Origin of the sequence: Citrobacter sp. Cpa228 (assembly GCF_030333085.1) — a bacterium.
GTDB classification, from domain to species: Bacteria; Pseudomonadota; Gammaproteobacteria; order Enterobacterales; family Enterobacteriaceae; genus Citrobacter; species Citrobacter pasteurii.
The window spans coordinates 57,672-173,014 of record NZ_JAOWGQ010000051.1; the positions used below are offsets into that span (position 1 = coordinate 57,672).

General features: G+C 53.3%; 96 protein-coding genes and 2 pseudogenes (2 of these 98 cut by a window edge). 44 read left to right on the forward strand and 54 right to left on the reverse strand.

Annotation, left to right across the window (positions count from 1 at the left end):
- From OGX91_RS14045 to hrpB, 5 genes are all read right to left on the reverse strand, one after another.
- On the reverse strand, window positions 1-1,796 hold the 5' portion of the coding sequence (locus OGX91_RS14045; protein WP_199947490.1) for a fimbria/pilus outer membrane usher protein. It extends 688 nt beyond the left edge of the window; only the first 1,796 of its 2,484 coding nucleotides appear in the window; its start codon is at window positions 1,794-1,796; its stop codon lies off the left edge, out of view.
- Between the two features lie 31 nt (window positions 1,797-1,827).
- On the reverse strand, window positions 1,828-2,541 hold the full coding sequence (locus OGX91_RS14050) for a fimbrial biogenesis chaperone (RefSeq protein WP_199947489.1): 714 nt from the start codon (window positions 2,539-2,541) through the stop codon (window positions 1,828-1,830).
- Window positions 2,542-2,591: 50 nt separating this feature from the next.
- Window positions 2,592-3,134, reverse strand: a complete 543-nt coding sequence (locus OGX91_RS14055; RefSeq protein WP_005120612.1) for a fimbrial protein — start codon at window positions 3,132-3,134, stop codon at window positions 2,592-2,594.
- Window positions 3,135-3,696: 562 nt separating this feature from the next.
- A complete protein-coding gene (gene mrcB, locus OGX91_RS14060) occupies window positions 3,697-6,234 on the reverse strand; it encodes a bifunctional glycosyl transferase/transpeptidase (RefSeq protein ID WP_199947488.1) in 2,538 nt (845 codons plus the stop codon).
- Window positions 6,235-6,411: 177 nt separating this feature from the next.
- Entirely contained in the window at window positions 6,412-8,841 is a 2,430-nt protein-coding gene (hrpB, locus tag OGX91_RS14065) for an ATP-dependent helicase HrpB (protein ID WP_286626573.1), read from the reverse strand.
- 73 nt (window positions 8,842-8,914) lie between these two features.
- Here hrpB and thpR point away from each other — a divergent pair, with 73 nt between their 5' ends.
- From thpR to panD, 9 genes are all read left to right on the forward strand, one after another.
- Window positions 8,915-9,445 (forward strand): RNA 2',3'-cyclic phosphodiesterase, encoded by a 531-nt coding sequence (gene thpR, locus OGX91_RS14070; protein ID WP_005124715.1) that lies wholly within the window; start codon window positions 8,915-8,917, stop codon window positions 9,443-9,445.
- Window positions 9,446-9,460: 15 nt separating this feature from the next.
- On the forward strand, window positions 9,461-10,165 hold the full coding sequence (gene sfsA / locus OGX91_RS14075; protein ID WP_005124714.1) for a DNA/RNA nuclease SfsA: 705 nt from the start codon (window positions 9,461-9,463) through the stop codon (window positions 10,163-10,165).
- 177 nt (window positions 10,166-10,342) lie between these two features.
- Complete coding sequence (dksA, locus tag OGX91_RS14080) at window positions 10,343-10,798, forward strand: RNA polymerase-binding protein DksA (RefSeq protein ID WP_003829221.1); 456 nt, start codon at window positions 10,343-10,345, stop codon at window positions 10,796-10,798.
- 96 nt (window positions 10,799-10,894) lie between these two features.
- On the forward strand, window positions 10,895-11,791 hold the full coding sequence (gluQRS, locus tag OGX91_RS14085) for a tRNA glutamyl-Q(34) synthetase GluQRS (protein ID WP_286626576.1): 897 nt from the start codon (window positions 10,895-10,897) through the stop codon (window positions 11,789-11,791).
- A gap of 71 nt (window positions 11,792-11,862) precedes the next feature.
- Window positions 11,863-13,257, forward strand: a complete 1,395-nt coding sequence (gene pcnB, locus OGX91_RS14090; protein WP_209442480.1) for a polynucleotide adenylyltransferase PcnB — start codon at window positions 11,863-11,865, stop codon at window positions 13,255-13,257.
- A complete protein-coding gene (gene folK, locus OGX91_RS14095; RefSeq protein WP_005124708.1) occupies window positions 13,254-13,733 on the forward strand; it encodes a 2-amino-4-hydroxy-6-hydroxymethyldihydropteridine diphosphokinase in 480 nt (159 codons plus the stop codon). Before pcnB ends, folK begins: the two co-directional genes overlap by 4 nt.
- A gap of 120 nt (window positions 13,734-13,853) precedes the next feature.
- Window positions 13,854-14,645: a 3-methyl-2-oxobutanoate hydroxymethyltransferase gene (gene panB, locus OGX91_RS14100; RefSeq protein WP_005124707.1), complete on the forward strand. Its 792-nt coding sequence runs from the start codon at window positions 13,854-13,856 to the stop codon at window positions 14,643-14,645.
- Window positions 14,646-14,766: 121 nt separating this feature from the next.
- A complete protein-coding gene (panC, locus tag OGX91_RS14105; RefSeq protein ID WP_005124706.1) occupies window positions 14,767-15,621 on the forward strand; it encodes a pantoate--beta-alanine ligase in 855 nt (284 codons plus the stop codon).
- A gap of 94 nt (window positions 15,622-15,715) precedes the next feature.
- Complete coding sequence (gene panD / locus OGX91_RS14110; RefSeq protein WP_023178331.1) at window positions 15,716-16,096, forward strand: aspartate 1-decarboxylase; 381 nt, start codon at window positions 15,716-15,718, stop codon at window positions 16,094-16,096.
- A gap of 5 nt (window positions 16,097-16,101) precedes the next feature.
- Here panD and OGX91_RS14115 read toward each other — a convergent pair whose 3' ends face one another.
- The 4 genes from OGX91_RS14115 to OGX91_RS14130 form a co-directional block, all read right to left on the reverse strand.
- Window positions 16,102-17,331 (reverse strand): polysaccharide deacetylase family protein, encoded by a 1,230-nt coding sequence (locus OGX91_RS14115; protein WP_149691220.1) that lies wholly within the window; start codon window positions 17,329-17,331, stop codon window positions 16,102-16,104.
- Between the two features lie 61 nt (window positions 17,332-17,392).
- Window positions 17,393-17,833: a PTS sugar transporter subunit IIA gene (locus OGX91_RS14120; RefSeq protein WP_005124701.1), complete on the reverse strand. Its 441-nt coding sequence runs from the start codon at window positions 17,831-17,833 to the stop codon at window positions 17,393-17,395.
- Between the two features lie 101 nt (window positions 17,834-17,934).
- The gene (locus OGX91_RS14125; protein WP_005124698.1) at window positions 17,935-18,705 is read right to left on the reverse strand and encodes an ABC transporter permease; all 771 of its coding nucleotides are present in this window, start codon (window positions 18,703-18,705) and stop codon (window positions 17,935-17,937) included.
- Window positions 18,702-19,628, reverse strand: coding sequence for an ABC transporter ATP-binding protein (locus OGX91_RS14130; protein WP_188232466.1), 927 nt, complete (start codon window positions 19,626-19,628; stop codon window positions 18,702-18,704). Before OGX91_RS14130 ends, OGX91_RS14125 begins: the two co-directional genes overlap by 4 nt.
- A 108-nt stretch (window positions 19,629-19,736) precedes the next feature.
- On the opposite strand from OGX91_RS14130, the gene can reads away from it, so the two are divergent.
- Window positions 19,737-20,399: a carbonate dehydratase gene (gene can, locus OGX91_RS14135; protein ID WP_008786227.1), complete on the forward strand. Its 663-nt coding sequence runs from the start codon at window positions 19,737-19,739 to the stop codon at window positions 20,397-20,399.
- Window positions 20,400-20,492: 93 nt separating this feature from the next.
- Here the strand turns inward: can and hpt are convergent, their stop codons facing one another.
- From hpt to cueO, 3 genes are all read right to left on the reverse strand, one after another.
- Window positions 20,493-21,029: a hypoxanthine phosphoribosyltransferase gene (hpt, locus tag OGX91_RS14140; RefSeq protein WP_003018658.1), complete on the reverse strand. Its 537-nt coding sequence runs from the start codon at window positions 21,027-21,029 to the stop codon at window positions 20,493-20,495.
- Between the two features lie 278 nt (window positions 21,030-21,307).
- A complete protein-coding gene (gene tcp / locus OGX91_RS14145) occupies window positions 21,308-22,963 on the reverse strand; it encodes a methyl-accepting chemotaxis citrate transducer (protein WP_040230043.1) in 1,656 nt (551 codons plus the stop codon).
- A gap of 153 nt (window positions 22,964-23,116) precedes the next feature.
- A complete protein-coding gene (gene cueO / locus OGX91_RS14150; protein ID WP_005124690.1) occupies window positions 23,117-24,736 on the reverse strand; it encodes a multicopper oxidase CueO in 1,620 nt (539 codons plus the stop codon).
- Between the two features lie 153 nt (window positions 24,737-24,889).
- Between cueO and OGX91_RS14155 the strand changes: the two genes are divergently transcribed.
- Window positions 24,890-25,237, forward strand: a complete 348-nt coding sequence (locus tag OGX91_RS14155) for a YacC family pilotin-like protein (protein ID WP_001295568.1) — start codon at window positions 24,890-24,892, stop codon at window positions 25,235-25,237.
- A 105-nt stretch (window positions 25,238-25,342) separates the two neighbouring features.
- Here the strand turns inward: OGX91_RS14155 and yacL are convergent, their stop codons facing one another.
- Complete coding sequence (yacL, locus tag OGX91_RS14160; RefSeq protein ID WP_005124687.1) at window positions 25,343-25,705, reverse strand: protein YacL; 363 nt, start codon at window positions 25,703-25,705, stop codon at window positions 25,343-25,345.
- Between the two features lie 174 nt (window positions 25,706-25,879).
- A complete protein-coding gene (gene acnB, locus OGX91_RS14165; RefSeq protein ID WP_182291001.1) occupies window positions 25,880-28,477 on the reverse strand; it encodes a bifunctional aconitate hydratase 2/2-methylisocitrate dehydratase in 2,598 nt (865 codons plus the stop codon).
- Window positions 28,478-28,881: 404 nt separating this feature from the next.
- Between acnB and OGX91_RS14170 the strand changes: the two genes are divergently transcribed.
- Both OGX91_RS14170 and OGX91_RS14175 read left to right on the forward strand, forming a co-directional pair.
- On the forward strand, window positions 28,882-30,519 hold the full coding sequence (locus OGX91_RS14170) for a DUF3300 domain-containing protein (protein ID WP_005124682.1): 1,638 nt from the start codon (window positions 28,882-28,884) through the stop codon (window positions 30,517-30,519).
- 9 nt (window positions 30,520-30,528) lie between these two features.
- Window positions 30,529-31,323: a DUF2950 family protein gene (locus OGX91_RS14175; RefSeq protein WP_149691218.1), complete on the forward strand. Its 795-nt coding sequence runs from the start codon at window positions 30,529-30,531 to the stop codon at window positions 31,321-31,323.
- Window positions 31,324-31,432: 109 nt separating this feature from the next.
- Here OGX91_RS14175 and lpdA read toward each other — a convergent pair whose 3' ends face one another.
- The 4 genes from lpdA to pdhR form a co-directional block, all read right to left on the reverse strand.
- The gene (lpdA, locus tag OGX91_RS14180) at window positions 31,433-32,857 is read right to left on the reverse strand and encodes a dihydrolipoyl dehydrogenase (protein ID WP_199947498.1); all 1,425 of its coding nucleotides are present in this window, start codon (window positions 32,855-32,857) and stop codon (window positions 31,433-31,435) included.
- A 175-nt stretch (window positions 32,858-33,032) separates the two neighbouring features.
- Window positions 33,033-34,922: a pyruvate dehydrogenase complex dihydrolipoyllysine-residue acetyltransferase gene (gene aceF / locus OGX91_RS14185; RefSeq protein ID WP_188232464.1), complete on the reverse strand. Its 1,890-nt coding sequence runs from the start codon at window positions 34,920-34,922 to the stop codon at window positions 33,033-33,035.
- Window positions 34,923-34,936: 14 nt separating this feature from the next.
- A complete protein-coding gene (gene aceE, locus OGX91_RS14190) occupies window positions 34,937-37,600 on the reverse strand; it encodes a pyruvate dehydrogenase (acetyl-transferring), homodimeric type (RefSeq protein WP_040229997.1) in 2,664 nt (887 codons plus the stop codon).
- A gap of 285 nt (window positions 37,601-37,885) precedes the next feature.
- Entirely contained in the window at window positions 37,886-38,650 is a 765-nt protein-coding gene (gene pdhR, locus OGX91_RS14195) for a pyruvate dehydrogenase complex transcriptional repressor PdhR (protein WP_003018699.1), read from the reverse strand.
- Window positions 38,651-39,214: 564 nt separating this feature from the next.
- On the opposite strand from pdhR, the gene aroP reads away from it, so the two are divergent.
- From aroP to OGX91_RS14210, 3 genes and pseudogenes are all read left to right on the forward strand, one after another.
- Window positions 39,215-40,588: an aromatic amino acid transporter AroP gene (gene aroP, locus OGX91_RS14200; protein WP_286626589.1), complete on the forward strand. Its 1,374-nt coding sequence runs from the start codon at window positions 39,215-39,217 to the stop codon at window positions 40,586-40,588.
- A gap of 94 nt (window positions 40,589-40,682) precedes the next feature.
- Window positions 40,683-41,018: pseudogene (locus OGX91_RS14205) on the forward strand (MFS transporter); the annotation flags it as partial.
- Window positions 41,019-41,140: 122 nt separating this feature from the next.
- A pseudogene (locus OGX91_RS14210) lies at window positions 41,141-41,308 on the forward strand (family 43 glycosylhydrolase); the annotation flags it as partial.
- A 75-nt stretch (window positions 41,309-41,383) separates the two neighbouring features.
- On the opposite strand, the gene ampE reads toward OGX91_RS14210, so the two are convergent.
- Together ampE and ampD are read right to left on the reverse strand one after the other, a co-directional pair.
- Window positions 41,384-42,238 carry a beta-lactamase regulator AmpE gene (gene ampE, locus OGX91_RS14215; protein ID WP_005124667.1) on the reverse strand — a complete coding sequence of 285 codons (855 nt, stop codon included), beginning with the start codon at window positions 42,236-42,238 and terminating at the stop codon, window positions 41,384-41,386.
- Window positions 42,235-42,798, reverse strand: coding sequence for a 1,6-anhydro-N-acetylmuramyl-L-alanine amidase AmpD (gene ampD / locus OGX91_RS14220; protein ID WP_199947486.1), 564 nt, complete (start codon window positions 42,796-42,798; stop codon window positions 42,235-42,237). The genes ampE and ampD overlap by 4 nt, the downstream gene beginning before the upstream one ends.
- A gap of 87 nt (window positions 42,799-42,885) precedes the next feature.
- Here ampD and nadC point away from each other — a divergent pair, with 87 nt between their 5' ends.
- The 4 genes from nadC (at window position 42,886) to hofC (ending at window position 47,030) form a co-directional block, all read left to right on the forward strand.
- Window positions 42,886-43,779, forward strand: coding sequence for a carboxylating nicotinate-nucleotide diphosphorylase (gene nadC, locus OGX91_RS14225; protein ID WP_286626591.1), 894 nt, complete (start codon window positions 42,886-42,888; stop codon window positions 43,777-43,779).
- 226 nt (window positions 43,780-44,005) lie between these two features.
- Entirely contained in the window at window positions 44,006-44,443 is a 438-nt protein-coding gene (gene ppdD, locus OGX91_RS14230) for a prepilin peptidase-dependent pilin (protein ID WP_199947485.1), read from the forward strand.
- A gap of 9 nt (window positions 44,444-44,452) precedes the next feature.
- Window positions 44,453-45,838 carry a type II secretion system protein GspE gene (gspE, locus tag OGX91_RS14235; RefSeq protein ID WP_199947484.1) on the forward strand — a complete coding sequence of 462 codons (1,386 nt, stop codon included), beginning with the start codon at window positions 44,453-44,455 and terminating at the stop codon, window positions 45,836-45,838.
- On the forward strand, window positions 45,828-47,030 hold the full coding sequence (hofC, locus tag OGX91_RS14240; protein WP_040229987.1) for a protein transport protein HofC: 1,203 nt from the start codon (window positions 45,828-45,830) through the stop codon (window positions 47,028-47,030). The genes gspE and hofC overlap by 11 nt, the downstream gene beginning before the upstream one ends.
- Window positions 47,031-47,137: 107 nt before the next feature.
- Here hofC and OGX91_RS14245 read toward each other — a convergent pair whose 3' ends face one another.
- Window positions 47,138-48,181: a GMP reductase gene (locus OGX91_RS14245; protein WP_040229985.1), complete on the reverse strand. Its 1,044-nt coding sequence runs from the start codon at window positions 48,179-48,181 to the stop codon at window positions 47,138-47,140.
- 225 nt (window positions 48,182-48,406) lie between these two features.
- Between OGX91_RS14245 and coaE the strand changes: the two genes are divergently transcribed.
- The 3 genes from coaE to yacG are packed head-to-tail and all read left to right on the forward strand — an operon-like array spanning window position 48,407 to window position 49,974.
- On the forward strand, window positions 48,407-49,027 hold the full coding sequence (coaE, locus tag OGX91_RS14250; protein WP_040229984.1) for a dephospho-CoA kinase: 621 nt from the start codon (window positions 48,407-48,409) through the stop codon (window positions 49,025-49,027).
- Window positions 49,027-49,770, forward strand: coding sequence for a cell division protein ZapD (gene zapD, locus OGX91_RS14255; RefSeq protein ID WP_005124651.1), 744 nt, complete (start codon window positions 49,027-49,029; stop codon window positions 49,768-49,770). Before coaE ends, zapD begins: the two co-directional genes overlap by 1 nt.
- A 9-nt stretch (window positions 49,771-49,779) precedes the next feature.
- A complete protein-coding gene (gene yacG, locus OGX91_RS14260) occupies window positions 49,780-49,974 on the forward strand; it encodes a DNA gyrase inhibitor YacG (RefSeq protein ID WP_005124648.1) in 195 nt (64 codons plus the stop codon).
- Between the two features lie 98 nt (window positions 49,975-50,072).
- On the opposite strand, the gene mutT is transcribed toward yacG, so the two are convergent.
- From mutT to leuO, 23 genes are all read right to left on the reverse strand, one after another.
- The gene (gene mutT / locus OGX91_RS14265; RefSeq protein ID WP_199947483.1) at window positions 50,073-50,462 is read right to left on the reverse strand and encodes an 8-oxo-dGTP diphosphatase MutT; all 390 of its coding nucleotides are present in this window, start codon (window positions 50,460-50,462) and stop codon (window positions 50,073-50,075) included.
- Between the two features lie 56 nt (window positions 50,463-50,518).
- Window positions 50,519-53,224: a preprotein translocase subunit SecA gene (gene secA, locus OGX91_RS14270; protein WP_149691215.1), complete on the reverse strand. Its 2,706-nt coding sequence runs from the start codon at window positions 53,222-53,224 to the stop codon at window positions 50,519-50,521.
- A 60-nt stretch (window positions 53,225-53,284) separates the two neighbouring features.
- Window positions 53,285-53,791: a secA translation cis-regulator SecM gene (gene secM, locus OGX91_RS14275; RefSeq protein ID WP_005124640.1), complete on the reverse strand. Its 507-nt coding sequence runs from the start codon at window positions 53,789-53,791 to the stop codon at window positions 53,285-53,287.
- Window positions 53,792-54,198: 407 nt separating this feature from the next.
- Entirely contained in the window at window positions 54,199-55,116 is a 918-nt protein-coding gene (gene lpxC, locus OGX91_RS14280) for a UDP-3-O-acyl-N-acetylglucosamine deacetylase (protein WP_003018750.1), read from the reverse strand.
- Window positions 55,117-55,216: 100 nt separating this feature from the next.
- A complete protein-coding gene (gene ftsZ / locus OGX91_RS14285; RefSeq protein WP_003018753.1) occupies window positions 55,217-56,368 on the reverse strand; it encodes a cell division protein FtsZ in 1,152 nt (383 codons plus the stop codon).
- 62 nt (window positions 56,369-56,430) lie between these two features.
- A complete protein-coding gene (gene ftsA / locus OGX91_RS14290) occupies window positions 56,431-57,693 on the reverse strand; it encodes a cell division protein FtsA (RefSeq protein WP_003018755.1) in 1,263 nt (420 codons plus the stop codon).
- A complete protein-coding gene (gene ftsQ / locus OGX91_RS14295; RefSeq protein ID WP_286626596.1) occupies window positions 57,690-58,523 on the reverse strand; it encodes a cell division protein FtsQ in 834 nt (277 codons plus the stop codon). The genes ftsA and ftsQ overlap by 4 nt, the downstream gene beginning before the upstream one ends.
- Before the next feature lies 1 nt (window position 58,524).
- On the reverse strand, window positions 58,525-59,445 hold the full coding sequence (locus tag OGX91_RS14300; protein ID WP_199947481.1) for a D-alanine--D-alanine ligase: 921 nt from the start codon (window positions 59,443-59,445) through the stop codon (window positions 58,525-58,527).
- Window positions 59,438-60,913, reverse strand: coding sequence for a UDP-N-acetylmuramate--L-alanine ligase (gene murC, locus OGX91_RS14305; protein WP_005124616.1), 1,476 nt, complete (start codon window positions 60,911-60,913; stop codon window positions 59,438-59,440). Before murC ends, OGX91_RS14300 begins: the two co-directional genes overlap by 8 nt.
- A 51-nt stretch (window positions 60,914-60,964) precedes the next feature.
- Complete coding sequence (gene murG, locus OGX91_RS14310) at window positions 60,965-62,032, reverse strand: undecaprenyldiphospho-muramoylpentapeptide beta-N-acetylglucosaminyltransferase (protein WP_040229977.1); 1,068 nt, start codon at window positions 62,030-62,032, stop codon at window positions 60,965-60,967.
- On the reverse strand, window positions 62,029-63,273 hold the full coding sequence (ftsW, locus tag OGX91_RS14315) for a cell division protein FtsW (RefSeq protein WP_149691212.1): 1,245 nt from the start codon (window positions 63,271-63,273) through the stop codon (window positions 62,029-62,031). Before ftsW ends, murG begins: the two co-directional genes overlap by 4 nt.
- On the reverse strand, window positions 63,273-64,589 hold the full coding sequence (murD, locus tag OGX91_RS14320) for a UDP-N-acetylmuramoyl-L-alanine--D-glutamate ligase (protein WP_005124612.1): 1,317 nt from the start codon (window positions 64,587-64,589) through the stop codon (window positions 63,273-63,275). Before murD ends, ftsW begins: the two co-directional genes overlap by 1 nt.
- A 2-nt stretch (window positions 64,590-64,591) precedes the next feature.
- Window positions 64,592-65,674, reverse strand: coding sequence for a phospho-N-acetylmuramoyl-pentapeptide-transferase (gene mraY, locus OGX91_RS14325; RefSeq protein ID WP_199947480.1), 1,083 nt, complete (start codon window positions 65,672-65,674; stop codon window positions 64,592-64,594).
- On the reverse strand, window positions 65,668-67,026 hold the full coding sequence (gene murF / locus OGX91_RS14330) for a UDP-N-acetylmuramoyl-tripeptide--D-alanyl-D-alanine ligase (RefSeq protein ID WP_005124608.1): 1,359 nt from the start codon (window positions 67,024-67,026) through the stop codon (window positions 65,668-65,670). Before murF ends, mraY begins: the two co-directional genes overlap by 7 nt.
- A complete protein-coding gene (gene murE, locus OGX91_RS14335; protein ID WP_199947479.1) occupies window positions 67,023-68,510 on the reverse strand; it encodes a UDP-N-acetylmuramoyl-L-alanyl-D-glutamate--2,6-diaminopimelate ligase in 1,488 nt (495 codons plus the stop codon). The genes murF and murE overlap by 4 nt, the downstream gene beginning before the upstream one ends.
- Entirely contained in the window at window positions 68,497-70,263 is a 1,767-nt protein-coding gene (ftsI, locus tag OGX91_RS14340) for a peptidoglycan glycosyltransferase FtsI (RefSeq protein ID WP_003018783.1), read from the reverse strand. Before ftsI ends, murE begins: the two co-directional genes overlap by 14 nt.
- 15 nt (window positions 70,264-70,278) lie before the next feature.
- Window positions 70,279-70,644, reverse strand: coding sequence for a cell division protein FtsL (gene ftsL, locus OGX91_RS14345; protein WP_000625651.1), 366 nt, complete (start codon window positions 70,642-70,644; stop codon window positions 70,279-70,281).
- The gene (gene rsmH / locus OGX91_RS14350) at window positions 70,641-71,582 is read right to left on the reverse strand and encodes a 16S rRNA (cytosine(1402)-N(4))-methyltransferase RsmH (protein WP_005124563.1); all 942 of its coding nucleotides are present in this window, start codon (window positions 71,580-71,582) and stop codon (window positions 70,641-70,643) included. The genes ftsL and rsmH overlap by 4 nt, the downstream gene beginning before the upstream one ends.
- Window position 71,583: 1 nt before the next feature.
- Window positions 71,584-72,042 carry a division/cell wall cluster transcriptional repressor MraZ gene (mraZ, locus tag OGX91_RS14355; RefSeq protein ID WP_005124560.1) on the reverse strand — a complete coding sequence of 153 codons (459 nt, stop codon included), beginning with the start codon at window positions 72,040-72,042 and terminating at the stop codon, window positions 71,584-71,586.
- Between the two features lie 611 nt (window positions 72,043-72,653).
- Window positions 72,654-73,658, reverse strand: coding sequence for a catabolite repressor/activator (gene cra, locus OGX91_RS14360; protein ID WP_005124558.1), 1,005 nt, complete (start codon window positions 73,656-73,658; stop codon window positions 72,654-72,656).
- 180 nt (window positions 73,659-73,838) lie between these two features.
- Entirely contained in the window at window positions 73,839-74,330 is a 492-nt protein-coding gene (ilvN, locus tag OGX91_RS14365) for an acetolactate synthase small subunit (RefSeq protein ID WP_003829566.1), read from the reverse strand.
- 2 nt (window positions 74,331-74,332) lie between these two features.
- Window positions 74,333-76,057 (reverse strand): acetolactate synthase 3 large subunit, encoded by a 1,725-nt coding sequence (ilvI, locus tag OGX91_RS14370; RefSeq protein WP_199947478.1) that lies wholly within the window; start codon window positions 76,055-76,057, stop codon window positions 74,333-74,335.
- A 319-nt stretch (window positions 76,058-76,376) separates the two neighbouring features.
- Window positions 76,377-77,324: a transcriptional regulator LeuO gene (gene leuO, locus OGX91_RS14375; RefSeq protein ID WP_005124547.1), complete on the reverse strand. Its 948-nt coding sequence runs from the start codon at window positions 77,322-77,324 to the stop codon at window positions 76,377-76,379.
- Between the two features lie 652 nt (window positions 77,325-77,976).
- On the opposite strand from leuO, the gene leuL reads away from it, so the two are divergent.
- The 5 genes from leuL to leuD all read left to right on the forward strand — a co-directional run bounded on the left by leuL (window position 77,977) and on the right by leuD (window position 82,834).
- A complete protein-coding gene (leuL, locus tag OGX91_RS14380; protein WP_137378391.1) occupies window positions 77,977-78,063 on the forward strand; it encodes a leu operon leader peptide in 87 nt (28 codons plus the stop codon).
- 89 nt (window positions 78,064-78,152) lie between these two features.
- On the forward strand, window positions 78,153-79,724 hold the full coding sequence (gene leuA / locus OGX91_RS14385; RefSeq protein WP_005124546.1) for a 2-isopropylmalate synthase: 1,572 nt from the start codon (window positions 78,153-78,155) through the stop codon (window positions 79,722-79,724).
- Entirely contained in the window at window positions 79,724-80,815 is a 1,092-nt protein-coding gene (gene leuB / locus OGX91_RS14390; protein WP_005124544.1) for a 3-isopropylmalate dehydrogenase, read from the forward strand. The genes leuA and leuB overlap by 1 nt, the downstream gene beginning before the upstream one ends.
- 2 nt (window positions 80,816-80,817) lie before the next feature.
- Complete coding sequence (leuC, locus tag OGX91_RS14395) at window positions 80,818-82,218, forward strand: 3-isopropylmalate dehydratase large subunit (RefSeq protein WP_199947477.1); 1,401 nt, start codon at window positions 80,818-80,820, stop codon at window positions 82,216-82,218.
- Between the two features lie 10 nt (window positions 82,219-82,228).
- Window positions 82,229-82,834: a 3-isopropylmalate dehydratase small subunit gene (leuD, locus tag OGX91_RS14400; RefSeq protein ID WP_005124542.1), complete on the forward strand. Its 606-nt coding sequence runs from the start codon at window positions 82,229-82,231 to the stop codon at window positions 82,832-82,834.
- 134 nt (window positions 82,835-82,968) lie between these two features.
- Here the strand turns inward: leuD and OGX91_RS14405 are convergent, their stop codons facing one another.
- Complete coding sequence (locus OGX91_RS14405) at window positions 82,969-84,147, reverse strand: sugar efflux transporter (protein ID WP_040230147.1); 1,179 nt, start codon at window positions 84,145-84,147, stop codon at window positions 82,969-82,971.
- Window positions 84,148-84,529: 382 nt separating this feature from the next.
- Window positions 84,530-84,652 carry a glucose uptake inhibitor SgrT gene (sgrT, locus tag OGX91_RS14410; RefSeq protein WP_005124538.1) on the reverse strand — a complete coding sequence of 41 codons (123 nt, stop codon included), beginning with the start codon at window positions 84,650-84,652 and terminating at the stop codon, window positions 84,530-84,532.
- Between the two features lie 99 nt (window positions 84,653-84,751).
- Between sgrT and sgrR the strand changes: the two genes are divergently transcribed.
- From sgrR to thiQ, 4 genes are all read left to right on the forward strand, one after another.
- The gene (gene sgrR, locus OGX91_RS14415; protein ID WP_199947475.1) at window positions 84,752-86,407 is read left to right on the forward strand and encodes an HTH-type transcriptional regulator SgrR; all 1,656 of its coding nucleotides are present in this window, start codon (window positions 84,752-84,754) and stop codon (window positions 86,405-86,407) included.
- A gap of 427 nt (window positions 86,408-86,834) precedes the next feature.
- Entirely contained in the window at window positions 86,835-87,818 is a 984-nt protein-coding gene (thiB, locus tag OGX91_RS14420; protein WP_040230148.1) for a thiamine ABC transporter substrate binding subunit, read from the forward strand.
- Window positions 87,794-89,404, forward strand: coding sequence for a thiamine/thiamine pyrophosphate ABC transporter permease ThiP (thiP, locus tag OGX91_RS14425; protein ID WP_005124534.1), 1,611 nt, complete (start codon window positions 87,794-87,796; stop codon window positions 89,402-89,404). The genes thiB and thiP overlap by 25 nt, the downstream gene beginning before the upstream one ends.
- Window positions 89,388-90,086 carry a thiamine ABC transporter ATP-binding protein ThiQ gene (gene thiQ, locus OGX91_RS14430; RefSeq protein ID WP_188232455.1) on the forward strand — a complete coding sequence of 233 codons (699 nt, stop codon included), beginning with the start codon at window positions 89,388-89,390 and terminating at the stop codon, window positions 90,084-90,086. Before thiP ends, thiQ begins: the two co-directional genes overlap by 17 nt.
- 97 nt (window positions 90,087-90,183) lie before the next feature.
- Here the strand turns inward: thiQ and OGX91_RS14435 are convergent, their stop codons facing one another.
- Together OGX91_RS14435 and araC are read right to left on the reverse strand one after the other, a co-directional pair.
- Window positions 90,184-90,951, reverse strand: coding sequence for a DedA family protein (locus tag OGX91_RS14435; protein WP_155021518.1), 768 nt, complete (start codon window positions 90,949-90,951; stop codon window positions 90,184-90,186).
- 119 nt (window positions 90,952-91,070) lie between these two features.
- Window positions 91,071-91,916, reverse strand: a complete 846-nt coding sequence (gene araC / locus OGX91_RS14440) for an arabinose operon transcriptional regulator AraC (protein WP_005124526.1) — start codon at window positions 91,914-91,916, stop codon at window positions 91,071-91,073.
- Between the two features lie 339 nt (window positions 91,917-92,255).
- On the opposite strand from araC, the gene araB reads away from it, so the two are divergent.
- The 6 genes from araB to rluA all read left to right on the forward strand — a co-directional run bounded on the left by araB (window position 92,256) and on the right by rluA (window position 102,418).
- Window positions 92,256-93,965, forward strand: a complete 1,710-nt coding sequence (araB, locus tag OGX91_RS14445; protein ID WP_005124523.1) for a ribulokinase — start codon at window positions 92,256-92,258, stop codon at window positions 93,963-93,965.
- Between the two features lie 10 nt (window positions 93,966-93,975).
- Window positions 93,976-95,478 (forward strand): L-arabinose isomerase, encoded by a 1,503-nt coding sequence (gene araA, locus OGX91_RS14450; RefSeq protein ID WP_040230154.1) that lies wholly within the window; start codon window positions 93,976-93,978, stop codon window positions 95,476-95,478.
- A 92-nt stretch (window positions 95,479-95,570) separates the two neighbouring features.
- Window positions 95,571-96,266, forward strand: a complete 696-nt coding sequence (araD, locus tag OGX91_RS14455; protein WP_005124519.1) for an L-ribulose-5-phosphate 4-epimerase — start codon at window positions 95,571-95,573, stop codon at window positions 96,264-96,266.
- 91 nt (window positions 96,267-96,357) lie between these two features.
- Complete coding sequence (gene polB / locus OGX91_RS14460; protein ID WP_149691203.1) at window positions 96,358-98,709, forward strand: DNA polymerase II; 2,352 nt, start codon at window positions 96,358-96,360, stop codon at window positions 98,707-98,709.
- Window positions 98,710-98,840: 131 nt separating this feature from the next.
- Entirely contained in the window at window positions 98,841-101,747 is a 2,907-nt protein-coding gene (gene rapA, locus OGX91_RS14465; RefSeq protein WP_005124513.1) for an RNA polymerase-associated protein RapA, read from the forward strand.
- Window positions 101,748-101,758: 11 nt separating this feature from the next.
- Window positions 101,759-102,418 carry a bifunctional tRNA pseudouridine(32) synthase/23S rRNA pseudouridine(746) synthase RluA gene (rluA, locus tag OGX91_RS14470; RefSeq protein ID WP_040230158.1) on the forward strand — a complete coding sequence of 220 codons (660 nt, stop codon included), beginning with the start codon at window positions 101,759-101,761 and terminating at the stop codon, window positions 102,416-102,418.
- Window positions 102,419-102,513: 95 nt separating this feature from the next.
- Here the strand turns inward: rluA and djlA are convergent, their stop codons facing one another.
- A complete protein-coding gene (djlA, locus tag OGX91_RS14475; RefSeq protein WP_005124510.1) occupies window positions 102,514-103,329 on the reverse strand; it encodes a co-chaperone DjlA in 816 nt (271 codons plus the stop codon).
- A gap of 254 nt (window positions 103,330-103,583) precedes the next feature.
- Between djlA and lptD the strand changes: the two genes are divergently transcribed.
- From lptD to apaH, 6 genes are all read left to right on the forward strand, one after another.
- Window positions 103,584-105,944, forward strand: a complete 2,361-nt coding sequence (lptD, locus tag OGX91_RS14480) for an LPS assembly protein LptD (RefSeq protein WP_199947474.1) — start codon at window positions 103,584-103,586, stop codon at window positions 105,942-105,944.
- A 257-nt stretch (window positions 105,945-106,201) separates the two neighbouring features.
- Window positions 106,202-107,488, forward strand: a complete 1,287-nt coding sequence (surA, locus tag OGX91_RS14485; RefSeq protein ID WP_005124505.1) for a peptidylprolyl isomerase SurA — start codon at window positions 106,202-106,204, stop codon at window positions 107,486-107,488.
- The gene (pdxA, locus tag OGX91_RS14490) at window positions 107,488-108,480 is read left to right on the forward strand and encodes a 4-hydroxythreonine-4-phosphate dehydrogenase PdxA (protein ID WP_040230160.1); all 993 of its coding nucleotides are present in this window, start codon (window positions 107,488-107,490) and stop codon (window positions 108,478-108,480) included. The genes surA and pdxA overlap by 1 nt, the downstream gene beginning before the upstream one ends.
- Complete coding sequence (gene rsmA / locus OGX91_RS14495) at window positions 108,473-109,294, forward strand: 16S rRNA (adenine(1518)-N(6)/adenine(1519)-N(6))-dimethyltransferase RsmA (protein ID WP_005124503.1); 822 nt, start codon at window positions 108,473-108,475, stop codon at window positions 109,292-109,294. The genes pdxA and rsmA overlap by 8 nt, the downstream gene beginning before the upstream one ends.
- A 2-nt stretch (window positions 109,295-109,296) precedes the next feature.
- Window positions 109,297-109,674 (forward strand): Co2+/Mg2+ efflux facilitator ApaG/CorD, encoded by a 378-nt coding sequence (gene apaG, locus OGX91_RS14500; protein ID WP_003018867.1) that lies wholly within the window; start codon window positions 109,297-109,299, stop codon window positions 109,672-109,674.
- 10 nt (window positions 109,675-109,684) lie between these two features.
- On the forward strand, window positions 109,685-110,533 hold the full coding sequence (gene apaH / locus OGX91_RS14505) for a bis(5'-nucleosyl)-tetraphosphatase (symmetrical) ApaH (RefSeq protein WP_286626613.1): 849 nt from the start codon (window positions 109,685-109,687) through the stop codon (window positions 110,531-110,533).
- A 96-nt stretch (window positions 110,534-110,629) separates the two neighbouring features.
- On the opposite strand, the gene folA is transcribed toward apaH, so the two are convergent.
- From folA to OGX91_RS14530, 5 genes are all read right to left on the reverse strand, one after another.
- Window positions 110,630-111,109, reverse strand: a complete 480-nt coding sequence (gene folA / locus OGX91_RS14510) for a type 3 dihydrofolate reductase (protein ID WP_155021515.1) — start codon at window positions 111,107-111,109, stop codon at window positions 110,630-110,632.
- Between the two features lie 198 nt (window positions 111,110-111,307).
- The gene (gene kefC / locus OGX91_RS14515; protein ID WP_286626615.1) at window positions 111,308-113,170 is read right to left on the reverse strand and encodes a glutathione-regulated potassium-efflux system protein KefC; all 1,863 of its coding nucleotides are present in this window, start codon (window positions 113,168-113,170) and stop codon (window positions 111,308-111,310) included.
- A complete protein-coding gene (kefF, locus tag OGX91_RS14520) occupies window positions 113,163-113,693 on the reverse strand; it encodes a glutathione-regulated potassium-efflux system oxidoreductase KefF (protein WP_040230164.1) in 531 nt (176 codons plus the stop codon). Before kefF ends, kefC begins: the two co-directional genes overlap by 8 nt.
- Before the next feature lie 103 nt (window positions 113,694-113,796).
- The gene (locus tag OGX91_RS14525; protein ID WP_005124493.1) at window positions 113,797-114,030 is read right to left on the reverse strand and encodes a YgdI/YgdR family lipoprotein; all 234 of its coding nucleotides are present in this window, start codon (window positions 114,028-114,030) and stop codon (window positions 113,797-113,799) included.
- Window positions 114,031-114,121: 91 nt separating this feature from the next.
- Window positions 114,122-115,343, reverse strand: the 3' portion of a protein-coding gene (locus OGX91_RS14530; protein ID WP_005124490.1) for an MFS transporter. It continues 122 nt past the right edge of the window; only the last 1,222 of its 1,344 coding nucleotides appear in the window; its start codon lies beyond the right edge, outside the window — the gene reads right to left on this strand; its stop codon occupies window positions 114,122-114,124.

A 115,343-nucleotide genomic window follows, 5' to 3' on the forward strand; every position in this document is an offset into this window, starting at 1 on the left:
TCCAGCAGCGTTCCGCTGACACCGACCTGATGCGAGCTATTACCATTTTTGGAACTCGTCAGGTTATATGTTCCCCAGGCGTTCGCCAGCCACCGCGAAAGAGGGATGTTAATTGAAACAGAAAACAGCTGATCGTTAGTGGTTGATGGCGTTTTTGTCATGCTGTAATTCAGCGACCAGTTAATGCCCTGCCAACTGCGGCTGTAACCCAGACTGACGCTGCGTTCATGACCATCCATGCCCCAGTAATCTTGCTGATAAGCATTGGCATATACCGATCCCCAACTCTGTAACGACTGAGAAAGATTAAGTTGCAGGCGGCTGCGACGGTTATAGCTATCGCGATAGCTATAGATGCTGTCATCGTCGTAGCTGTTATTACGCTGATCGAGAGCCTCCTGAAAGGTATAAAACCCGGAGGTGGAATAACGATAGCTGGCCAGCGTGACCGTGGTATTGGTTAACGGAAAATCTTTTGCGTACTGCGCGCGCCACGACTGGCCATTCGCATCCGCGCGTTCGTCGTCAAACGCGGTTCTCGCCGCCGTCAGATCCATCGACAGCGAACCAAAATCGCGTAAATCGGCTCCGATGCCGGCCAGTCCGGCGCGATATATCGACGCGCCCTGCAGACCGCCGTAAGCGGTAATTCCGAAAGGTAAGCCATAAATTGCCGTAGCCTGGCTGAATTCCGGCTCCTCGCCGTTATCAACATCGCGATATTTCCCAGCCGCCAGGCTGTACTTCAGCGCGCCTTCACGTTGCATAATCGGCACCGAGGAGCTGGCCTGAATAAAGCTGCGCTCTGTACCGTCGGCCTCCGTCACGGTGACTTCCAGATCCGCTCCTGCCGTCACCTGCGTTAAATCACGAATTTCAAACGGGCCAGGCGAGACGTTGGTCTGGTAGATGGTGTAACCGTTTTGCTTAATGGTGACTTTGGCATCGCTATTAGCAATCCCACGAACGACCGGGGCAAAGCCCTGTAATCCACTGGGCTGCATACTGGTATCTGTCTCCAGCTTAACGCCCGTCATCTGCACGCTATCGAACAGTTCGCCGTTAGTGTAGGTTTGCCCTATCTGAAGCTGGCTACGCAATGCTTTGACATCGCGTCCAAGCGTCGTATTAATAGATTGCCAACCATTATCACTCCCCCAATTGCTGGTGTTACGCAAACGCCAGGGGCCGATATTCATCCCTGAATTCAAACTTGCCCAGTTCGAAGCATTATTTTGACCTCTGGATTGTTGGTGCGATCCCGAAATATAGTAACTGGTCCACAGAGCCGGAATGCCGTCATCCCAGAAAGTGGGATTGCTTTCGCCCGAAATTTTGCGGTCGCGGTAGATCTGCGGAATACGTAATTGCAGCACCTGTGTTTCCGGACTGAAGTCATAGCGTCCATCCGAGATATATTCGCTAATATCACCCAGCAACGTATCTTCGTTAACATTATTTAATGCCGGAACCGTATCAACTTTAACGCCCAGTTCGCGCAGCTCCGCTTTGGTAAATTGCGGAATCAGTTTGCTGTTATCTTTTGAAAGGAGGTAATTTAAATTTCGTTTATCAATGCGATCCTGATCCCAAACAATCGACGTTAAATAACGTCCGGGGGATAAACCATTATGCTGTAAAAAAGCTTCAAGCGCCCCGGTATTCTCAAGTGGGGTTCCCGTTTCCAGTACACTGAGATTGAAATAATCATCAGCACAAACGGAACCACTCGCAGTCAATATCGCGAATGTCAGCGTATTGAGAGCAAAAAGTCGGGCAACACGATGCGAAGGCATAAATATCCCACACAACTCATCAATAGCTGATTTACAGCGACTGTTTACGCTGTTCGGTTTCGGAGCCAAAATCATTAATAGCGGTCCAGATAACGTCCCCTTTTACTGCAGATGGCAGCGGAAAACGCTGCTCACCAAATGGAGCGACCATCATGGTTAATGCCGAGGGGGAATGTTGCTCCGATGCAGCCTTAACCACTTTCCCCGCAACCGTCAACTGTCCAAAGGTGATGTAGAAGGGCGTTGGGTTTTTTACTACTAACTGGTTTTGATTGCGGTTAAATTGCAACGATCGCCAGGCTGTTTGCGCTTCGCTTTCTTTTAGCGAAACCGGGCGGTAGAACAGCTTTAACCTGGTCTTAATTGCAAATTGCAGCGTGTTCTTATCATGTAACTCTTCGGGGATCGCAGAAACAGATTTGATATTAGCCATAAATAATGACTCACGATCCTGAGGTAGCGCCGATTTATTTCCGGTATAAACCACGTGTAGCAGCGTCTGGCGGTTTTCGTCCAATTTATAAATTGGTGGCGTCATAATAAATGGCGCTTTACTGTCATCAATAGTACTAACCCAGCTCTGCACGAGATAACGTTTATCATTATCTTTGTTTTTTAATGCAATCTGAACTTCAGATTGGTTTGCCGGATATATAATTCGTGTGCCACCCACCACCACGCCCGCTTGAGTCGAATTTAATCCCGAGGTTAATATAAGTATTAATGCTGTGATAAGTCGCTTCATCTTTCCATTCCATTGAAATACTGGCCCTGCCTGGGCCAGGTTTATGATGATTAACGATAAAGCAGAGTATAGGTCGCTTGTGCGGTATAATCACCGGTAGTTGGTAAAGTGCTACCAACCTGGATAACCTCAGCTTTATAATTAAAAACCACGCTGCCACCATTAGCCTTGTTCAATACCGCTTCAGGATCTGAGCCATCAAATTTCACGTAGTTGCTGCTTCCTTCTGGAAGAATACGTACCCCGAGGTTCTGCGCAGTTCCTGTCGCCTGCAAGACTTCATCGTCGTATCCGGCAATACGTGTCCCATCAAATTTGATATTGAGGTTACCAATCGCTGAATCACATTCAGTCAGCGTAATTACAACAGGTTGTGAATCTCCCACTTTCTTATCTGCACCAAATGCAGTTTGTGAAAGATTGTTAAACGTCACAGTACCGTTTGTCGCCGTACCGTTTACATCCACTTTGCAACTATCGGGAAGAATCTTCCCATTGAATGTTATGGTTCCGGTATCAACAGCTAACGCAGGAACTGCGGTGCCAGCCAGTATGCTGCTGACAAACAACGAGGTGAGAATTTTTTTGCACATAACGCATTCCTTACATATGTCGACAAAAATTAACAAAGAAAAGTTAACAGGGAAATAGAGATGGGCTGGAGATGCGCTGTAGACCTGTATGTAACATACAACAGCAGATATATAATATATCGTTATCAACTCATTCAATTAAAAGCATTCCCTTGCGTCATTAATTCTACGCGCCACGATATGTAAAAGCTAACCTATGAATTTATAAAAACTATAAAAAAACAGGTTTAACATCTTGTTTTTCATATTAAATAGCGTAAAAATGATATTTTCTTAATTCTGAATTAAGTTAACATCGAAATATTCACAAAGAAAATAATCAAGAATTAAATATGCAATTGATAAATAAAAATAAATAAAAAACCGACAAAAAAACCGAGTGAAATTAACCAACAGCAAATACATACAAAAAAATAATATAATAATTTTATGAGCAGACGTAATCAGAGTTCAAAAGGGAAATGACCAGAAAGGGATGTGTAATAACGGCAGGATGGAGCCTCCCCCACACCAGCGGTGATTAACACAGCGCTGATGCGGGGGAGAACAGCTAAATCAGATATCAGTTACTACCAAACATATCTTTGATCCAACCTGCTACACCATCGCTGTCTTTCTTCTCCTGCTGGGCTGGCTGCTGCTGTTGAGGCTGTTGCTGCTGCGGCTGTTGAGAAGATTGATCGAACGGATTACCCGATTGCTGCTGCATCTCACCTTGCTGACACAACGAATCCGGATCGGTGGTCCACACGGGCAGCGTACGCATACCACCACTGCACACGAAGTTACCGTCGTAATCTACGCCCATATCAACAACATCTTCCGGCGGCGTCAGCACCAGCGGTGTTGGTGTCTGGTTCGCCAGATAACGCTGATAAATCGACATTGCGCCGCTGGCACCGTACAACTTGGTTGGCTGGTTGTTATCGCGGCCTACCCAGGTAATCGTCACCTGGCTGCCGTCGATCCCGGCAAACCAGGTATCCACATTGTTGTTGGTGGTCCCGGTTTTCCCTGCCAGATGCAGCCCCGGATACTTCGCGCCAAGCTGGCGACCCGTACCGCGTTGAACCACCTGTTGCATGGTCCACAACGTCATATATGCCGCTTGAGCAGGCACTGCGCGCTCTGCCTGCGGGAAGCTTTGATACAGCACGGTCCCATCTTCAGCAATCACCGAACGCAGTGCTGATAATGGCGCACGATTACCCCCGCTGGCGATGGTCTGGAACGCCTGCGCCACTTCAATTGGCGTCAGGTTCAACGCCCCCAGCAGCATCGCCGGAACCGGATTGAGCTGATCTTTCGGGGCGCCCAGTTTCGTCCAGGTCTCGGTAACCGCGGGCAGACCCAGCGCCATCCCCAGATTGACGGTCGGGACGTTCATTGAACGCGTTAATGCATCCACCAGCATCACTTTACCGCTTTCGCTATAGCGACGGTCATCGTTCTGCGGTGACCACACCTGGCCGTTCGGCTGGCGCAGCGCAATCGGCGCATCGGCGATCCAGGTATTCAGGCGATACAGCTTCGGCTGGCTCAGCGCCGTCAGATAGGTTGCCGGTTTTGCCAGAGAACCAATCGAACGACGCGCCTGCATCGCACGGTTATAGCCCGCAAACTGCGGCTCTGCGCCGCCGACCATAGCACGAACCTCGCCGCTAAAGCGGTCAACGACCACAATCGCGGTTTCCAGGTCGCTCAGCTTGCGCTGTTTCTTCAGCACAGGAATGCCTTCCACCGCCGCTTTTTCTGCGGCGTCCTGCGCCACGGAATCAAAGGTGGTGAAAATTTTCACACCGGAGAGATCTTTGACCTTATCGCCCAGCTTCGCCTGTAGCTCCTGGCGTACCATCTGCATAAACGCTGGCTGTGGTGAAATCACCCCGCCACGCGGCTGCACGCCTAACGGGCGCGCACTCAGCATGTCATACAGATCCTGATCGATAATCTGCTGCTGTTGCAGCAGGCGCAGCACCAGATTACGACGCTCCAGCGCCAGCTTCGGATTACGCCATGGGTTGTAGATTGACGCGCCTTTCACCATTCCCACCAGCAGCGCCTGCTGGTCAAGACTCAACTCCTCTACCGGACGACCAAAATAATACAGGCTCGCCAGCGGGAAGCCGCGAATTTCATTATCGCCGCTTTGACCGAGATAGACTTCGTTCATGTACAGCTCAAGAATGCGGTCTTTGCTGTAACGCGCGTCCATCAACAGCGCCATATAGGCTTCGTTGGCCTTACGCCAGTAGGAACGTTCACTGGAGAGGAACAGGTTTTTCACCAGTTGCTGAGTCAGCGTACTCGCCCCCTGCACCGTGCGACCGGCCGTCAGGTTAGCCAGCACCGCACGACCAATCGAGTAGAGGCTGACGCCATCATGCTCATAGAAGTGACGGTCTTCGGTTGCCAGCAGCGTATCAACCAGCAAATCCGGGAAGCCGCTGCGTGGAACGAACAGGCGCTGCTCACCGTTAGGGGAAGAGAGCATGGTAATCAGGCGTGGATCGAGACGGAAGAAACCGAACTGGCGGTTGTTATCCATATTCTCGATGGTGTCCAGATGATCGCCGTCAAAGGTCAGACGCGCGCGCACCTGCCCTTCTTTACTGTCCGGGAAGTCAAACGGACGACGAATCATCTCAATGCTTTTCGCCTGCACGGTGAATTCGCCCGGGCGCGTCATTTTCGTTACCTGACGGTACTGTGTCGCCTCCAGCAGTTTCACCATCTCGTTCTTGCCGATCGGCATTTCTGGCTCAAGGTTAACCATGCGGCCATATACTGCCGCAGGCAGTTGCCAGACTTTACCGTCGATACGGCTACGGATTTTTTGGTCCAGATACACGCCATATATCGCGATCAGCACCAAAAAGACGATCGACAGTTTTACCAGCAGCCAGAACCAGCCGCGCTTACCACGAGGCTTACGCCCTTTGCCTTTACCCTTACGCGGCATCGGTTCTTCATCCTCATAGTCATCATCATAATCATCGTCATACTCATCATCTCTGAGTTGACGACGGCTCACCTTTTGTTTCACCGGACGTGAGGGTTTCCCTTTACGTCCAATTGGCTCGCGGTCATTCCCCGCCATGCTTTTTCTCCGCAACATTCAGGCGCAAAGGCCCGATTCTCTGTTCTTCCGTCAGGCGACAGAAGAAGAAATCTCTCAATTTTCAGCTGTATTTATGCCGGATGGCGGCGTAAAACGCCTTATCCGGCCTACGTTCGCCCTGATAAGCGCAGCGCCATTAGGCAACCACGCATACAGCTATGAATACTTTTTGGTGCGCCGCGTTGGCGCGGTATTCGCCGGATCGTCCGGCCAGACGTGCTTGGGATAACGCCCTTTCATCTCTTTTTGTACCTCACGGTACGATCCTTTCCAGAATGCGCTCAGATCGCTCGTTACCTGCAGCGGTCGCTGGGCCGGAGACAGCAGTTCCAGCACCAACGGCACACGCCCCCCGGCGATGGTTGGCGTATTCGCTTCGCCAAACATTTCCTGCATCCGAACGGCCAATACCGGAGGGTTATCCTCGTGATAGCGAATGGCTATCCGGCTTCCCGTCGGCACAGTGTAATGCGCAGGAAGCTCACTATCCAGACGTTGCAGCATCGACCAGTCCAGCAAACCGCGCAATGCCTGGCCCACATTTACTGCTTTGAGCGCACGTAAAGAGTGCACACCGCTCATGTGCGGCAGCAGCCAGGTCTCCAGCGTCGCCAGCAGAGAATCCTCATCTACCGCAGGCCAGTCGTACTCAGGTAACCAGTTTGCCGCACACTGCAAACGCAGCCGAAACTGCTCGGCCTCCGGCGTCCAGTTGAGCACACTTAACCCTTTATCGCGAATACCATTCAGCATCGCCTGATGCAACTCATCTTCCGAGAGCCTGGCCAGTGGCTGCACTTTTAGCGTCAACTGGCCTATCCGCGTGCGGCGCAGTGCTTTTAACGTTCCCTGGGCTTCATCCCATTCGATGGTGTCGGACTGTTGCAGCAGTTCAGGACACGTCTGCATCAACGCTTCAATATCCAGCGGCAACGCTAACAAAATACGCGCATCCGGTGACGCGCTGCCTTGCAGTAACAGCGGCGCTATCAGCCACTCATGGCGTCCCAGGGCGTCATCGGCATCCAGCATCGCGCCCATGCCGTTGGCCAGTTGATAGCGTCCTTCTTGTCCACGTCGACGCGCGATCCGATCGGCAAACGCCTGCGCCAGCAACGAGGGGAGCAGCGCGCTATCGGGCTGCCCGCTGCGAACGTTAAGCCGTTTCAGCAATTGCTGGCTGCGCTGCTGCCAGGCGGGCTGATTTCGTGAAAACGCGACAGCCAAATCGGTGCTGCCCCCGCGCGGCGGCTCTTCCAGAATTGCTGCCAGTTTTGCCGCCGATGCGGCTTCATCGTCATTGTTGGTGCTAACCAGCATAGCCGCTAAACGGGGATCGTTACCCAACGCCGCCATTTTCTGCCCCGTGGCGCTGAGTCTGTCGCCCTCCAGCGCGCCCAGCATCTGTAACAAACGCGTTGCCGCCTGCAGGTTGATAGCGGGTGGCGTATCCAGCCAGTTCAACTGTGCGGGATCGGTGCATCCCCATTGCAGCAGCTCCATCAGCAGCCCGGACAGATCGCTCTGTAATATCTCAGGCTCTCCCTGTGTCGCCGCTCTTTCCGCCTGCTCTTTAGCAAGCAAATGTAGGCAGATACCTGGCTCCAGACGCCCGGCGCGTCCGGCACGCTGGGTCATTGAGGCCTGGCTGATACGTTGGGTAATCAGTCGCGTCAAACCGGTGCGTGCATCATAACGCGCCACGCGCTCCTGGGCGCAGTCCACCACCAACCGGATCCCTTCAATCGTTAAGCTGGTTTCGGCAATATTGGTCGCCAGCACCACTTTGCGCTTACCTTGCGGCGCAGGCAAAATCGCCTGACGCTGCTCAGCCAGCGTCAACGCGCCGTATAACGGACATAACACAACATCGCCGCCCACACGCGACGCCAGCTGTTCCTGCACGCGCAGGATTTCCCCTACGCCCGGTAAAAACAGTAGCAGCGACCCGCTTTCGTGGCGCAGGAGTTCCACCGTCGCTATCGCCACCGCTTCATCAAAACGCAGATGCGCCGCCAACGGCTGGTAGCGCCGTTCAACAGGAAACGCGCGACCTTCAGAAACAAGGGTAGGCGCTTCAGGCAACAGCTGCTGCAAACGCCCGTTGTCCAGTGTGGCTGACATAATCAGCAGCTTTAAATCGTCCCGCAGGCCTTGCTGTACGTCCAACAGCAGCGCCAGTGCCAGATCCGCCTGCAGGCTGCGCTCGTGAAATTCGTCGAGGATCACCAGCCCAACGCCCGCCAGTTCAGGATCGCGCTGGATCATGCGCGTCAGGACGCCCTCCGTCACCACTTCAAGCCGGGTTTGCGGCCCCACGCAGCTTTGCGCACGCATGCGATAGCCCACGGTTTCGCCGGGCTTTTCGTTCAGCGACTCCGCCAGTCGTTGTGCCACATTGCGAGCCGCCAGGCGACGCGGCTCCAGCAGGATAATGCGCCCCGATATCCCCTGATGCGCCAGAAGCTGTAGCGGCAGCCAGGTCGATTTCCCGGCACCGGTCGGCGCGGTCAGCAGGACCTGCGGTGAAGCATCAAGGGCAGTAAGCAGTTCAGGCACTATGGCGGCAACGGGCAACGACGTCACAAATGACTCCAGAGGGTTAACATTCTTCGCGCTGCATTGTAGCATCGCGTTAATTCATAACCGAGTATCCATCATGTCTGAGCCAAAACGGCTGTTCTTTGCCATTGAATTGCCTGCTGAGGTTCGGGAGCAGCTCATCCACTGGCGAGCCGCACAATTTCCACCGGAAGCGGGCCGCCCGGTCGCCGCAGACAATCTGCACCTGACGCTGGCTTTTTTAGGGGATGTGAGTGCCGAGAAACAGAAGGCGCTATCACAACTGGCTGGACGCATTCGCCAGCCAGGTTTTACGCTCAAACTGGATGATGCCGGGCAATGGCTGCGTTCGCGGGTCATATGGTTGGGAATGCGCCAGCCGCCACGCGGGTTATTGCAACTGGCCAATATGCTGCGAGCACAGGCCGCACGCAACGGATGCTACCAAAACCCACAGCCCTTTCACCCGCATATCACGCTCTTGCGCGATGCCAGCCATGCAGTCGCCATCCCGCCCCCCGGTTTTTGCTGGTCATTTCCGGTTACGGAGTTTGCGCTTTATGCCTCGTCATTTGAGCGAGGACGCACTCGCTATTCAATCTTGCAACGCTGGGTGCTGAGCAAATAATCAAGGGTATTATTCATGCAATTTTCTCCCCCTTTACAACGCGCTACGCTAATTCAGCGCTATAAACGTTTTTTAGCGGATGTGATCACACCTGATGGCACAACCTTGACGCTACACTGCCCAAATACCGGCGCGATGACCGGATGCGCAACCCCTGGGGATACCGTCTGGTATTCAACATCAGAAAATATTAAGCGGAAATATCCACATACCTGGGAATTAACGCAAACCGCATCCGATGCATTTATTTGTGTTAACACGCTATGGGCCAATCGCTTAACGAAAGAGGCTATTCAGAATGAGCTCATTGCGGAGCTTTCTGGCTACAGCGTGTTGAAAAGTGAAGTAAAATACGGCGCAGAAGGCAGCCGTATTGATTTTTTGTTACAGGCAGATTCCCGGACTGACTGCTATATTGAAGTAAAATCAGTCACGTTGGCGGAAAAAGAGTATGGTTATTTTCCCGATGCCATAACAGAACGAGGGCAGAAACATCTTCGGGAATTGATGAGCGTAGCGGCTGAAGGTAAACGTGCCGTCATATTTTTCGCGGTACTACATTCAGCCATTACACGGTTTTCACCCGCGCGTCATATCGATGCAAAATATGCGCAGTTATTAGTCGAAGCACAGCTAAAGGGGGTCGAAATTCTGGTTTATAAAGCGGAACTTTCTGCCCATAGTATGACTCTTAAAGAGCCGTTGCCCATTGCCTTGTAATGGTGTAAACAACGGGTTAATTAGTATTCTGGCCGCGTGCGCAAATACGCTTTTCCTCACAGGGTTGTCAAGTGTTACGTATAGATAATTGCTATCCGGAAAAGCATCTGCTATTTATAGCGACCTGATTTTTCCCCCGAACATGGGGATCGATAGTGCGTGTTAAGGAGAAGCAACATGCAAGAAGGGCAAAACCGTAAAACATCGTCCCTGAGTATTCTCGCCATCGCTGGGGTGGAGCCGTACCAGGAGAAACCGGGCGAAGAGTATATGAACGAAGCCCAGCTGTCGCACTTCAGGCGTATTCTTGAAGCATGGCGTAATCAACTCAGGGATGAAGTCGATCGCACTGTGACTCATATGCAGGACGAAGCGGCTAACTTCCCTGATCCGGTTGACCGTGCCGCGCAGGAAGAAGAATTCAGCCTTGAGCTGCGTAACCGTGACCGTGAGCGCAAACTGATCAAAAAGATCGAGAAGACGCTGAAGAAAGTAGAAGACGAAGATTTCGGCTACTGCGAATCATGCGGCGTAGAAATTGGTATTCGTCGTCTGGAAGCCCGTCCAACAGCCGATCTATGCATCGACTGCAAAACGCTGGCAGAAATTCGCGAAAAACAGATGGCGGGTTAATCCCGTAGACTGTTGCATGCCGGGTAGCATTACGCTCATCCGACAGTACCTGGGCGGGAGTTTCTCCCGCCTTATTCTTTTATATTATCCATCGACATGACAGACAAACCCTATATTGGCCGTTTTGCCCCTTCACCTTCTGGTGAACTGCATTTTGGTTCCCTGGTAGCCGCCCTCGGCAGTTATCTGCAGGCCCGTGCACAGCGCGGAATCTGGCGGGTACGCATTGAAGATATCGATCCCCCTCGTGAAGTTCCCGGTGCTGCAGAGACGATTCTGCGTCAGCTGGAACATTACGGGCTGCACTGGGATGGCGAGATCATGTGGCAGTCGCAACGCCATGACGCCTACCGTGAGGCACTGGCCTGGTTACAACAACAAGATTTAAGCTACTACTGTACCTGTACACGCGCCCGTATTCAGAGTATTGGCGGGATTTACGACGGTCATTGCCGTACGTTACGCCACGGGCCGGAAAATGCAGCGGTACGCATCAAGCAGCAGCATCCCGTTTTACACTTTAACGACCTGTTGCGCGGCAATATTCACACCGACCCAGAGCTTGCACGGGAAGACTTTATTATCCACCGACGCGACGGACTGTTTGCTTATAACCTTGCGGTGGTGGTTGATGACCATTTCCAGGGGGTAACTGAGATTGTACGCGGCGCGGATCTCATCGAACCGACTGTACGCCAAATTTCGTTGTATCAGCAGTTCGGCTGGCAAGTACCGGACTATATTCATCTGCCGTTGGCGCTCAACGAGCAAGGCGCTAAACTTTCTAAGCAGAATCATGCGCCTGCCCTGCCGCAAGGCGATCCACGCCCGGTTCTCATCAACGCGTTGCGCTTCCTCGGTCAGAACACTGTAATACCGTGGCAAGCGCTGAGTGTGGAAGAATTACTGCAAACTGCGGTGCAAAATTGGACGCTTACGACTGTGCCGGGTTCAGTGAATGTAAATCCGGCATTCTCAAATGACTCATGCTGAGCTATGATTAGCCGCGATTTTTACACAGCAACACTTGTTCTGACTGAAGTTTGACACTACCGAGGTGCACTATTTTTACCCGAGTCGCTAATTTTTGCCGCAAGGTGCTAAGCCGTGAGGAGCGCGAGGCCGAGCTTGCCGTCGCCCGTCCGCATATGACGGTAATCCCGCGTGAGCAGCACTCTATCTCCCGCAAAGATATCAGTGAAAATGCCCTGAAGGTAATGTACAGGCTCAATAAAGCCGGATACGAGGCATGGCTGGTAGGCGGTGGCGTACGCGATCTTTTGCTGGGCAAAAAGCCGAAAGATTTTGATGTCACCACCAATGCAACGCCAGATCAGGTGCGAAAACTGTTTCGTAACTGTCGCCTGGTTGGGCGCCGATTCCGTCTGGCCCATGTCATGTTTGGCCCGGAAATTATCGAAGTTGCGACCTTTCGTGGACACCATGAAGGCAGTGAGTCCGATCGCACAACGTCACAGCGCGGGCAAAACGGTATGCTGCTGCGCGACAACATCTTCGGCTCCATCGAAGAAGATGCTCAGCGTCGCGACTTCACGATTAACAGCCTGTATTACAGCGTGGCCGATTTCACCGTGCGTGATTACGTCGGTGGTATGCAGGATCTCGAAGATGGCGTCATCCGCCTGATCGGTAATCCGGAAACGCGCTACCGCGAAGATCCTGTACGTATGCTGCGTGCCGTGCGCTTTGCCGCCAAGCTCGACATGCGTATCAGTCCGGAAACCGCAGAGCCGATCCCACGTCTGGCAACGCTGCTTAACGATATTCCCCCCGCACGCCTGTTTGAAGAAGCGCTCAAACTGTTACAGGCGGGCTATGGGTATGAAACCTATAAAAAACTGCGTGAGTACAGCCTGTTCCAGCCGCTGTTCCCAACCATTACGCGCTATTTCACCGAAGACGGTGACAGCCCGATGGAACGCATCATTGCCCAGGTATTGAAGAACACCGATAACCGCATCAATAATGATATGCGCGTTAACCCGGCGTTCTTGTTCGCCGCCATGTTCTGGTATCCGCTACTGGAAACCGCGCAAAAAATTGCCCAGGAAAGCGGTCTGGCCTATTACGACGCCTTCGCGCTGGCAATGAACGACGTGCTGGATGAAGCCTGTCGTTCACTGGCTATCCCAAAACGCCTGACGTCGCTCACCCGTGATATCTGGCAGCTTCAATTACGCATGTCCCGTCGTCAGGGTAAGCGCGCCTGGAAGCTGATGGAGCATCCAAAATTCCGCGCTGCCTACGACTTGTTGGCCCTGCGTGCCGAAGTGGAAAATAACGCCGAGCTGCAGCGTCTGGCGCAGTGGTGGGGCGAATTCCAGGTGTCGGCGCCGCCTGAGCAAAAAGGCATGCTGAACGAACTCGACGAAGAACCGGAACGCCGCCGCCATCGTCGTCCGCGCAAACGTGCGCCACGTCGCGAGGGTTCCGCGTGACCCTCGCTTATATTGCGCTCGGCAGCAATTTAGCCTCACCTCTGGAGCAGGTTAATGCTGCCGTGCAAGCGATCGGCGACATTCCCGATAGCCGCATCGTCGCCGTTTCCTCGTTTTACCGTACCCCGCCGTTAGGCCCACAGGATCAGCCAGACTACCTGAACGCCGCAGTGGCGCTGGAAACCGCACTCGCGCCCGAAGAATTGCTCAATCATACCCAACGCATTGAGCTGCAGCAGGGACGCGTACGTAAAGCTGAACGTTGGGGGCCACGCACGCTGGACCTTGATATTATGCTGTTTGGTGATGAAGTGATTAACACCGAACGTCTGACCGTGCCGCACTACGACATGAAGAACCGCGGCTTTATGCTGTGGCCACTTTTTGAAATCGCGCCTGAACTGATCTTCCCGGACGGAACCAGCCTGCATCAACGCCTCTCCCAGCTCGGTGCAGCAAAACCTGCACACTGGTAAAATAATTATTCTCCTTTAGCGTTTACAGCTTTCGCGCCAAACGATTGCTTAAATCAATTGCCCCCCTGAATGTGACTGCTAGAATGCCGTTAAATATGACTTTTACCATCAGGAAATGTTATGAAACCGACAACAATCTCATTGCTGCAAAAATACAAGCAAGAGAAGAAACGCTTCGCGACGATTACGGCCTACGACTACAGCTTCGCTAAGTTATTTGCCGATGAAGGCATCAATGTGATGCTGGTTGGCGACTCGCTGGGCATGACCGTTCAGGGCCATGATTCTACCCTCCCCGTCACCGTTGAAGATATCGCCTACCACACCCGCGCAGTGCGTCGCGGCGCCCCCAACTGCCTGCTACTTTCCGATCTCCCGTTTATGGCCTACGCTACGCCAGAACAAACCTTTGCAAACGCGGCGATTGTGATGCGCGCGGGTGCCAATATGGTCAAGATCGAAGGCGGTGCGTGGCTGGTTGATACGGTGAAAATGCTCACCGAGCGCGCCGTCCCAGTTTGCGGCCACCTGGGATTGACGCCGCAATCGGTAAATATCTTTGGCGGCTATAAAATTCAGGGTCGCGGCAATGCCGGCGACGTTCTGCTGGAAGATGCGCTGGCGCTGGAAGCCGCTGGCGCTCAGTTGCTGGTACTGGAATGCGTTCCGGTTGAGCTGGCGAAGCGCGTCACCGATGCGTTGTCGATTCCGGTTATCGGTATTGGCGCAGGTAACGTCACTGATGGACAAATCCTCGTCATGCATGATGCCTTTGGCATTACCGGCGGCCATATCCCTAAATTTGCCAAAAATTTCCTCGCTGAAGCGGGCGACATGCGCGCCGCAGTACGGCAGTATATTGCTGAGGTTGAATCCGGCGTCTATCCGGGTGAAGAACACAGTTTCCATTAATTTATCTGCCAGCACGCCATTACGCCGGATGGCGACGCTACGCGCCTTATCCGGCCTACAACTTCACGCGTAGGCCTGATAAGCGAAGCACCATCAGGCATCGTATCTAAGGAGTCTTGTTGTGTTAATTATTGAAACTCTGCCGCTGCTGCGCCAGCACATTCGTCGTCTGCGTCAGGAAGGCAAACGCGTCGCGCTGGTTCCGACAATGGGCAACCTGCACGACGGCCATATGAAGCTGGTTGATGAAGCAAAGGCTCAGGCTGATGTGGTGATCGTCAGTATTTTCGTTAATCCGATGCAGTTTGACCGTGTGGAAGACCTGGCGCGCTATCCGCGCACCCTGCAGGAAGATTGCGAAAAACTGAACAAGCGTAAAGTCGATGTCGTCTTTGCACCGTCAGAGAAAGAAATCTACCCGCAGGGCACGGAAGGTCATACCTATGTAGATGTTCCGGGACTGTCTACCATGCTGGAAGGCGCCAGCCGTCCGGGTCACTTCCGTGGTGTTTCCACTATCGTCAGCAAGCTGTTTAACCTGATCCAGCCAGATATCGCCTGCTTTGGTGAGAAAGATTTCCAGCAACTGGCGCTGATCCGCAAAATGGTTGCGGATATGGGTTATGACATTGAGATCGTCGGCGTACCGATTATTCGCGCCAAAGACGGCTTAGCCCTAAGCTCACGTAACGGCTATCTCACGACAGAGCAGCGTAAAGTCGCCCCTGGCTTGTACAAAGTGATGAGCCGCATTGGCGAAAAATTACAGGCTGGGGAACGCGATCTGGAAGAGATTATCGCCATTGCTGAGCACGAGCTGAATGAAAAAGGCTTCCGCGCCGACGACATTCAGATCCGCGACGCCGACACGCTGCTTGAACTGACTGAAAGCAGTAAACGCGCAGTGATTCTGGTTGCCGCCTGGCTGGGTCAGGCTCGTCTGATCGATAATCAAAGCGTTACATTAGCCCAGTAGACAGGGGTTAAAAATCAGGCAATACTGCCTGAAAATTCTCAAAGCAGGTCAGTAGCACCTGCTTAGCCAAGATAAACGACAGGGTATAGAAGTTATGATTCGCACCATGCTGCAAGGCAAGCTCCACCGTGTAAAAGTCACGCAGGCAGACCTGCACTATGAAGGCTCCTGCGCCATCGACCAGGATTTCCTTGATGCCTCCGGTATTCTGGAAAATGAAGCTATTGATATCTGGAACGTGACCAACGGAAAACGTTTCTCAACCTATGCGATTGCGGCTGAACGCGGCTCCAAAATCATCTCGGTGAACGGTGCGGCAGCGCATTGTGCTGAGGTTGGCGACATTGTGATTATCGCCAGCTTTGTCACTATGTCTGATGAAGAAGCCCGTACATGGCGCCCGAAAGTGGCTTACTTTGAAGGCGACAACGAAATGAAGCGTACCGCTAAAGCCATTCCGGTACAGGTTGCCTGATAGCCCTACCCCTGCGGCTGGTTGCTGATCAGCCGCGACATCGTTTCCAGTGAATCCGTTCTTAAAATATAGAGTCGTTTCAATAAGAACGGATTATCTCCCGGCTTAACCTTCCCTCTCACCGTGGTAACTGCCATGTGGAATCCCGCGTCGCCTGCCGCTTTTACCGCCGTGGCGTTATAACCGCCAAACGGATACGAAAGATACAGGACGTGAGGGTTAAACTGAGACAACGCCCGACGCGAGCGGGCAAAATCGAAAAGAATATTATGATAGCTGCGACTTAGCAGGATCGGCCGGCGATTCGCATCAACCCGATGTAAAAAATGGGTATGCGACTGGAAGTCGAACACGTCCCGGATCTCATTCAGTTCAGAGAGGCTCATAAACTGCAGCGATTTCGGATCCCACTTCTGCGGGTGGCGCTTGATACGTGAGGAGATAATAAACGCCGTGGCCTTCATGCCGTGCTGCTTCAAAATGGGGTAAGCATAACGACTCACCGACTTCAGACCATCATCAAAGGTCAGCACCACCGCCCGCGCCGGGAGGTTCATTTTATTCTGCACGTAGCCTTCCAGTTGATACATCGTCAACGTGGTGTAGCCGCGATCCTGAAGCCAGGCCATCTGGTTACTGAACGCACGCACTGAGGTCGTCGTGGAGGTGTGGCGAAAACGGGTATTCTCTTCATCACGCAGAATATGGTGGTAGGTCAACACGGGAATACCGTGGTCTTCCTGCGCATCCAGCGCACTGATATAGGCCAGCCTGCCACCAATGCGGATCTGAAACCAGGTCTGATTAAGTCGGTCTTTGAGCTTACTAATGATGGGATAACGCAGATTATCCGCCAACACGCCAAACGGGGCGCTACCGACATCCGGAGCGTTATAAACCGGCGTATCTTTCCAGGTTAGCAGTCTTTGGTTGCTGAGCGGCTTGTTGAGGTCGCCTAAACCATCTTCGACTTTCTGCCGCCCCTGGACGGGCTCCAGATGCCCCTTATCAATAAATCCAGTGCCAAAGCCAAAGGGAAATTCGTAATAATCTGCCGCAATGGGCTCAACGGCGAGGATCTGCCCGGCGCGAATATTCCCGACCGTCACCATCTTATTGCCAATCAGTGCCCACACGGCAGCCGCTTCGGTGGTTTGCATATAACGAGCAGGCAACGCCGCAGCAACGCTACCGGAGAACAGGAGTAACAGAACCAACAGAACGCGCATCACCATATGAGATAACCGAGGCGAGAAACCTCGGCTATTGTAGCAAAAGCGCCATCAATACCAATGATTAATACTCATACAAATCATGCTTCAACACGAAGGGGGGATTTTTTTGTTGCTGATGCCAGAGACTGGAGACTTCAGGCCCGCCAAGCGCAACGATGCAATCGCGAAACGCAGAACTGCTCATTGATTCCCGCGACGAAATCATTCGCTCAAGTAATGGATAGCTGATACCGGAAATGACTTCACACTGGGGATGTTTATGGCTCATTAACGAAGCCACGCGGTAAGGCGCAGCCCCGGCCATATCGGTCAGGAATATCACGCCCTCGCCTGAGTCTGTGGCATGCAGGGCATGGCACATCATGCGACTTAGCATGTTTGAGCTGAGACCTCGCCAAAAACTCACCGCCTGACACTGGACCAAAGGACCGTGCTTTTTTTCCAGACGATGCAGCATATCCTGTGCCTTATCGTCATGACAGGTAATTACCCAACCTAGCATCGCCTACCTCCTTAGCAGGCAAGTAGTTTATCAGGGTGATAAATATGTAAGGGTGATAAACATCAAAAGTTTCCTCTCCCGTTCGGGGAGAGGAAAAGGGGTTAGCTGCGCAGTCCGCGCCCGCGCTGAATCAGATACCAGCACAGCAAATAGAACGCAGCGATAAACACCACCAGCACGCCAAACGTGGTGACCAGAGGAACATCGTGAATACCCAGGAAACCGTAGCGGAAACCGCTAATCATGTAGACAATCGGGTTCAGATGCGACAGTCCCTGCCAGAACGGCGGCAGCAGCGTTAACGAATAGAAAACGCCACCCAGATAGGTCAGAGGCGTCAGCACGAAGGTTGGGATCAGACTGATATCGTCAAAGGTCTTGGCGAAGACTGCATTCAACAAACCGGCCAACGAAAACAGCACCGCCGTTAACGCCAGCGTCAGCGCCACGAAGACCCAGGAGTGCACCTGGAACGGCACGAAGAACAGTGAGATAGCCGTGACCAGGATCCCGACGCACAAGCCACGCGCCACGCCGCCGCCGACAAAACCGGCGATGATCACGTGCGTTGGCACCGGGGCGACCAGCAGCTCTTCAATATTACGTTGAAACTTGGCGCTGAAGAATGACGACGCCACGTTAGCGTACGAGTTGGTGATCACCGCCATCATAATCAGCCCCGGCACGATAAACTGCATGTAGCTAAAGCCATGCATTTCACCGATCCGTGAGCCGATCAAATTACCAAAGATAATAAAATAGAGCGTCATGGTGATGACGGGAGGCACCAGGGTTTGCACCCAGATACGCATAAAGCGGTGGATCTCTTTCGCCCAGATGCTTTTCAGCGCGACCCAGTAAAGCTGCATCATGCGCGATCTCCTTGTTTTTCATGAACCAGAGAAACAAACAGCTCTTCCAGCCGGTTCGCCTTGTTCCGCATACTCAATACCTGAATACCCTGAGCGCTCAGCTGCGAGAACACACTGTTCACCCCCTGCTCGCGCAGAACTTCAACTTCCAGCGTTGAGGTATCAACCAGACGGTATTGATAGCCCTCCAGCTTAGGTAGCGGACTTTTCGCCGCCAGATCGAGAATAAACGTCTCAGATTTGAGCTTGGAGAGCAGATTCTTCATCGAGGTATTTTCTACCAGCTCACCGTGCTGAATAATGCCGATATTACGGCACAGCATTTCCGCTTCTTCGAGGTAGTGGGTGGTAAGAATAATCGTCGTACCTTTATCGTTTAAATCCTTCAAAAAGCCCCACATTGAGCGGCGTAATTCAATATCAACACCGGCAGTAGGTTCATCGAGGATAAGCAACTTTGGCTCATGCATCAGCGCGCGAGCAATCATCAGGCGGCGCTTCATCCCGCCGGAAAGCATACGAGCACGCTCGTTGCGTTTTTCCCACAGGTCGAGCTGTTTTAGATAAATTTCACTGCGTTTAACCGCCTCTTTATGCTCAACGCCGTAATATCCCGCCTGATTCACCACGATCTGCTGCACGGTTTCAAACGGGTTAAAGTTGAACTCCTGTGGCACCAGCCCAAGCTGACGCTTGGCGTTAACCGTATCTTTATCAAGATCGAACCCGAAGACGCTCACCCGCCCGGAGGTTTTATTCACCAGCGAGCTGATAATACCGATGGTGGTGGACTTCCCCGCGCCATTGGGACCTAGCAACGCATAGAAATCACCCGCTTCGACTTGCAAATCTATGCCACGTAGCGCCTGAACGCCACCGGGATAGTTTTTTTTAAGTTGTTGAAGTTCCAGAGCAATGGTCATGGTTTTTTACTTACCTTACGTTCTGACATTTTATATATAGTTTAAATAATGCTGGAGTTACCCTATATTAGCCCATCGAATTTATCTGGCTTCGGGTTGTACAACTCCATGAAAGACATAGATACACTCATCAGCAACAATGCACTATGGTCAAAGATGCTGATAGAAGAGGATCCCGGATTTTTTGAAACGCTGACACACGCACAAAATCCGCGTTTTCTATGGATTGGATGTTCTGATAGCCGCGTTCCCGCTGAACGTTTAACCGGTCTTGAACCGGGTGAACTGTTTGTTCACCGTAATGTTGCTAATCTGGTTATTCACACCGACCTGAACTGTCTCTCAGTGGTTCAGTATGCGGTGGATGTGCTGGAAGTGGAACATATTATTATTTGTGGTCACTATGGTTGCGGTGGCGTCCAGGCGGCTATTGAAAATAAAGAACAGGGGCTGATTGATAACTGGTTGCTGCATATCCGCGATATCTGGTTTAAACACAGCTCACTGCTGGGCGAAATGCCGCAGGAACGTCGCATGGACACCCTGTGCGAACTGAATGTCATGGAGCAGGTCTATAACCTGGGCCATTCGACAATCATGCGTTCAGCCTGGAAACGCGGTCAGAAAGTGACGATTCACGGATGGGCTTACGGTATTCATGATGGTCTGCTGCGCGATCTGGACGTCACGGCTACCAGCCGCGAAACACTGGAACAACGCTACCGACAGGGGTTGTCGAACCTCAGCCAGAAACACAGTAACCATAAGTAAGGCGATATTGCCGGGTGGCGGTTACGCCTTACCCGGCCTACAAATCAGCGCCACAGGCCTGATAAGCGAAGCGCCATCAGGCGCTCCAGCCCATTACTCGTCCAGCAACACCACTTTGCCAACATACGGCAGATGGCGATAACGTTGTGCATAGTCAATGCCGTAGCCAACAACGAACTCATCTGGAATGGAGAAACCGATAAACTCGACCGGTACATTCACTTCACGGCGAGAAGGTTTATCCAACAACGTACAAATCGCCAGAGATTTAGGTTCACGCAGGCTCAGGATTTCACGCACTTTTGACAGCGTGTTGCCGGAGTCGATGATGTCTTCAACAATCAGCACGTCTTTGCCACGAATGTCTTCATCCAGGTCTTTGAGGATTTTAACATCACGCGTGGTGGACATTCCGCTGCCGTAGCTGGAGGCGGTCATGAAATCGACTTCGTGGGAGACATGCACTTCACGGCACAGGTCAGCCATAAACATAAATGAACCGCGTAACAGGCCTACCAGCACCATATCACTGCCGCTGTCCTTGTAACGCTCGTTAATCTGACGTCCCAGTTCGGCAATACGCGCTTTGATCTCCGCTTCCGGGATCATGACTTCTACAGTATGTTTCATAAAAGAAATAACTCACTGATTTTTATCAGTTAACACATCATGCAAATCGAAAGAAAGCGCTTACCTTGATACACCGCCGAAGAGACGGTGGCTCGCACTAACCACAAAACTTGCGACAGCATACAAACAATTCAGTGGGTGAAGTATACCAGCAAAGAGACCGCATTCCTCTGATAGTTACTCAGAGAACCTGCGCACGCATTTTAACGCGCTCTGAATACGCGAAAGCCGGGCAACGAACCCGGCTTTTAGCGTGAGCAAAATCGGACTTTTTCAGGTCAGAACGTTTCCCAATGTTGATCCTGGGTAGTAGAGACAACGCGCTCCTTGCGTGGAGCGTCCTGCGGTGGTTTTCGAGCCCCACTCACCGCCTTCTCGCGGGTAATACGAAATACCGCAACGGCCTGCCGCAACTGCTCGGCCTGTTGCTCCAGAGAGGCCGCCGCCGCCGCAGACTCCTCCACCAGCGCGGCGTTTTGCTGGGTAACGCTGTCCATCTGCGAAACCGCGAGGCTAACCTGTTCAATCCCCCGACTCTGCTCTTCAGAAGCAGACGCAATTTCGCCCATGATATCGGTCACACGGGTCACCGCCGCGACAATTTCTGCCATGGTTTTACCGGCATCCGAAACCTGCTGCGATCCCATGCCTACACAGTGGGTTGAATTATCAATCAGCGCTTTGATCTCTTTTGCTGCCTGGGCACTACGGCTTGCCAGAGTCCGGACTTCACCTGCCACAACCGCAAAACCGCGCCCCTGCTCTCCGGCTCTGGCCGCTTCTACCGCGGCGTTCAGCGCCAGAATGTTGGTCTGGAATGCAATACTGTCGATAACGTTCGTGATCTGCGCGATTTGCTGCGAACTGTCCGCTATTTCACTCATCGTATGAACAACGGTATCAACAACACGACCACCGCGAGCGGCAGTATCAGAGGCGTTTTTCGCCAATTGGGTTGCCTGTTTCGCATTGTCCGTATTCTGCTTCACTGTCGCAGTCAACTGCTCCATGCTGGCGGCAGTTTCCTCAAGCGAGGCCGCCTGCTGCTCGGTGCGCGAAGAAAGGTCGTTGTTGCCCGAGGATATTTCAGCGGCTCCGGTATGAATTGACTCCGAGCTATTGCGTACGGCAGTGACTGTCGAAATCAGCGACTGTTGCATCTCTTCCAACCCCATCGCCAGTCGGCCCATTTCGTTGCGACCTTCAACATTGAGCTTATGGGTTAAGTCTCCACCGGTAATGACGCGAATATGCTCCATAATCTGCGCCAGCGGTTTAAGCAGGATGTGTTGCAACCCGCTCCAGATCATGCCCAGAACGATCAGCACAACCAGAACGATGCCTCCCAGTGTCCACTGCATACGGGAAAAACTGAGCTGATTTTCCGCAGCAGCGTGCTGCAGCAGCGCATTATTCTCGTTTCGCCAGTGATCATAGCTCGCTTCCATCTCATCCTGCGCTTTTTGAGCATCAAGATCGCCATAAGCCTGATAGTTATTCGCTCGCAGATACTCAATCGATAATTTCATCACTTCGTGCATCTGGCGATACTGCTTTTCCATTTCACTGGCGATCTGCGGATCCTGCCCTGTAACCTGTGGTAATCCCTGATACTGGGCGAAATAGCCTTCGGCCTTCTTCATTGAATCACTGGCGGTATTGAGCAGCGTGTTGATCGCGGCCAACGAGGCGGGATCGCGCTGATTTTTTAAAAAGCGGATGGCGACGCGCGTCACCGTAACACGGGTTTTAATCAACGTATTGACGCTGTCACTCAGATTTTCTTGCTGAGCGTTGAGGGTGCCTGAGTTCTGGAAATTATGCCTGTCATTGTTTACCGCAGAATAAAACAGGCTTCCCGTAACGGCCTGCAGTAAACAGAAAATGGCGAGAACCAGCAGGATACCGGTAATAACACGAATATTTTTAATCACGTTTTTCATCCATTGAACTCACATTGGGTACATGATGATTATCGGCCCCAAAGGCGATTACTTTATGTTCAATGGCAGAATATGCAGGGGATGTGCCTTACCTGGCCGACAAGAAATATCCTGCAGGCCGGGCAAGCGCTGAGACGTCGTTGTTTAAACCGTAAAACCGAGCATCATGCCAGTGTCTTCGTGCTCCAGCAGATGGCAGTGCGCCATATAGGCATGTTCTTTCGGCGCATCGTGGTCAAACTTCACCAGTACCTCGCTGACGCCGCCCTCTACCCGCACAGTGTCTTTCCATCCCGTACGGTGTGCAGCAGGCGCTTTGCCATTTTCAGACAGAATGCGGAACTGCGTGCCGTGAATGTGGAACGGGTGCAGCATCATGTCGCCCTGGCCGGAAATCACCCAGCGTTCGTGCTGACCTTTCGCCGCGGCAAACATCGGTTTATTCATATCAAACGCCTGCCCGTTAATCCGGTTGGCATTATGGAAATCGAATGTGCCATCCTGCTTCATGTTGCCCATGCCGCCATGCTGCATATTCCCCATCTCACCATGGTTCATATTGCCATGATCCATGTTCCCGTGGCTCATATTGTCGTTATTCATATGGCCCATCATCTTCCCATGATCCATCCCTACCATGGCCTGCCCACCGTATTTCTTCATCAGCATTTGCATGCCCATCATGTCGAGCATCGGATCCATAGACAGCTGCAGTTTGCGTACCGTCAGCCCATCAAGCGACGGCAGCGCCGGCATAGATGTCAGCGTATCCGGCAGCGTGCCGGAGGCGGTAATCAGCAGCGGCTGAACGCGCATTACCGGGTGCGGCTTATCAAACGGCGCCACCTCCATGCCCATCTGACTGACAGGCAATGTGACCAGATCGAAAGCTTTACCGTCGCTCACATCCACCAGCACTTCGAAACGTTCGCCCATCAGCATAGGAAGCTCGGTCACTTTTACCGGCTCCGCCAACAAACCGCCATCGCTGGCAATGACATACAGCGGGCGATTATCGCTGGCCACGATATTCAGTGAGCGGGCATTACACCCATTAAGCAAACGCAGGCGCAGCCAGCCGCGCGGCGCCGCATGCTGAGGAAAAATCGCCCCATTGGTTAGCAGCGTATCGCCAAACCAACCGACGGCGGCGGTCATCATATCTAACTGATAATTAATTTGTCCGTCAGCGGAAAACTGTTTGTCCTGAATAATCACCGGCACATCGTCGATACCCCACTGCTTAGGCAGCAGTAGCTTGCGAATCTCTTCATCTTCAATCAGCACCAGCCCGGCCAGGCCCATCGCAACCTGACGTCCGGTTTTCCCGTGTTGATGCGGATGGAACCAACAGGTTGCTGCCCTTTGCGCAGGAGTAAAGGCCACTGAGCGCTTCCCGCCCGCCGGAATAACACCTTGCGGCCCGCCATCGACTTCCCCAGGGATTTCCAGCCCATGCCAGTGCAGCGTCGTCTCTTCGGCCAGCTGATTATGGATATCCACGCTCACCGCCTGACCTTTATTCAGTTTGACCGCCGGTCCGAGCAGATTGCCGTTATATCCCCAGGTGGTGGCAGTTTTCCCCGCAAACGTCGACTGCCCGGCTTTCACAATCAGCTGTATGCGATTCGAAGCATCCGCAGTTAACAGGTCTGGAATGGGTAACGCAGGACGGTCAGCGGCAAATACGGTGCGGCTCCACAAAGGTAATGCTGAGGCGACACCCAGCGCCACGGAGTACTTTAAAAAGTCACGACGTTGCATATTCATTTCCTTATATTCAGCAGCTTAAGCAGGCTATCTTTTAAGCATAAGCCTTCCCCTTACGGGAAGGTCAAGTGAACGGCTGATAATAAAGGTCGTCGCTTCGCTCGCAGTATGCTAACGTTTAATTTCCGTGATGCAGTGGTAGAACCAATGAAGACGTTTTTCAGAACAGTTTTGTTCGGCAGCCTGATGGCCGTATGTGCAAACAGCTACGCGCTGAGTGAATCCGAAGCCGAAGATATGGCCGATTTAACGGCAGTTTTTGTTTTTCTGAAAAATGACTGTGGCTACCAGAATTTGCCCAACGGGCAGATCCGTCGCGCACTGGTCTTTTTTGCCCAGCAAAACCAGTGGGATCTCAGTAATTACGATACCTTCGATATGAAAGCACTCGGTGAAGACAGCTATCGCGATTTGAGCGGCATTGGCATTCCGGTCGCGAAAAAATGCAAAGCGCTGGCGCGCGACTCCTTAAGCCTGTTGGCTTACGTCAAATAAGGCACCGTGCCCGATGGCGCTACGCTTATCGGGCCTACGAACTGGGAATGACATCATTGTACCTGGCCGGGTAAACGCAGCGCCCCCGGCAGAGGTGGGTGCGAATTAACGTTGTTGCACAAATTCACGATAAGCCACCACAACCTGAAGAAAATCCTCTACGCCGCAAAGTGAAAAGCTCTCTTCGTCGTAGTAATTCATTCCTTCTTCCATTTCATCGCCCGTGAACTCCAGTTGATTGGCGCGAACCATCACCTCTTCGCCATCCAGCCAGAGCGTGTATTCATGCCCCGCTCGCTGCCAGGAACGTTCACTGCCTTTTACCGCACGCGCCGCCTGTTCCACTTCATCGAGCAAGGCCAGGTTATCTTTCACTTCTTCATTAAACCAGTGCCCCACGACTTCATGGCCCATGGACATACGCACTAAAACCCGCCCGGTAACATCGCGCAGAAATTCGTAATCCATAATGTCTTCCTCTGCTCCCGGCAATGCGCCAATACCGCATTGCACCTTGCTGTAATTATCGCAGCAGCGCGGCAGAAAAAAAGTGTAGCGGGTATAAGGAATGGAAATAAAAATGCCCGGAGAAGTCAGCTTCTTCGGGCATTGATGCGTTTTTACGCTAAATGTGGTCGCGAATTAAACCGCAGTCTGGAAAATCACGCTGTCTGCTTTCTCGGTGTACTGAGAGAGCTGGTCAAAGTTCAGATACCGGTAAGTATCCACGGCCGTTTTATCTACCTGCGCCACATAGGTCTGATACTCTTCCGCCGTCGGCAGTTTACCGATCAGCGCAGCAACCGCCGCCAGCTCTGCAGAAGCCAGGTAGACGTTCGCTCCCGTGCCTAAACGGTTCGGGAAGTTACGGGTCGAGGTAGAAACGACTGTCGCACCGTCTGCCACACGCGCCTGGTTACCCATGCACAGTGAACAGCCCGGGATCTCGATACGCGCCCCGCTCTTACCAAAGACGCTGTAATAGCCTTCTTCGGTGAGCTGTGCCGCATCCATACGCGTTGGTGGGGCAACCCACAGACGCGTCGGCAACTGGCCTTTGTGCGCATCCAGCAGTTTACCCGCGGCACGGAAGTGACCAATGTTGGTCATGCAGGAACCGATGAACACTTCGTCGATCTTCTCGCCCTGCACGTCAGACAGCAGACGCGCGTCGTCCGGATCGTTCGGCGCACACAGGATCGGCTCTTTGATATCCGCCAGATCGATGTCGATCACTGCCGCGTATTCGGCGTCAGCATCGGCTTCCAGCAGTTGCGGGTCTGCCAGCCATTTTTCCATACCCTGAATGCGACGCTCCAGCGTACGGCGATCGCCGTAACCTTCAGCGATCATCCATTTCAGCAGAACGATGTTAGAGCTGAGGTACTCAACGATCGGCTCTTTGTTCAGCTTGATGGTACAACCGGCAGCGGAACGTTCAGCGGAGGCATCGGTCAGTTCGAATGCTTGCTCAACTTTCAGATCCGGCAGACCTTCAATTTCCAGAATGCGGCCAGAGAAGATGTTTTTCTTACCTTTCTTCTCAACGGTCAGCAGACCTTGTTTGATCGCATACAGCGGGATGGCATGAACCAGGTCACGCAGGGTGATACCTGGCTGCATTTTGCCTTTGAAACGCACCAGAACAGATTCCGGCATATCCAGCGGCATCACGCCGGTCGCAGCCGCAAACGCCACCAGACCAGAACCCGCCGGGAAAGAGATACCGATCGGGAAACGAGTATGGGAGTCACCCCCCGTACCTACGGTATCCGGCAGCAGCATACGGTTCAGCCAGGAGTGGATTACGCCATCGCCCGGACGCAGCGACACGCCGCCACGGTTCATGATGAAGTCAGGCAGGGTATGGTGGGTAGTCACGTCAACGGGTTTCGGATACGCAGCGGTATGACAGAACGACTGCATCACCAGGTCAGAAGAGAAGCCCAGGCACGCCAGGTCTTTCAGTTCATCGCGGGTCATTGGGCCAGTGGTGTCCTGAGAGCCGACGGAAGTCATCTTCGGTTCGCAGTAGGCCCCCGGACGGACGCCGGTTACGCCACAGGCGCGGCCAACCATTTTCTGTGCCAGAGAGAAGCCACGGCTGCTTTCCGCTACATCTTTCGCCTGACGGAATACATCACTGTGCGGCAGACCCAGCGCTTCACGCGCTTTGGTGGTCAGGCCACGACCGATAATCAGCGGAATACGGCCACCGGCGCGTACTTCGTCAACCAGCACATCGGTTTTCAGTTCGAAGGTAGCCAGCAGTTCGTTGGTTTCGTGGTTACGCACTTCGCCTTTGAACGGGTAAACGTCAATCACGTCGCCCATGTTCAGGTTGCTTACGTCCACTTCAATTGGCAGCGCGCCCGCATCTTCCATAGTGTTGAAGAAAATGGGTGCAATTTTGCCGCCCAGACACAAACCACCGCCGCGCTTGTTCGGTACATGAGGGATATCATCACCCATAAACCACAGCACGGAGTTGGTCGCAGATTTACGCGAAGATCCGGTACCAACAACGTCACCCACGTAGGCCAGCGGGTAACCTTTTTTCTGTAATGCTTCGATCTGTTTGATCGGGCCAACGACACCCGGCTGATCCGGCTCGATACCTTCACGGGCGTTTTTCAGCATCGCCAGGGCGTGCAGCGGAATATCAGGGCGAGACCACGCGTCCGGAGCCGGAGACAGGTCATCAGTGTTGGTTTCACCCGTCACTTTGAAGACGGTAACGGAGATTTTTTCAGCCAGAGCAGGACGGTTGAGGAACCATTCAGCATCAGCCCAGGACTGCATCACCTGCTTAGCATATTCATTGCCCGCTTTGGCTTTTTCTTCTACATCGTAGAAGTTATCAAACATCAGCAGCGTTGAAGAGAGCGCTTTAGCGGCAATCGGCGCCAGTTTTGCATCGTCCAGCGCATCAATCAGCGGATGAATGTTATAACCGCCCTGCATGGTACCCAGCAGTTCGATGGCTTTTTCTGGCGTGATCAGCGGAGAGGTAGTGTCACCTTTAGCGACAGCGGCGAGAAAACCGGCTTTAACGTAAGCGGCTTCATCTACACCAGGGGGAACGCGGTTAATCAACAGGTCTAACAGGAATTCTTCTTCGCCCACAGGCGGGGTCTTCAGCAGCTCGACAAGTGCAGCCATTTGGGTTGCGTCTAAGGGTTTCGGCACAATCCCCTGGGCAGCACGCTCAGCTACGTGCTTACGGTATTCTTCTAGCACGACGATATCTCCTCGCTCTCATTGTCATAATGCGGCGCTTTTGTAGATGGGCGATTCTCTTCACGCTCCTGTGAGACAGCAGTTAGTAGGGTAAATGCCCGGTACCGCAAAAGGCACAATAACAGGATTTTCGTTGGGTGTTAATCTGTTTACAAAAAAGCAACATAAAAAATTGGCTGAATCGTTAAGGATGGTCTAATGCCCTTCGCAATGGCAGAAGGGGAATGATAATTTCGCCCGCAATGTTTAGTCACATTATTTAGCTCCCTGGTAATAAACTTGCGTTAACGATCCCAAGATTCGTCAAAAATTAAACTATTGCCTCTTTATACTCACGGAACACTGCACCCACTGGCGGCAGGCATAATGACTATGACGATTCTTAATGAGTCGGGAGAGATAAAATGACGTTGCCCTTTAAGCCCCATATCATTGCTCTGGCGTGCAGTGCAGGGTTATTTTTCGGTGCGGGCGTGCTGTTTGTAAACAGCCGCACACCAGAAGCCCCCTCTCAGCCGGCCCCGGCAGCAGCGCCTCAACCACCCGTTGCGGCGGCTCCCGCAGTAGCCCCGGTTGCGCCAACAACGTATACCACTGCTCAACTCGATCAGTGGGTTGCCCCTGTTGCGCTCTACCCTGACCCGTTACTGTCTCAGGTGCTGATGGCCTCAACGTATCCATCGAACGTGGTGCAGGCGGTTCAGTGGTCTCGTGATAATCCGACACTGCAAGGTGACGCCGCCATTCAGGCAGTGTCCGGCCAGTCATGGGACCCCAGCGTGAAGTCGCTGGTGGCATTTCCGCAACTGATGGCCCTGATGGGCGAAAATCCTGACTGGGTACAAAACCTGGGGAATGCGTTTCTGGCACAGCCACAGGACGTGATGGATGCCGTACAGCGCCTGCGTTTGCTGGCTCAGCAAACAGGTTCGCTAAAATCCACACCGCAGCAAACGGTCACGAACACCCAGAAAACAACCGTGGTTCAGACGCCGTCATCATCAACGACGAAAGTGACCAGCAGCGCGCCCACCTCGACGGTTATCAAAATTGAGCCGACCGATCCACAGGTGGTATATGTGCCGAACTACAATCCAACCGTTGTTTACGGCAGTTGGCCTAATACCGCCTACCCCCCTGTCTATCTGCCGCCCCCTCCGGGCGAGCAGTTTGCCGATAGCTTCGTCAAAGGCTTCGGCTATAGCCTGGGCGTTGCGACAACCTATGCGTTGTTCAGTAACATCGACTGGGATGACGACGACCATCACCATGATGATGACTATCATGACCATGACGGCCCTCACGGCGGTAATGGCTACCAGCACAACGGAGATAACATCAATATTGATGTTAACAATTTCAACCATATCTCCGGACAAAATCTGAAAGGACAAAACATTGCCTGGCAGCACAACCCTGCGTACCGTAACGGCGTGCCTTACCAGAACGACGCGGTCGCACAACGTTTTCATCAGACCAACGTTAGCGGGGGATTAAGCGCCACTCAACATACACCGACCACCACTGCCACACGAAACAGCCAGCGTCAGGCCGCAATGACGCAGTTCCAACAGCGTAGCCAGACCTCCCCGGCAAACCTGTCGGGTCAGACATCGCGGGATGCTCAACGCAAAGCCGCCTCTTCACAGCTAAATCAAATTGCCCAGCGCAACAACTATCGTGGCTATGACGAAACACCAAACAACAGCCGTCGTGAAGCAGCACAGAAGACGCTGAATAAATCCACTACGCAACAGCAGCACCGCTCTGAACTGAAGTCAAAAGCTCAGCAGCATCCGGTTTCACAGCAGCAAAGGGAAACCGCTCGCCAGCGCGTTGAATCATCCAACTCGCAACAACGTCTGGTCTCCCGTCAGAATACGCCTTCAAACGTCTTCAGCGGGAATGACAGTCGCTCACCGTCGTGGCAGTCCCAGCAACTGCGTGGGCAGGAAAGCCGTCGCGCGGGCAACCTCAACAGCGGACAGCGCGCTGCGGCACGTGAAAATTTTTCTGAACACCACGAATTTCGCCGTCGTTAACCGGAGCCGATGATGAAAAAAATTATGTTAAGCGCCCTGTTGCTCTCCTTGCCGCTGGTGAGCTATGCGCAACAGGCGTTCACCTCTCCCGAAGACGCGGCCAGTGCATTTGCCGCTGCGGTGGCGCAGCAAAATGAAAAGCAGCTCACGGCGCTATTGGGTGAAAACTGGCGACATTTTTTGCCACCAGAAGGGACCGATCCGGAAGCGGTGGCACGCTTTAATCGTGACTGGAAGGTGAGCCATCACATTGTGCTGCAGGACAACATGGCGCATCTCAACGTAGGGCAAGATGACTGGCAGTTGCCTATACCGATGGTGAAAACCAGCAAAGGCTGGGCGTTCGATATGACCGAAGCCCAGGAGGAGATCCTCACCCGAACGATCGGTCGCAACGAGCTTTCAGCCATCGAAGCACTGCACGCCTACGTTGACGCGCAGCAAAGCTATTACGCACTGAACAAATCGTATGCGCAAAAAATTGTCAGTAGCGAAGGTAAAAAAGATGGGCTTTACTGGCCGGTCGCACCAGGCGAAGCGCCAAGCCCTCTGGGACCCGCCTTCAGCCCACAAGAACCCGGCACGGGCTATCACGGTTATCGTTTCCGCATACTGCCGGACAAAGCCAGTGGTTTTGCCATGATTGCATGGCCCATTAGCTACGGCCACACCGGGATAATGAGCTTTATAATTAGCGGTGATGACAATGTATATCAGGCCAACCTTGGCGAAGCATCGCAACAGAAAGCGCAGGCGATGACTGAGTACAGCCCTGAAAAAACCTGGCATCCCGTAGCGCCCTGAACGGCCAACGCGTTGGTTGTCGCATCATAAAGAGATTACCGGGGAAATTGCGGTGAAGCTTTAGGCAAAAAAAACGCCTCCGAAGAGGCGTTTCACAAAAGCGGGAAGATTACTTCTTCTTCGCTTTCGGGTTTGGCAGGTCGGTGATGCTACCTTCGAACACTTCTGCCGCCAGGCCCACGGACTCGTGCAGAGTCGGGTGCGCGTGGATGGTCAGCGCGATGTCTTCAGCGTCACAACCCATTTCGATCGCCAGACCGATTTCGCCCAGCAGCTCGCCGCCGTTGGTACCGACAATCGCACCACCGATAACACGGTGAGATTCTTTGTCGAAAATCAGTTTGGTCATACCGTCTGCGCAGTCGGAAGCGATAGCACGGCCAGAAGCAGCCCACGGGAAGGTGGCGGTTTCGTAGCTAATGCCTTTTTCTTTCGCTTCTTTCTCGGTCAGACCAACCCATGCCACTTCTGGTTCAGTGTACGCGATGGATGGGATAACTTTCGGATCGAAGTAGTGTTTCTTACCGGCAATAACTTCAGCGGCAACGTGACCTTCGTGAACACCTTTGTGCGCCAGCATCGGCTGACCGACGATATCGCCGATAGCAAAGATGTGCGGCACGTTGGTGCGCAGCTGTTTGTCAACGCGGATGAAACCACGGTCATCAACTTCAACGCCAGCTTTGCCCGCGTCGAGGTTTTTACCGTTCGGTACACGACCGATAGCAACCAGTACGGCATCATAACGCTGTGCTTCAGCAGGCGCTTTTTTGCCTTCCATGGAAACGTAAATACCGTCTTCTTTCGCTTCAACGGCAGTCACTTTGGTTTCCAGCATCAGGTTGAATTTATTGCTGATGCGCTTGGTGAAGACTTTCACCACGTCTTTATCGGCAGCCGGGATAACCTGGTCGAACATTTCAACCACGTCGATCTCTGAACCCAGCGCATGGTACACGGTACCCATTTCCAGGCCGATGATACCGCCGCCCATTACCAACAGGCGCTTAGGAACAGTTTTCAGTTCCAGTGCATCGGTGGAATCCCACACGCGCGGATCTTCATGCGGAATGAATGGCAGTTCGATCGGACGGGAACCCGCCGCGATGATCGCGTTGTCGAAGTTGATCACGGTTTTGCCGTTTTCGCCTTCAACTTCCAGGGTGTTCGCCCCGGTAAATTTACCCAGACCGTTAACCACTTTCACTTTACGGCCTTTGGCCATACCCGCCAGACCGCCGGTCAGTTGAGTGATAACTTTTTCTTTCCAGGTACGAATCTTGTCGATATCGGTTTTCGGCTCGCCAAAAACGATACCGTGTTCAGCCAGCGCTTTGGCTTCTTCGATAACTTTTGCTACGTGCAGCAGCGCTTTAGAAGGGATACAGCCGACGTTCAGACAAACACCACCAAGGGTGCTGTAACGTTCTACGATGACGGTCTCCAGACCTAAATCTGCGCAACGGAAGGCAGCAGAGTAACCTGCAGGGCCTGCCCCAAGTACCACGACCTGAGTTTTGATTTCAGTGCTCATCATGACCTCTTAATTTATACCCGTCGTCCACCGGGTCGTTCTATCCGCCCGTATTTTACAAAATTGTTAACAATTTTGAAACAACAAACGGCAACCGATTTGTCTTTCGCACAATAACCTCACTAACTTCATGAGATTACCAGAAAAAAGCCGGCCGTCGGGCCGGCTTTTTCGCTTACATCACCAGGCGGCGAATGTCAGACAGCATGTTGTTAATGATGGTGATAAAGCGCGCACCATCCGCACCGTCAATTACACGGTGGTCGAAGGAGAGCGAAATCGGCATCATCAGACGCGGCATAAACTCTTTACCGTTCCACACTGGCTCCATAGAGGACTTGGAGACACCGAGGATAGCCACTTCCGGCGCGTTCACAATCGGCGCGAAGTGGGTAGTACCCAGGCCACCGATGCTGGAGATGGTGAAGCAACCGCCCTGCATTTCGCCAGCGGTCAACTTGCCATCACGCGCTTTCTTGGAGATCACGGTCAGTTCACGAGACAGCTCGGTAATGCTCTTCTTGTTCACGTCTTTGAAGACCGGAACAACCAGACCATTCGGCGTATCTACCGCCACACCAATGTTGATGTATTTCTTCAGGGTCAGGCGCTGACCGTCTTCAGACAGGGAGCTGTTGAAGCGCGGCATCTGTTCCAGAGCAGCGGCAACGGCTTTCATGATGAAGACTACTGGGGTGAATTTCACGTCCAGTTTACGTTTTTCAGCTTCGGCGTTCTGCTGTTTACGGAACGCTTCCAGATCGGTGATATCGGTCTTATCGAAGTGCGTAACGTGCGGGATCATCACCCAGTTACGGCTCAGGTTAGCACCCGAGATTTTCTGGATACGACCCAGTTCCACTTCTTCAATTTCACCAAACTTGCTGAAGTCCACTTTCGGCCAAGGCAGCATGCCCGGGATACCGCCGCCTGCTGCTGCAGCCGGAGCCGCTTCAGCACGCTTGATAGCGTCTTTCACGTAAGCCTGAACGTCTTCACGCAGGATACGACCTTTACGGCCAGAACCTTTCACTTTCGCCAGGTTCACACCGAATTCGCGCGCCAGGCGACGAATCAGCGGCGTTGCATGAACGTAAGCGTCGTTCTCAGCAAACTCAGATTTGCCTTCCGCTTTCGCGGCCGGAGCTGCGGCTTGCGCAGACGCTGGTGCTGCGGCCGGAGCCGGAGCAGCTGCTTGCGCAGGAGCGGCAGCCGGTGCTGCGCCTTCGACTTCGAAGACCATAATCAGAGAACCGGTTTTCACTTTGTCGCCGGTGCTGATTTTGATTTCTTTCACGGTGCCCGCGAACGGTGCCGGAACTTCCATTGACGCTTTATCGCCTTCAACGGTGATCAGTGACTGCTCAGCGGCAATTTTATCGCCCACTTTCACCATCACTTCGGTAACTTCAACTTCGTCACCGCCGATATCCGGTACGTTAACTTCTTTCGAGCCGGAAGCAGCCGGAGCCGCCGCTGCTGCCGGAGCGGCAGTCTGAGCCGGTGCTGCAGCAGGCGCTGCGCCCGCCACTTCGAAGACCATAATCAGGGAACCGGTAGACACTTTGTCGCCGGTGTTGATTTTGATCTCTTTCACCACGCCCGCGAACGGCGCTGGAACTTCCATGGAAGCCTTGTCGCCTTCGACGGTGATCAGAGACTGTTCAGCCGCTACGGTGTCGCCCACTTTAACCATGACTTCGGTAACTTCAACTTCGTCGCCGCCGATGTCCGGTACGTGGACTTCTTTCGCCGCTGCCGCAGCAGGTGCTGCTGCCGGAGCGGCTTCTTTCTTCTCTTCTGCCGGAGCAGGTGCAGCTGCTGCTGCACCGTCGGCGGAATCGAAAATCATGATCAGTTTGCCGGTCTCAGTTTTGTCGCCAACAGAGACTTTGATCTCTTTAACGATACCAGCCTGAGGAGACGGAACTTCCATAGAGGCTTTGTCGCCTTCTACGGTGATCAGCGACTGTTCAGCTTCAACTTTGTCGCCCACTTTGACCAGGATCTCGGTGATTTCAACTTCATCAGCCCCGATGTCCGGTACATTGATTTCGATAGCCATTATTCTTTTACCTCTTACGCCAGACGCGGGTTAACTTTATCTGCATCGATGTTGAATTTGATGATTGCATCTGCAACCACTTTCTTATCGATTTCGCCACGTTTAGCCAGTTCGCCCAGGGCCGCTACAACCACGTATGAAGCATCAACTTCGAAGTGGTGACGCAGGTTTTCACGGCTGTCAGAGCGACCGAAACCGTCAGTACCCAGTACGCGATAATCATCAGCCGGTACATAAGTACGAACCTGTTCGGCAAACAGTTTCATATAGTCAGTAGATGCCACTGCCGGCGCGTCGTTCATCACCTGAGCGATGTACGGAACGCGAGGCGTTTCCATCGGGTGCAGCATGTTCCAGCGCTCACAATCCTGGCCATCACGCGCCAGTTCAGTGAAGGAGGTTACGCTGTAAACGTCAGAACCTACGCCGTAGTCGTTCGCCAGGATCTGTGCTGCTTCACGGACGTGACGCAGGATAGAACCGGAGCCCAGCAGCTGAACTTTACCTTTCTTACCTTCGAGGGTTTCGAGTTTGTAGATACCTTTACGGATACCTTCCTCGGCACCTGCTGGCATTGCCGGCATGTGGTAGTTTTCGTTCAGCGTGGTGATGTAGTAGTAAACGTTCTCTTGTTTCTCACCGTACATACGCTCCAGACCATCGTGCATGATGACCGCAACTTCATACGCGTAGGACGGATCGTAAGAGATACAGTTCGGGATAGTCAGAGACTGAATATGGCTGTGACCATCTTCGTGCTGCAGACCTTCGCCGTTCAGCGTCGTACGACCGGAAGTACCACCGATCAGGAAGCCGCGAGCCTGTTGGTCGCCAGCCTGCCAGCACAGGTCACCGATACGCTGGAACCCGAACATGGAGTAGTAGATGTAGAACGGGATCATCGGCAGATCGTTGGTGCTGTAAGAAGTCGCAGCAGCCAACCAGGATGCGCCAGCACCCAGCTCGTTGATACCTTCCTGCAGGATCTGACCTTTCTCGTCTTCTTTGTAGTAAGCAACCTGCTCACGGTCCTGCGGGGTGTACTGCTGGCCGTTCGGGCTGTAAATACCGATCTGACGGAACAGACCTTCCATACCGAAAGTACGCGCTTCATCAGCGATAATCGGCACCAGACGATCTTTGATCGACTTGTTCTTCAGCATCACGTTCAGAGCACGAACGAAGGCGATAGTGGTGGAGATTTCTTTGTTCTGCTCTTCCAGCAGCGCACCGAAGTCTTCCAGAGCCGGCAGTTCCAGCTTCTCAGTGAAGTTCGGCTGACGAGCAGGCAGGTAGCCGTGCAGCTTCTGACGCTGAGCGTGCAGATAGGTGTGCTCTTCTGAACCTTCCGGGAAGGTGATGTAAGACAGGTTTTCAACCTGCTCATCGGTCACAGGAACGTTGAAACGGTCGCGGATGTAACGCACGCCGTCCATGTTCATTTTCTTAACCTGGTGAGCGATGTTTTTACCTTCGGCGGTGTCACCCATGCCGTAACCTTTGATGGTATGGGCGAGGATTACAGTTGCTTTGCCTTTGGTTTCCTGCGCTTTTTTCAGTGCAGCGTAGACTTTCTTCGGATCGTGACCACCGCGGTTCAGAGCCCAAATCTGCTCGTCAGTCCAGTCAGCAACCAGCGCTGCGGTTTCCGGGTATTTACCGAAGAAGTGCTCACGTACGTATGCGCCATCTTTGGATTTGAAGGTCTGGTAGTCGCCGTCAACGGTTTCGTTCATCAGTTGGATCAGTTTACCGCTGGTGTCTTTACGCAGCAGCTCATCCCAACGACCGCCCCACATGACTTTGATAACGTTCCAGCCAGCGCCCGCGAAGATGCCTTCCAGTTCGTTAACAATCTTGCCGTTACCGGTTACCGGGCCGTCAAGACGCTGCAGGTTACAGTTGATAACAAAGACCAGGTTGTCCAGTTTTTCACGGGTCGCGATGGTGATAGCACCCTTAGATTCTGGCTCATCCATCTCACCGTCGCCCAGGAAGGCGTAAACGGTTTGTTTAGAGGTATCTTTCAGGCCACGGTGTTCCAGATACTTCAGGAATTTAGCCTGGTAGATAGCACCGATTGGACCCAGACCCATAGATACGGTCGGGAACTGCCAGAATTCAGGCATCAGTTTCGGGTGCGGGTAGGAAGACAGGCCTTTGCCATGAACTTCCTGACGGAAGTTGTTCATCTGCTCTTCGGTCAGACGACCTTCCAGGAATGCGCGTGCGTAGATGCCCGGAGAGATGTGGCCCTGGAAGTAAATCAGGTCGCCGCCATCCTGCTCATTGCGTGCACGGAAGAAGTGGTTGAAACAAACATCATATACCGTTGCGGAGGACTGGAAGGATGCCATGTGGCCACCCAGCTCGAGGTCCTTTTTAGACGCGCGCAGTACGGTCATGATGGCGTTCCAGCGGATAGCAGAACGAATACGACGTTCCAGCTCCAGATTGCCCGGGTATTCCGGTTCATCTTCAACGGCAATAGTGTTTACATAATTGCTGGCCCCTGCACCTGCCGCTACTTTCACGCCGCCTTTGCGAGCTTCTGAAAGCAGTTGGTCGATCAGATACTGAGCACGCTCAACACCTTCTTCACGGATGACCGATTCGATCGCCTGTAGCCAGTCGCGAGTTTCGATCGGATCCACGTCATTTGGGAAACGTTCTGACATGGGGGTATTCCTTATCTATCTAATACGTTGAGTTATCTGGAACCTGTCCCATTGCGTTCTTTGTTCTTCATACTTCAGGTTATCTCTTTGTTGGCTGCGCTTACTCGCACCAGTCACATAGTTCACTATGCTCCTGGCGACTCGCGCGCTTGCCGCCGCGATACAACCCGAATTATTTTGAACAACCAAAAGCGCAATAAGACAGGTTCTGCGTTTAGTTGCCGCGCACTTTAATTGGCGCTTGATTTACAACATCTTCTGGTTAACGTTCCGCCAGAAAAATCACTAATTCTTTCGTTGCTCCAGGCGGCGTAAGGCGCGTTCACGACGACTTTCCTCACGGCTTCTGTCCAGCAGAATCTCTTCGATAAAGGCCAGGTGACGGTGCGACGCTTCACGCGCCTCCTCCGGCTTCCCGGCGATAATTGCTTCAAAGATACGGGTACGGTGACTGCTTACCAGCGGCAGCATCTCGCGACGCGCATACAGCAATTCGAAGTTTTGCCGAACATTCTGGGCCAGCATCGGCTCCATACACCTTAGCAAATGGAGCAGCACCACATTATGTGCCGCTTCGGTGACAGCAATTTGATACTGCAGTACCGCATCAGATTCGCCGTCAAGATCGCCGGACTGTTGAGCCAGTTCGATCGCATGGTGGAGTTCACGGATACGCGTTTTGTCTTCATCCGTGCTGCGTAGTGCAGCGTAATAGGCTGCAATACCTTCCAGCGCATGGCGCGTCTCAAGCAGGTCAAACTGGGATTCAGGATGGTCGGAGAGCAGCTCTACCAGTGGGTCGCTAAAGCTCTGCCACAGGCTGCTCTGAACAAAAGTGCCACCGCCCTGACGACGAAGCAGTAACCCCTTCGCTTCAAGGCGTTGGATCGCCTCGCGTAAGGAGGGGCGGGAGACGTCGAACTGTTTTGCCAGCTCGCGTTCCGGTGGGAGTTTTTCTCCGGGGCGAAGTGTCCCCTCAAGAATTAAAAACTCCAGCTGCTGCTCAATCACATCGGAGAGTTTTGGTTGGCGGATTTTGCTGTAGGCCATGATTTCCTGTCTTAAGCCATTTGCCCGGAGTCAATTGGTCTTACCAATTTCATGTTCTTGACGCTAAAGTAACAAAGTATTCACCTTCTGTCCATACAGGTTTTGATTGAAATCAGTAAAGGGGGCATATTTTAACAACATTACAGAAATAACGTTTCAAACATGTAACTATGCACAAATGTTAAATTTACCCACCACGGGGTAGTTTTAACGGAATTGAAACGAAAAGTTATCGCATCTGAACCGATTCACCTGCTTATTTATCGATTATTAAACCACAAATAATGAATAAAAATTCAAAATGGAAATTTTGTGGTAGATAAACTCGCATTTACAAATGGTTTCTTTTTATTCAACTCGTCAGTCCCCCCGCATAAAGCAGGTGCATTCACGCTCGCATATCATTATTCTGATCAAGACAAAAGTATTAAGGCAACATTTTATCTAAAGCATCTGTAAACAAATTAATACAACAGACGGAATTGCAAACTTACACACGCATTGCTGCGTAGTTCAAAAAATAAGTACTCGAAAGATGAAGAGTAAAACCACACACGAGGTTTAATGATGGAAAGTCAACAGCATGGCGATCAGCTCAAGCGCGGTCTTAAGAACCGTCATATACAGCTAATCGCGCTGGGTGGCGCGATTGGTACCGGGTTATTCCTCGGTAGCGCATCCGTTATCCAGTCTGCAGGACCGGGTATTATTCTGGGTTACGCTATTGCCGGCTTTATCGCCTTTTTGATTATGCGTCAGTTAGGTGAAATGGTGGTTGAAGAGCCGGTAGCAGGCTCCTTTAGCCACTTTGCTTATAAATACTGGGGCAGTTTCGCGGGTTTCGCCTCTGGCTGGAACTACTGGGTACTGTACGTGCTGGTTGCCATGGCTGAGCTGACTGCAGTCGGTAAATATATCCAGTTCTGGTACCCGGAGATCCCAACCTGGGCCTCTGCTGCAGCCTTCTTCGTGATTATCAACGCCATTAACCTGACCAACGTGAAAGTGTTTGGTGAGATGGAGTTCTGGTTCGCCATTATTAAAGTCATTGCTGTCGTCGCGATGATCATCTTCGGCGGCTGGCTGCTGTTCAGCGGCAACGGCGGGCCGCAGGCCAGCGTCAGCAACCTGTGGAACCAGGGGGGCTTCCTGCCGCATGGTTTCACCGGTCTGGTGATGATGATGGCGATTATCATGTTCTCTTTCGGTGGACTGGAGCTGGTTGGGATCACCGCAGCAGAAGCGGATAACCCGGAGCAAAGCATTCCCAAAGCCACCAACCAGGTTATCTACCGTATCCTGATTTTCTATGTGGGTTCGCTGGCGGTTCTGCTTTCCCTGATGCCGTGGACGCGCGTTACGGCTGATACCAGCCCGTTTGTCCTTATTTTCCACGAACTGGGCGATACGTTTGTTGCTAATGCCCTGAACATCGTGGTGCTGACTGCTGCCCTTTCTGTCTATAACAGCTGTGTGTACTGCAACAGCCGTATGCTGTTCGGTCTGGCTCAGCAGGGCAATGCGCCGAAAGCGCTGATGAACGTTGACAAACGCGGCGTGCCGGTGAACACCATTCTGGTTTCCGCGCTGGTGACGGCTCTGTGCGTGCTGATTAACTATCTGGCGCCGGAATCCGCTTTTGGTCTACTGATGGCGCTGGTGGTTTCCGCCCTGGTGATCAACTGGGCAATGATCAGCCTGGCGCACATGAAGTTTCGCAAAGCCAAACAGCAGCAGGGCGTTACCACCCGCTTCCCGGCTCTGCTCTATCCGCTGGGTAACTGGGTGTGCCTGATTTTCATGGCCGCAGTACTGGTGATTATGCTGATGACGCCGGGCATGGCGATCTCGGTGTACTTAATCCCGGTATGGATTGCTATTCTTGGCATTGGTTACGTGTGCAAGCAGAAAACCGCCGGCGCGGTTAAAGCACATTAATTGTCCCTCCCCCACCTGCACCTGGTGGGGGTTGTTACCTGCCTCACATTTTCCCTCTCACAACTGTTTCGTCCATATCAGCGGCGTTATCCTGCAACGCATCACCGGGATCAGCTTCTCTGGCAACCTGTTTTTCCTGAAGCTGGGGCTGGCGATTGTCGGCGCGATGGTGGGCTTCCTGCTCTCCTGGTACGGTTACGACGCAGGTGCTAAAGCGCAAAGTGACTCCGCGATTAACGGCATTATGCTGTTGTTCACTATTATTCCGGGCGTCGGTTATCTGATTACCGCAGGCGTGGTTCGTCTGCTAAAAGTTGACCGCGAATTTATGCAGAAAATCCAATCAGACCTGGAAAAACGCCGCGACAACTACCGTGAACTGAATGAATACCACAAGATAAAAACAACTGAAACCGTAAGGAAAGCCTAGTGAATCAGCTCATCTGGGCCCCGAGATCCACGCTATTGCCGGTAAGTGGTACATCTACTTTACGGCCACGCACACTCAGGCGCTCGACAAACTGGGGATGTTCCAGCACCGTATAGCACCACACGCTAACGCCGAAAGGTGAAGATGTGCTGGTGTACCACGCGAGAAATTACACTGAAATCGAGGGCGATCCGCTGTACGACCCAAACCGCCATACTCGTTTGAAGCTCGTGCGCTGGGACGAAAACGGCATGCCTGATTTTGGCGTCCCGCCAGCGGATACGTATTGAGTCATTGCACCGTTATCCGGTCTACATATGCGCCAGGCCGGATAAGGCGGCTACACCGCCATCCGGCAACAATCGCTAGATCAGCGTGCCATAAATTGTCAGCAGCGCAATGACCACCACCACCACAAACGAGGTTTTCTTCGCCATTGCAACGGCAGCTTTTGGCGTTTCGACCTTATCAGTATGCGGCTCGCGCGCCAGCGAGAACTGCGCCAGACGCGTCAACACCTGATACTGCGAAGTATGCATATCCGCCAGCGATGCAAACCAGGCTGGCAGCGCTTTCTCGCCGTGTCCTAACAGCGCATAGACCACGCCCGCCAGACGCACCGGGATCCAGTCCAGCACATGCAGGATCGCATCAATACCCGATTGCAGACGCTGGTGCGGTGTCTGATAGCGCGCCAGCCAGGACTGCCAGGCACGTAAAAAGGCATAACCAACCAGCGTCACAGGTCCCCACGGGCCACCGACAATCAGCCAAAATAACGGCGCCAGGTAAAAGCGAAAGTTGTTCCATAACAGCGCATTTTGTAGCTCCCGCAGAAACTCTCGTTCATCGCAGTCCGGCGGCACGCCATGAATCAGCGTCAATTCGCTGGCCATCGCCTCACGGGCGTGCACATCATTACGTGAAGCCGCATTCAGGTAGGCATGATAATGCAGGCGCACCTTGCCAGCGCCGATGCACAGCAAACCAACTAAAATCCACACCACCAACAGCGGAACATTAAATAACAGCCCATGCAGCGCACGCAGCAGCAGGAATGTCACAGCCATCGCAATAATGGTCATTCCTAATGTTCGCGCCATAGAGAAATGCTTAACCCGCCGAAAAAAAGCCTCAATCCGGTGATCAAGCTGCCAGTGCTCGCCCAGCTTAAACAAGCGCTCAACAATCAGCACCAGTAATGTTGTAAACAGCGTCATGTCATCTCCTTGTGTGACGAGGGGGTGACCAGGGCGCGAAACCTTGCCCAGTCAAAAGATGGCCCAGGATCGGTCTTCCGTTCGGGCGCAATATTGCAATGCCCAGTCATGTTACTGGCAATCGCCGGATAACGCGTAATCAGGGTGTTTGTCACGGCAGCCAGTTTCTGGTACTGCGCATCGGTATAAGCCAGCGCATCCGTCCCTTCCAGCTCAATACCAATTGAAAAATCATTACAGCGTTCACGCCCCTGATAGCAGGAGACGCCTGCATGCCAGGCACGTTTGTCAAAGGGAACATATTGCACGACCTCACCGTCACGGCGGATCAGACAATGGGCCGAAACGCGCAAATGGGCGATTCCGGCAAAATAAGGATGGGCGTTGGGATCAATCGTGCCAGTAAACAGCGCGTCTATCCATGGGCCGCCAAATTCACCGGGTGGCAGGCTGATATTGTGCACCACCAGCAAAGAAGGGCTTTCGTCATCCGGGCGGCAATCGTAATGAGGAGAGTGAACGCGTCGCGCCTCTGCCAGCCAGCCCTCGTCTAACAACATGCAGAATCTCCTTATTGGTGGTGCTCATATCAGGTTCAGGGTAGCATGTTTCCACCTTATGATTCGTTAGCAATTTGGAGTTTTATCATGCCGCCTCGCCGCTATAACCCTGACTACCGACGTGACGCGCTGTTGGAACGCATAAATCTCGATATCCCTACCGCGGTTGCCCAGGCGCTGCGCGAAGATTTAGGCGGAGAAGTTGATGCCAATAACGATATCACCGCACAGCTTTTACCCGAAGACATGCGCTCCCACGCTACCGTAATCACCCGCGAAGAGGGTGTTTTTTGTGGGAAACGCTGGGTGGAAGAGGTCTTTATTCAGCTTGCTGGCGATGATGTCAGCGTCACCTGGCATGTTGAAGATGGCGACAGAATTAAGGCTAATCAGCCGCTGTTTGAACTGGACGGCCCTTCCCGCGTGTTGCTGACCGGCGAACGTACCGCACTCAATTTTGTGCAAACTCTGTCTGGCGTTGCCAGTGAAGTGCGTAAATACGTCGACCTGCTGACCGGGACAAAAACCCAACTGCTGGATACACGTAAAACTCTGCCTGGGCTGCGTACGGCGCTGAAATACGCGGTGCTCTGCGGCGGCGGTGCGAATCATCGTTTAGGTCTTTCTGACGCCTTCCTGATTAAAGAGAACCACATTATTGCTTCCGGTTCGGTGAAACAGGCCGTGGAAAAAGCCTTCTGGCTGCACCCGGACGTGCCGGTTGAGGTAGAAGTGGAAAGTCTGGATGAACTGGACGATGCGCTGAAAGCCGGGGCAGACATCATCATGCTCGACAATTTCGAAACCGACCAAATGCGCGAAGCGGTCAAACGTACCAACGGCCAGGCGCGTCTGGAAGTATCAGGTAACGTCACCTATGAAACGCTGCGCGAATTCGCGGAAACCGGCGTGGATTTCATCTCTGTGGGCGCACTGACCAAACATGTCCGCGCACTCGACCTCTCGATGCGTTTTCGCTAATCGCTGATTGTTCTGCCCGGTGGCGCTTCGCGTATCGGGCCTACAGCCCCAGCCGTATACGCCGCCGATCGGCAGTTTATTCGAGCGTCTTCGCAAATACGTTGTCTGATTCTGTAATTTCGTAACATTCATCTGAACCGGCCTTCTCGTTCTATTTTTTGCCCCTCGCCTAAAATCCCTTCGATTTGCCAAAGTAGCGCCAGCTAACTCAAGGAGCAAATCAACAATGGACAAACAACGAGGCTTCACGCTTATCGAACTCATGGTGGTCATTGGCATTATTGCCATTCTTAGCGCCATCGGCATTCCGGCTTATCAAAACTATCTACGCAAAGCCGCGCTGACAGACATGCTACAAACCTTTGTCCCCTACCGTACTGCCGTCGAACTCTGCGCGCTGGAGCACGGCGGAACAGAAACCTGTGATGCCGGAACAAATGGCATCCCCTCTGCGACCACCACCCGCTATGTCTCCGCCATGGGCGTGGAAAAAGGCGTTGTCAGCCTCACTGGGCAGGAAAGTCTGAATGGGCTAAGCATCACCATGACGCCAGGTTGGGACAACGCCAACGGCATAACGGGCTGGAATCGCAACTGCGCTATCCAGAATGACAGCGCGCTGCAACAGGCTTGCGAAGACGTTTTTCGCTTTGATGCCAACTAAGGAAAAGAGATGAATACCACCCAACTTACGGCGCTGTGCCAACGCTATCAGGCCATATTACTGGATGCAGATAATGAAGTGGTGCATATCGCCGTCGTGGATGCCCCATCCCACGAGCTGCTGGATGCACTGCATTTTGCGACTACCCGACGCATCGACATTGTTTGCTGGACGCGCCAGCAAATGGAAGGCCACACGCATACACCACGCAAAATGCTCCCGGCAGTGGTCACTAAAAGCAGCGCCAGCGCCGCAGACTTGCTGCATCAGACGTTCCAATCCGCTCTGGCACAACGGGCTTCTGATATTCATATTGAACCTGCGGAGAATCACTACCGGGTCAGGATACGTGTGGATGGCGTACTGCATGTTTTACCGGAAGTCACAACCGAGATGGGCATTGCTCTCACTGCAAGATTAAAGGTATTAGGCAGTCTGGATATTGCCGAGCACCGACTCCCGCAAGATGGGCAATTTACCGTGGAGATTTCAAGTGACCCCATTTCGTTTCGCATCGCCACGCTGCCTTGCCGATGGGGTGAAAAAGTAGTGCTACGCCTGCTTCATCAGGTTAATCAAACGCTGGAAGTCAACGCACTGGGCATGCATGAGGCACAGCTGGCTGCGTTTTCACAAGCATTACAGCAGCCACAGGGTTTGATTCTGGTCACCGGGCCGACCGGGAGCGGCAAAACGGTTACCCTGTACAGTGCGCTACAAACCCGAAACACCCCGCAGGTGAATCTTTGCAGCGTGGAAGATCCGGTAGAGATCCCGATCGGCGGTCTTAACCAGACTCAAATTCATCCCCGCGCCGGGCTTAATTTTCAGGGTGTATTACGTGCACTACTGCGCCAGGATCCCGACATTATTATGGTAGGCGAAATCCGCGACGGCGAAACAGCTGAGATTGCCCTAAAAGCCGCACAAACCGGTCATTTGGTTCTTTCGACGCTGCATACCAATTCGACCACTGAAACGCTGGTGCGCCTGCAGCAAATGGGGGTGGCACGCTGGATGATTGCCTCCGCGCTGACATTAATTGTTGCGCAGCGATTAGTCAGAAAATTATGCCCACATTGTCGGCGACGACTTGATACTCCCATAACGCTCCCGGCAACACTTTGGCCCACGCCACTACCACGTTGGCAGGCACCCGGTTGCCAACACTGCTATCACGGTTTTTATGGTCGAACCGCGCTGTTTGAAGTTCTGCCCATTACGCCTGCGTTGCGGCAACGTATTGCCGATGGCTCATCGGCAGACGTTGTGGAATCAGATGCTCAGCAAGCGGGCATGAGTACTCTTTTCGAGTATGGCTGTCAGGCTGTGGAACAAGGGTTAACGACATTTGAAGAACTGATCCGCGTACTGGGCACGCCCCATGCCAACTAAACACCTCTGGCGCTGGCAAGGCATAACCCACGAAGGCCAGCCTGTAGCAGGGATGCTGTGGGCTGATACCCGACCATCGCTCCTGTTTGTGCTCGAACAACAGCAAATTACACCGGTTCGCATTAACCGGATGCGCATTAAAACCTCGCACTGGAGCAGAGCAAACAGTGCCGAAGCCATACGCCAGTTGGCGACATTGCTTAAAGCGGGATTGACGCTTTCCGCTGGGTTAACTCTGCTCGCTGAACAGCATCCCAGCAACCAGTGGCAAGCATTACTGCGCACGCTGGCTTATGACATGGAACAAGGCATTGCGCTGTCAGCCTCGCTTTCGCGGTGGCAACACGTATTTCCCCCACTGTACCAGGCAATGATCCGTACCGGAGAACTAACGGGCAAACTGGACGACTGCTGCTTTGAACTTGCCCGTCAGCAAAAAAACCAACAGCAACTGGCGGATAAAGTAAAAAAAGCACTACGCTATCCCATTATCATTCTTGCCATGGCGATAATGGTCGTGCTGGCGATGCTGCATTTTGTGTTACCTGAATTTGCCGCTATCTATCGCACGTTCAACACTCCGCTACCGGCGCTCACTCAGTGGATTATGGTCGCGGCACACTACAGCAGTCGATGGGGATGGCTGGCAGGGTTGCTCTGCCTGGTGCTGGGAACAACATACGGGTTGATAAAGCAGAAACCCTACTGGCTTATTCTGCGCCAGAAAATACTGCTGCACTTCCCCATCATCGGGCCGATGGTCAGGGGACAAAAACTCACACAGATCTTCACCGTACTGGCATTAACACAAAACGCGGGCATTCCCTTTCTGCAAGGTCTGGAAAGTGTCACCGAAACCCTTAACTGCCCTTATTGGTCACAACGTTTGGCACAGGTGCATCACGATATCAGTGCCGGGAAGCCGGTATGGCTGGCGCTTAAAAATAGCGGTGAATTTAGTCCACTTTGCTTGCAACTGGTGAGAACCGGTGAAGTTTCCGGCTCTCTGGATGCGATGTTGCAAAACCTCGCCCGACATCACAGCGAGTACACACTGTCTCAGGCCGAAAATTTGGCGTCATTACTTGAGCCAGCCTTGCTTGTCATTACGGGGTTGATTATCGGTACGCTGGTTGTGGCAATGTATTTACCGATTTTTCATCTGGGAGATGCAATGAGTGGTGTGGGATAAATTTAAATGTCGAATGGCGGCATAAACGCCTTATCAGGCCTACACTGAGCATGAGCGTAGGCCTGATAAGCTGTGCGCCATCAGGCGTTTAACAGTACGATCTGTTCTTACAGGCTATTGAAAACGCGGTTTTCTTGTTCCTGTACGCGAATAAAGGTTGTCCGTTTGGTCAGCTCTTTCAGACGGGATGCACCGACATAAGTACAGGCAGAACGCAGGCCGCCAAGGATATCACGAGCGGTGTTATCAACCGGGCCACGCAGCGGCAGCTTAACGGTTTTACCTTCAGCGGCACGATACTGAGCAACACCACCAACATGGCGCGTCATAGCAGACTCAGAGCTCATACCGTAGAACAGCATGAATTTCTCACCGTTCTCTTCAACGATTTTACCGCCGCTTTCTTCATGGCCGGCCAGCATACCGCCGAGCATCACGAAGTCCGCACCACCGCCAAACGCTTTTGCCACATCACCCGGCATTGTGCAGCCACCGTCGCTGACAATCATGCCACCCAGGCCGTGCGCTGCATCAGCACATTCAATGACGGCAGAAAGCTGCGGATAGCCAACGCCGGTTTTTACGCGGGTGGTACATACAGAACCTGGGCCAATGCCCACTTTGACAATATCAGCACCGGAAAGCACCAGTTCTTCACACATCTCGCCGGTGACCACGTTGCCAGCACAGATCGTTTTTGTCGGCCAGGCCGCACGTGCTTTCGACACAAACTGAACAAAGTGCTCTGAATAGCCATTTGCCACATCAATGCAGATAAAGTTCAGCGCTGGATTCAGTGCCAGAATCTGTTTGGTTTTTTCGAAATCAGTGTCCGACGTCCCGGTTGAAACCATCACGTGTTTCAGTACATCGGCAGAGGAGTCCGCAATGAAAGCGGCCCAGTCTTCAACAGAATAGTGTTTATGCACAGCGGTCAGGATGTCGAAGGAGGCAAGCGCCGTTGCCATGGCAAACGTCCCAACGGTGTCCATGTTCGCGGCGATAATCGGCACGCCGGACCAGGTCTGACCTGAATGTTTAAAGGTGAATTGACGTTCCAGTTCAACATCGGAACGGCTTTTGAGAGTAGAACGCTTAGGGCGGATAAGAACGTCTTTGAAACCTAACTTCAGATCTTCTTCGATACGCATGTGCGGATTCCTGGGGTTAATGGCGAAAAATCGAAACTCACAACTCCAGTGACGCTATCATACGCACTAATCAATGCCGCGCAAGACTGCGAAATTCTCTTTTTTTACGCTACAATCCCATAAATTTACCTGGCGATTAGTAGGTTAATCCTGCATCAGCTTCGCCTTCGCATGCTTAATTTTTAACTGTTTGATAATCAAACCAAAACTCCAGGATCTGCATCTATGAGGTATACGGTAGCCTTAACCGGCGGCATTGGCAGTGGTAAAAGTACCGTTGCAAATGCATTCGCTGACCTCGGAATAAACGTGATTGATGCGGATATCATTGCGCGCCAGGTGGTCGAACGCGGCATGCCTGCCCTACAGGCAATTGCAGAACATTTTGGTTCCGACGTTATTGCTGCGGATGGCTCGTTACAGCGGCGAATTTTACGCGAACGCATTTTTTCCGATCCTGATGAGAAAAAATGGCTAAATGCCTTGCTCCACCCACTTATTCAGCAGGAAACACAGCGTCAGTTTCAGCAAGCGACCTCTCCTTATCTGTTATGGGTCGTCCCCTTGTTGGTGGAAAACGCGCTGTATAAAAAAGCCGATCGCGTACTCGTGGTAGATGTTACCCCCGAAACACAGCTCAGACGCACTATGCAGCGTGATGACGTCACGCGTGAGCATGTGGAACATATTCTTGCTGCCCAGGCAACACGTGAAGCGCGCCTTGCCGTGGCAGATGATGTTATTGATAATAATGGCACACCGGGTGCTATCGTCTCGGATGTCGCCCGCCTGCACGCGCTCTATTTGCAATTCGCGTCGCAGTTTGTCTCACAGGAAAAACCGTAATGCACACCCAGGTCCTTTTTGAACACCCTCTCAATGAGAAGATGCGTACATGGCTGCGCATTGAGTTTCTGATCCAGCAACTCTCCATTAATTTGCCCATTGTGGATCACGCAGGCGCACTGCATTTTTTCCGCAATGTAGGAGATTTACTGGATGTATTTGAACGTGGCGAAGTCCGTACTGAACTCCTCAAAGAGCTGGAAAGACAGCAGCGAAAACTTCAGGCCTGGGTTGAAGTTCCCGGCGTCGATCAAAGCAGAATCGACTCTTTACGTCAGCAGTTAAAAAGTGCGGGCAGCATTCTGATTGCTGCCCCGCGCATCGGACAAACCCTGCGCGAAGATCGTCTGATTGGCCTCGTGCGTCAGCGTTTAAGCATTCCTGGCGGGTGCTGCAGTTTCGATCTGCCGACCCTGCATATCTGGTTACATTTACCACAATCGCATCGCGACGCGCAGGTTGAAACCTGGCTTGCCAGCCTGAATCCTCTCAACCAGGCATTGTCTCTGGTGTTGGATTTAATCCGTAACTCTGCACCGTTTCGTAAGCAAACCAGCCTGAATGGTTTTTACCAGGACAACGGCGATGATGCAGACCTACTGCGTTTACAGTTGCCGCTCGCTTCGCAGCTTTATCCGCAAATCTCGGGTCATAAGAGCCGCTTTGCCATTCGCTTTATGCCACTGGATAGCGAGAACGGTCAGGTGCCTGAGCGCCTCGATTTCGATCTGGCGTGCTGTTAAGGAGTTAAGATGTCTGAACAAACTATCGTAAACTGCCCAACCTGCGGTAAAGCTGTCGTGTGGGCAGAAGTCAGTCCGTTTCGCCCATTCTGCAGCAAGCGCTGCCAGTTAATCGATCTCGGTGAGTGGGCCGCAGAAGAGAAACGTATCCCAAGCTCAGGCGACTTGTCGGAAAGCGACGACTGGAGCGAAGAGCAGAAGTAATTCTACAAAAACGGTAGGCCGGATAAGGCTACGCCGCATCCGGCATTTTTATGCTGTTTCGCCTGATGTCGCTACGCTTATCAGGCCTACGAACGTCATTAGCCAGCAATCAGCTTTTTGATCACCGGTTCATTGGCTGGCGGGAAATCGTCTACATTCAGTGCACTCTGCGCAATCCACTGCGCCGGCTGCCCCTCTTTTCCCCATGGCTCACCTTCCCAGCGTTCAACCAGCCAGAACCATAAAGTGATATGCCTGTCCGGAAACTGATACTCCAGCGTTTCGAACAATGAGCTTTGAGTCGGCGTAATCCCAACTTCTTCCTGTAGCTCGCGAACCAGCGCCTGTTCCGGCGTTTCGTCCGCTTCTATTTTTCCGCCGGGGAACTCCAGCTTATTTGCCATGTGGGCATCAGCCGCACGCTGGGTGATAAAAATTTCATGTTGCGAATTACGAATAATTCCCACAGAGATTTGCAGTACTTTCATATTTATCGTCCATAAAAAAGGCGCAGAATTCTGCGCCTTTTCAGTAAGTTACTTTCTTAGCTCAGACGGCCATGGCACTGTTTGTATTTTTTACCTGAACCGCAAGGGCACGGATCGTTACGTCCCACTTTACGATCGCCGGTCTGTGCCGCCAGCTCTTCTGCGACAGCAGAATCATCACCTTTATGGCTCAGTTGCTGCATCTGCGCTAAACGCTCAGCATCTTCGCGACGCTGCTGCTCCATTGCTTCGACTTCTTCAGGCATACGCACCTGAACTTTGCTCAGGGTGCTGATCACTTCATATTTCAGTGACTCCAGCATAGAGGCAAACATGGAGAAGGATTCGCGTTTATATTCCTGCTTCGGATCTTTTTGCGCATAACCACGCAGGTGGATACCCTGACGCAGGTAGTCCATCGCCGCAAGGTGCTCTTTCCACAGGGAGTCGAGCGTTTGCAGCATCACACCTTTTTCGAAGTGACGCATCATCTCCGCGCCCACAACTTCCTCTTTACGCTGATAGACTTCTACAGCGTTGGCCAGAATACGTTCGCGCAGCGTCTCTTCATGCAGTTCAGGCTCTTTATCCAGCCACTCTGAAATCGGCATCTCGAGGTCGAAATCGTTTTTCAAACGTTCCTGCAGACCCGGGATATCCCACATTTCTTCCAGCGACTGCGGCGGAATATAGGCATCAATCGTTGCTTTGAAGACATCTTCACGGATGCTGTTGATGGTCTCGCTAACGTCGGACACATCCAGCAGCTCGTTACGCTGGGTGTAGATTGCGCGACGCTGGTCGTTGGCGACATCATCATATTCCAGCAATTGCTTACGAATGTCGAAGTTGCGGCTTTCCACTTTACGCTGCGCGTTAGCAATCGCTTTAGTTACCCACGGGTGTTCAATCGCTTCACCCGGCTTCATGCCCAGTTTACGCATCATGCCAGACACGCGGTCGGAGGCAAAAATACGCATCAGCGCATCTTCCATCGACAGGTAGAAACGAGAAGAACCCGCATCCCCCTGACGACCAGAACGACCACGCAGCTGGTTATCGATACGGCGAGATTCATGACGTTCGGTACCAATGATGTGCAAACCACCGGAGGCCAACACCGCGTCGTGACGCACCTGCCAGTCAGCTTTAATCTGTGCGATTTGTTCTTCTGTCGGATTTTCCAGCTCGGCGACTTCTGCCTGCCAGCTACCACCCAGCACGATATCCGTACCTCGACCTGCCATGTTAGTGGCAATGGTCACGGCTGACGGATAGCCCGCCTGTGCGACGATTGCCGCTTCGTTAGCGTGGAACTTGGCGTTCAGCACGTTATGCTTGATACCGGCTTTGGTCAGTTCGTTAGAGACCACTTCAGATTTTTCAATGGAGATAGTACCCACCAGCACCGGCTGGCCATTTGCGGTACGCTCTTTAATATCTTCGATAATGGCCTGAATTTTTTCCGCTTCGGTCATGTACACCAGATCCGGCAAATCCTTACGGATCATCGGACGGTTGGTCGGCACAACTACGGTATCCAGTTTGTAGATAGAGCTGAATTCGAACGCTTCGGTATCTGCTGTACCGGTCATACCGGCCAGTTTTTCGTACAAGCGGAAGTAGTTCTGGAAGGTGATAGAAGCCAGCGTCTGGTTTTCGTTCTGAATTTCTACGCCTTCTTTGGCTTCAACAGCCTGGTGCAGACCGTCAGACCAGCGACGCCCCTGCATGGTACGTCCGGTGTGTTCGTCGACGATGATAACTTCGCCGTCTTTCACAATGTAGTCGACATCGCGGGTGAACAGCACATGTGCGCGCAGTGCGGCAGTCACGTGATGCATCAGCATGATGTTGCCCGGAGAGTACAACGACTCGCCTTCATCCATAATGCCTTCTTTCACCAGCAGTTCTTCAATCAGAACCAGACCACGTTCGGTAAGGTTAACCTGACGCGATTTCTCATCGACAGAGAAGTGGCCTTCGCCCTGGAACGAGTCAGAATCTTCCTTCTCCTGACGGATCAGGTTTGGAATAATTTTGTTCACTTTCTTGTACATTTCCGAGCTATCTTCAGCCGGGCCGGAAATGATCAGCGGCGTACGTGCTTCATCGATCAGGATGGAGTCGACCTCATCCACCAACGCATAATGCAGTTTACGCTGAACGCGCTCTTCCGGACTAAACGCCATGTTGTCGCGCAGGTAGTCAAAACCGTATTCGTTGTTGGTTCCGTAGGTAATATCGGCATTGTAGGCTTCACGCTTGGCCGGTGCCGGCAGACCTGACATGTTGATCCCTACGGTCATACCGAGGAACTCAAACAGTGGGCGGTTATTTTCGGCGTCACGCTGAGCCAGGTAGTCGTTCACGGTCACCACGTGTACGCCCTTCCCGCTTAATGCGTTCAGGTAGGCCGGCAACGTTGCGGTCAGGGTTTTACCTTCACCGGTACGCATTTCCGCGATGCAGCGATCGTTAAGCACCATACCGCCCAGCAGCTGCACGTCAAAGTGACGCATACCGAACACACGCTTACTGGCTTCACGGACTACCGCAAATGCTTCCGGGATCAGGCTTTCAACGCTGGCACCTTTTTCCAGACGCGCGCGGAATTCAGCAGTCTTCGCTTTCAGCTCATCATCGGAGAGTTTTTCCATCTCCGGTTCCATCGCGTTAATGACGTTGACCACTTTGCGCATACGACGCAGCGTACGCTCGTTACGGCTACCGAATACTTTGGTTAATAATTTGATTAGCATAATAAAATCTCAAACGCCCCGCGATGCGGAGTCAAAAATTATAAGTTGGAAGGTTCTTTTTTAGCTGAGGCGTTGAGGACCAGCGCGGATACCCTGCAGCTGGCTGATCCAGACCGGAACGCTAAACGCGGCCTGAGAAGTGAAATGGGCGTATGTCACGCGACTTACAGTCGCCGGTGGTCTGCCTTCCTGCGTCAGCATCGCGCTGAGCGTATTCAGTAACGCAAGATGGTGCGCCTGGATTGGCAATGGCTCATCGGCAACGGGCAACGCCTGAGGCGCCATGGCAAAAGAAAGATGGCGGATAACCGTACGAATGGCATGTTGATGCCAGTAATCGACAGTAAAATTCGGGCGACGGTTAGTGGCTTCCAGCAAAGCAAGCTGGCTAAAGTTAACCTTAGCGGATTGATCGTGGTTGCTGGCGGTCGCTTTCGCGGGCGTATTCGGTTCAGCGGCATTACCGATCGCGGGCAGGCCAAAACTTGCCGCGACCATCCCTAATAAGAGATGCGGCCAGAAGTACCGTCTGCCTAACTGTCGCCAGCGCGTCAGTATTCCACTCACGTTAGTGCCACCTGATCTACCCTGCATTTGGGGTTATAAATTCAAAACGATTTTTGCGCACAAATCTTATCATTAAAGCGCGCACTCCACAGCAGTAATGACAGCAAGCCGTGGTTAAATATGCTTAAGAAAGCAGCGATCGCGCTGTATTTTAATCTGACAGCGGGAAAAAAGTCGCATCGAAAAAGACGGTGAGCTATCGGAGGATAAAAAAAACGACTGGCTCACCTGGCCGGAGAGAGTGCCAGATTGACCAGTCGAATTTATACGACAGATATACACTTCATCCTTCAAGCTGCCTCTTTGTTGGCTGCCTTCTCTCACCCCAGTCACGTACTGGTCGTACGTTCCTGAGGATTCGCTCAGTTGCCGCCTTGATGCAACCTGAATGATTTTGTGTATAGTTATTATGCCAGTACAGTCGAAGGCGCTTTGAACGCCAGCGGCAGTTCTGCGTCGTCCTGGAAGGTCACATATTCCCAGGCTTCCTGTTTTGCCAGAACCGCCTGCAACAGTTTGTTATTCAATGCATGACCGGACTTATACGCGGTGAATGCACCAATAATGTTGTGACCACACATGAACAAGTCACCAATCGCGTCGAGCATTTTGTGACGAACGAATTCATCTTCAAAACGCAGGCCGTCTTCGTTCAGTACGCGATAATCGTCAACAACGATGGCACAATCGAAGCTGCCGCCCAGGGCCAGGCCACGGGACTGCAGATACTCGATATCACGCATGAAGCCGAAAGTACGCGCACGGCTGATCTGGCGCATGAACGCATCAGCAGAGAAGTTCATCGCATAGCGCTGCGTGCTGGCATCAATCGCCGGATGGTTAAAGTCGATGGTAAAATCCAACGAGAAACCATTAAACGGCTTGAATTCAGCCCACTTGTCGCCATCTTCGACGCGAACGGTCTCTTTGATGCGGACAAATTTCTTCGCACTGTTCAGTTCTTCAATACCTGCGTCAAGCAGCAGGTAGACGAATGGAGCAGCACTACCATCCATGATTGGGATTTCCGGGGCATTAACCTCAATAACGATGTTATCGATACCTAAGCCCGCCAGAGCAGCATTAAGGTGCTCAACGGTTGAAATCCGCACATCATGCTCGTTGACCAGACACGTACAGAGCATGGTATCACGCACAGATTTGGCATCGGCCGGGAAATCTACCGGAGGATTCAAGTCGGTGCGACGATAGATGACCCCGGTGTTGGCCGGCGCAGGGCGTAGCGTCAGCGTGACTTTTTTGCCGGTATGTAAACCGACGCCAGTCGCCTGAACGATACGTTTAAGAGTCCTTTGTTTGATCATCGTATAATCTCGCCAAATTACCTATCCAACCGAAGTGTACTATACATTCGGTGGGCCAGTTTAGCACAAAGAGCCACAATTCCCAAATTCCAGCTAATTCTTAATCAGCTTGCTTACGCAGGAATGCAGGGATATCCAGATAATCCGGCTCTTTAGTGGTTTGCGGCGTATTGTCGTTAACCACTTTCGCTACCGGCTTCTGCTCTTGCGTCAACGGCGCCATACCGTGCTGCTGGTAACGATCCATGACCGGCTGCTGTACCTGCTTGTTGGTTACCAGAGTGATTTCAGGACGCTTGTCCATACCAATTCCAGTCGCAACAACGGTTACGCGCAATTCGTCGTTCATATCCGGGTCCAGAGAGGTACCGATTACCACGGTCGCGTTATCCGATGCAAAGGCACGGATGGTGTTACCCACGGTTTCGAACTCATCCAGACGCAGGTCGAAGCCCGCAGTAATGTTGACCAGCACACCGCGTGCGCCGGACAGATCGATGTCTTCCAGCAGCGGAGAAGAGATAGCCATTTCAGCCGCTTCTTCTGCACGGTCTTCACCGCTCGCCACGCCAGAACCCATCATCGCGTAGCCCATTTCGGACATCACGGTGCGCACGTCTGCAAAGTCGACGTTCATCAGGCCCGGACGAGTAATCAGTTCAGCGATACCCTGAACTGCGCCTTTCAGTACGTCGTTCGCTGCGCCAAACGCATCCAGCAGGGAGATACCGCGACCCAGCACTTTCAGCAGTTTGTCATTCGGAATAGTGATCAGAGAGTCCACATGTTTGGACAGCTCGGTGATACCCTGCTCTGCGAATGCCATACGCTTCTTGCCTTCAAAGTTGAAAGGCTTAGTCACGACGGCAACGGTCAGAATACCTAAATCTTTTGCTACTTCAGCAACCACTGGCGCTGCACCGGTACCGGTACCGCCGCCCATGCCTGCTGCGATAAACACCATGTCTGCCCCGTCAAGCGCTGCACGCAGAGCTTCACGATCTTCGTCTGCCGCATTACGGCCGACTTCCGGGTTCGCACCCGCGCCCAGACCTTTGGTGATGCCGCTACCAATCTGAATGGTCTGTCCAACCGCCGTTTTACGCAACGCCTGAGCGTCGGTATTCACCGCGAAGAATTCAACACCTTCGATGCGCTCACGCACCATGTGTTCAACGGCATTACCGCCGCCGCCGCCGACGCCGATGACTTTAATCACCGCGTCATTGGTCAGTTCCATAGGTTCAAACATAGTTTCTCTCTCCGTTGTGCCTGTCGCCTGAGACCGTTAATGTGCGTCGGTCTCTTTAAAAATTAAAACTCTTTTCTCAGCCAGCTATTGAGTCGTTTAATCCACGAGCCAACTGATGCCGTTACACGTTTTTCAACTTCAGCTTCACCACTTAAATGGGATTCTTTCCCGTAGTGAAGCAGCCCCACTGCCGTTGAATAATACGGCTCCTGGGCATAATCTGTCAGACCGGTAATATTCAGCGGCGCGCCAATACGTACCTGGGTATGGAACACGCGCTGAGCGCAGGCCGCAAGACCTTCAATTTGCGCAGCACCACCGGTTAACACAATCCCCGCCGCCAGATGATGTTTCACACCTTGCTGGCGAAGTTGTTCCTGTAATTGCAAAATTTCTTCGTTGACCAGGTTAAGCAGCTCGGTATAACGCGGCTCAATGACCTCAGCCAGAGTCTGACGTTGCAGACTGCGTGGCGGACGACCACCCACGCTTGGCACTTCAACGCTCTCATCTTTGCCAACGATAGAACCCAGCGCACAACCATGACGAACTTTAATGGCTTCCGCATCGCTCGGCGGCGTACCAAAGGCATACGCGATATCGCTGGTGACCACATTCCCTGCATAAGGGATTACTTTGGTATGGCGCAACGCCCCGCCAGTATAAACGGCGATGTCCATTGTACCACCACCAATATCGACCACGCAGACACCCAGCTCACGTTCGTCTTCCGTTAACACGGAATAACTGGCTGCCAACCCGGCAAATATCAGTTGGTCAACTTTCAGACCACAGCGTTCAACGGCTTTGACGATGTTCTTCGCCATGTCGTTGTGACAGGTAATCAGATGTACTTTTGCCTGCATACGCACGCCGGAAAGACCGACCGGATTTTTAATGCCTTCCTGGTAGTCAATGGCGTATTCCTGTGGAATAACGTGCAGTACACGATGTTCATCGCGCACACGCACGGATTTTGCCGTATGCACAACATTTTCCACATCTTCCTGGGTCACTTCCTCTTCGGAAATGGGCACCATACCAATTTCATTCTGACAGCTAATATGTTTACCGGAAAGCGCCAGATACACTGAGGAAATCTGGCAATCTGCCATCAGTTCAGCCTGGTCAATGGCGCGCTGTACGCATTTCACCACTGACTCCAGATCGTTCACCCCGCCTTTATCCATACCTCGCGATGGGCAACTGCCCACGCCAATGATATTGACCATACCGTCGGGCAGAACTTCCCCTACTAAAGCGGCTACCTTCGCGGTGCCAATCTCCAGTCCAACTACCAGTTTTCTGTCCGTCGCCTTGATCATTGTTGTTCTGCCTGTGCCTGATTCTGTTGCTGATTAGATTCCTCAGGAGGCAAGGGAACCCAGCCTACTGCCGCTCCTGAGTCATAACGCAAATCAACGTAGCTAATCCGTTTGCCATCGGTTTGCGCCTGCTGCTGTAAAACCGGGTAGAGTTCCACAAAGCGAGCCAAACGTTTTATCGTATCGCCCCTGCCCAGATTGAGCTTAATATCGTTATTCAGCGTCAACTGCCAGGAACGACGAGCGGTCATCGCCGCTTCCTTCAGGGTGAATCTATCCTTAGCCAGCACCTGCCCCATATCACGGAACCCTTGCAACACTTCACTCGCGCTGCCTTCTGGCCCGTACAACATAGGTAATTCCTGCTTATTGGCCCGACCGGTTGGGACGCTGAACGTATTTCCTTCGGCATCCACCATATGTTGGTCATTCCAACGCGCTATCGGCACATATTCAACCAGATGAATCTTCAATTCATCAGGCCATTGCTTTCTGACGCTCGCCTGTTTGATCCAGGGGAGACGTTCAATCTGGCTCTGGATGATGTTCACATCCTGAGCCATAAAGGTTCCCGGAGCGCCCAGCGCCAGGATGGACTGCCGGATATCGTCATTGCGCGTATAATGCCGTTCGCCGGTTAACACCAGTTTTGACAATGGCAAACGCTGCGCATCTTCCATCCATCCCAACACTACCCAGCCGCTAACAAACACGGTGCACAGCACTGTCAGCAGAAACAGTATTCCTGCAAGACGCGTTCCATTGTTGCGGCGTGAGGAGAGAAGTTCTTCTTCATCACCGTTTCGCGTGTTCAGCGCAGCCTGCGACATATCAGTCCGCCAACTCCAGAATTCGTACCACCAACTGCGAGAAGCTCAGGCCTGCCTGACGTGCCGCCATCGGCACCAGGCTGTGGCTGGTCATACCCGGAGAGGTATTGGCTTCCAGCAGATAAAACTGGTCATCGCTGTCCAGCATGACGTCAATGCGACCCCAACCTTTACAGCCCAATGCAGTCCATGCTTTCAGGACTAATTCCTGCAAACGGGCCTCTTGTTCGGCTTCCAGACCTGCAGGGCAGAAATATTGTGTCTCATCAGAGAGATACTTCGCCTCATAATCATAGAAGGTTCCCGCGGGTTGGATACGTATTGACGGTAAAATTTCTTCACCAAGTATCGCAACTGTAAATTCCGGGCCACTGAGCCATTTTTCGATCAGTACTTCTTCATCATGCTGAAAAGCCAATGCTAATGCACCCTGCAAAGCATTTTCTTCTTCAACTTTTGACATCCCTACGCTGGAGCCTTCACGGCTTGGCTTCACAATCAACGGCAAGCCTAACGCAGAAATTTTTGTAACCGATTCATTGCTAAGACCTTTTTTGAACTCAGTGCGGGTCAATGCAACCCATGGCGCAACGGGTAAACCTGCGCCCTGCCACAGCAGCTTGCTGCGCAGTTTGTCCATTGAGATAGCCGATGCCATAACGCCGCTGCCGGTATACGGCAGGCCAATTTGCTCCAGCACGCCCTGCAACGTGCCATCTTCCCCGCCACGACCGTGCAGCGCAATAAACACCTTCTGAAAACCCATTGATTTCAAAAGAGTGACATCAACCTCTTTCGGATCAACCGGATGGGCATCGACACCACCTTCACGTAACCCTGCCAGCACAGCCGCGCCAGAATTCAGCGACACTTCTCGTTCTGCGGAGGTGCCCCCTAACAGGACCGCGATTTTATCAGCCATGTTGTTCTTCCTCCGGGTTTTGCGGCTTCAGTTTGATTTCAGCTAAGGAACGCGCGATTTTGCCGATATTTCCAGCACCTTGCACCAAAATCAGATCGTTGCCGGTTAATACCGGCGCCAGCATTTCCGCTACCTGGGCCGGATCGGACACCAGAATAGGATCGATCTTACCGCGACCACGAATGGTACGGCACAGCGAGCGGCTGTCTGCCCCCGGAATCGCGGCTTCGCCCGCGGCATACACATCCAACATCAACAGCGCATCGACCTGAGTCAGCACGTTGGCAAAGTCGTCGTACAGATCGCGCGTACGCGTGAACCGATGCGGCTGGAACAGCATTACCAGATTTTTGTCCGGCCAGCCCGCGCGCGCGGCTTTGATCGTGGCATCGACTTCCGTTGGGTGATGGCCATAGTCATCGACCAGCATCGCCGTCCCGGTTTTACCGTTGACTGGCTCAAGCGGGAATTCGCCGAGGAAGTCAAAACGGCGTCCGGTGCCCTGGAAACTTTCCAGCGCGCGCAGGATCGCATCGTCTTCAATACCCTCTTCCGTTGCCACTGCCACGGCAGCCGCCGCGTTCAAGGCATTGTGACGGCCAGGCGCGTTCAACGTCACACGTAAATCGGCCATCCCCTGACGCAGCAGCGTGAAGTGCCCTTGTGGACCAATCTGCTGGTAATCTTCAACGCGCACATCGGCATCATCGCTGAAACCATAGGTTGTGGTTTGGCGCCCGACGCGCGGTAACAGCTCGCGGATCACCGGATCGTCAACGCACATCACCGCACGACCATAAAACGGCAAGTTATGCAGGAAATTAATAAACGTCTGCTTTAAATTTTCGAAGTCGCCATGGTAGGTATCCATATGGTCAGCTTCGATGTTGGTGACAATCGCCACCATCGGCTGCAAATGCAGGAACGACGCATCGCTCTCATCGGCTTCCGCAATCAAATAACGGCTATGGCCTAAGCGCGCATGTACGCCTGCCGCCTTCACCAGTCCGCCGTTGACAAAGGTCGGATCCAGTCCCGCTTCCGCGTAAATGCTGGAGACCATCGCGGTGGTTGTGGTTTTACCGTGGGTCCCGGCAATGGCGATACCGTGACGAAAACGCATTAATTCAGCCAACATTTCAGCACGACGGATCACCGGAATACGCGCTTCATGGGCCGCAACAATTTCCGGGTTATCCGCAGAAATAGCGCTGGACACCACCACCACGCTCGCATCACGCACGTTTTCCGGGCGATGATTAAAGAAAATCGTGGCGCCCAGATTCGTCAACTGCTGCGTAACCGGATTCGGCGCCAGGTCAGAACCGCTGATCTGATAACCTTCATTGGCCAAAACTTCGGCAATACCGCCCATACCGGCACCACCGATGCCGACAAAGTGGATGTGCCGAACGCGACGCATTTCGGGCACGATGGAACGCAGTTTTGCCAGTTGTTGTGTATTCATTCTTTAGCCATTAACTTCTTAGTTCATGCGATGCAAAAGGCATCACCACAATTACGCCCGGGCAGCCCGGCTCACTTCAGTTGCAACCCGCTCTGTGGCATCCGGTATGGATGCGGCGCGCGCACGTTCTGCCATGGTTAATAAGGTTTCTCGCGACCACCCGGCAAGGGTGTTAGCGACGGCATCCACAGTAAACTGCGGCTGCTCAAGAATTTTGGCTGCGCCCACTTTCTCCAGCGGCAGCGCATTCCAGTACTGCTGTCTGTCTTTGTGCTGGAACGGCACAAACAGCGCCGGCAAACCTGCGGCGGCAATTTCGCTCACTGTCAGCGCGCCTGAGCGACACACTACGACATCTGCCCACGCGTAGGCGGCTGCCATATCATCAATAAACTCAGTGACCTTGTGCTGCGGTTGTCCCGCGTCGGCATAAGCCTGCTCAACGGTTTGCTGCGCGCCTTTGCCGCTCTGATGCCAGATAGTCACCGCATCGCCAAGCTTTGCGGCAACCTGCGGCATCGTCTGGTTCAATACGCGTGCACCCTGAGATCCCCCGACGACCAGCACGCGAACCGGACCTTCACGCCCAGCCAGACGTTCTTCGGGTAACGGCAATGCAAGGACATCAGTTCGCACTGGATTCCCCACCACGTCCGCATTCGGGAAAGCGCCAGGAAAAGCCTGCATTACCTTCGTTGCAATTTTCGCCAGCCACTTGTTGGTTAATCCCGCAATGCCGTTCTGCTCATGCAGAACCACCGGAATGCCTAATGACCAGGCCGCCAGACCGCCAGGACCGGACACGTAGCCGCCCATACCCAGCACCACATCAGGCTTAAACTGCTTCATGATGGCGCGCGCCTGACGCCAGGCATTAAAAATACGTACAGGTGCAGCCAGCAGTGCGTTAACGCCTTTGCCACGCAAACCGGAGATGCGAATAAAATCAATGTCAATGCCGTGTTTCGGCACTAAGTCCGCTTCCATACGATCGGCGGTGCCCAGCCAACGAACCTGCCAGCCCTGGGCCATTAAATGATGCGCGACCGCCAGCCCCGGGAAGACATGTCCACCGGTACCGCCCGCCATCACCATTAACCGCTTCGGTTGACCACTCATCGTGCACCTCGTGTAAACGCCTGGGCTTTTTCCAGACGCGTTTCATAATCAATACGTAACAAAAACATGATGGCCGTCGACATGATCAACAAACTGGAACCACCATAACTGATCAGCGGCAGCGTCAGACCTTTGGTTGGCAGCATACCTGCCGCCGCGCCGACGTTTACCAGCGCCTGGAAGCTAAACCAAATCCCGATGGAGCAGGCTAAGAAACCTGAAAAACGGTGGTCAATTTCCAGCGCCTTACGACCGATCGACATCGCGCGAAAAGCGACGAAGAATACCATTAAAAGTGCCAATACCACACCGATATAACCCAGCTCCTCCCCAATGATGGCGAAGATGAAGTCGGTGTGCGCTTCAGGTAAATACTCCAGTTTTTGTACTGAATTACCTAAGCCCTGTCCCCAAACCTCACCGCGACCAAAGGCCATCAGGGATTGCGTCAGCTGGTAACCGCTGCCAAACGGATCTTCCCATGGGTTCCAGAAGGAAGTTACGCGGCGAATACGATACGGCTCGGCAAGGATCAGCAGTACGACCGCCGAAATCCCCATGCCGATGATGGCGATGAACTGCCACAGTTTCGCGCCCGCCAGAAACAGCATCGCCAGGGTCGTGACAAACAGCACCACCACCGTACCCAGATCGGGCTGCGCCAGCAGTAAAATAGCCAGCACCAGGATCACGCCCATCGGTTTTAAGAAACCGCGCAGGTTGTTACGCACCTCATCCACCTTACGCACGAGGTAGTTGGCGAGGTAACAGAACAACGACAGCTTGGTAAACTCCGCAGGCTGAATACGCAGCGGACCCAACGCAATCCAGCGCGACGCCCCGTTAACCGAACTGCCTACAACCAGCACGATCAGCAGCATGATGATTGAGGCTATCAGCATCGTCGTACTGTACTTTTGCCAGAACTCCATCGGCAGACGCAGCGTGACCATCGCCAGACAAAACGCGAGGAAGATGTACAACGCGTCACGCTTAGCAAACAGGAAAGGATCGCCCGCCAGGCGTTGTCCTACGGGCATCGATGCTGATGTCACCATCACGAAGCCGATCGCCGCCAGACCAAAGGTCAGCCACAGCAGCATGCGGTCATACATGATCAGGCTGTCGGCGTCTTTATCACGCGAAGCCATCACCCAGCCTTTAAGCGCCGCAAAGATCCACGCCAGGACACCCAGTCCCGGTAAGCGCGGCAGTCTCAGACGAGGGAGAGATAAGCGCATCAACCCAACTCCTTCGCCAGGTGGGTAAAGACGTCGCCACGTTGCTCAAAGTTCTTGAACTGATCGAGGCTGGCGCAGGCTGGCGACAGCAGCACCATATCGCCCGGCTTCACGCGCGGCGCAAGCAGACGCATCGCCTGTTCCATGGTTTCAGTTTGTTCCGCAATCTCAGGTCGCAGAGCGGCAAGCTGTGCGCCATCGCGGCCAAAGCAGTACAGACGAATGTTGTTGCCGGTCAGGTAACGTTGCAGCGGCATAAAGTCAGCGGATTTTCCGTCGCCGCCCAGCAGCAGGTGCAGCGTGCCGTCAACGTGCAGGCCATTCAGCGCGGCTTCAGTGCTGCCGACGTTGGTCGCTTTTGAATCATTGATCCAACGCACGCCGTTATGATTCAGTACCAACTGGAAACGGTGCGCCAGGCCGGTAAAGGTGGTCAGCGCTTTCAGGCTCGACGCCCGTGGTAAACCTGCGGCATCCGCCAGCGCCAGCGCAGCCAGGGCGTTGGTATAGTTATGCTGACCGGAAAGCGTCATCTCTTTCACGTTGAGGACTTTTTCCCCTTTCACCCGCAGCCAGGTTTCGCCCTGCTGACGATTAAGGTGATAGTCCCCCATATTGACGCCAAAGCTCACGCAACGCTCATCTGCACCACGAACCGGCATAGTCAGCGCATCATCCGCATTGACCACGCATACTTTCGCGTTCTCATAGACGCGCAGTTTGGCTGCACGGTACTGCTGCAGTCCAAACGGATAACGGTCCATATGATCTTCAGTGACGTTCAAAATGGTGGCCGCGACAGCCCGTAAGCTGGAGGTTGTCTCCAGTTGGAAGCTGGACAGCTCCAGAACATACAGCTCACGTTCGTCATCCAGCAGCATCAGCGCCGGCAGACCGATATTACCGCCAACACCGACGTTTACTCCGGCCGCTTTCGCCATTTCGCCAACCAGCGTCGTGACGGTACTTTTACCGTTTGAACCGGTGATCGCGACGATCGGCGCCTGCGCTTCGCGGCAGAACAGCTCAATGTCGCCAACAATTTCAATCCCTGCATCAGCAGCAGCGCTCAACGAAGGGTGCGCCAGGGCAATACCGGGGCTGGCGACGATTAAATCAGCGGCCAGCAGCCAGTCATCATTCAGACTGCCAACATGACGCTCAACCGCTTCCGGTAATTTATCCAGGCCAGGCGGCGTCGCACGGGTATCCATTACGCGCGGCGTCACGCCACGCGCCAGGAAGAAATCCACGCAGGACAGTCCGGTCAACCCCAGACCGATAATGACGACTTTTTTACCCTGGTAATCAGCCATGATTAACGTACCTTCAGCGTTGCCAGGCCAATCAGCACCAGCATCAGCGAAATAATCCAGAAGCGCACAATCACGCGCGGTTCCGGCCAGCCCTTCAATTCATAGTGATGGTGAATCGGCGCCATACGGAAGATGCGCTGTCCGCGCAGCTTAAAGGAGCCAACCTGCAGAATGACCGACAGCGTTTCCACCACGAAGACACCGCCCATAATCACCAGCAGGAACTCCTGACGCAGCAGTACGGCAATAATGCCCAGCGCGCCACCCAGCGCCAGTGAACCGACGTCACCCATAAAGACCTGCGCCGGATAGGTGTTAAACCACAGGAAACCTAATCCCGCGCCGACAATCGCCGTACAGACGATCACCAGTTCGCCTGCATGGCGTAAATAAGGAATGTGCAGATAGTTAGCAAAGTTCATATTACCGGTCGCCCATGCCACCAGCGCAAAACCGGCGGCCACAAACACGGTCGGCATAATGGCCAGGCCATCCAGGCCGTCGGTAAGGTTTACCGCATTCCCGGTACCGACAATGACGAAGTACGCCAGCAGGATGTAGAACAGCCCCAGTTGCGGCATGACATCTTTAAAGAACGGCACCACCAGTTCAGTTGCCGGGGTGTCTTTTCCTGCCAGATACAGCGCAAACGCGACCCCTAATGCAATGATCGACATCCAGAAATATTTCCAGCGCGCTATCAGGCCTTTGGTGTCTTTACGCACCACTTTGCGGTAGTCATCGACAAAACCGATAATGCCGTAGCCAATCAGCACCACCAGCACGCACCACACGTACGGGTTGGATGGGTAGGCCCACAGCAGCACGGAGATAACAATCGCGGTGAGGATCATGATGCCGCCCATGGTCGGCGTACCACGTTTACTAAAGTGTGATTCTGGGCCGTCGTTACGCACGACCTGACCAAATGACATTTTTTGCAAGCGGGCAATCATACGCGGGCCCATCCACAAAGAGATGAACAGCGCGGTCAGCAGGCTGACGATGGCGCGAAACGTCAGATAGGAAAAGACGTTAAAGCCGGAATAATATTTGACCAAATGTTCGGCCAGCCAAACTAACATGTCCCATTCTCCTGTAATGCGCGTACTACCTCTTCCATGGCGGCACTACGTGAACCCTTCACTAAAATCGTCATGATCTGATGTTCTGCAATCAGCGCTTTAAGATGTGCGGTCAGCGCGGTTTTATCCGCAAAATGCTCACCAACGCCGCTGGCATGGCTAATTGCCTGACTCAGTTTCCCTGTACTCAGCACACAGTCGATACCCGCCGCCTTCGCGGCGATACCCACCTGCACGTGACATGCTTCGCTTTCCGCGCCAAGCTCTGCCATATCGCCAACCACCAACACGCGGTAGCCGGGCATTTCGGACAGCACCTGTACCGCTGCGGTCATTGATCCGACGTTAGCGTTATAGGAGTCGTCCAGCAGCAACTGGTTTTCTGCCAGTTGAATCGGGAACAGACGCCCCGGGACCGCTTGCAAATCCTTCAGACCCGCTTTCACTGCTTCGTGCGTCGCGCCTACCGCCATCGCGAGTGCAGCCGCCGCCAGGGCGTTAGCAATGTTATGGCGACCCGGCAGCGGTAGCAGAACATCAATGCTTCCGGTTGGCGTTTGCAACGAAAACTCCGTGCCGTGTGAGGTCACATGTACGTTGGCCGCCGAAAAGTCGCTGTTAGCCGCATTCGGCGAAAAACGCCAGACTTTGCGATCGCCAATAATGCTCTGCCAGTTCAGCCAGTCGTTGTTGTCGGCATTCATAATGGCGATACCGTTCGCTGACAGGCCGGTAAAAATCTCACCTTTTGCCTTCGCCACGCCCGCCAGAGAGCCGAAGCCTTCCAGATGCGCAGCGGCCAGGTTGTTCACCAGCGCCGCTTCCGGACGCGTCAACCCAACGGTCCAGGCGATTTCACCCTGGTGATTGGCGCCAAGTTCAATAACGGCATAGTCGTAATCGTTGTTTAAGCGCAGCAGCGTCATCGGTACGCCGATGTCGTTATTCAGGTTGCCCGCGGTATATAACGTGTTGCCACACTTGCTCAGAATGGAGGCCGTCATCTCTTTAACGGACGTTTTACCGGAAGAGCCGGTAAGCGCCACCACACGAGCCGGAACCTGAGCGCGAACCCACGCCGCCAGTTCACCAAACGCCAGACGCGTATCGTTAACAATCAGCTGCGGCAGGTCGGTGTCCAAAGGACGGCTGACCAACAGCGCACCCGCCCCGCTCTCTTGCGCCTTGTCGGCAAAATCATGGGCATCAAAGCGTTCGCCTTTCAACGCCACAAACAGGCAGCCTGGCGTCACTTTACGCGTATCGGTTGTCACCGCATCAAGGGTCAGATCGACCCCTTTCAGTTCGCCACGGAGGATTTCCGCCAGTTGGCTGAGCGTTACGCTAATCATGCGATAACTCCCAGCAGACGTGCTGCCGTCACGCGGTCGGAGTAGTCGAGACGGTGTGCGCCGACAATCTGGTAGTCTTCATGACCTTTGCCAGCGACCAGCACCACGTCATTTTCTTTCGCTTGCATGATGGCGCTAGTGACCGCTTCAGCACGGCCTTCCATTACTTTTGCCTGCCCGGCATCCAGCATACCCGCCAGAATGTCATTGATAATGGCGCGAGGCTCTTCGGTGCGTGGGTTGTCATCCGTAACCACAACGACATCGGCAAACTGCTCGGCAATAGCCCCCATCAACGGACGTTTGCCTTTGTCGCGATCGCCGCCGCAGCCAAAGACGCACCACAGCTTGCCAGTGCAATGCAGACGGGCCGCCTGGAGCGCTTTTTCAAGTGCATCCGGCGTATGGGCGTAATCAACCACCACGGTGGTTTTGCCCGGCGCGCTGAACACTTCCATGCGCCCGCAGACTGGCTGCAGTCGTGCCGCCGTTTTCAGTAAATCGGCTAACGGATACCTCAACGCCAGCAGAGTGGCCAGCGCCAGCAGCAAATTGCTGACGTTAAACGCACCCATCAGGCGGCTTTCAATTTCACCTTCTCCCCAGGTAGAGGCAAAGCGAATCGTTGCGCCGCTATCGTGATAGTTCACCTCAACGGCTTTCAGCCAACGACCGTGGCAGTTGGGATTGATATGGTCTTCCATCGAGACAGCTACCGCATCCGGCAGCTTCGCCAGCCAGCGGCGACCCACTTCGTCATCCGCATTGACGATAGCCTGCCCACAGTGGTGCGTGGAATACAGCAACCACTTCGCGGCTTCGTAGTGTTCCATATCGCCGTGATAATCGAGATGGTCACGGCTTAAGTTGGTAAATACTGAGGCCGCAAATTTCAGCGCCGCCACGCGGTGCTGAACCAAACCATGCGATGAAACTTCCATCGCGCCAAAGGTCGCGCCCTGTTCAACCAGACCCGCCAGCACATGCTGAACGTCAACGGCTGACCCAGTGGTATTTTCCGTAGGGATCACTTTACCCAGCAGGCCATTACCTACCGTGCCCATTACCGCACTGGTTTCGCCAAGCAGTTGGCTCCACTGTGCCAGCAGTTGGGTAGTGGTGGTTTTACCGTTCGTTCCGGTCACACCGACCAGACGCATATTTTCAGATGGCTCGTGGTAAAAGCGGCCTGCCAGTGCAGATAAACGCTCGTTAAGCTGGCTGAGATAGATGACCGGAACGCCGTGCATTTCACGGACTTCGCCGTCTGCGGCCTCATCTTTTGCCTCTGCAATAATGGCAGCCACACCTTGCGCTATCGCCTGCGGGATATATCGACGCCCGTCCGCCTGATGACCCACTACTGCTATAAAGAGATCGCCCGATGCAGCCACACGGCTGTCGAGTGTCATCTCTCGCAGTGCTCGCTCCGGTGCACCCGGCACCCATGGAGCAAGAAGGTCGCGCAAATTACGATCTGCCACCTGTTGCCTCGCCTTGATTATTCACAAATTCATTTTTATCGCCCGTTGTCAGCGCATCCGGCTCGATGTTCATGGTGCGCAAAACGCCGCCCATGATGGCACCAAAGACCGGCGCGGAAACGGCGCCACCGTAATATTTACCCGCCTGCGGATCGTTGATAACAACAACCAGCGCGAAGCGCGGCTGACTCGCAGGCGCAACGCCTGCGGTATAAGCAATGTATTTATTGATGTAGCGGCCGTCCGGCCCTACTTTTTTCGCCGTACCGGTTTTAATCGCGATGCGATAGCCTTTAATCGCCGCCTTCACGCCGCCGCCGCCCGGCAGCGCCACGCTTTCCATCATGTGCACCACGGTGCGTACGGTCGCCTCCGGGAAGATACGTTCGCCCGGAACAGGAGGATCAACTTTGGTAATCGACAGCGGGCGATAAACGCCATAACTGCCGATCGTTGCGTAGACTCGCGCTAATTGTAACGGCGTTACCATTAGCCCGTAGCCGAAAGAGAAGGTGGCCCTCTCTATGTCAGACCACCGTTGTTTTTGAGGATATAAGCCACTGCGTTCTCCGACCAACCCCAAATTGGTCGCTTTTCCCAGCCCAAAACGTGAGTAAGTATCTACTAACGCTGAGGACGGCATCGCTAACGCCAGCTTGGAAACACCGACGTTACTCGACTTCTGCAAAACCCCGGTAAGGGTCAATTCGCTATAACGCGCCACGTCTTTAATTTCGTGGCCATTAATTCGGTAAGGAATGGTGTTAAGCACGGTATTTTCACGTACCACGCCACGCTGCAGCGCGGTCATCACCACCATCGGTTTGACGGTAGAACCCGGCTCAAACACGTCGGTAATGGTACGGTTACGCATCGCATCTTTCGGCGTACCGGTGAGATTGTTCGGGTTGTAAGACGGGCTGTTCGCCATTGCCAGCACTTCACCGGTGTTCACATCCACCAGCACCGCACTGCCTGACTCCGCCTTGTTGAACGCCACGGCGTTATTCAGTTCACGGTAGACCAGCGCCTGTAAACGCTCATCGATACTCAGCGCGAGGTTGTGCGCCGCCTGGCTATCGGTAGAGGAGATATCTTCAATGACGCGACCATAGCGGTCTTTACGCACAATACGTTCACCCGGCTGTCCGGTGAGCCATTTGTCGAAGCTCTTCTCAACGCCTTCAATCCCCTGGCTGTCGACGTTGGTAAAACCAATGAGGTGAGCAGTCACTTCTCCGGAAGGATAGTAACGGCGGGACTCTTCACGCAGGTGAATCCCTGGCAGCTTCAGTTTTTTGATGTAGTCTGCCATATCAGGGTTTACCTGACGCGCCAGATAGATAAAGCGCCCTTTCGGATTGGCGTTAATGCGGGAAGCCAGTTGATCAAGCGGGAGGTTCAGCGCCGTCGACAGCGCTCTCCAGCGCTCGCCAACGCTCACGCCGCCTGCGTCATGCACCTCTTTTGGGTCGGCCCAAATCGCCTTCACCGGAACGCTCACCGCCAGTGGACGACCAGAGCGGTCGGTAATCATCCCGCGCGAGGTGGACACTTCCTGGACACGCAGAGAGCGCATGTCGCCCTGACGTACCAGCATGTCCGGCGCGATGATTTGCAGCCAGGCAACGCGCCCCAGCAGAAAACCCAGTGCCAGCAAAATACAGCCGCACAGTAACGCAAAACGCCAACTGATAAAGTTGGCTTGTTCTTCCTGGCGTTTTGGTTTGTGCGTTTTTGCCGCTGCTTTCATGCGTCGCGTTTATCCTTATTTTTGTACTACGATGTTTTCTTGTGAGGGATCAACATGCTGCATTTGCAGCTTTTCCGTTGCGATCCGTTCAACACGGCTATGGTCGCCGAGCGCGTTCTCCTCAAGGATCAAGTTGCGCCATTCGATATCCAGCGCATCTCGCTCCAGAACCAGCTGCTCACGCTGCGCGGTCAGTAACCGCGTATGGTGTGCGGTTGTCACGACGGTAACCGCCGTCAAAATAATGCAAATGAACAGGCAGAGTGGCAGCTTCCCAAACCGCAAAAGATCGTCACCGATCACACCAGGCAAAGCATGGCGCTCGTTGCTTCCTATCGATCCCTTAACTTTGCTGAGGGCTTCTGTCACTCTGCTGATCATGCGTTCGTCCTCTCTGCAATACGCAGAACTGAACTACGGGCACGAGGATTTTCAGCAACCTCTTCTTCGCCCGGCATTAACTTGCCTAGTGCTCTCAACTCACGACCGCCCAGTTTTTTGATCTGCGCTTCGGTCATCGGTATTCCAGCCGGAACCTGAGGACCACGGCTTTGTTCGCGCATAAAGCGTTTCACAATGCGATCTTCAAGCGAATGGAAACTGATTATCGAAAGGCGACCACCTGGTGCCAGCACGCTGAGCGAGCTTTTTAGCGCCTGCTCTATCTCCTCCAGTTCACTGTTCACCCAAATGCGCACCGCCTGGAAGGTACGGGTCGCGGGATGTTTGAATTTGTCTTTCACCGGCATTGCCGCCGCAATCACTTCCGCAAGCTCTTTGGTGCGGGTCATCGGTTCGATACGATTGCGCTCTACAATGGCGCGTGCAATGCGTTTGCCGAAGCGCTCTTCGCCAAAGGTTTTAATCACCCAGGCAATGTCTGCTTCATCGGCAGTTTGCAGCCATTCGGCCGCCGACTGACCGCGTGTTGGGTCCATACGCATATCTAACGGACCGTCACGCATAAATGAGAATCCGCGCTCAGCGTCATCAAGCTGCGGAGAAGATACCCCAAGATCGAGAAGAATCCCGTCGATCTTACCGGTCAGTCCGCGCTCGGCGACATAGTCAGCCAGCGCAGAAAAAGGTCCATGGACGATGGAAAAACGGGGATCGGTAATCGTCTGTGCTACGGCAATAGCCTGCGGATCGCGATCGATAGCCAGTAAACGTCCTTCTTCGCCAAGCTGCGAGAGGATCAGACGTGAATGACCGCCGCGACCAAATGTCCCGTCAATGTAGATGCCGTCTGGACGAATATTCAGGCCGTTTACGGCTTCATCCAGCAACACCGTTGTATGTTTATAGTTTTCCATCATTTTATAGAGACAAATCCTGCAATCGTTCCGACAGCGCGCCGGTAACAGACTGTTCAGCGTCGATATCTTCCTTGACCTGTTGATACCAGGTCGTTTCATCCCACAGTTCAAACTTATTGAACTGCCCAACCAGCATCACTTCTTTCGTTAACCCTGCGTGTTGCCGCAGAATGGGCGCTATCAATAAGCGACCAGCGCTATCCATCTGACATTCGCTGGCATGACCCAACAACAGGCGCTGTACGCGACGCTCAACTGGATTCATGCTCGACAGACGCGATAACTTCTGTTCGATAATTTCCCATTCAGGCAGGGGGTACAGCAGCAGGCACGGGTGATGGATGTCAATGGTACAAACCATCTGACCGGTAGCGCTCTCGAGCAGTTGATCCCGATAACGGGTAGGCACGGATAAGCGCCCTTTACTGTCGAGATTAACTAACGTTGCTCCCCGGAACATGCCAGTCTCACCCCCGATTACCACTTTATCCCACAAATTCCCACTTAAAGGAGTTTACGGAGCGGAGGAAAACCTTGTCAAGCAAGTCACGGCGCTTAGCGGAGCAAAAAACCCATTGTTTACGGCTAATATCTGCGTTGAGCAAATTCCATACAGCAAACGAAGCAAATTAACGTCATGAATATTTGTAAGAAAAAAATCCAACAACTCATCATTGTTTAAAACAACTGAATATCATCAGAAGAAAATATAAAGTGTCAGTTTGCGACGCGAGCGGCATTTTAGGACAATATGCGGCGAGATAACAGTACCAGTTCATCGGTCTGTACGACCCGTACGGCCAAGGAAGGAGAGGGATTGCCGCAATTCGGCGGCAAAGTGTTTGTTAATTCGGCAAATCCACACAAGCATGTAACAAAATAATACAAACGTAACGCGTCGTTACGTATCAATAACCCAAAAAAGGATAGTTGCATTTTTAAATTAGGATAATTAAAGAATGAAATTCAGATAATTCTAAAGAATATTCTTAAATATAATAAGGTTATTTCTGACAGTAAGATATTTGATGGCATCGAAGCATTCTCTCCAATGCCATCAATAGCAACCACTTAGTTACGGCTAAGGATGCCGCGACGGTACAGATTACGCCGAATGCGCGTTAATCCTGGTTTTGGTTTACGCGGTTCATCAAGGCTTGCAAGGACGATCTCCAGCACACGTTCAGCCACATCACGATGACGCTGCGCCACCGCCAGTACCGGGCACTGCAGGAAGTCGAGCAGTTCGTGGTCGCCAAACGTCGCAATCGCTAAATCAGACGGTAACTGACCATCGCGACGCAGAGTCACATCCATCACCCCCTGCAGCAGGGCAAACGACGTGGTAAACAGTGCCTGAGGCATCGGATGTGTTTCCAGCCATTTATCAAACAGCTGCGCTGCTGCCTCCCGCTCATAGCTGTTGGCATACAGGAAGTGCACGTCACGCGGATCGTCTTTCCACGCGGTACGGAAACCCTGTTCGCGCAGGAAACTGACGGATAATTCAGGGAGAGCCCCCAGATAGAGCACGGTTTCAGCCGGGAATTTACGCAGTTCCTCCGCCAACATTTCCGCATCATCCTGGTCTGCGCCGACAACACTGGTGAAGTGTTCGCGATCCAGCGCGCGATCCAGCGCCACAATCGGGAATGAGCTGTTCGCCCAACGCTGATAGAACGGATGTTCAGGCGGCAAGGAGGTCGACACGATAATGGCGTCAACCTGGCGTTGTAAAAGATGCTCAATACAGCGCATTTCGTTATCCGGCTGATCTTCAGAGCAGGCAATCAGCAGTTGATACCCACGCTGACGCGCCTGACGTTCCAGGTAGTTTGCAATGCGGGTATAACTCGTATTCTCCAGGTCCGGGATCACCAACCCGATAGAACGTGTGCGTCCAGCACGGAGCCCGGCCGCCACGGCATTCGGGTGGTAATTATGCTCACGCACCACCGCCATGACTTTTTCAACCGTTTTGTCGCTTACGCGATATTGCTTTGCTTTACCGTTAATAACGTAGCTTGCAGTCGTTCGCGAAACGCCGGCCAACCGAGCGATTTCATCCAGTTTCACAATTGCCCCTTGCGTAAAATGTACAAACCATAACCTTTGAGATGGCATGGGTTAAATTTATTAACATCTAAGCGCAGAATAATGACTCCGGCAACCGCTTTTGTCTCTGGTTACCGCTGATTTCGCAAAAAAAAGCCCAACCAGTGTCGTTGGGCTTGCGAATTCAGAAGCCGATCATGATTAGCGCATGATTTTATCGCCGCGGGAAAGCCCCACCACGCCGGAACGGGCAACTTCCACAATTTTAGCGACTTCACGCAGTGTGGCCAGGAAGGCGTCCAGTTTGTCACTGGTTCCCGCCAACTGCACAGTGTAGATAGACGGCGTGACATCGATGATCTGCCCACGGAAAATTTCCGTGTTACGTTTCACCTCCTCCCGGCCATAGCCACTGGCCTGGATCTTCACCAGCATGATCTCTCGTTCAACGTGGGCGCCCTGCCCCAGTTCGCTGACGCGCAGAACGTCCACCAGTTTGTGAAGCTGCTTTTCAATTTGCTCCAGGACCTTTTCATCGCCCACGGTTTGAATCGTCATCCGCGACAAGGTCGGGTCGTCTGTCGGCGCGACGGTCAGGCTTTCAATGTTGTAACCACGCTGGGCGAAGAGGCCAATCACACGCGATAATGCACCCGACTCGTTTTCCAGCAATACTGATAATATCCGGCGCATAATCAGGTCCTCTCCGTTTTGCTTAACCACATCTCATCCATACCGCCCCCTCGAATTTGCATCGGGTAGACATGCTCACTGCCATCGACGGTGACATCAACAAACACCAGCCGGTGGTTGCGCACATGTTCCAGTGCTTCCCCCAGCTTGCTTTCCAGCTCATCCGGATGATTTATCTGGATACCAATATGCCCATAAGCCTCAGCAAGGCGCACGAAATCGGGCAGCGACTGCATATAAGACTGCGAATGACGCCCGGAATAGATCATGTCCTGCCACTGTTTCACCATGCCGAGATAGCGGTTGTTAAGGTTGAGTACCAGCACCGGCAGCTCATATTGCAGCGCCGTCGACAGCTCCTGGATGTTCATCTGAATACTGCCATCCCCGGTGACGCAGACTACTGTTTCATTCGGCAGTGCCATCTTCACCCCTAACGCTGCGGGTAAACCGAATCCCATGGTGCCGAGGCCACCTGAGTTGATCCAGCGACGCGGTTTATCAAACGGGTAGTACAGTGCAGCAAACATCTGATGTTGGCCCACATCTGAAGTGACATACGCATTGCCTTTCGTCAGATGCCAGATAGTTTCAATGACGGCCTGCGGTTTAATGCTCTCACTCTGGGTGTCATACTTCAGGCACTGCCGGGCGCGCCAGTGCTCAATCTGTTGCCACCAGTCACGGTTATCATCCAGCGGCTGCTGTGATTTTTCATGCGGCAGCAGCTCCAGCATCTGCTCAAGCACCAGGAGAGCATCACCCACGATTGGAATATCCGCAGTAACGGTTTTTGAAATAGAGGTGGGATCGATATCGATATGTAACACGGTCGCATTCGGGCAATATTTTGCCAGATTATTGGTCGTGCGATCGTCGAAGCGCACGCCGACCGCAAATATCACATCCGAATGATGCATAGTCATATTCGCTTCATAGGTACCGTGCATACCCAACATGCCCAGCGCCTGGCGATGCGTTGCCGGGAACGCACCTAAGCCCATCAGCGAGGAGACAACCGGTAGATTTAGTGCTTCAGCAATCTGCCTCAGTTGTTCGTGGCAGGCAGCATTCACCGCCCCGCCCCCCACGTACACAACCGGTTTTTTCGCTGCTACCAGCGTCTGCAGCGCACGTTTTATCTGTCCTTTGTGCCCGGTCGTCGTCGGATTATACGAACGCATGCTCACCGACTCTGGCCAGCTATAAGGCAGTTTCTTCGCCGGATTCAGAATATCTTTCGGCAAATCCACTACCACCGGTCCCGGACGACCGCTTGCCGCCAGCCAGAAGGCTTTTTTCAGCACCTGCGGGATGTCTTCCGTTTGTTTAACCAAAAAGCTGTGTTTCACCACCGGACGAGAAATCCCCACCATATCGCACTCCTGAAAGGCATCGTAGCCAATCAGAGAGGTAGCCACCTGCCCGGAGAGTATCACCAGAGGGATGGAGTCCATGTACGCCGTTGCGATACCGGTGATCGCATTGGTTGCTCCCGGCCCTGAGGTGACCAACACAACGCCCACTTCCCCCGTCGCGCGTGCCAGACCATCGGCCATATGGACCGCTGCCTGCTCATGGCGGACCAGCACATGATCAATACCTCCGACCGTATGCAAAGCATCATAAATATCGAGGACTGCGCCCCCGGGATACCCGAATACCTGCTTCACACCCTGATCGATGAGCGATCGGACGACCATCTCGGCTCCAGACAACATCTCCATGGCTTGCCTCCACTCTTATAATGAATAACGGTTTAACAACACATTAACCGCTGACGATAAGGCATGGCAATTGACACCGAAGTGGTGGTGTAACAGCGGATAAGAATAAAACGGAGGAAAGAATCGAATAAACGGAGAATTAAACCAGCATAAGCAAATGAAATGACAAATAATCTCTTAAAAATGAGTACTTACAGCGATTACTCTATTTTTTCACCCTCCCAGGCAAAAACCAAAAGCAGATTTCAGCATAAAATTTCAAATAAAAATAAAAAAGCAGAATAAACCAGACGCATCATCGGATTTACTCTGCCATAGGTCACTGCTTACAGATGGAGACTAACAGCTCTTCCATCCATTGATGTCCTTTATCCCGACCTGCTGCTTCATGCCAGGAAAGATAACAAGTCCGGCTATTCAGTTTTAACGGTAGCGGTAATATTTGCAGTTCTAAAGCCTCGGAGAACTCTTCAGCTAACCAGCGTGGCGCAATAGAAACCAAATGAGTTTGAGATACAATATTCAGTACACTGATTAATGCCATTCCCTGATAAGCAACGCAGGCTTGTTTATCCTGAGTGTCATACCAGGGTTGGCTGAATGACGCAAAGCGATCGAGAGAAACTACCGCATGCTGTTCATTATAGACATCACTCTCGAGTAATGGACCGCTAATGCGCGGGTGTTTTTTACTTGCGACTAACACCATCTCATCATTGAATAACGGAATGCTGGTGAATTCAGGACGGCGGAATTCTTCATAGCTAATAACAAATTCTGTTTCCTGATACCGTAATTGATGTTCTGTATTTTGGTTGAGCGATGATTTAAATACAACATGAATATTAGGTGCAACTTGCTCAACGCGATTGTAAATCAATGACGTGAGGATATTATCCAATGGGCTACAGACGCAGAGATTAAATACACGTGAGCTGCTGGCGGGTTCAAAACCGGACCCTGGCAGTTCATTCTGCACCAATTGCAGCGCCTGACGAATAGAGCCAAATAGCTGAAAAGCCCGTGCAGTGGGCTGGATGCCTCGGCCATAGCGCACAAAGAGCTCATCATTAAACATAACTTTCAGACGCGCGACTGCGTTGCTGACTGCAGGCTGCGACATACCCAGAGAATGCGCTGCGCGAGTAATATTCTGTTCTTGCATCACCGCATCAAAAACGGTTAATAAATTAAGGTCAACCATGCGCAGCTGCGGTTTCCCCATCTCTAAAAGATTAGATTTATCTATTATTTTTGCTTCTGGCATATTTAACTCCACTGTCACTCAAAACTCCCTTTTCCCAGACGGAGCTCAGAAATAACCTCCGTTAATATGATTTACCATGCATATAAAATAAGAAAAAGGGAAAGCATTAAAATTAGGAAAACATAAAGACCCATGCCTGAATGAACAAAAACCAATGCGAGCGCAGTGTGGCAGAGGTCACTGCACGATGATTCATACGTTTAAATGTCGAAAACAATATAACCATAATCATGACAAATACACAATCATGCGCGAAGTGAATGTATATTTAAGATTTAATTAAATGTTTATATCATTAACACCGCGATGCTTAACATTTATTTATCAATCATTTTTCCCACGGCACCTCAAACCCATTCAAAATTAATATAAAAACCAATAAATCATAAAGATAGAAAATTCATCCACAAGTTATCTCTTCAATATGCCGTTACAATGGCTGAAAACAAATATGCTCAAATATGTCAAATCGTGAAAAGTATGTAATCCACACGCTGATTTATTTTATACAACCATAAAAATTCAGCACAATTCGCTCAAAGTTCAGGAGATTTTTTCCGCCGAGTGGAGGCATTTATGGGGGATGGGGTTGACATCAATCTTCATATCCAGTACCACTAAAAGCATATCGCATTCGCCTGGAGCTTGATTGATGACTTACATTGCTCGTTTTAACGGTCTACTACTACTAAACGCATTGTCATTGCGCGGTAGACTGGTGGACGACATTCAGCAATAAGTCAGCTCCAGTTAAGACAAAAACCCGCGCCATTGCGCGGGTTTTTTTATGCTCGAAGCAAGGCGCCCTAAACACCAAGGACCTAAACCATGAGCCAGCAAGTCATTATTTTCGATACCACCTTACGCGACGGTGAACAGGCGTTACAGGCAAGCCTGAGTGTGAAAGAAAAACTGCAGATAGCTCTGGCTCTCGAGCGTATGGGCGTTGACGTGATGGAAGTGGGTTTTCCTGTTTCTTCACCGGGTGACTTTGAGTCCGTACAAACCATCGCTCGTCAGGTTAAGAACAGCCGCGTGTGTGCCTTAGCCCGCTGCGTAGAAAAAGATATCGACGTTGCCGCAGAATCGCTGAAGGTCGCTGAGGCTTTCCGTATTCATACGTTTATCGCCACCTCGCCGATGCATATCGCGACGAAATTACGCAGCACGCTGGATGAAGTGATCGAACGCGCAATCTACATGGTTAAGCGTGCGCGTAATTATACGGATGACGTGGAGTTCTCATGTGAAGATGCGGGGCGTACTCCTATCGCCGATCTGGCCCGCGTGGTAGAAGCCGCTATTAACGCCGGTGCCAAAACCATCAATATCCCGGATACCGTCGGTTACACCATGCCATTTGAGTTTGGTGGAATCATTTCTGGCCTGTATGAGCGCGTACCGAATATCGATAAAGCCATCATCTCCGTGCACACCCATGATGATTTAGGTTTAGGCGTTGGCAACGCGCTGGCGGCCGTTCACGCCGGTGCTCGCCAGGTGGAAGGCGCAATGAACGGTATCGGCGAACGCGCCGGTAACTGCTCACTGGAAGAAGTGATCATGGCGATCAAAGTACGCAAAGATATTTTGAACGTACAGACCCGCATTAATCACCAGGAAATCTGGCGTACCAGTCAATTAGTCAGCCAAATCTGCAACATGCCTATCCCGGCCAACAAAGCGATTGTTGGTAGCGGTGCGTTTGCCCACTCTTCCGGTATCCATCAGGACGGTGTGCTGAAAAATCGTGAAAACTACGAAATCATGACGCCTGAATCCATCGGCCTGAACCAGGTACAGTTGAACCTGACCTCCCGTTCCGGACGCGCTGCGGTAAAACACCGTATGGACGAGATGGGATATAAAGAAAATGAATACAACCTGGACAACCTGTACGACGCGTTCCTGAAGCTGGCGGATAAAAAAGGTCAGGTATTTGATTACGACCTGGAAGCGCTGGCCTTTATTAACAAACAGCAGGAAGAGCCAGAGCACTTCCGTCTGGACTACTTCAGCGTGCAGTCTGGTTCTAATGATATTGCCACCGCCTCCGTCAAGCTGGCCTGTGGCGAAAAAGTCAAAGCCGAAGCGGCTAACGGTAATGGCCCGGTCGATGCCATTTATCAGGCCATCAACCGTGTCACCGAATACAACATCGAACTGGTCAAATATAGCCTGACCGCCAAAGGCCACGGTAAAGATGCGCTGGGTCAGGTGGATATCGTCGCCAACTATAACGGTCGCCGCTTCCACGGCGTCGGTCTGGCAACGGATATCGTCGAGTCTTCCGCCAAAGCGATGGTCCATGTGCTGAACAACATCTGGCGCGCTGAAGAAGTCGAAAAAGAATTGCAACGCAAAGCTCAGAACAACGAGAACAACAAGGAAACCGTGTGATGTCGAAGAATTATCATATTGCTGTTTTGCCGGGTGACGGTATTGGCCCGGAAGTGATGGCGCAAGCATTGAAAGTACTGGACGCAATTCGCAACCGTTTTGGCATGCGCATTACCACCAGCCACTATGACGTGGGCGGAGCCGCTATCGATAACCACGGTCAGCCGCTGCCACCGGCGACGGTTGAAGGCTGTGAGCAAGCCGACGCCATTCTGTTTGGATCCGTTGGCGGCCCAAAATGGGAACATCTGCCGCCTAACCAGCAACCTGAACGCGGTGCGCTGTTGCCATTGCGTAAGCACTTCAAATTATTCAGTAACCTGCGTCCGGCTAAGCTGTATCAGGGACTGGAAGCCTTCTGTCCTCTGCGCGCAGATATTGCCGCCAACGGTTTCGACATCCTGTGCGTTCGCGAACTGACCGGCGGGATCTACTTCGGTCAGCCAAAAGGCCGCGAAGGCAGCGGACAACATGAAAAAGCGTTTGATACCGAGGTTTATCATCGCTTCGAGATTGAACGCATTGCGCGTATCGCGTTTGAATCCGCTCGCCAGCGTCGCCGTAAAGTCACGTCGATTGATAAAGCCAACGTACTGCAAACGTCCATCTTGTGGCGTGAAATCGTCAATGAAATCGCCAACGAGTACCCGGACGTTGAACTGACGCATATGTATATCGACAACGCGACAATGCAATTAATCAAAGACCCGTCTCAGTTCGACGTACTGCTGTGTTCCAACCTGTTTGGTGACATTCTGTCTGATGAGTGCGCCATGATCACGGGCTCAATGGGTATGTTGCCGTCTGCCAGCCTGAATGAGCAGGGTTTTGGCCTGTACGAGCCAGCTGGCGGTTCTGCACCCGATATCGCAGGGAAGAATATTGCCAACCCTATCGCCCAGATCCTGTCGCTGGCGCTGCTGCTGCGCTACAGCCTGGATGCCAATGATGCGGCAACCGCCATTGAGAGCGCCATCAACCGCGCATTAGAAGAAGGTATTCGCACCGGTGATTTAGCCCGTGGCGCTGCCGCAGTCAGTACCGATGAAATGGGCGATATCATTGCTCGCTACGTCGCAGAAGGGGTGTAATCATGGCCAGGACGTTATACGAAAAATTGTTTAATGCGCACGTCGTCTTTGAGGCGCAAAACGAAACCCCGCTGTTGTATATCGACAGACATCTGGTGCATGAAGTGACCTCTCCGCAGGCGTTTGATGGGCTGCGCGCGCATGGCCGCCAGGTTCGCCAGCCGGGTAAAACTTTTGCCACGATGGACCACAACGTTTCGACGCAAACGAAAGACATTAATGCCTCGGGCGAAATGGCGCGTATTCAGATGCAGGAATTGATCAAAAACTGCAATGAATTTGGCGTCGAACTGTACGACCTGAACCACCCGTATCAGGGTATCGTCCACGTGATGGGGCCTGAGCAAGGCGTAACCTTACCGGGCATGACCATCGTCTGCGGCGACTCCCACACCGCTACCCACGGCGCGTTCGGCGCGTTGGCCTTTGGTATTGGCACCTCTGAAGTTGAACACGTGCTGGCAACGCAGACCCTGAAACAAGGGCGCGCCAAAACCATGAAGATTGAAGTCAATGGTATAGCCGCTCCGGGCATTACCGCCAAAGATATCGTGCTGGCCGTTATCGGTAAAACTGGTAGCGCAGGCGGCACCGGGCATGTGGTTGAGTTTTGCGGCGAAGCCATTCGCGCACTGAGCATGGAAGGCCGTATGACGTTGTGCAATATGGCCATTGAAATGGGTGCCAAGGCGGGCCTGGTCGCTCCGGATGAAACCACCTTTAACTATGTGCAGGGCCGTTTGCACGCACCGAAAGGCGATGATTTTGCCCGCGCGGTAGAGTACTGGAAAACGCTGAAAACCGACGATGGCGCAACGTTTGATACCGTCGTTACCCTGCAGGCAGAAGAGATTGCACCGCAGGTAACATGGGGAACGAATCCGGGTCAGGTCATCTCGGTGAACGATAATATCCCCGACCCGGCATCATTTGCCGATCCGGTAGAACGCGCTTCAGCAGAAAAAGCGCTGGCGTACATGGGGCTGAAACCGGGTATTCCGTTAACAGAAGTCGCTATCGATAAAGTGTTCATCGGTTCCTGCACCAACTCGCGTATTGAAGATTTACGCGCCGCGGCAGAAATCGCCAAAGGGCGCAAAGTCGCGCCGGGCGTACAGGCGCTGGTGGTGCCGGGTTCTGGTCCGGTGAAAGCGCAGGCGGAAGCGGAAGGTCTGGACAAGATCTTCATCGAAGCTGGGTTTGAATGGCGTTTACCGGGTTGTTCGATGTGTCTGGCGATGAACAATGACCGCCTGAACCCGGGCGAGCGCTGTGCCTCCACCAGCAACCGCAACTTTGAAGGCCGTCAGGGCCGCGGTGGGCGTACGCATTTAGTCAGCCCGGCCATGGCCGCCGCTGCCGCCGTCACCGGTCATTTTTCCGACATTCGCAGCATCAAATAAGGAAACTACCATGGCAGAGAAATTTACCCAGCATACCGGCCTGGTTGTCCCACTGGATGCCGCCAACGTTGATACCGACGCAATTATTCCCAAACAGTTTTTGCAGAAGGTTACGCGTACCGGTTTTGGCGCTCATCTGTTCAACGACTGGCGTTTTCTGGACGAAAAAGGTCAACAGCCTAATCCTGAGTTCGTGCTGAACTTCCCGGAATATAAAGGTGCGTCAATTCTGCTCGCGCGGGAAAACTTTGGCTGCGGCTCTTCTCGCGAACATGCGCCGTGGGCGCTGACCGATTACGGCTTTAAAGTGGTGATCGCCCCAAGCTTCGCCGACATCTTCTACGGTAACAGCTTCAATAACCAACTGCTGCCGGTCACCCTGAGCGATGCGCAGGTGGATGAACTGTTTGCGCAGGTGAAAGCCAATCCGGGGATTAAATTTGAAGTGGATCTGGAAGCGCAGGTGGTGAAAGCGGGCGATAAGTCTTACAGCTTTAAAATCGACGACTTCCGCCGTCACTGCATGCTGAATGGTCTCGACAGCATCGGGCTGACGCTACAGCATGAAGCGGCTATTACCGAGTACGAAGACAAGCAGCCGGCGTTTATGCGCTAGTCCTTGTTATGCCGGATGCACTACGCTTATCCGGCCTACAAACGCACTCCAGTTGTAGGCCGGATAAGGCGTTTACGCCGCCATCCGGCGTAGCCAGGACGAGCGCTGCAACGCCGGGAAATTCCCGGTACGTATTACACGTCCTTCACCCGCCCGGTCATCATCAGCGTGACCACTGAAATCGCCGCAATCACCCAATAAACGGCAAAATGTCCGTAACTTTGCGCAACAGCGCCCTGAATCACCCCCGCCAGAATGACGCCGGTCGAAATACTGTTGGTGAATAATGTGGTTGCTGAACCCGCGCGTCCCGGCATCAGATCCTGAAACCACAGCATCCCTATCCCAGCGACAATACCGATGAATACGGCGTTAAACAGCTGCAAAATAAGCAACGCCGTATGGCTGTGAAAGAAAATAAGACCAAGGTAAAACAGCACTCCGGCCGCCACGGCGGTAATCATCATTCGTCGTTTACCAAAGTGCTTCACGTAGTAGCCCGCCAGAATCATCGCCGGAATTTCCAGCCCGGCAGCCGTCCCCATCAGGATCCCTGCCAGCTTGTCCGGCAAACCCAGTTCAAGGCTTATCCACAGCGGCATATCGATGATGTACATGGTGTTGCAGGTCCACATCAGCGTGGAGGCAATAAACAACATACGCACATTTTTGTCCTGCCAGCCCCCCGTTTGTTCCAGCAGCACGTCAACGGGCTGCTCCACCCGAGCGACAGACGGCAGTATCAGCGCAATCAGCACCAGGCTAATGGCAAAAATCCCTGCGGCAATGGAAAACATCGCCGTGAAGCCGTAATTCAGCGCCAGCATGAAGGCCAGCGGCGGTCCGATCACCCAGGCCAGCGAAAGCTGCGCACGCATCACCGAACTAAACATCACCACTTCACGCGCGGAGTTATCCGCATATTCCCGCGCCAGCGCAAACAACTGCGGCATCGCGGTATTCGCCAGCGAGGCCAGCAGCACGCCGCAGGTGATCAACGTGAGATAATGGCGATTAAAGGCAAACAGCAGCGCGTTGCCAATCGCCATCAGGCAGCAAAACATGATCAGCTTGCGCCGATCGCCCTGGCTGTCGGAACGTTTCGCAAGGCCAAGGCTGACGACAATCCCGGCAATCGCATTAACGGTGTAAAACAGCCCGACCCAAAATGGCTGCGCCCCGACTTCACGGCTCAGGAACAGGCTCAGCGTGGGTGCCTGCAACGCCCCTGCCACGCCCATCATAAAAGCGACCAGCATAAATGCCGCGTAAACACCGTTGAGGCGCCGTCCCATGGTCATTATCCAGAGCATATCTTTCCTTTTAAGCGCAGCTGAAACGAAAAAAGCCAGCAGATAATACCTGCTGGCGCGGCGAATTTAGGCTGTATCCTGCCATTATACCTGGCATCGACGCTGAGTAAAAAACGCATTATCAAGGCGGAGGGCGCAGGGTATAGAAATCTATCCCCAAGCCTGACAACGCAGAGAATGCGTTTTTTACACGCGTCCCGGAGGGCTGGGGCCATTTTTTCACATTGCTGCGTTGCTCACACCTTATTTGGTTCACCAAATTTCACTGTTCGCGCCTTGCCATGTGAAAAAATAGCCACCAGCGATGCTCAGGGATAATGGCAGGATACAGCCTGTACCAATACTCAGTCACACATGATGTCTGCAATGCGTAATTCAGAGGTCAGGCTGTCACCTCCCACTGCATCAGTTCTTCGAGCATCTTTAAGCGCTGCGGTGCGCTCAGGCAAGCCAACCAGGACGATTTCTCTGTCGCGGTAAAGTACTTCATATAGAACTGACGCATAGATGACCCCTTCGTTGTCTCATCGCTTCATCGGAATCTATTATTGGCTTAATATAGGGATAATAAAATTGCTGAGTTTTTCGCAGGAGTTCCCCTTTTATGTCTTCTGGTCGTTTGCAACAACAGTTCATCCGTCTGTGGCAATGCTGTGACGGCAAAACGCAAGACACCACGCTGAACGAGCTGGCGGAGCTGCTCAACTGCTCGCGCCGCCATATGCGAACCCTGCTTAATACCATGCAGGAGCGCGGTTGGTTAACGTGGGAAGCCGAGGTTGGGCGCGGTAAACGCTCACGCCTGACATTCCTCTACACCGGGCTGGCGCTCCAGCAGCAGCGGGCAGAAGACCTGCTGGAACAGGATCGCATCGATCAACTGGTGCAACTGGTCGGTGACAAAACGGCCGTACGGCAGATGCTGGTTTCCCACCTCGGCCGCAGTTTTCGCCAGGGGCGGCACATCATGCGCGTTCTCTATTATCGTCCCATGCACAACCTGCTGCCCGGTACGGCATTACGCCGTTCCGAAACCCATATCGCACGGCAAATCTTCAGCGCCTTAATTCGTGTAAATGAGGAAAATGGGGAACTGGAAGCGGACATTGCCCATCACTGGCAGCAGATATCACCTTTACACTGGCGATTCTTCCTGCGCCCGGGGATCCATTTCCACCATGGACGCGAGCTGGAAATGGAGGATGTCATCGCCTCACTGAGGCGCATTAACACGCTGCCGCTGTACTCACACATTACACAAATCGTCTCTCCCACTGCCTGGACGCTGGATATCCACCTTGCCCAGCCTGACCGCTGGCTACCCTGGCTGTTAGGGCAAGTCCCGGCGATGATCCTGCCGCGAGAATGGGAAACGCTGAATAACTTCTCCAGCCACCCGATTGGCACGGGCCCGTATGCGGTGATGCGAAACACCAATAACCAACTGAAAATTCATGCATTTGATGATTACTTTGGTTACCGAGCGCTAATCGACGAAGTGAACGTTTGGGTGTTACCTGACATCGGCGAAGAGCCTGGCGGTGGATTAACGATCAAAGGGCCGACGGAAGATGAAAAAGCAATCGAAAGCCGTCTGGAGGAAGGTTGCTATTACATGCTGTTTGATTCCCGCTCCCACCGTGGCGCGAACCAGGAAGTACGCGAATGGGTCAGCCGCATTCTCTCACCGACAAATTTAATCTGCCACGCCGACGAACAGTACCAGCGGCTGTGGTTCCCGGCCTACGGCTTACTGCCTCGCTGGCATCACGCCAGACCAGGTCATGGTGAAAAACCAGCCGGGCTGGAAACGCTGACTCTCACTTATTATCGCGATCACATCGAACATCGGATTATCGCGCAGATCATGAAAACATTGCTGGCGCAGCATCAGGTGCAACTGAATATTCAGGAGATCGACTACGATCAATGGCATGCGGGAGAAATCGTCAGCGATATCTGGCTCAACAGCGCTAACTTTACCCTACCGCTGGACTTCTCGCTGTTCGCCCATTTGTGCGAGGTTCCGCTGCTGCAAAACTGTATTTCGCAGGGCTGGGAAAACGATGCCGCCCGCTGGCGAACCGGTGAAATGAGCCTGGCGGCATGGTGCCAACAGTTGCTCACCACAAAGGCCATTGTGCCGTTAATCCACCACTGGTTGATTATTCAGGGGCAGCGCAGTATGCGCGGGTTGCGCATGAATACCCTCGGCTGGTTTGATTTTAAATCGGCGTGGTTTGCACCACCGGATCCGTAGAGCCTTGCTCTTGATTGCTGCCCGGCAACAAAATCATTACACTAACGCCGTTCTCAACGGGGTGCCAGAAAACAAATATACGCTAAATCATTCATGATGCATCAAGGCGGCAAGCGAGTGAATCCTCAGGAGCATAGATAACTATGTGACTGGGGTGAACGAACGCAGGCAACGCAGAGGCAGCTTGAAGGATGACGCGTATGGGCTGAGAGATACCCGTCGAACCTGATCCGGATAATGCCGGCGAAGGGATTTGAGCCTGCTCCTCAAGTCCTTTGCCACCTAACTCGTCATACTTCAAGCTGCAGATGCGTTGGCTTTCCTCGCTCACCCCAGTCACGTACTACCAGTACGCTCCCGGGGATGCGCTGCGTCGCCGCCTTCCTGCAACTCGAATTATTTAGAGTTTTACTTTATGAGGTGCAAAGTGTTTAAAAAATGTCTTCCGCTTTTACTGCTGTGCGCAGCACCTGCCTTCGCCAAACCTGTACTGACCGTCTATACCTACGACTCGTTCGCCGCTGACTGGGGTCCGGGTCCGACAATCAAAAACGCGTTTGAAGCTGACTGCAACTGTGAATTGAAACTGGTCGCGCTGGAAGATGGCGTTTCGCTGCTTAACCGCCTGCGCATGGAAGGAAAGAACAGCAAAGCCGACGTCGTGCTGGGGCTGGACAACAATCTTCTGGAAGCCGCCACGCAAACTAACCTGTTCGCCAAAAGCGGTGTGGCAAGTGACGCCGTTAACGTGCCAGGCGGCTGGAAAAACGACACCTTTGTCCCATTTGATTACGGTTATTTCGCCTTCGTTTATGATAAAAACAAGCTGAAAAACCCGCCGAAGAGCCTGAAGGAACTGGTAGAAAGCGACCAGAAATGGCGCGTCATTTATCAGGATCCACGTACCAGCACGCCAGGTCTGGGACTGCTGCTGTGGATGCAAAAAGTCTATGGCGATAAAGCACCAGAGGCCTGGCAGAAACTGGCGGCAAAAACCGTCACCGTCACCAAGGGCTGGAGTGAAGCCTACGGCCTGTTCCTGAAAGGTGAAAGCGATCTGGTGCTCAGCTACACCACCTCTCCGGCCTATCACATCATCGCCGAGAAAAAAGACAACTACGCCGCCGCTAATTTTAGCGAAGGCCACTATTTGCAGGTGGAAGTCGCCGCGCGAACCGCGGCCAGCAAGCAGCCGGAACTGGCCGAGAAATTCCTGAAGTTCATGGTGTCTCCGGCATTCCAGAATGCGATTCCGACCGGCAACTGGATGTATCCGGTGACGCAGGTCGCCCTGCCGTCAGGATTCGAGCAACTGACTAAGCCAGCCACCGCGCTGGAATTTACGCCGCAGCAGGTTGCGGCTCAACGTCAGGCATGGATTAGCGAATGGCAACGCGCCGTCAGCCGTTAATCCCCGGCTGGCTGGTTCCAGGGCTTACCGCCGCCACGCTGATGGTCGCCGTGGCCCTGGCCGCGTTTCTGGCGCTGTGGTTTAACGCCCCGCAGGGAGAGTGGCTCTCGCTGTGGCAAGATGACTACCTGTGGCACGTGGTGCGCTTTTCATTCTGGCAGGCTTTTCTATCCGCTGTGCTGTCGGTTGTCCCGGCGATTTTCCTTGCCAGAGCGCTCTATCGTCGTCGTTTTCCCGGACGTCTGGCGCTGCTGCGTCTGTGCGCAATGACGTTAATCCTGCCGGTGCTGGTCGCGGTCTTCGGTATTCTTAGCGTCTACGGTCGTCAGGGCTGGCTGGCCTCACTCTGGCATGCCTTCGGGCTGGAATGGACCTTTTCGCCGTACGGTTTGCAGGGCATTCTGCTGGCGCACGTCTTTTTCAATCTGCCGATGGCCAGCCGCCTGCTGTTGCAGTCGCTGGAGAATATTCCCGGTGAACAGCGACAGTTAGCCGCTCAGTTGGGTCTGCGCGGCTGGCATTTCTTCCGCTTTGTGGAATGGCCGTGGCTGCGCCGGCAAATCCTGCCCGTCGCAGCACTCATCTTTATGCTCTGTTTCGCCAGCTTCGCCACCGTTTTGTCGCTGGGCGGCGGGCCGCAGGCCACCACCATCGAGCTGGCGATTTATCAGGCGCTGAACTTTGATTACGATCCCGCCCGCGCCGCCATGCTGGCGTTGATCCAGATGATTTGTTGTCTGGCACTGGTGCTGCTCAGCCAACGCCTGAGCCGGGCCATCGCCCCCGGCACCACGCTGGTTCAGGGCTGGCGGGATCCCGACGATCGTCTACACAGCCGTCTGGCTGACGCACTGCTGATTAGTCTGGCTTTACTGCTACTGCTGCCGCCGCTGTTGGCGGTGATTGTCGATGGATTTAACCACCATATGCTGGACGTTCTTAGGCAACCCGTACTGTGGCAGGCGCTGGGAACCTCGCTGCGCATTGCGCTGGCGGCAGGGGCGTTGTGCGTCATACTCACCATGATGCTGCTCTGGAGTAGTCGTGAACTGCGTGCCCGCCAACAGGCGCTGGCAGGGCAAATGCTGGAGCTTAGCGGCATGATGATCCTCGCCATGCCGGGTATCGTGCTGGCAACCGGCTTCTTTCTGCTGCTCAATAATACCGTTGGACTCCCCGAGTCCGCTGACGGCATTGTCATTTTTACCAATGCGCTAATGGCGATCCCCTACGCGTTGAAGGTGCTGGAAAACCCAATGCGTGACGTGACCGCGCGTTACAGTATGTTGTGCCAGTCGTTAGGAATCGAGGGATGGTCGCGCCTGAAAGTGGTTGAACTGCGCGCCCTGAAGCGCCCACTGGCGCAGGCGATGGCCTTTGCCTGTGTTCTGTCGATTGGCGATTTTGGCGTAGTCGCCCTGTTCGGCAATGAAGATTTCCGCACCCTGCCGTTTTATTTATATCAGCAGATTGGCTCTTATCGCAGCCAGGATGGCGCGGTGACGGCGTTATTGCTGCTGATCCTGTGCTTTACGCTGTTTACCGTTATTGAGAAATTGCCGGGTCGAAATGTTAAAACTGATTGATATCACATGGCTTTATCACCATTTGCCCATGCGCTTTACGTTGTCGGTCGCGCGCGGTGAGCAGGTAGCGATACTCGGGCCAAGCGGCGCCGGGAAAAGTACGCTGTTGAATCTGATAGCAGGCTTTCTCACGCCTGCAAGCGGCACAATGATGATTGCAGGCGAAGATCACACCACCACACCGCCCTCTCGTCGCCCGGTTTCGATGCTGTTTCAGGAAAACAACCTGTTCAGCCATCTGAACGTGCAGCAAAACATCGGCCTGGGCCTGAATCCGGGATTGAAGCTGAACGCATCGCAGCGGGAGAAAATGCACCACATCGCCCGGCAAATGGGAATTGACTCACTGCTGGAGCGACTCCCCGGAGAGCTTTCCGGCGGGCAGCGACAACGCGTGGCGCTGGCGCGTTGCCTGGTGCGCGAACAACCCATTTTGCTGCTTGATGAACCGTTCTCTGCGCTTGACCCTGCGCTGCGCCAGGAGATGTTAACGCTGGTGGCCGGAGTCTGTCGCGATAAGCAGCTTACATTGCTGATGGTTTCGCACAGCGTTGAAGATGCGGCGCGCATTGCGACTCGTTCGATTGTGGTCGCCGATGGACGCATCGCCTGGCAGGGCAAAACGGATGCGTTATTAAGCGGCCAGGCCAGCGCCTCGGCGCTATTGGGCATTAAAGCATAATGCATTGCCGGATGACGGCGTAAACGCCTTATCCGGCCTACAGGTCGCACATTTTGTAGGCCGGATAAGGCGAAGCCGCCATCCGGCAAAGGAATCGTCAGTAACCCACCACTTTGCGCAGAATATCGATATACACCGGCATCAGTGGATGTCGCAGCAACGCCACCAGCGCAACCACGCCAATGCCGAGCGTCAACGGCGCCAGATACAACAAACGGCTACGGGGGAAATACGCGGTTAAGCGATCGGCAGCCGCTTTGCCGCTGCGCCACAACCGCCAGCAAAACCAACCGCCTACCCACAGCAGTAGCGCCGTGGCCAGCAGCAACCATTTGAAATCCCCGCTCTGCATATCAGCAGGAATATCGATTGCCGCCCCCGCCAGGATCCCTGGCAGAAAATAGAACGGCGGCCACAACACACAGCCGATGATATTGGGAACGATGAACTTGGCGACGGGCAGATCCAGCATACCCGCCACCATCGGCACCAAAGGCCGCGTCGGGCCAACAAAGCGCCCCACCAGGATGGTAAACATGCTGTGCTGATGCAACGCGTGCTCGGTTTTATCCAGCAACGCCTTGTTCTTTTTCATAAACGACCAACGGTGCAACGGCTTTTTAAAGCGCCAGCCCAGCCAGAAAGAGATCCAGTCCCCCAACAAGCAACCAATGATGCCCGCAAGCCAGGCATGCCAGAAATTCAGTTCACCGCTGCCAATCAGCGCCCCCAACCCCGCCATCATCACGGTGCCAGGTAGAATCAGGCCAACCAGCGCCAGAGACTCTAAAAAAGCCACCAGAAGCACAGCTATCAAAGAGTACATGGCGGACTGGAGAATAAAGTGTTCCAGCAATGCTTGCATAATGTGTCCGTCAGATTTACGAAGCAGGGATTCTGCTAACCCTTCTCAACTTCGTCAAGCCATCAATTGTCTGAATAGATTGCGAGTTATGACAACTTTCAGGACACATCATTCACTTTTTATTCACATCCAGCGCGAAACTCGCTCGGACTGGCACCAGTGCATTTTTTGAAAACGCGGGAGAAATAGAGTTGGTCGTCAAAGCCAACATTGCGACCCACCGTGGCAATAGGCATACGTGTGGTGCTCAGCAGTAACTTGGCCTGGCTGATACGCTGATCCTCACGCCAGCTTAATACGCTGATGCCCAACTGCTGACGGAACAGATGCGACAAACGGGAAGGCGACAGGCAGACGTGTTGTGCGACGCTGGCAATATCAAAATTACTGTCCGCCAGGTGATCGCTGATGTACTGGCAGGCATCGCGCACGCGGTTATCCATCGGCGGATGCAGCGATTCGTTAATCGCGTCCATACGTCTGAGCAATAATTGCTCCAGCAGGTTTATCGCCAACAGTTCGGAATAGCGCCCTTCTCCCTGCCCGGCATGAATGATCTGTCCAAACAGTTCGTTAAAATGCGGCTGGTGCGCTTCGTCCGGGCGGAAAAAGCCAGTCTGGGCAAAGATTGCCGGCCAGGCCAGCCACTCCTGCCAGTAGGCGCGCGGCCGGAAGTAGACCCACTGGTGGTACCATTCGCTGGCATCAGGATGGCGTCCGTAGTGGTGAATTTCTCCGGGTGGAAACAGCAAAATATCCCCAGGACGACAGACAAACTGCTTGCCCTGGTTATTGATAACCCCCTCGCCACGGATGGTGAGATTGAGGATATAGCCCTTCATCCCCAGCGGCCGGTCGATAAAAAAATCCAGGTATCCGTTCGCCTCAATGGGGGTTAATCCGGCCACCAAGTGCGCGTTAAACGAATAGCCTGGTAGCAGGGGATCGTTTTGCGTTTCAGCCATAATTTCAATACTCCCTAGGTTCTGCCAAGAAACAATTTGTCCATATTACGTCAGACATCATCGCCGTCGCCGCTGCGGGCCGCTTTGTTTGCGATAATGGACCATCAACCCCGCTTGTGAAAAGCTCTTTGTAAAAAACATGTACTACGCCAACGTCAAAATCGGCTAACAAAAGTGTCTATAACTACGGCAGAAATGTCCACATTGATTATTTGCACAGCGTCACACTTTGTGATGCCACAGCATTTTAATCCATAAGATTAGCGGATCCTGCCTGACGGTTTTTATCGCTACTCACTACTGTTTATCCATACCCGTATTTTTGGATGGAGTAAGACGATGGCGATTGCAATTGGCCTCGATTTTGGTAGTGATTCAGTACGCGCTTTGGCGGTGGAATGTGCCACCGGCGAAGAGATCGCCACCAGCGTTGAGTGGTATCCACGTTGGCAGGAAGGGCAGTATTGCGATGGCCCAAACAACCAGTTTCGCCATCATCCGCGCGACTACATTGAATCCATGGAAGCGGCGCTGAAAACCGTGCTGGCCGAACTGAGCGCTGAACAGCGCGCGGAAGTGGTCGGGATTGGCGTTGACAGTACCGGCTCAACCCCGGCACCTATCGATGCCGAGGGCAACGTACTGGCGCTGCGTCCGGAGTTCGCTGAAAACCCGAATGCAATGTTTGTCCTGTGGAAAGATCACACCTCAGTCGAAGAAGCTGAAGAAATTACCCGTCTGTGCCACGCACCGGGCAAGATCGATTACTCCCGCTATATCGGCGGTATTTATTCCAGCGAATGGTTCTGGGCCAAAATCCTACATGTAACCCGCCAGGATAACGCGGTCGCAGAGGCTGCGGTTTCATGGATTGAGCTGTGCGACTGGGTTCCGGCCCTGCTCTCCAATACCGTACGTCCACAGGATATTCGCCGCGGACGTTGCAGCGCCGGACACAAATCCCTGTGGCATGAAAGCTGGGGCGGCCTACCGCCAGCCAGTTTCTTTGATGAGCTCGACCCCATCCTTAACCACCATCTGCCATACCCAATGTTTACCGATACCTTCACGGCCGACCTGCCGGTTGGCACCCTGTGCGCCGAGTGGGCACAGCGTCTGGGGCTACCGGAAAGCGTGGTGATTGCAGGCGGCGCTTTTGACTGCCATATGGGTGCGGTCGGCGCGGGCGCACAACCCAATACGCTGGTAAAAGTCATCGGCACGTCGACCTGCGACATTCTGATTGCCGACAAACACAGCGTCGGCGAACGCGCGGTGAAAGGCATATGCGGCCAGGTTGATGGCAGCGTCGTACCGGATTTTATTGGCCTTGAGGCGGGGCAGTCCGCATTCGGCGATATCTATGCCTGGTTTAGCCGCGTGTTGAGCTGGCCGCTGGAGCAGCTTGCCGCGCAGCATCCGGAGCTGAAGACCCAGATTAAAGCCAGCCAAAAACAACTGCTGCCAGCGCTCACCGAAGCCTGGGCGAAAAATCCGTCGCTGGATCACCTGCCGGTGGTGCTCGACTGGTTTAACGGTCGCCGTACGCCCAATGCCAACCAGCGTTTGAAAGGGGTGATTACCGATCTCAATCTGGCCACCGACGCACCAGCGCTGTTCGGTGGGCTGATTGCCGCCACGGCCTTTGGCGCACGTGCCATTCAGGAATGCTTCACCGATCAAGGCATTGCGGTTAATAACGTGATGGCGTTAGGCGGTATCGCCCGTAAAAACCCGGTCATCATGCAGGCCTGCTGTGACGTGCTAAACCGTCCGCTACAGATTGTCGCTTCCGACCAGTGCTGCGCACTTGGCGCGGCTATCTTCGCCGCCGTTGCCGCGAAAGTACACGCCGATATCCCGGCCGCTCAGCAAAAAATGGCGAGTGCCGTGGAAAACACACTGCAACCTCGTCCAGAACAGGCTCAACGTTTTGAACAGCTTTACCGCCGCTACCAGCAGTGGGCGATTAGCGCTGAACAACAATACCTTCCGACTGCCGCTCCGGCGCAACAAGCCCCGGTAGACCTGGCAACCCTGACACATTAAGGACACGACAATGACGATTTTTGATAACTATGAAGTGTGGTTTGTGATTGGTAGCCAGCATCTGTATGGCCCTGAAACCCTGCGTCAGGTAACTCAACATGCGGAGCACGTCGTTAACGCACTGAATACCGAAGCTAAACTGCCCTGCAAACTGGTGTTAAAACCGCTGGGTACGCGTCCGGATGAAATAACCAACATCTGTCGCGACGCCAACTACGACGACAAATGCGCAGGTATGGTGGTGTGGCTGCACACCTTCTCGCCGGCGAAAATGTGGATCAACGGCCTGACTATCCTTAATAAACCGCTACTTCAGTTCCACACCCAGTTCAACGCCGCCCTGCCGTGGGACAGCATTGATATGGACTTTATGAACCTGAACCAAACCGCGCACGGCGGCCGTGAGTTCGGCTTTATCGGCGCACGTATGCGTCAGCAGCACGCCGTGGTCACCGGTCACTGGCAGGACAAACAGGCACACGAACGCATCGGCTCCTGGATGCGCCAGGCCGTGTCCAAACAGGACACTCGCCATCTGAAAGTCTGCCGTTTTGGCGACAACATGCGCGAAGTTGCGGTCACCGATGGCGATAAAGTTGCCGCGCAGATCAAATTCGGCTTCTCGGTAAACACCTGGGCCGTGGGCGATCTGGTACAGGTCGTGAACGCAATTAGCGACGGCGAAATCAACGCGCTCATCGATGAGTATGAAAGCACCTATACCATGACGGCGGCAACGCAAGTCCACGGTGAAAAACGTCAGAACGTCCTGGAAGCGGCCCGTATTGAACTGGGGATGAAGCGCTTCCTGGAACAGGGCGGATTCCACGCCTTCACCACCACATTTGAAGATTTACACGGTCTGAAACAGCTTCCGGGTCTGGCCGTACAGCGTCTGATGCAGCAAGGCTACGGCTTTGCGGGCGAAGGCGACTGGAAAACCGCCGCTCTGCTTCGCATCATGAAGGTGATGTCAACCGGTCTGCAGGGCGGCACCTCATTTATGGAGGATTACACCTACCACTTCGAGAAAGGCAACGATCTGGTACTCGGTTCGCACATGTTGGAAGTGTGCCCGTCTATCGCGGTGGAAGAGAAACCGATCCTCGACGTACAGCACCTCGGCATTGGCGGTAAAGACGATCCTGCCCGTCTGATCTTCAACACCAAAACCGGCCCGGCCGTGGTTGCCAGCCTGATCGATCTCGGCGATCGTTTTCGCCTGCTGGTTAACTGTATCGACACGGTACAAACGCCGCACTCCCTGCCGAAACTGCCGGTGGCAAACGCACTGTGGAAAGCCCAGCCGGATCTGCCAACCGCATCTGAAGCCTGGATCCTCGCCGGCGGCGCACATCACACCGTCTTCAGCCACGCGCTGGATCTGAACGATATGCGCCAGTTCGCTGAAATGCACGATATCGAGATCGCCGTGATCGACAACGATACCCGCCTGCCAGCCTTTAAAGACGCACTGCGCTGGAATGACGTGTATTACGGTTTTAAACGCTAAAGTACGGATTGCCCGGTGGCACTGCGTTTACCGGGCCTACAAATCACCGTAGGCCGGATAAGCGAAGCGCCATCCGGCATTCAGGAGTTAACATGCTAGAAGATCTTAAACGTCAGGTGCTGGAAGCCAATCTGGCGTTGCCTAAGCACAACCTGGTCACCCTGACCTGGGGCAACGTTAGCGCCGTCGATCGCGAACGCGGCGTATTTGTGATTAAACCATCCGGTGTCGATTACAGCGTAATGACTGCCGACGATATGGTCGTTGTCAGTATTGCAACAGGCGAAGTGGTGGAAGGCCAGAAAAAACCCTCTTCTGATACCCCAACGCACCGTCTGCTGTACCAGGCATTCCCGACCATTGGCGGCATTGTTCACACCCATTCCCGTCACGCAACCATCTGGGCGCAGGCAGGTCAGTCTATTCCGGCCACGGGAACCACTCATGCGGACTATTTCTACGGCACGATTCCCTGCACACGGAAAATGACCGAGGAAGAAATCAACGGCGAATATGAATGGGAAACCGGGAATGTGATCGTCGAAACCTTTGAGAAACAAGGCATTGACGCTTCGCAGATGCCAGGCGTGCTGGTGCACTCTCACGGTCCGTTTGCCTGGGGAAAAAATGCTGAAGATGCCGTACACAACGCCATCGTGCTGGAAGAAGTGGCCTATATGGGGATCTTCTGCCGCCAGCTTGCGCCGCAATTGCCGGATATGCAGCAAACCCTGCTGGATAAACACTACCTGCGCAAACACGGCGCAAAAGCCTACTACGGGCAGTAGTCCCTGCTGACACATAACAACTGTATAAAATCACAGCCAATCTATCAGAACCAGGCTATAATAATGCCTGGTTTTTTAATGGATACACAGCGTGGCGCAGGCAGGCTTTATTCTAACCCGACACTGGCGGGATACCCCGCAGGGGACAGAGGTTTCATTCTGGCTGGCAACGGACAGCGGGCCATTGCAGGTCACGCTTGCACCGCAGGAGTCGGTCGCTTTTATCCCCACCAGTCAGATCCCCCGCGTCACCACATTATTACGCACCGAAAAAGGCTATCGCCTGGAGCCGCTTCAGCTGCAAGACTTTCACCGTCAGCCCGTTTCTGGCCTGTATTGCCACTCACATCGCCAGCTTATGAGGCTGGAAAAACTGCTGCGCGAAAATGGTGTAACGGTTTACGAGGCCGATGTGCGTCCACCAGAACGTTATCTGATGGAACGTTTTATTACCTCCCCGGTTTGGGTCGAAGGTACTCCTCAAAACAACACACTGATTAATGCCCGCCTGAAGCCGAACCCGGACTACCGACCACCGTTGAAATGGGTCTCGCTGGATATCGAAACCACGCGCCACGGCGAACTCTACTGCATCGGCCTTGAAGGCTGCGGGCAGCGAATTGTCTACATGCTCGGCCCGGAAAACGGTAATGCCTCGGCGCTGGATTTTGAACTTGAGTACGTCGCAAGCCGTCCGCTGCTACTGGAAAAGCTCAACGACTGGGTTGCCCGTCACGATCCTGATGTCATTATCGGCTGGAACGTCGTGCAGTTCGATTTACGCGTCCTGCAAAAGCACGCCGAACGCTACCGTATTCCCCTGCTTTTTGGTCGGGATAACAGCGAGCTGGAGTGGCGCGAGCATGGCTTCAAAAATGGCGTCTTCTTCGCGCAGGCTAAAGGTCGTCTGATTATTGACGGCATTGAGGCGCTCAAATCCGCATTCTGGAATTTCTCGTCATTTTCGCTGGAAACGGTGTCGCAGGAGCTACTGGGTGAAGGGAAGTCGATCGATAACCCATGGGACAGAATGGACGAAATCGATCGCCGGTTTGCCCACGATAAGCCCGCGCTTGCCACCTACAATCTCAAAGACTGTGAACTGGTCACCCGCATTTTTCATAAAACCGAGATCATGCCGTTTCTGCTGGAGCGTTCAACGGTTAACGGCCTGCCGGTCGACAGGCACGGCGGTTCGGTCGCCGCCTTTGGTCATCTCTACCTGCCGCGCATGCATCGGGCGGGCTATGTGGCACCGAATCTGGGTGAAATCCCTGCCCACGCCAGCCCCGGCGGCTACGTGATGGACTCACGCCCGGGTCTGTACGACTCCGTGCTGGTGCTGGATTACAAAAGCCTGTACCCGTCAATTATTCGTACTTTCTTGATCGATCCAGTGGGGCTTATCGAAGGGATGGCGCATCCGGATAAGGAGCACAGTACCGAAGGGTTCCTTGACGCCTGGTTCTCTCGTGAAAAGCACTGCCTGCCGGAAATCGTGACCCGGATCTGGCATGGGCGCGAAGAAGCAAAACGCCACGGCAATAAACCGCTCTCGCAGGCGCTGAAAATCATCATGAATGCGTTTTACGGCGTGCTGGGAACCACCGCCTGCCGCTTTTTCGACCCGAGGCTGGCTTCGTCCATCACCATGCGTGGCCACGCGATCATGCGTCAGACCAAAGCGCTGATTGAAGCTCAGGGTTACGACGTCATCTATGGCGATACCGACTCCACTTTTGTCTGGCTTAAAAAAGCGCATTCGGAAGCCGATGCGGCCCGGATTGGGCGGGAACTGGTGAGCTACGTCAACGACTGGTGGGCGCAGTCGCTGAAACAACAAAAACTGACCAGTGCGCTGGAGCTGGAGTTTGAAACCCACTTTTGTCGCTTTCTGATGCCGACCATACGCGGCGCTGATACCGGCAGCAAAAAGCGTTACGCCGGGATGATTCAGGAAGGTACAGAGCAGCGCATGGTATTTAAGGGCCTGGAAACGGTACGAACTGACTGGACGCCGCTGGCTCAGCAGTTTCAGCAGGCGCTGTACCTGCGAATTTTTCGCAACGAGCCTTACCAGGAGTTTGTTCGCGAGACTATCGACCGTCTGATGGCGGGTGAACTGGACGACCAACTGGTGTATCGCAAACGCCTGCGTCGCCCGTTAAGCGAATACCAGCGCAATGTGCCGCCACACGTGCGCGCCGCGCGCCTCGCCGATGAGCAAAATGTAAAGCTGGGACGTCCGCCGCAGTATCAGAATCGCGGCACCATTAAATATGTCTGGACGATAAATGGTCCAGAACCCGTGGATTATCAGCTTTCAGCCCTTGACTACGAGCACTATTTGACCCGGCAGATCCAGCCCGTAGCCGAGGGAATACTTCCCTTTATCGATGATAACTTTGCTACACTACTCACAGGGCAACTGGGGTTATTTTGACGCGTGACGAAACCGTCGCCATCCAGTACCATAGCGCCCTTTCCATTCCTGGACCCCAATACACTTGCTGCCACTTTACTCTGGCAGAGGGTGAGTATTGCCTGCAACTAAAGATATAGAGCCGAACATATATGCCTTTTACACTTGGTCAACGCTGGATCAGCGATACAGAAAGCGAATTGGGACTTGGTACCGTTGTCGCCATGGATGCGCGAACCGTCACATTACTTTTCTCTTCGACGGGCGAAAACCGTCTGTATGCGCGCAGTGATTCCCCCGTGACCCGCGTGATGTTCAATCCTGGTGATACGATAACAAGCCATGAAGGCTGGCAACTGCATGTCGATGAAGTAAAAGAAGAAAACGGCCTGCTTGCCTATATCGGAACCCGCCTTGATACCGAAGAAACCGGTGTAACGCTGCGTGAAGTTCTGCTCGACAGCAAGCTGGTATTCAGCAAACCACAGGATCGCCTGTTTGCCGGCCAGATTGACCGTATGGATCGCTTTGCGCTGCGCTATCGTGCGCGTAAATTTCAGAGCGAACAGTACCGTATGCCGTGGAGTGGTTTGCGTGGTCAACGTACCAGCCTGATCCCCCACCAGCTCAACATCGCCCACGACGTCGGCCGTCGTCATGCTCCTCGCGTATTGCTGGCTGACGAAGTAGGTTTAGGTAAAACCATTGAAGCCGGGATGATCCTGCATCAACAGCTGCTGTCAGGCGCCGCAGAGCGCGTGCTGATTATCGTCCCGGAGACGTTACAGCACCAGTGGCTGGTCGAAATGCTGCGTCGTTTCAACCTGCGCTTTGCGCTGTTTGATGATGAGCGTTATGCAGAAGCGCAGCACGATGCCTACAACCCGTTTGAAACCGAACAGTTGGTTATCTGTTCGCTGGACTTTGCCCGTCGCAGTAAACAGCGCCTGGAGCATCTGTGTGACGCCGAATGGGATCTGCTGATTGTCGATGAAGCCCATCACCTGGTGTGGAGCGAAGACGCGCCCAGCCGTGAATATATGGCCGTTGAACAACTGGCAGAACGCGTACCGGGCATCCTGCTGCTGACCGCAACGCCGGAACAGCTAGGCCTGGAAAGCCACTTTGCGCGCCTGCGCCTGCTGGACCCCAGCCGTTTCCACGATTTCGCCCAGTTTGTTGAAGAACAGAAAAATTACCGTCCGGTCGCCGATGCCGTCGCTATGCTGCTGGCAGGCAACAAGCTGAGCAACAATGAGCTGAACATGTTAGGCGACATGATTGGCGAACAGGACATTGAACCGTTATTGCAGGCGGCAAACAGCGACAGCGAAGACGCCCAGAGCGCGCGTCAGGAGCTGGTTTCAATGCTGATGGACAGACACGGCACCAGCCGCGTGCTGTTCCGTAACACCCGTAACGGCGTGAAAGGCTTCCCGAAACGCGAACTGCATACCATCAAGCTGCCGCTGCCAACCCAATACCAGACGGCGATTAAAGTCTCCGGCATTATGGGCGCGCGTAAGAGTGCAGAAGACCGGGCGCGCGACATGCTCTACCCGGAACAGATTTATCAGGAATTCGAAGGCGACACCGGCACCTGGTGGAACTTTGATCCGCGCGTGGAATGGCTGATGGGCTACCTGACCAGCCATCGCTCGCAAAAAGTACTGGTTATCTGTGCAAAAGCCACCACCGCGCTGCAACTGGAGCAGGTGCTGCGCGAGCGTGAAGGTATCCGCGCCGCCGTGTTCCATGAAGGGATGTCGATCATTGAACGTGACCGCGCTGCGGCCTGGTTTAGCGAAGAAGATAGCGGCGCGCAGGTAATGCTGTGCTCCGAAATCGGCTCCGAGGGACGTAACTTCCAGTTCGCCAGTAATCTGGTGATGTTTGACCTGCCGTTCAACCCGGACCTGCTGGAACAGCGTATTGGTCGTCTGGACCGTATCGGTCAGGCGCATGATATTCAGATTCACGTTCCGTACCTGGAAAAAACCGCGCAATCCGTACTGGTGCGTTGGTACCACGAAGGTCTGGATGCGTTCGAACACACCTGCCCGACCGGACGTACCATCTATGACACGGTATATAACAACCTGATCGGCTACCTGGCGGAGCCAGAAAATACCGATGGCTTTGATGATCTGATCAAAACCTGCCGCGAACAACATGACGCATTGAAAGCGCAACTGGAGCAAGGTCGCGATCGTCTGCTGGAGATCCACTCTAACGGCGGTGAAAAAGCGCTGGCACTGGCTGAGAGCATTGAAGAGCAGGACGACGATACCAGCCTGATCGCCTTCGCCATGAACCTGTTTGATATCGTTGGTATTAATCAGGATGACCGTGGTGACAATTTGATCGTGCTGACGCCGTCCGATCATATGCTGGTGCCAGATTTCCCTGGATTGCCGGAAGATGGCTGCACCATCACGTTCGAACGTGATGTCGCCCTGTCGCGTGAAGACGCGCAGTTTATTACCTGGGAGCATCCGCTGATCCGTAATGGTCTGGATCTCATCCTCTCCGGCGATACCGGCAGTAGCACCATTTCGTTGTTGAAAAACAAAGCATTGCCGGTCGGCACTCTGCTGGTTGAGCTGGTGTATGTGGTTGAAGCGCAGGCACCGAAACAGCTGCAGTTAAACCGCTTCCTGCCGCCAACGCCGGTACGTATGCTGCTGGATAAAAACGGCAATAACCTTGCCGCACAGGTTGAATTCGAAACCTTTAACCGTCAGCTCAGCGCCGTTAACCGCCACACCGGCAGTAAACTGGTCAACGCCGTGCAGCAGGACGTTCATGCCATTCTGCAACTCGGTGAAGCGCAGGTGGAAAAATCGGCTCGCGCGCTGATCGACGCGGCGCGTAAAGAAGCGGACGAAAAACTGACGGCGGAACTCTCCCGTCTGGAAGCGCTGCGCGCCGTTAACCCGAACATCCGTGATGACGAACTCAGCGCAATTGAAAGCAACCGTCAGCAGGTGATGGAAAGCCTGGATCAGGCGGGATGGCGTCTGGATGCCCTGCGCCTGATCGTCGTGACGCATCAGTAACGGAGCCATACATGGGGATGGAAAACTACAATCCGCCGCAGGAACCCTGGCTGGTTATCCTGTATCAGGATGAGCATATTATGGTGGTCAACAAGCCGAGCGGCTTGTTGTCCGTGCCGGGTCGTCTGGATGAACACAAAGACAGCGTGATGACGCGTATTCAGCGCGACTATCCGCAGGCTGAATCTGTCCATCGTCTGGATATGGCCACCAGCGGCGTGATTGTAGTGGCACTAACGAAAGCGGCAGAGCGCGAGCTAAAACGCCAGTTTCGCGAACGCGAACCGAAGAAACAGTATGTCGCGCGCGTGTGGGGACATCCGTCCCCCGCTGAAGGGCTGGTAGATTTACCACTGATTTGCGACTGGCCGAATCGGCCAAAGCAGAAAGTGTGTTATGAAACCGGAAAATCAGCGCAAACAGAATACGAAGTCGTGGAGTTTGCCGCGGATAATACCGCCCGGGTGGTGCTCAAACCCATTACTGGACGTTCCCATCAGCTACGCGTGCATATGCTGGCGTTAGGGCATCCAATTCTGGGTGACCGCTTCTATGCGCCACCGGAGGCGCTGGCAATGGCACCGAGACTGCTGCTGCATGCAGAGATGTTAACCATCACCCATCCCGAATACGGCAACAGTATGACGTTTAAAGTCCCGGCGGATTTTTAAATTCTGAGCCAATTTATGCCGGGGGCGCTTCGCTTGCCCGGCCTACATTCATTACCGTAGGCCGGATAAGGCGCTAGCCGCATCCGGCATAACGATTATTTAAAGCCTTTCTGTTCTTTAATTAGCTCGTAGGCTTTTTGAATTTCCTGCGCTTTTTGCTTCGCCATTTCCATCATTTCTGGCGGCAGGCCTTTCGCAACCAGTTTGTCCGGATGGTGCTCGCTCATCAGCTTACGATAGGCGCGCTTAATGGTGGTCGCATCATCGGTCGCTTTCACACCCAGCACATTGCAGGCGTCTTCCAGCGTCGGGCCACGTTGCGCCTGCTGCCAGCCACCGCCGCCGGACTGCTGCTGATATCCACCGCCAAACTGCGCGCCGCCCTGCATCATACGCAGGAACTGATCAAATTGGGTTCGTGAGATCCCCAATTCTTCAGCAATCACATACAGCACTTCACGCTCGTTAGGGTGCAACGATCCATCGGCAAATGCCGCCTGAATCTGAATCTCCAGGAACATGCGGATCAGATCGAATCGCCCAAAGCAGACGCTGCGAAACTGACGCATCTTTTCACGTAATGGGTAATTATCCGATTTTCCCACCCGGAACGCGTGTTGCGCGGCTGTACGCGAGTCGCCGTGTAAATTCATCCGGTCCATCAGCTGGCTGGCGATATGAATATCGGCTTCCGTGACGCGTCCTTTGGATTTGGTCAAATGCCCCATCACCTCAAAAGTGGTGGCAAAAAACAGCGCCTGACGCTCTCGTTGGTTGGCGAACCACGCCATTTTGCGCATGCGGGCTTTGTCGAACATATGGCCAACTAACAGGCCTAACACCACTCCCCAGAAGCCGCCGCCCATCATTAAGGCCACGGCCACACCAATAATCTTTCCCCAATACTGCATACATTCCCCAAATCTTTATGCTCTTGGCCAGGCTATGTCCCACAATATAAGGTGCTTTTACCGTTTTACGGCTGCGGTCAATTGTGGGACATCGCCTATAATTTGCATTATCATACCTGTCATTCAATGCCGTGCCTAACACCACGGAGCCTTAATCGGCAGGATTAACACTAGCGCAGTGAAGATGAGATAAGTTAGGCTGTGACCGTTTGTCACGCGCGACGCTACTGATGATGGAACAATAAATACAACGTATGAAAAAACGTATTCCCACTCTTCTGGCCACCATGATTGCCACCGCCCTCTATAGCCAACAGGGCCTGGCAGCCGATCTCGCCTCACAGTGCATGTTGGGCGTGCCAAGCTACAACCGTCCTCTGGTGCAGGGCGATACCAATGAGTTACCTGTCACCATCAATGCCGATCACGCGAAAGGGAACTACCCTGATGACGCCGTGTTTACCGGCAACGTGGATATTGCGCAGGGTAACAGCCGCCTACAAGCCGATGAAGTGCAGCTTCATCAAAAGCAGGCCGAAGGTCAACCCGCTCCCGTTCGTACCGTCGATGCGCTGGGCAACGTCCATTATGATGACAACCAGGTCATTCTGAAGGGACCAAAGGGTTGGGCAAACCTGAATACGAAAGACACCAACGTCTGGGAAGGTGACTACCAGATGGTGGGACGCCAGGGGCGCGGGAAAGCAGACCTGATGAAACAGCGCGGTGAGAATCGCTATACCATTCTGGAAAACGGCAGTTTTACCTCCTGTCTTCCGGGTTCCAATACCTGGAGCGTCGTCGGTAGCGAAGTGATCCATGACCGTGAAGAACAGGTCGCTGAAATCTGGAACGCCCGTTTTAAGCTGGGCCCAGTTCCTGTGTTTTACAGCCCCTATTTACAACTCCCTGTCGGCGATAAGCGCCGTTCCGGTTTCTTGATCCCGAACGCAAAATACTCCACCAAGAACTATTTTGAGTTCTACCTGCCGTATTACTGGAATATCGCGCCCAACATGGACGCCACCATTACGCCGCATTATATGCATCGCCGTGGCGGCATTATGTGGGAGAACGAATTCCGTTACCTGACCCAGGCGGGCACAGGTCTGATGGAACTCGATTATCTGAATTCCGACCGGGTCTACGACGACGAACATCCGAAAGATGACAATTCCCGTCGCTGGCTGTTCTACTGGCAGCACGCTGGGGTCATGGACCAGGTGTGGCGTTTCAACGTCGACTACACCAAAGTCAGCGACTCAAGCTACTTTAATGATTTTGACAATAAGTACGGTTCCAGCACCGACGGTTATGCGACACAGAAATTCAGTGTTGGCTATGCAGTGCAAAACTTTGATGCGACGGTCTCAACCAAGAAATTCCAGGTTTTTGACGATCAGAACAACAGCAGTTATTCCGCAGAACCGCAGTTAGACGTTAACTTCTATCAGAATGACGTTGGTCCATTTGATACCCGTATTTATGGACAGGCGGTGCATTTCGTCAATACCAATGACGACATGCCGGAAGCGACGCGTGTTCACCTTGAGCCGACCATCAATCTGCCGCTATCCAATCAGTGGGGAAGTATCAACACTGAAGCGAAGCTGATGGCGACGCACTACCAACAGACCAATCTGGACTGGTACAACAACAATCCGGGTAACGTAAATAAGCTCGACGACTCCGCTAACCGCGTCATGCCGCAGTTCAAAGTCGACGGTAAGTTGGTATTCGAACGTGACATGGAAATGCTGGCGCCAGGCTATACCCAGACGCTGGAGCCGCGTGCGCAGTATTTGTATGTGCCATATCGCAACCAAAGTCATATCTATAACTATGACTCTTCCCTGCTGCAAGCTGACTACAGTGGCCTGTTCCGTGACCGTACCTATGGCGGTCTGGATCGTATTGCCTCCGCTAACCAGGTAACGACAGGTGTCACATCTCGCGTTTATGATGACGCGGCCGTTGAACGTTTTAATATTTCTGTGGGTCAAATCTACTATTTCACCGAGTCTCGCACTGGCGATGACAACATAAAATGGGAGAATGACGACAAAACCGGTTCATTGGTATGGGCAGGTGATACCTACTGGCGCATCTCCGATCGTTGGGGTTTACGCGGTGGGATCCAGTACGACACGCGTCTGGAGAGTGTCGCCACCAGCAGCAGCAGCATCGAGTACCGCCGCGACGAAAACCGTATGCTGCAGTTGAACTACCGCTATGCCAGCCCGGAATATATCCAGGCGACACTGCCGTCGTATTACTCTACGGCAGATCAGTATAAAAACGGGATTTCTCAGGTGGGTGCAGTGGCGAGCGTGCCGATCGCTGAGCGTTGGTCAATCGTCGGAGCTTACTACTTCGATACCAATGTGAACAAAGTGGCGGATTCCATGCTGGGCTTGCAGTACAACTCCTGCTGTTATGCCATTCGCGTCGGCTACGAACGTAAGCTGAATGGTTGGGATGACACCCAGAAACACGCGGTATATGACAACTCGATCGGCTTTAATATCGAACTGCGTGGCCTGAGCTCCAACTATGGCCTTGGCACCAACCAGATGCTGCGTTCGAACATTTTGCCGTATCAAAGCTCTTTATGATCTGATTAATTGATACCCAATGGATTTCGAGCTGCATTGAGGCGGCAACTGAGAGAATCCCCAGGAGCTTACATAAGTAAGTGACTGGGGTGAGTGACAAATCTGTCAGGAACAGATTTGAACGTCGCACAGCGACGGCCCATAAGGGCGAGTCTCATGGATGAGACGAGTAACTCAGCAGCCAACAAAAATGCGGCTTGAAAGACGAAGGGTATAAAACGTAATCCGCATTGCGGTTAATTGATAATGGAAAAAGTATGAAGAACTGGAAAACGCTGCTTCTCGGTATCGCCATGGTCGCGAATACCAGTTTCGCTGCCCCACAGGTAGTCGATAAAGTCGCAGCCGTCGTCAATAACGGCGTCGTTCTGGAAAGCGACGTCGATGGCTTAATGCAGTCAGTAAAACTGAACGCGGGTCAGGCAGGTCAGCAATTACCGGACGATGCCACGCTGCGTCATCAGATCCTGGAACGTTTGATCATGGATCAAATCGTTCTGCAGATGGGTCAGAAGATGGGCGTAAAAATCTCTGATGAGCAGTTGGATCAGGCTATTGCCAACATTGCCAAGCAGAACAATATGACGCTGGATCAAATGCGCAGCCGTCTGGCTCAGGATGGTCTGAGTTATTCGACCTATCGCAACCAGATCCGTAAAGAGATGACCATCTCTGAAGTGCGTAATAATGAAGTTCGCCGTCGCGTCACGATCCTGCCACAGGAAGTTGATGCCCTTGCGCAGCAAGTTGGCAACCAAAATGATGCCAGCACTGAGCTGAACCTGAGCCACATTCTGATCCCACTGCCGGAAAACCCAACTTCCGATCAGGTAAACGAAGCGGAAAGCCAGGCACGTTCTGTGGTTGACGAAGCGCGTAACGGTAGCGATTTTGGCAAGCTGGCCATCACTTATTCTGCTGACCAGCAGGCGCTGAAAGGCGGCCAGATGGGCTGGGGACGTATTCAGGAACTGCCAGGTATCTTTGCTCAGGCGTTAAGCACCGCGAAAAAAGGCGATATTATTGGCCCGATTCGTTCAGGTGTCGGCTTCCATATTTTGAAAGTCAACGATATGCGTGGCCAGAGCCAGAGCGTCTCCGTGACTGAAGTTCACGCCCGCCATATTCTGCTGAAACCGTCGCCGATCATGACCGATCAGCAGGCTCGTCTGAAACTGGAACAAATCGCGGCTGATATTAAGAGCGGTAAAACGACCTTTGCAGCAGCCGCTAAAGAGTTTTCTCAGGATCCGGGTTCAGCAAACCAGGGCGGTGACCTGGGCTGGGCTGCAGCCGATATTTTCGATCCTGCTTTCCGCGATGCGCTGACCAAACTTCATAAAGGCCAGATGAGCGCCCCGGTGCACTCCTCTTTCGGCTGGCATCTGATCGAGCTGCTGGATACGCGTAACGTTGATAAAACTGACGCGGCACAGAAAGACAGAGCTTATCGCATGCTGATGAACCGTAAATTCTCAGAAGAAGCAGCGACCTGGATGCAGGAACAGCGCGCCAGTGCGTACGTTAAAATTTTGAGCAACTAATGACTCGAACTCAACGTGTTGTGATCACTCCCGGCGAACCCGCCGGGATTGGTCCGGATCTTGTGGTCCAGCTAGCACAGCGCGAGTGGCCGGTAGAACTCGTTGTTTGTGCTGATGCCGCGCTACTCCGTGACCGGGCAACCCTGCTCGGTTTACCGCTTTCACTTCTCCCCTATACTCCAGATACCCCAGCCCGACCGCAATCAGCCGGTACGCTGACGCTATTGCCGGTTGCGCTGCGCGCCCCTGTCGTCGCGGGCCAACTGGCGGTAGAGAATGGGCAATATGTAGTCGACACGCTGGCTCGCGCCTGCGATGGTTGTCTACAGGGCGAATTTGCAGCGCTGATAACCGGCCCCGTTCACAAGGGCGTCATCAATGACGCTGGCGTGCCGTTTACCGGGCATACCGAGTTTTTTGAGGAGCGTTCACAGGCGAAGAAAGTCGTGATGATGCTGGCAACGGAAGAGCTGCGTGTTGCCCTGGCGACCACACATCTGCCGCTTAAAGCCGTTGCTGACGCCATTACCCCGGCATTATTGCGGGAAGTGATCGGCATTCTGCATCATGATTTGCGCACTAAGTTTGGCCTGAACGATCCGCATATTCTGGTGTGCGGCCTTAACCCGCATGCCGGTGAAGGCGGCCATATGGGAATGGAAGAGATAGACACAATTATCCCGGTTCTCGATGAACTGCGTGCGCAGGGGATGAAATTAAATGGCCCGCTGCCCGCAGATACGCTGTTTCAGCCCAAATATCTCGACCACGCGGATGCCGTGCTGGCAATGTACCACGATCAGGGCCTCCCCGTGCTAAAATACCAGGGATTTGGTCGCGGGGTGAATATCACGCTGGGCCTGCCCTTTATTCGCACATCCGTCGATCACGGTACCGCGCTTGAACTTGCGGGACGTGGGCAAGCAGATGTCGGCAGTTTTATTACGGCGCTTAATCTCGCCATCAAAATGATTGTTAATACCAATGAATAATCGAGTCCATCAGGGCCACTTAGCCCGTAAACGTTTCGGGCAAAACTTCCTCAACGATCAGTTTGTGATCGAAAGTATTGTCTCTGCTATCAACCCGCAGAAAGGTCAGGCTATGGTCGAAATCGGCCCGGGCCTGGCTGCGTTAACCGAGCCAGTAGGCGAACGCCTGGACAAGCTCACGGTCATTGAGCTGGATCGCGATCTCGCCGCGCGCCTGCAAACGCACCCGTTTTTAGGGCCGAAGCTGACGATTTATCAGCAAGATGCCATGACCATGAACTTCGGCGAACTTGCCCAAACAATGGGGCAGCCGCTGCGTGTGTTCGGCAACCTGCCGTACAACATCTCCACGCCGCTGATGTTCCATCTTTTTACCTATACTGATGCCATTGCCGACATGCATTTCATGTTGCAAAAAGAGGTGGTCAATCGTCTGGTTGCAGGGCCAAACAGTAAAGCGTATGGTCGATTAAGCGTCATGGCGCAATATTACTGCAATGTGATCCCGGTACTTGAAGTGCCGCCATCGGCATTTACGCCCGCGCCTAAAGTCGATTCTGCGGTTGTGCGTCTGGTCCCTCACGCGACAATGCCGTACCCGGTTAAAGATGTTCGTGTGCTGAGCCGTATTACCACTGAAGCGTTTAATCAGCGTCGTAAAACGGTACGTAACAGCCTCGGTAATCTGTTCAGCGTTGAAGTACTCACAGAGTTGGGCATTGACCCGGCAATGCGAGCGGAAAATATCTCTGTCGCGCAATACTGCCGGATGGCTAACTATCTGTCGGAAAACGCGCCATCGAAGGAGAGTTAAACATGATCAATTCGCCCCGAGTGTGCATTCAGGTACAAAGCGTCTACATTGAGGCGCAATCCTCACCTGATGATGAACGTTACGTTTTTGCTTATACCGTGACTATCCGCAATTTGGGGCGAGCGCCAGTGCAGCTGTTGGGACGTTATTGGTTGATAACCAATGGTCATGGGCGCGAAACCGAAGTTCAGGGTGAAGGTGTGGTTGGCGTTCAGCCACACATCGAACCTGGCGAAGAGTACCAGTACACCAGCGGCGCCGTTATTGAAACGCCGCTGGGCACCATGCAGGGTCATTACGAAATGATCGATGAACAAGGGATCGCCTTTACCATCGACATTCCCGTGTTCCGACTCGCCGTTCCAACACTCATTCATTAAAACAATAGCTATGGCAACATACCTCATTGGCGACGTTCACGGTTGTTACGATGAACTGGTAGCCTTGCTGCACCAGGTAGACTTTAATCCCGCACAAGACACCTTATGGCTCACCGGCGATCTGGTCGCGCGTGGGCCGGGTTCGTTAGACGTTTTACGCTACGTTAAATCGCTGGGCGACAGCGTGCGCCTGGTATTGGGTAATCACGATTTACACCTGCTGGCCGTGTTTGCCGGCATCAGTCGTAATAAACCAAAAGACAGAGTCACATCGCTGCTCGAAGCGCCGGATGCTGACGAATTAATCAACTGGCTTCGTCGTCAGCCGTTGCTGCAGGTAGACGAAGATAAAAAACTGGTCATGGCGCACGCTGGCATTACCCCTCAATGGGATTTGCAGACCGCGAAAGACTGTGCACGCGATGTTGAAGCCGTGTTGTCGAGCGACTCGTATCCGTTTTTCCTCGATGCAATGTACGGTGACATGCCAAACAACTGGACCCCGGAGCTGACCGGGCTGGCGCGCCTGCGTTTTATTACCAACGCCTTTACACGCATGCGTTACTGCTTCCCCAACGGTCAACTGGATATGTACAGCAAAGAGTCACCAGAAGACGCGCCTGCCCCGCTGAAGCCATGGTTTGCCATTCCTGGACCTGTCAGTGAAGCGTACAGCATTGCATTCGGGCACTGGGCATCGCTGGAAGGCAAAGGCACACCAGAAGGTATTTACGCGCTGGATACGGGGTGTTGCTGGGGAGGCGATCTCACCTGTCTGCGCTGGGAAGACAAACGCTACTTTGTGCAGCCATCAAATCGCCATTTGAATATGGATCCCGGCGAAGCGGTCAACGCCTGAGAGATTTATGCCTGATGGCGCTACGCCTATCAGGCCTACATCGGGTACAAGAGTAGGCCGGATAAGGCGTTTTGCCGCCATCCGGCACTTACAGTATTAACGACGTTCCAGAATCTCGAAGCAATAGCTGTGGGAGTTTTGCGCGTCGGCATCGTGGAATTCACTGAACACTGACTCCCAGTCATCCGGTTCGTAGTCCGGGAAATGGGTATCCCCTTCGACTTCAGCATCGATATGCGTCAGATACAGCTTCTGCGCTTTTGGCAGGAACTGCTCATACACGCGCCCACCGCCAATCACCATAATCTCTGGTTCATCGCCGCAGGCCGCAATGGCTTCATCAACAGACTTCACCCACTGCACACGCTCGTCGGTGCCAGGCTTGCTGCTGATGACGATATTTTTACGCCCCGGCAACGGTCGCCCGATGGATTCCCAGGTATGGCGCCCCATGACGACCGGCTTGTTTAAGGTATTACGTTTAAACCAGGCGAGATCGGCAGGGAGGTTCCACGGCATGGCGTTTTCCATACCGATGACGCGATCTACCGCTAACGCCGCAATCAGACTGATCATTGAATATTTCCCGGATACAAAAAAATTGTCGCCACTATACGGAAAGCGCAATCTTTCGTCGACTGGCGGAAAGAGGATGAACAGGAAAATTTTCCGTTCTGCTGGCGAACCGACCTATTTAAGGTGGTACGCCAGCATTACAGTAGTTCAAAAACAGCCAATTAGCAGTAAAGTTTGCAGAACATCACATTTTTTACCCTATGCTGACGGTTTCACTTCCGGCTCATCGGCGACGTCGCCCGTATGCTTACCTTCATCCGTGCCTTGCCAGCCATGGCGTTGAATTAACGATAAGTGCTGACGATCTTCCGCAATAATTTCACTCAGCATTGCGCTGGTGCGTTTATAAACGGCCGCGCGGGAAGTCGCGTCATTTTCCCCTTTCACCATCTCCTCTACCATCATGGTATTGAATCGGCGGAATACGTCCGCCCGCTCACGTGCCTCATAGCGCCCAAGCCCTAGACTTTCCAACGCCAGTCGCCCGGTTTTTAATGCGCCTTCAAAGGTTTCACGTTCCGGCATGTCCACCCCGGCCTGGCGCAGACGGATGTAGTGATCCACATCGCGCGCACGGGCAATAATTTGCAAATGCGGGAAGTGATCTTTCACCATCTCGGTCAGTTGCAGGCTGGTTTGCGGATCGTCGATGGCATTAATGATCACTTCCGCTTTGGCTGCTCCCGCAGATTCCAGCAGATCCATCCGGGTCGCATCGCCATAGAAAACCTTCATCCCGAATTTACGCAGCGTTTCGATATGGTCCGGGTCATGATCAAGAACCACCATTTTGACCCCACTCGACAACAACAGACGACCGGTTATCTGGCCAAATCGCCCAAATCCAGCGATGATTACCCGCGGTTGTTCTTCATCAATTTCATCCGCTTCACGTTCTTCACCGGTAGCCGATTTTTCCAGACGCGTCAGGACAACCAGTAAAATCGGTGTCGCCGCCATCGACAGCGCGACCGCCAGCGTCAGCGCTTTCGCCCAGTCAGGATCGAGCACATTTGCCATTTGCGCCGCGCCAAACACCACAAAGGCAAACTCACTGCCCTGCCCTAACAATACGGCAAACCAGCGGCGCTGCTTGTTCGGCACCTGCAACGGTTTCGCTATCAGCCACAGCATGACGGTTTTAATCACCAGGAAACCGACCAGCAAAATGATAATGCGCAAGGGATTATCAATCAGTGTACCAAAGTCGATAGACATCCCCACGCCGATGAAGAACAGCCCCAGCAGCAGCCCTTTAAACGGCTCAATATCACTTTCCAGCGCGTGGCGATACTCTGAGCTCGCCAGCAGCACGCCGGCCAGAAACGCCCCCATCGCCATCGACAGGCCAACCTCTTCCAACAGCAGACCAAAACCGAAAACGAGGAACAGCGCAACGGCGCTGAACACTTCCCGCAGACCCGAACGCGCAACAAAACGCAAGGCAGGACGGGTGACATAACGCCCTAACAGCACCACCAGCACCAGCGCGCCCGCTACCTTAAGAGCAGACAATGCAAATGCCCCCAGCGTGGTCGATGCACCGCTCGCTGCAAGTAAGGGGATCATTGCCACCAGAGGAATGGCTGCGATATCCTGGAACAGCAGTACGGCAAATGCGCTACGCCCCAGTTGCGACACCATCAGGTTGCGTTCATTCATCGCCTGCATCGCGATGGCCGTCGAGGAAAGCGCCAGCGTCATGCCAATCAGCTCCGCCACCTGCCAGCGCAGGCCGAGGAACATACAGAACAAACCAATCAAACCGCCGCAAACTACCATCTGTAGCGCGCCGCCGCCGAACACCGAAGCCCGCAGTTTCCACAAACGTTGCGGATCCAGCTCCAGGCCGATGACAAACAGCATCAGCACCACGCCGATCTCCGCAAAATGCAGAATTGATTCGGCATCCGTCACCAGTCTTAAGCCCCACGGACCAATGATGCACCCGGCGATGAGATACCCCAGTACCGACCCTAGCCCCAGCCGCACGGCGATGGGGACAATCAGCGCCGCCGATCCGAGATAAATCAGCGCCTGTATCAGCGTATGGCTATCCATGGTGTTCCTCCTGCCATTCCATCAGACGTTGTTTATAGTGGCGCGCCTGCGCCTGCAGCGTTTCGTCATCACAGATAAACGTACAGTGCATCGCAAACGGCGGCAGCCATTTGAGGCCGCAATAGAGCGCTGTTGCTTGTAGAGGCTGGGAAAGCACGTCAAAACCAGGATGGGAGCCGATATCAAAGTGGTTTTCGCCGCCGCCGGTGGTTACTGCCCACATCAGGTGTTTGCCATGCAGCGCGGTACCGCCGTGACCATACGCCCAGCCGTGGGAGAGGACCTTATCCATCCACAATTTGAGTAACGGAGGAGTGCTGTACCATTGCATGGGATGTTGCCAGATAATCAGACTCGCACGTGACAGCGCGTCCTGTTCTGCGGCGATATCGATATTGAAATCGGGATAGAGTTCATAGAGCGAACGAACCTCCACCCCCTCCAGCGTCCTTGCCTGTTCAAGCATCCGCTTATTCGCATGCGAATGCTGCGGATAGGGATGCGCATAAATGATGAGGATCATGATTAGCCTGTTTCACTGCATTATTGTAATAACAGTGAGTTTAGTCAGTTAATCCACAGGCTAACAGCCAATATTATTGAGTAGATAAATGGAAAAATCTGAGTTAGTTGTCCAGCTCGCTCATATCCTTAACCTGATCGCGGTTAATCTGTTCCGTCTTACCGGTTTCGGCATTTTTGTATGACACCAGGCCGGTATCGTCATCAACCTGCGGTTTGCCGTCGGTGACGATGGTTTTACCATCGGTGGTTTTGACCGCCTGGTTTGAGGAGCAACCGGCTACCGTAAACAGTGCTGCGGCGGTAAAAATAGAGGTGATCAGGATATGTTTTTGCATGGTGTTCTCCCTGCTTTTCAGTCATTTTCAGTGATATACCCGGTTAACTGTAGTCTAACTGACTGAGTTGCAGGGAAAATACAGAACACTCCTAATAGCCTGCCCTGACCACCGGCTTACTACGAATCGTCATTTGGCTGGTTTGCGCCAACGTCAGACCTCGCGTTTCCGGGGCGAAAGCGATGGAAACGAGCAGGCCAACCAGCGAAATTCCCGCGCCCATCAGCATGACATTGCTGATACCGTATTTGGTGATGAATACCGGCAGCGCCCAGGTTGAAACAATGGTGCCGATACGGCTTAACGACATAATCACCCCGACGGCAGAGGCACGAATATCGGTGGGGAACAGTTCGTTAGGGTATAGCCACTGCAGATTTCCGGGGCCCCCTGAGAAAAACGCGTACACGGCAAACGCCAACACCACCAGCCATGCACCCATATCAGGGATTAGCCCCAGCACGGCCAGCGCCAGCGTCATCATAATAAAGCTGCCAATCAACAGCGGTCGACGGCCCGCGCTATTGAGCCAGAACATGGGAGGAATACACCCCAGCATAAAGCACAGGCTGATTACCACATTGCCCAATGCGGCGCTTTTTCCAACACCAAGGCCCAGCAAGCCAACAATCTGCGGACCAAAGGTGTAAATGGCAAACATCGGAATCACCTGGCAGGTCCAGATGGCGGCAACAAACAGGACAAACGGGAAGTGTCGGCGATTAAACAACTGGAGAAAGCGCGTTTCCTGCGGCGCTTCTTCGTCGAACACCACCGGTTCGCCAAACAGTTTGATCATCATCTCCTCGCACTCTTTCACCCGACCTTTTCGCAACAGCCAGCGTGGCGATTCAGGAAGATCGAAACGCCCAATCAGGATCAAAATGCAGGGGATCACCGCGCTGCCGAGCATCCAACGCCACCCGCCCTCAACATCATACAACCAGTAGCCGACCAAATCGGCACAGGTGGCACCGACATACCACATCGCGGCGATAAAACCGATGGAGAAAGCGCGCTGACGGGTATTGGAGAACTCGGTAATCATCGAGGTCGCGATCGGGTAATCAGCGCCGATCACCACCCCGATTAGCACCCGCATCACTAACAACTCAACGGGCGAGGAGACAAACATGGTTGCCGCCGATATCACGCCAATGGCGATAATATCGATGATAAACATTTTGCGGCGTCCGACCTTATCGGAAATGTAGCCAAACAGCGACGTCCCGACAAACAGACCGGCGAGCGTACCGGCCCCCAGCAGACCAATCCACTCGGCATCCAGTTTCAACGCTGGCGTGAGCTGTTCC

What these genes read in the sequence shown, in the direction of transcription:
- OGX91_RS14050 (WP_199947489.1), bottom strand. Translation starts at nt 2,541, where the DNA reads ATGAAGCGACTTATCACAGCATTAATACTTATATTAACCTCGGGATTA.
- OGX91_RS14055 (WP_005120612.1), bottom strand. Translation starts at nt 3,134, where the DNA reads ATGTGCAAAAAAATTCTCACCTCGTTGTTTGTCAGCAGCATACTGGCT.
- mrcB (WP_199947488.1), bottom strand. Translation starts at nt 6,234, where the DNA reads ATGGCGGGGAATGACCGCGAGCCAATTGGACGTAAAGGGAAACCCTCA.
- thpR (WP_005124715.1), top strand. Translation starts at nt 8,915, where the DNA reads ATGTCTGAGCCAAAACGGCTGTTCTTTGCCATTGAATTGCCTGCTGAG.
- sfsA (WP_005124714.1), top strand. Translation starts at nt 9,461, where the DNA reads ATGCAATTTTCTCCCCCTTTACAACGCGCTACGCTAATTCAGCGCTAT.
- dksA (WP_003829221.1), top strand. Translation starts at nt 10,343, where the DNA reads ATGCAAGAAGGGCAAAACCGTAAAACATCGTCCCTGAGTATTCTCGCC.
- gluQRS (WP_286626576.1), top strand. Translation starts at nt 10,895, where the DNA reads ATGACAGACAAACCCTATATTGGCCGTTTTGCCCCTTCACCTTCTGGT.
- panB (WP_005124707.1), top strand. Translation starts at nt 13,854, where the DNA reads ATGAAACCGACAACAATCTCATTGCTGCAAAAATACAAGCAAGAGAAG.
- panD (WP_023178331.1), top strand. Translation starts at nt 15,716, where the DNA reads ATGATTCGCACCATGCTGCAAGGCAAGCTCCACCGTGTAAAAGTCACG.
- OGX91_RS14115 (WP_149691220.1), bottom strand. Translation starts at nt 17,331, where the DNA reads ATGGTGATGCGCGTTCTGTTGGTTCTGTTACTCCTGTTCTCCGGTAGC.
- OGX91_RS14120 (WP_005124701.1), bottom strand. Translation starts at nt 17,833, where the DNA reads ATGCTAGGTTGGGTAATTACCTGTCATGACGATAAGGCACAGGATATG.
- OGX91_RS14125 (WP_005124698.1), bottom strand. Translation starts at nt 18,705, where the DNA reads ATGATGCAGCTTTACTGGGTCGCGCTGAAAAGCATCTGGGCGAAAGAG.
- OGX91_RS14130 (WP_188232466.1), bottom strand. Translation starts at nt 19,628, where the DNA reads ATGACCATTGCTCTGGAACTTCAACAACTTAAAAAAAACTATCCCGGT.
- can (WP_008786227.1), top strand. Translation starts at nt 19,737, where the DNA reads ATGAAAGACATAGATACACTCATCAGCAACAATGCACTATGGTCAAAG.
- hpt (WP_003018658.1), bottom strand. Translation starts at nt 21,029, where the DNA reads ATGAAACATACTGTAGAAGTCATGATCCCGGAAGCGGAGATCAAAGCG.
- cueO (WP_005124690.1), bottom strand. Translation starts at nt 24,736, where the DNA reads ATGCAACGTCGTGACTTTTTAAAGTACTCCGTGGCGCTGGGTGTCGCC.
- OGX91_RS14155 (WP_001295568.1), top strand. Translation starts at nt 24,890, where the DNA reads ATGAAGACGTTTTTCAGAACAGTTTTGTTCGGCAGCCTGATGGCCGTA.
- yacL (WP_005124687.1), bottom strand. Translation starts at nt 25,705, where the DNA reads ATGGATTACGAATTTCTGCGCGATGTTACCGGGCGGGTTTTAGTGCGT.
- OGX91_RS14170 (WP_005124682.1), top strand. Translation starts at nt 28,882, where the DNA reads ATGACGTTGCCCTTTAAGCCCCATATCATTGCTCTGGCGTGCAGTGCA.
- OGX91_RS14175 (WP_149691218.1), top strand. Translation starts at nt 30,529, where the DNA reads ATGATGAAAAAAATTATGTTAAGCGCCCTGTTGCTCTCCTTGCCGCTG.
- lpdA (WP_199947498.1), bottom strand. Translation starts at nt 32,857, where the DNA reads ATGAGCACTGAAATCAAAACTCAGGTCGTGGTACTTGGGGCAGGCCCT.
- aceF (WP_188232464.1), bottom strand. Translation starts at nt 34,922, where the DNA reads ATGGCTATCGAAATCAATGTACCGGACATCGGGGCTGATGAAGTTGAA.
- aceE (WP_040229997.1), bottom strand. Translation starts at nt 37,600, where the DNA reads ATGTCAGAACGTTTCCCAAATGACGTGGATCCGATCGAAACTCGCGAC.
- pdhR (WP_003018699.1), bottom strand. Translation starts at nt 38,650, where the DNA reads ATGGCCTACAGCAAAATCCGCCAACCAAAACTCTCCGATGTGATTGAG.
- aroP (WP_286626589.1), top strand. Translation starts at nt 39,215, where the DNA reads ATGATGGAAAGTCAACAGCATGGCGATCAGCTCAAGCGCGGTCTTAAG.
- ampE (WP_005124667.1), bottom strand. Translation starts at nt 42,238, where the DNA reads ATGACGCTGTTTACAACATTACTGGTGCTGATTGTTGAGCGCTTGTTT.
- ampD (WP_199947486.1), bottom strand. Translation starts at nt 42,798, where the DNA reads ATGTTGTTAGACGAGGGCTGGCTGGCAGAGGCGCGACGCGTTCACTCT.
- nadC (WP_286626591.1), top strand. Translation starts at nt 42,886, where the DNA reads ATGCCGCCTCGCCGCTATAACCCTGACTACCGACGTGACGCGCTGTTG.
- ppdD (WP_199947485.1), top strand. Translation starts at nt 44,006, where the DNA reads ATGGACAAACAACGAGGCTTCACGCTTATCGAACTCATGGTGGTCATT.
- gspE (WP_199947484.1), top strand. Translation starts at nt 44,453, where the DNA reads ATGAATACCACCCAACTTACGGCGCTGTGCCAACGCTATCAGGCCATA.
- hofC (WP_040229987.1), top strand. Translation starts at nt 45,828, where the DNA reads ATGCCAACTAAACACCTCTGGCGCTGGCAAGGCATAACCCACGAAGGC.
- OGX91_RS14245 (WP_040229985.1), bottom strand. Translation starts at nt 48,181, where the DNA reads ATGCGTATCGAAGAAGATCTGAAGTTAGGTTTCAAAGACGTTCTTATC.
- coaE (WP_040229984.1), top strand. Translation starts at nt 48,407, where the DNA reads ATGAGGTATACGGTAGCCTTAACCGGCGGCATTGGCAGTGGTAAAAGT.
- zapD (WP_005124651.1), top strand. Translation starts at nt 49,027, where the DNA reads ATGCACACCCAGGTCCTTTTTGAACACCCTCTCAATGAGAAGATGCGT.
- yacG (WP_005124648.1), top strand. Translation starts at nt 49,780, where the DNA reads ATGTCTGAACAAACTATCGTAAACTGCCCAACCTGCGGTAAAGCTGTC.
- mutT (WP_199947483.1), bottom strand. Translation starts at nt 50,462, where the DNA reads ATGAAAGTACTGCAAATCTCTGTGGGAATTATTCGTAATTCGCAACAT.
- secA (WP_149691215.1), bottom strand. Translation starts at nt 53,224, where the DNA reads ATGCTAATCAAATTATTAACCAAAGTATTCGGTAGCCGTAACGAGCGT.
- lpxC (WP_003018750.1), bottom strand. Translation starts at nt 55,116, where the DNA reads ATGATCAAACAAAGGACTCTTAAACGTATCGTTCAGGCGACTGGCGTC.
- ftsZ (WP_003018753.1), bottom strand. Translation starts at nt 56,368, where the DNA reads ATGTTTGAACCTATGGAACTGACCAATGACGCGGTGATTAAAGTCATC.
- ftsA (WP_003018755.1), bottom strand. Translation starts at nt 57,693, where the DNA reads ATGATCAAGGCGACGGACAGAAAACTGGTAGTTGGACTGGAGATTGGC.
- ftsQ (WP_286626596.1), bottom strand. Translation starts at nt 58,523, where the DNA reads ATGTCGCAGGCTGCGCTGAACACGCGAAACGGTGATGAAGAAGAACTT.
- OGX91_RS14300 (WP_199947481.1), bottom strand. Translation starts at nt 59,445, where the DNA reads ATGGCTGATAAAATCGCGGTCCTGTTAGGGGGCACCTCCGCAGAACGA.
- murC (WP_005124616.1), bottom strand. Translation starts at nt 60,913, where the DNA reads ATGAATACACAACAACTGGCAAAACTGCGTTCCATCGTGCCCGAAATG.
- murG (WP_040229977.1), bottom strand. Translation starts at nt 62,032, where the DNA reads ATGAGTGGTCAACCGAAGCGGTTAATGGTGATGGCGGGCGGTACCGGT.
- ftsW (WP_149691212.1), bottom strand. Translation starts at nt 63,273, where the DNA reads ATGCGCTTATCTCTCCCTCGTCTGAGACTGCCGCGCTTACCGGGACTG.
- murD (WP_005124612.1), bottom strand. Translation starts at nt 64,589, where the DNA reads ATGGCTGATTACCAGGGTAAAAAAGTCGTCATTATCGGTCTGGGGTTG.
- mraY (WP_199947480.1), bottom strand. Translation starts at nt 65,674, where the DNA reads ATGTTAGTTTGGCTGGCCGAACATTTGGTCAAATATTATTCCGGCTTT.
- murF (WP_005124608.1), bottom strand. Translation starts at nt 67,026, where the DNA reads ATGATTAGCGTAACGCTCAGCCAACTGGCGGAAATCCTCCGTGGCGAA.
- ftsI (WP_003018783.1), bottom strand. Translation starts at nt 70,263, where the DNA reads ATGAAAGCAGCGGCAAAAACGCACAAACCAAAACGCCAGGAAGAACAA.
- ftsL (WP_000625651.1), bottom strand. Translation starts at nt 70,644, where the DNA reads ATGATCAGCAGAGTGACAGAAGCCCTCAGCAAAGTTAAGGGATCGATA.
- rsmH (WP_005124563.1), bottom strand. Translation starts at nt 71,582, where the DNA reads ATGATGGAAAACTATAAACATACAACGGTGTTGCTGGATGAAGCCGTA.
- mraZ (WP_005124560.1), bottom strand. Translation starts at nt 72,042, where the DNA reads ATGTTCCGGGGAGCAACGTTAGTTAATCTCGACAGTAAAGGGCGCTTA.
- ilvN (WP_003829566.1), bottom strand. Translation starts at nt 74,330, where the DNA reads ATGCGCCGGATATTATCAGTATTGCTGGAAAACGAGTCGGGTGCATTA.
- ilvI (WP_199947478.1), bottom strand. Translation starts at nt 76,057, where the DNA reads ATGGAGATGTTGTCTGGAGCCGAGATGGTCGTCCGATCGCTCATCGAT.
- leuO (WP_005124547.1), bottom strand. Translation starts at nt 77,324, where the DNA reads ATGCCAGAAGCAAAAATAATAGATAAATCTAATCTTTTAGAGATGGGG.
- leuL (WP_137378391.1), top strand. Translation starts at nt 77,977, where the DNA reads ATGACTTACATTGCTCGTTTTAACGGTCTACTACTACTAAACGCATTG.
- leuA (WP_005124546.1), top strand. Translation starts at nt 78,153, where the DNA reads ATGAGCCAGCAAGTCATTATTTTCGATACCACCTTACGCGACGGTGAA.
- leuB (WP_005124544.1), top strand. Translation starts at nt 79,724, where the DNA reads ATGTCGAAGAATTATCATATTGCTGTTTTGCCGGGTGACGGTATTGGC.
- leuC (WP_199947477.1), top strand. Translation starts at nt 80,818, where the DNA reads ATGGCCAGGACGTTATACGAAAAATTGTTTAATGCGCACGTCGTCTTT.
- leuD (WP_005124542.1), top strand. Translation starts at nt 82,229, where the DNA reads ATGGCAGAGAAATTTACCCAGCATACCGGCCTGGTTGTCCCACTGGAT.
- OGX91_RS14405 (WP_040230147.1), bottom strand. Translation starts at nt 84,147, where the DNA reads ATGCTCTGGATAATGACCATGGGACGGCGCCTCAACGGTGTTTACGCG.
- sgrT (WP_005124538.1), bottom strand. Translation starts at nt 84,652, where the DNA reads ATGCGTCAGTTCTATATGAAGTACTTTACCGCGACAGAGAAATCGTCC.
- sgrR (WP_199947475.1), top strand. Translation starts at nt 84,752, where the DNA reads ATGTCTTCTGGTCGTTTGCAACAACAGTTCATCCGTCTGTGGCAATGC.
- thiP (WP_005124534.1), top strand. Translation starts at nt 87,794, where the DNA reads ATGGCAACGCGCCGTCAGCCGTTAATCCCCGGCTGGCTGGTTCCAGGG.
- thiQ (WP_188232455.1), top strand. Translation starts at nt 89,388, where the DNA reads ATGTTAAAACTGATTGATATCACATGGCTTTATCACCATTTGCCCATG.
- OGX91_RS14435 (WP_155021518.1), bottom strand. Translation starts at nt 90,951, where the DNA reads ATGCAAGCATTGCTGGAACACTTTATTCTCCAGTCCGCCATGTACTCT.
- araC (WP_005124526.1), bottom strand. Translation starts at nt 91,916, where the DNA reads ATGGCTGAAACGCAAAACGATCCCCTGCTACCAGGCTATTCGTTTAAC.
- araB (WP_005124523.1), top strand. Translation starts at nt 92,256, where the DNA reads ATGGCGATTGCAATTGGCCTCGATTTTGGTAGTGATTCAGTACGCGCT.
- araA (WP_040230154.1), top strand. Translation starts at nt 93,976, where the DNA reads ATGACGATTTTTGATAACTATGAAGTGTGGTTTGTGATTGGTAGCCAG.
- araD (WP_005124519.1), top strand. Translation starts at nt 95,571, where the DNA reads ATGCTAGAAGATCTTAAACGTCAGGTGCTGGAAGCCAATCTGGCGTTG.
- rapA (WP_005124513.1), top strand. Translation starts at nt 98,841, where the DNA reads ATGCCTTTTACACTTGGTCAACGCTGGATCAGCGATACAGAAAGCGAA.
- rluA (WP_040230158.1), top strand. Translation starts at nt 101,759, where the DNA reads ATGGGGATGGAAAACTACAATCCGCCGCAGGAACCCTGGCTGGTTATC.
- djlA (WP_005124510.1), bottom strand. Translation starts at nt 103,329, where the DNA reads ATGCAGTATTGGGGAAAGATTATTGGTGTGGCCGTGGCCTTAATGATG.
- lptD (WP_199947474.1), top strand. Translation starts at nt 103,584, where the DNA reads ATGAAAAAACGTATTCCCACTCTTCTGGCCACCATGATTGCCACCGCC.
- surA (WP_005124505.1), top strand. Translation starts at nt 106,202, where the DNA reads ATGAAGAACTGGAAAACGCTGCTTCTCGGTATCGCCATGGTCGCGAAT.
- pdxA (WP_040230160.1), top strand. Translation starts at nt 107,488, where the DNA reads ATGACTCGAACTCAACGTGTTGTGATCACTCCCGGCGAACCCGCCGGG.
- rsmA (WP_005124503.1), top strand. Translation starts at nt 108,473, where the DNA reads ATGAATAATCGAGTCCATCAGGGCCACTTAGCCCGTAAACGTTTCGGG.
- apaG (WP_003018867.1), top strand. Translation starts at nt 109,297, where the DNA reads ATGATCAATTCGCCCCGAGTGTGCATTCAGGTACAAAGCGTCTACATT.
- apaH (WP_286626613.1), top strand. Translation starts at nt 109,685, where the DNA reads ATGGCAACATACCTCATTGGCGACGTTCACGGTTGTTACGATGAACTG.
- folA (WP_155021515.1), bottom strand. Translation starts at nt 111,109, where the DNA reads ATGATCAGTCTGATTGCGGCGTTAGCGGTAGATCGCGTCATCGGTATG.
- kefC (WP_286626615.1), bottom strand. Translation starts at nt 113,170, where the DNA reads ATGGATAGCCATACGCTGATACAGGCGCTGATTTATCTCGGATCGGCG.
- kefF (WP_040230164.1), bottom strand. Translation starts at nt 113,693, where the DNA reads ATGATCCTCATCATTTATGCGCATCCCTATCCGCAGCATTCGCATGCG.
- OGX91_RS14525 (WP_005124493.1), bottom strand. Translation starts at nt 114,030, where the DNA reads ATGCAAAAACATATCCTGATCACCTCTATTTTTACCGCCGCAGCACTG.